The 115,343-nt window shown below is 60.7% G+C and carries 100 protein-coding genes, 1 tRNA gene, 3 rRNA genes, 1 pseudogene and 2 riboswitches (1 of these 107 running past the window's edge); of the genes and pseudogenes, 57 read left to right on the forward strand and 48 right to left on the reverse strand.

The window, feature by feature from the left end; all coding sequences use genetic code 11:
• The first annotated feature begins 60 nt into the window (after nt 1-60).
• From ESZ53_RS10910 to ESZ53_RS10965, 12 genes are all read left to right on the forward strand, one after another.
• The gene (locus ESZ53_RS10910; protein ID WP_129072853.1) at nt 61-1,419 is read left to right on the forward strand and encodes a DUF1501 domain-containing protein; all 1,359 of its coding nucleotides are present in this window, start codon (nt 61-63) and stop codon (nt 1,417-1,419) included.
• Nucleotides 1,420-1,516: 97 nt separating this feature from the next.
• Entirely contained in the window at nt 1,517-2,338 is an 822-nt protein-coding gene (locus tag ESZ53_RS10915; RefSeq protein ID WP_129072854.1) for an ABC transporter ATP-binding protein, read from the forward strand.
• A 13-nt stretch (nt 2,339-2,351) separates the two neighbouring features.
• Nucleotides 2,352-3,032, forward strand: coding sequence for an ABC transporter permease (locus ESZ53_RS10920; protein WP_129072855.1), 681 nt, complete (start codon nt 2,352-2,354; stop codon nt 3,030-3,032).
• Between the two features lie 3 nt (nt 3,033-3,035).
• The gene (locus tag ESZ53_RS10925; protein WP_129072856.1) at nt 3,036-3,815 is read left to right on the forward strand and encodes an ABC transporter permease; all 780 of its coding nucleotides are present in this window, start codon (nt 3,036-3,038) and stop codon (nt 3,813-3,815) included.
• 8 nt (nt 3,816-3,823) lie between these two features.
• Nucleotides 3,824-4,744 carry an ABC transporter substrate-binding protein gene (locus ESZ53_RS10930; protein ID WP_168187234.1) on the forward strand — a complete coding sequence of 307 codons (921 nt, stop codon included), beginning with the start codon at nt 3,824-3,826 and terminating at the stop codon, nt 4,742-4,744.
• 99 nt (nt 4,745-4,843) lie between these two features.
• Nucleotides 4,844-6,031, forward strand: coding sequence for an ROK family transcriptional regulator (locus ESZ53_RS10935; RefSeq protein ID WP_129072858.1), 1,188 nt, complete (start codon nt 4,844-4,846; stop codon nt 6,029-6,031).
• A gap of 145 nt (nt 6,032-6,176) precedes the next feature.
• On the forward strand, nt 6,177-7,064 hold the full coding sequence (locus ESZ53_RS10940; protein ID WP_129072859.1) for a carbohydrate ABC transporter permease: 888 nt from the start codon (nt 6,177-6,179) through the stop codon (nt 7,062-7,064).
• 3 nt (nt 7,065-7,067) lie between these two features.
• Entirely contained in the window at nt 7,068-8,012 is a 945-nt protein-coding gene (locus ESZ53_RS10945) for a carbohydrate ABC transporter permease (RefSeq protein ID WP_129072860.1), read from the forward strand.
• Between the two features lie 96 nt (nt 8,013-8,108).
• Nucleotides 8,109-9,458, forward strand: coding sequence for a sugar ABC transporter substrate-binding protein (locus tag ESZ53_RS10950; protein ID WP_129072861.1), 1,350 nt, complete (start codon nt 8,109-8,111; stop codon nt 9,456-9,458).
• A gap of 86 nt (nt 9,459-9,544) precedes the next feature.
• A complete protein-coding gene (locus ESZ53_RS10955) occupies nt 9,545-11,659 on the forward strand; it encodes an alpha-galactosidase (protein ID WP_129072862.1) in 2,115 nt (704 codons plus the stop codon).
• 51 nt (nt 11,660-11,710) lie between these two features.
• Nucleotides 11,711-12,460 (forward strand): FadR/GntR family transcriptional regulator, encoded by a 750-nt coding sequence (locus ESZ53_RS10960; protein WP_129072863.1) that lies wholly within the window; start codon nt 11,711-11,713, stop codon nt 12,458-12,460.
• Complete coding sequence (locus ESZ53_RS10965; RefSeq protein ID WP_129072864.1) at nt 12,460-13,200, forward strand: SDR family NAD(P)-dependent oxidoreductase; 741 nt, start codon at nt 12,460-12,462, stop codon at nt 13,198-13,200. Before ESZ53_RS10960 ends, ESZ53_RS10965 begins: the two co-directional genes overlap by 1 nt.
• A 10-nt stretch (nt 13,201-13,210) precedes the next feature.
• On the opposite strand, the gene dgoD is transcribed toward ESZ53_RS10965, so the two are convergent.
• Nucleotides 13,211-14,356, reverse strand: a complete 1,146-nt coding sequence (gene dgoD / locus ESZ53_RS10970; protein WP_129072865.1) for a galactonate dehydratase — start codon at nt 14,354-14,356, stop codon at nt 13,211-13,213.
• 241 nt (nt 14,357-14,597) lie between these two features.
• Between dgoD and ESZ53_RS10975 the strand changes: the two genes are divergently transcribed.
• From ESZ53_RS10975 to ESZ53_RS11000, 6 genes are all read left to right on the forward strand, one after another.
• Nucleotides 14,598-16,052: a glyceraldehyde-3-phosphate dehydrogenase gene (locus tag ESZ53_RS10975; protein WP_129072866.1), complete on the forward strand. Its 1,455-nt coding sequence runs from the start codon at nt 14,598-14,600 to the stop codon at nt 16,050-16,052.
• A gap of 90 nt (nt 16,053-16,142) precedes the next feature.
• Nucleotides 16,143-17,171, forward strand: a complete 1,029-nt coding sequence (locus ESZ53_RS10980; protein WP_129072867.1) for an isopenicillin N synthase family oxygenase — start codon at nt 16,143-16,145, stop codon at nt 17,169-17,171.
• A gap of 170 nt (nt 17,172-17,341) precedes the next feature.
• Nucleotides 17,342-18,448 carry a Gfo/Idh/MocA family protein gene (locus ESZ53_RS10985; RefSeq protein ID WP_129072868.1) on the forward strand — a complete coding sequence of 369 codons (1,107 nt, stop codon included), beginning with the start codon at nt 17,342-17,344 and terminating at the stop codon, nt 18,446-18,448.
• Nucleotides 18,445-19,293 (forward strand): fumarylacetoacetate hydrolase family protein, encoded by an 849-nt coding sequence (locus ESZ53_RS10990; RefSeq protein WP_129072869.1) that lies wholly within the window; start codon nt 18,445-18,447, stop codon nt 19,291-19,293. Before ESZ53_RS10985 ends, ESZ53_RS10990 begins: the two co-directional genes overlap by 4 nt.
• Complete coding sequence (locus ESZ53_RS10995; protein WP_129072870.1) at nt 19,290-20,039, forward strand: SDR family NAD(P)-dependent oxidoreductase; 750 nt, start codon at nt 19,290-19,292, stop codon at nt 20,037-20,039. Before ESZ53_RS10990 ends, ESZ53_RS10995 begins: the two co-directional genes overlap by 4 nt.
• A gap of 86 nt (nt 20,040-20,125) precedes the next feature.
• Nucleotides 20,126-20,201 (forward strand) — tRNA-Arg (locus ESZ53_RS11000).
• Between the two features lie 258 nt (nt 20,202-20,459).
• Here the strand turns inward: ESZ53_RS11000 and ESZ53_RS11005 are convergent.
• The 6 genes from ESZ53_RS11005 to ESZ53_RS11030 are packed head-to-tail and all read right to left on the reverse strand — an operon-like array spanning nt 20,460 to nt 28,239.
• Entirely contained in the window at nt 20,460-21,164 is a 705-nt protein-coding gene (locus ESZ53_RS11005; protein WP_129072871.1) for a response regulator, read from the reverse strand.
• Nucleotides 21,161-23,656 (reverse strand): ATP-binding protein, encoded by a 2,496-nt coding sequence (locus tag ESZ53_RS11010; RefSeq protein ID WP_129072872.1) that lies wholly within the window; start codon nt 23,654-23,656, stop codon nt 21,161-21,163. The genes ESZ53_RS11005 and ESZ53_RS11010 overlap by 4 nt, the downstream gene beginning before the upstream one ends.
• A 5-nt stretch (nt 23,657-23,661) precedes the next feature.
• Nucleotides 23,662-24,270, reverse strand: coding sequence for a potassium-transporting ATPase subunit KdpC (gene kdpC / locus ESZ53_RS11015; protein ID WP_129072873.1), 609 nt, complete (start codon nt 24,268-24,270; stop codon nt 23,662-23,664).
• A 30-nt stretch (nt 24,271-24,300) separates the two neighbouring features.
• A complete protein-coding gene (gene kdpB, locus ESZ53_RS11020; protein ID WP_129072874.1) occupies nt 24,301-26,472 on the reverse strand; it encodes a potassium-transporting ATPase subunit KdpB in 2,172 nt (723 codons plus the stop codon).
• Nucleotides 26,473-26,477: 5 nt separating this feature from the next.
• Nucleotides 26,478-28,148 carry a potassium-transporting ATPase subunit KdpA gene (gene kdpA / locus ESZ53_RS11025; protein WP_129072875.1) on the reverse strand — a complete coding sequence of 557 codons (1,671 nt, stop codon included), beginning with the start codon at nt 28,146-28,148 and terminating at the stop codon, nt 26,478-26,480.
• 1 nt (nt 28,149) lies between these two features.
• A complete protein-coding gene (locus tag ESZ53_RS11030) occupies nt 28,150-28,239 on the reverse strand; it encodes a potassium-transporting ATPase subunit F (protein WP_129072876.1) in 90 nt (29 codons plus the stop codon).
• Between the two features lie 305 nt (nt 28,240-28,544).
• Here ESZ53_RS11030 and ESZ53_RS11035 point away from each other — a divergent pair, with 305 nt between their 5' ends.
• From ESZ53_RS11035 to ESZ53_RS11060, 6 genes are all read left to right on the forward strand, one after another.
• Complete coding sequence (locus tag ESZ53_RS11035; RefSeq protein WP_129072877.1) at nt 28,545-28,874, forward strand: antibiotic biosynthesis monooxygenase; 330 nt, start codon at nt 28,545-28,547, stop codon at nt 28,872-28,874.
• A gap of 184 nt (nt 28,875-29,058) precedes the next feature.
• Complete coding sequence (locus tag ESZ53_RS11040; RefSeq protein ID WP_129072878.1) at nt 29,059-29,667, forward strand: hypothetical protein; 609 nt, start codon at nt 29,059-29,061, stop codon at nt 29,665-29,667.
• Between the two features lie 228 nt (nt 29,668-29,895).
• Nucleotides 29,896-31,008 carry a Fic family protein gene (locus ESZ53_RS11045; RefSeq protein ID WP_129072879.1) on the forward strand — a complete coding sequence of 371 codons (1,113 nt, stop codon included), beginning with the start codon at nt 29,896-29,898 and terminating at the stop codon, nt 31,006-31,008.
• Between the two features lie 662 nt (nt 31,009-31,670).
• Nucleotides 31,671-32,570 carry an ABC transporter ATP-binding protein gene (locus ESZ53_RS11050; protein ID WP_129072880.1) on the forward strand — a complete coding sequence of 300 codons (900 nt, stop codon included), beginning with the start codon at nt 31,671-31,673 and terminating at the stop codon, nt 32,568-32,570.
• Nucleotides 32,567-33,445 (forward strand): ABC transporter permease, encoded by an 879-nt coding sequence (locus tag ESZ53_RS11055; protein ID WP_129072881.1) that lies wholly within the window; start codon nt 32,567-32,569, stop codon nt 33,443-33,445. Before ESZ53_RS11050 ends, ESZ53_RS11055 begins: the two co-directional genes overlap by 4 nt.
• A gap of 578 nt (nt 33,446-34,023) precedes the next feature.
• Nucleotides 34,024-35,403 (forward strand): anaerobic C4-dicarboxylate transporter, encoded by a 1,380-nt coding sequence (locus tag ESZ53_RS11060; RefSeq protein WP_129072882.1) that lies wholly within the window; start codon nt 34,024-34,026, stop codon nt 35,401-35,403.
• Nucleotides 35,404-35,426: 23 nt separating this feature from the next.
• Here the strand turns inward: ESZ53_RS11060 and ESZ53_RS11065 are convergent, their stop codons facing one another.
• Complete coding sequence (locus ESZ53_RS11065) at nt 35,427-36,539, reverse strand: N-formylglutamate amidohydrolase (protein WP_129072883.1); 1,113 nt, start codon at nt 36,537-36,539, stop codon at nt 35,427-35,429.
• 483 nt (nt 36,540-37,022) lie between these two features.
• On the opposite strand from ESZ53_RS11065, the gene ESZ53_RS11070 reads away from it, so the two are divergent.
• The 4 genes from ESZ53_RS11070 to ESZ53_RS11085 all read left to right on the forward strand — a co-directional run bounded on the left by ESZ53_RS11070 (nt 37,023) and on the right by ESZ53_RS11085 (nt 42,072).
• Nucleotides 37,023-37,685 (forward strand): GAF and ANTAR domain-containing protein, encoded by a 663-nt coding sequence (locus ESZ53_RS11070; RefSeq protein ID WP_246837302.1) that lies wholly within the window; start codon nt 37,023-37,025, stop codon nt 37,683-37,685.
• A 352-nt stretch (nt 37,686-38,037) separates the two neighbouring features.
• Nucleotides 38,038-39,747, forward strand: a complete 1,710-nt coding sequence (gene aspT, locus ESZ53_RS11075; RefSeq protein WP_129072885.1) for an aspartate-alanine antiporter — start codon at nt 38,038-38,040, stop codon at nt 39,745-39,747.
• Nucleotides 39,748-39,769: 22 nt separating this feature from the next.
• On the forward strand, nt 39,770-41,365 hold the full coding sequence (locus tag ESZ53_RS11080) for a bifunctional aspartate transaminase/aspartate 4-decarboxylase (protein WP_129072886.1): 1,596 nt from the start codon (nt 39,770-39,772) through the stop codon (nt 41,363-41,365).
• Nucleotides 41,366-41,679: 314 nt separating this feature from the next.
• Complete coding sequence (locus ESZ53_RS11085) at nt 41,680-42,072, forward strand: HsmA family protein (RefSeq protein ID WP_129072887.1); 393 nt, start codon at nt 41,680-41,682, stop codon at nt 42,070-42,072.
• A gap of 116 nt (nt 42,073-42,188) precedes the next feature.
• Here ESZ53_RS11085 and ESZ53_RS11090 read toward each other — a convergent pair whose 3' ends face one another.
• The gene (locus tag ESZ53_RS11090) at nt 42,189-43,004 is read right to left on the reverse strand and encodes a dienelactone hydrolase family protein (RefSeq protein ID WP_129072888.1); all 816 of its coding nucleotides are present in this window, start codon (nt 43,002-43,004) and stop codon (nt 42,189-42,191) included.
• A 172-nt stretch (nt 43,005-43,176) separates the two neighbouring features.
• On the opposite strand from ESZ53_RS11090, the gene ESZ53_RS11095 reads away from it, so the two are divergent.
• The 6 genes from ESZ53_RS11095 (at nt 43,177) to ESZ53_RS11120 (ending at nt 52,409) form a co-directional block, all read left to right on the forward strand.
• Nucleotides 43,177-44,742 (forward strand): carbohydrate-binding domain-containing protein, encoded by a 1,566-nt coding sequence (locus ESZ53_RS11095; protein ID WP_129072889.1) that lies wholly within the window; start codon nt 43,177-43,179, stop codon nt 44,740-44,742.
• Between the two features lie 167 nt (nt 44,743-44,909).
• Entirely contained in the window at nt 44,910-45,695 is a 786-nt protein-coding gene (locus ESZ53_RS11100) for a DUF427 domain-containing protein (RefSeq protein ID WP_129072890.1), read from the forward strand.
• Between the two features lie 734 nt (nt 45,696-46,429).
• Nucleotides 46,430-47,954: ribosomal RNA gene (locus ESZ53_RS11105) — 16S ribosomal RNA — on the forward strand.
• A 508-nt stretch (nt 47,955-48,462) separates the two neighbouring features.
• Nucleotides 48,463-51,582: ribosomal RNA gene (locus ESZ53_RS11110) — 23S ribosomal RNA — on the forward strand.
• A 181-nt stretch (nt 51,583-51,763) separates the two neighbouring features.
• Nucleotides 51,764-51,880 (forward strand): 5S ribosomal RNA (rrf, locus tag ESZ53_RS11115).
• The 16S, 23S and 5S rRNA genes sit together here, the layout of an rRNA operon.
• Nucleotides 51,881-52,058: 178 nt before the next feature.
• Nucleotides 52,059-52,409 carry an HPF/RaiA family ribosome-associated protein gene (locus ESZ53_RS11120; protein WP_129072891.1) on the forward strand — a complete coding sequence of 117 codons (351 nt, stop codon included), beginning with the start codon at nt 52,059-52,061 and terminating at the stop codon, nt 52,407-52,409.
• Nucleotides 52,410-52,433: 24 nt separating this feature from the next.
• Here ESZ53_RS11120 and ESZ53_RS11125 read toward each other — a convergent pair whose 3' ends face one another.
• The 7 genes from ESZ53_RS11125 to ESZ53_RS11150 form a co-directional block, all read right to left on the reverse strand.
• Complete coding sequence (locus tag ESZ53_RS11125) at nt 52,434-53,360, reverse strand: LysR family transcriptional regulator (protein ID WP_129072892.1); 927 nt, start codon at nt 53,358-53,360, stop codon at nt 52,434-52,436.
• Nucleotides 53,361-53,369: 9 nt separating this feature from the next.
• Nucleotides 53,370-54,674 carry a sulfatase gene (locus ESZ53_RS11130; protein WP_129072893.1) on the reverse strand — a complete coding sequence of 435 codons (1,305 nt, stop codon included), beginning with the start codon at nt 54,672-54,674 and terminating at the stop codon, nt 53,370-53,372.
• 93 nt (nt 54,675-54,767) lie between these two features.
• Nucleotides 54,768-56,081 (reverse strand): ABC transporter substrate-binding protein, encoded by a 1,314-nt coding sequence (locus ESZ53_RS11135; protein ID WP_168187235.1) that lies wholly within the window; start codon nt 56,079-56,081, stop codon nt 54,768-54,770.
• A gap of 48 nt (nt 56,082-56,129) precedes the next feature.
• Nucleotides 56,130-56,969 carry a carbohydrate ABC transporter permease gene (locus tag ESZ53_RS11140; protein ID WP_129072895.1) on the reverse strand — a complete coding sequence of 280 codons (840 nt, stop codon included), beginning with the start codon at nt 56,967-56,969 and terminating at the stop codon, nt 56,130-56,132.
• On the reverse strand, nt 56,966-57,895 hold the full coding sequence (locus ESZ53_RS11145) for a carbohydrate ABC transporter permease (RefSeq protein ID WP_129072896.1): 930 nt from the start codon (nt 57,893-57,895) through the stop codon (nt 56,966-56,968). The genes ESZ53_RS11140 and ESZ53_RS11145 overlap by 4 nt, the downstream gene beginning before the upstream one ends.
• Nucleotides 57,896-58,125: 230 nt before the next feature.
• Nucleotides 58,126-58,254 (reverse strand): putative transporter small subunit, encoded by a 129-nt coding sequence (locus ESZ53_RS14405; protein WP_210403791.1) that lies wholly within the window; start codon nt 58,252-58,254, stop codon nt 58,126-58,128.
• 9 nt (nt 58,255-58,263) lie between these two features.
• The gene (locus tag ESZ53_RS11150) at nt 58,264-59,940 is read right to left on the reverse strand and encodes a sodium:solute symporter family protein (protein WP_129072897.1); all 1,677 of its coding nucleotides are present in this window, start codon (nt 59,938-59,940) and stop codon (nt 58,264-58,266) included.
• A 346-nt stretch (nt 59,941-60,286) separates the two neighbouring features.
• Here ESZ53_RS11150 and ESZ53_RS11155 point away from each other — a divergent pair, with 346 nt between their 5' ends.
• Both ESZ53_RS11155 and ESZ53_RS11160 read left to right on the forward strand, forming a co-directional pair.
• A complete protein-coding gene (locus tag ESZ53_RS11155) occupies nt 60,287-61,846 on the forward strand; it encodes an aminopeptidase P family protein (RefSeq protein WP_246837303.1) in 1,560 nt (519 codons plus the stop codon).
• A gap of 46 nt (nt 61,847-61,892) precedes the next feature.
• Nucleotides 61,893-63,350, forward strand: coding sequence for a flotillin family protein (locus ESZ53_RS11160; RefSeq protein WP_129072898.1), 1,458 nt, complete (start codon nt 61,893-61,895; stop codon nt 63,348-63,350).
• Between the two features lie 138 nt (nt 63,351-63,488).
• Here the strand turns inward: ESZ53_RS11160 and ESZ53_RS11165 are convergent, their stop codons facing one another.
• From ESZ53_RS11165 to ESZ53_RS11200, 8 genes are all read right to left on the reverse strand, one after another.
• Nucleotides 63,489-63,632, reverse strand: coding sequence for a MetS family NSS transporter small subunit (locus tag ESZ53_RS11165; protein ID WP_129072899.1), 144 nt, complete (start codon nt 63,630-63,632; stop codon nt 63,489-63,491).
• Nucleotides 63,629-65,212: a sodium-dependent transporter gene (locus tag ESZ53_RS11170; RefSeq protein WP_129072900.1), complete on the reverse strand. Its 1,584-nt coding sequence runs from the start codon at nt 65,210-65,212 to the stop codon at nt 63,629-63,631. The genes ESZ53_RS11165 and ESZ53_RS11170 overlap by 4 nt, the downstream gene beginning before the upstream one ends.
• A 180-nt stretch (nt 65,213-65,392) precedes the next feature.
• Complete coding sequence (locus ESZ53_RS11175; protein ID WP_129072901.1) at nt 65,393-66,469, reverse strand: C45 family peptidase; 1,077 nt, start codon at nt 66,467-66,469, stop codon at nt 65,393-65,395.
• Nucleotides 66,466-67,293: an ABC transporter ATP-binding protein gene (locus ESZ53_RS11180; RefSeq protein ID WP_129072902.1), complete on the reverse strand. Its 828-nt coding sequence runs from the start codon at nt 67,291-67,293 to the stop codon at nt 66,466-66,468. Before ESZ53_RS11180 ends, ESZ53_RS11175 begins: the two co-directional genes overlap by 4 nt.
• The gene (locus ESZ53_RS11185; protein ID WP_129072903.1) at nt 67,290-68,087 is read right to left on the reverse strand and encodes an ABC transporter ATP-binding protein; all 798 of its coding nucleotides are present in this window, start codon (nt 68,085-68,087) and stop codon (nt 67,290-67,292) included. Before ESZ53_RS11185 ends, ESZ53_RS11180 begins: the two co-directional genes overlap by 4 nt.
• Nucleotides 68,087-68,914, reverse strand: a complete 828-nt coding sequence (locus tag ESZ53_RS11190) for an ABC transporter permease (RefSeq protein ID WP_129072904.1) — start codon at nt 68,912-68,914, stop codon at nt 68,087-68,089. The genes ESZ53_RS11185 and ESZ53_RS11190 overlap by 1 nt, the downstream gene beginning before the upstream one ends.
• The gene (locus ESZ53_RS11195; RefSeq protein WP_129072905.1) at nt 68,911-69,852 is read right to left on the reverse strand and encodes an ABC transporter permease; all 942 of its coding nucleotides are present in this window, start codon (nt 69,850-69,852) and stop codon (nt 68,911-68,913) included. The genes ESZ53_RS11190 and ESZ53_RS11195 overlap by 4 nt, the downstream gene beginning before the upstream one ends.
• A 69-nt stretch (nt 69,853-69,921) precedes the next feature.
• Nucleotides 69,922-71,556, reverse strand: coding sequence for an ABC transporter substrate-binding protein (locus ESZ53_RS11200; protein ID WP_129072906.1), 1,635 nt, complete (start codon nt 71,554-71,556; stop codon nt 69,922-69,924).
• 134 nt (nt 71,557-71,690) lie between these two features.
• Between ESZ53_RS11200 and ESZ53_RS11205 the strand changes: the two genes are divergently transcribed.
• Nucleotides 71,691-72,728: a LacI family DNA-binding transcriptional regulator gene (locus ESZ53_RS11205; RefSeq protein WP_129072907.1), complete on the forward strand. Its 1,038-nt coding sequence runs from the start codon at nt 71,691-71,693 to the stop codon at nt 72,726-72,728.
• Between the two features lie 58 nt (nt 72,729-72,786).
• Here the strand turns inward: ESZ53_RS11205 and ESZ53_RS11210 are convergent, their stop codons facing one another.
• From ESZ53_RS11210 to ESZ53_RS14360, 4 genes are all read right to left on the reverse strand, one after another.
• Nucleotides 72,787-74,154 carry an FAD-dependent oxidoreductase gene (locus ESZ53_RS11210; RefSeq protein ID WP_129072908.1) on the reverse strand — a complete coding sequence of 456 codons (1,368 nt, stop codon included), beginning with the start codon at nt 74,152-74,154 and terminating at the stop codon, nt 72,787-72,789.
• A 926-nt stretch (nt 74,155-75,080) separates the two neighbouring features.
• A complete protein-coding gene (locus ESZ53_RS11215) occupies nt 75,081-76,163 on the reverse strand; it encodes a hypothetical protein (protein ID WP_129072909.1) in 1,083 nt (360 codons plus the stop codon).
• A 212-nt stretch (nt 76,164-76,375) separates the two neighbouring features.
• Nucleotides 76,376-77,137 carry an ATP-binding cassette domain-containing protein gene (locus tag ESZ53_RS11220; RefSeq protein WP_168187236.1) on the reverse strand — a complete coding sequence of 254 codons (762 nt, stop codon included), beginning with the start codon at nt 77,135-77,137 and terminating at the stop codon, nt 76,376-76,378.
• A gap of 2 nt (nt 77,138-77,139) precedes the next feature.
• The gene (locus tag ESZ53_RS14360; protein WP_129072911.1) at nt 77,140-77,601 is read right to left on the reverse strand and encodes a hypothetical protein; all 462 of its coding nucleotides are present in this window, start codon (nt 77,599-77,601) and stop codon (nt 77,140-77,142) included.
• A 316-nt stretch (nt 77,602-77,917) separates the two neighbouring features.
• On the opposite strand from ESZ53_RS14360, the gene ESZ53_RS11230 reads away from it, so the two are divergent.
• Nucleotides 77,918-78,361 (forward strand): hypothetical protein, encoded by a 444-nt coding sequence (locus tag ESZ53_RS11230; RefSeq protein WP_145963173.1) that lies wholly within the window; start codon nt 77,918-77,920, stop codon nt 78,359-78,361.
• A gap of 66 nt (nt 78,362-78,427) precedes the next feature.
• Here the strand turns inward: ESZ53_RS11230 and ESZ53_RS14365 are convergent, their stop codons facing one another.
• Complete coding sequence (locus ESZ53_RS14365) at nt 78,428-78,577, reverse strand: hypothetical protein (RefSeq protein WP_168187237.1); 150 nt, start codon at nt 78,575-78,577, stop codon at nt 78,428-78,430.
• 258 nt (nt 78,578-78,835) lie between these two features.
• Entirely contained in the window at nt 78,836-79,369 is a 534-nt protein-coding gene (locus ESZ53_RS11235) for a hypothetical protein (RefSeq protein WP_129072913.1), read from the reverse strand.
• 553 nt (nt 79,370-79,922) lie between these two features.
• Between ESZ53_RS11235 and ESZ53_RS11240 the strand changes: the two genes are divergently transcribed.
• From ESZ53_RS11240 to ESZ53_RS11260, 5 genes are all read left to right on the forward strand, one after another.
• Nucleotides 79,923-80,369: a hypothetical protein gene (locus tag ESZ53_RS11240; protein WP_129072914.1), complete on the forward strand. Its 447-nt coding sequence runs from the start codon at nt 79,923-79,925 to the stop codon at nt 80,367-80,369.
• Between the two features lie 108 nt (nt 80,370-80,477).
• Entirely contained in the window at nt 80,478-81,236 is a 759-nt protein-coding gene (locus ESZ53_RS11245; protein ID WP_129072915.1) for a hypothetical protein, read from the forward strand.
• A gap of 143 nt (nt 81,237-81,379) precedes the next feature.
• Nucleotides 81,380-82,342 (forward strand): metal ABC transporter substrate-binding protein, encoded by a 963-nt coding sequence (locus ESZ53_RS11250; protein WP_129072916.1) that lies wholly within the window; start codon nt 81,380-81,382, stop codon nt 82,340-82,342.
• Nucleotides 82,343-82,431: 89 nt separating this feature from the next.
• Complete coding sequence (locus ESZ53_RS11255) at nt 82,432-83,172, forward strand: metal ABC transporter ATP-binding protein (RefSeq protein WP_129073595.1); 741 nt, start codon at nt 82,432-82,434, stop codon at nt 83,170-83,172.
• A complete protein-coding gene (locus tag ESZ53_RS11260; RefSeq protein ID WP_129072917.1) occupies nt 83,169-84,041 on the forward strand; it encodes a metal ABC transporter permease in 873 nt (290 codons plus the stop codon). Before ESZ53_RS11255 ends, ESZ53_RS11260 begins: the two co-directional genes overlap by 4 nt.
• 47 nt (nt 84,042-84,088) lie before the next feature.
• Here the strand turns inward: ESZ53_RS11260 and ESZ53_RS11265 are convergent, their stop codons facing one another.
• The 4 genes from ESZ53_RS11265 to ESZ53_RS11280 all read right to left on the reverse strand — a co-directional run bounded on the left by ESZ53_RS11265 (nt 84,089) and on the right by ESZ53_RS11280 (nt 87,606).
• On the reverse strand, nt 84,089-84,835 hold the full coding sequence (locus ESZ53_RS11265; RefSeq protein ID WP_129072918.1) for a metal-dependent transcriptional regulator: 747 nt from the start codon (nt 84,833-84,835) through the stop codon (nt 84,089-84,091).
• A 101-nt stretch (nt 84,836-84,936) separates the two neighbouring features.
• Complete coding sequence (locus tag ESZ53_RS11270) at nt 84,937-85,479, reverse strand: hypothetical protein (protein ID WP_129072919.1); 543 nt, start codon at nt 85,477-85,479, stop codon at nt 84,937-84,939.
• Between the two features lie 255 nt (nt 85,480-85,734).
• Nucleotides 85,735-87,174 (reverse strand): deoxyribodipyrimidine photo-lyase, encoded by a 1,440-nt coding sequence (locus ESZ53_RS11275; RefSeq protein ID WP_129072920.1) that lies wholly within the window; start codon nt 87,172-87,174, stop codon nt 85,735-85,737.
• Nucleotides 87,175-87,204: 30 nt separating this feature from the next.
• Nucleotides 87,205-87,606, reverse strand: coding sequence for a MepB family protein (locus ESZ53_RS11280; protein WP_246837304.1), 402 nt, complete (start codon nt 87,604-87,606; stop codon nt 87,205-87,207).
• 43 nt (nt 87,607-87,649) lie between these two features.
• On the opposite strand from ESZ53_RS11280, the gene ESZ53_RS11285 reads away from it, so the two are divergent.
• Together ESZ53_RS11285 and ESZ53_RS11290 are read left to right on the forward strand one after the other, a co-directional pair.
• Nucleotides 87,650-87,988, forward strand: a complete 339-nt coding sequence (locus tag ESZ53_RS11285) for a hypothetical protein (RefSeq protein WP_168187159.1) — start codon at nt 87,650-87,652, stop codon at nt 87,986-87,988.
• Between the two features lie 117 nt (nt 87,989-88,105).
• On the forward strand, nt 88,106-88,996 hold the full coding sequence (locus tag ESZ53_RS11290; RefSeq protein WP_129072923.1) for a mechanosensitive ion channel family protein: 891 nt from the start codon (nt 88,106-88,108) through the stop codon (nt 88,994-88,996).
• A 360-nt stretch (nt 88,997-89,356) separates the two neighbouring features.
• Here the strand turns inward: ESZ53_RS11290 and ESZ53_RS11295 are convergent, their stop codons facing one another.
• Nucleotides 89,357-90,196 carry a hypothetical protein gene (locus tag ESZ53_RS11295; protein ID WP_129072924.1) on the reverse strand — a complete coding sequence of 280 codons (840 nt, stop codon included), beginning with the start codon at nt 90,194-90,196 and terminating at the stop codon, nt 89,357-89,359.
• A 272-nt stretch (nt 90,197-90,468) separates the two neighbouring features.
• On the opposite strand from ESZ53_RS11295, the gene ESZ53_RS11300 reads away from it, so the two are divergent.
• From ESZ53_RS11300 to ESZ53_RS11315, 4 genes are all read left to right on the forward strand, one after another.
• Nucleotides 90,469-91,143 (forward strand): hypothetical protein, encoded by a 675-nt coding sequence (locus tag ESZ53_RS11300; RefSeq protein ID WP_129072925.1) that lies wholly within the window; start codon nt 90,469-90,471, stop codon nt 91,141-91,143.
• A 107-nt stretch (nt 91,144-91,250) separates the two neighbouring features.
• Nucleotides 91,251-91,919: a hypothetical protein gene (locus tag ESZ53_RS11305; protein ID WP_129072926.1), complete on the forward strand. Its 669-nt coding sequence runs from the start codon at nt 91,251-91,253 to the stop codon at nt 91,917-91,919.
• Between the two features lie 86 nt (nt 91,920-92,005).
• On the forward strand, nt 92,006-92,689 hold the full coding sequence (locus tag ESZ53_RS11310) for a hypothetical protein (protein WP_129072927.1): 684 nt from the start codon (nt 92,006-92,008) through the stop codon (nt 92,687-92,689).
• 17 nt (nt 92,690-92,706) lie between these two features.
• Nucleotides 92,707-93,369, forward strand: coding sequence for a hypothetical protein (locus ESZ53_RS11315; RefSeq protein ID WP_129072928.1), 663 nt, complete (start codon nt 92,707-92,709; stop codon nt 93,367-93,369).
• Between the two features lie 36 nt (nt 93,370-93,405).
• Here ESZ53_RS11315 and ESZ53_RS11320 read toward each other — a convergent pair whose 3' ends face one another.
• The 3 genes from ESZ53_RS11320 to ESZ53_RS11330 form a co-directional block, all read right to left on the reverse strand.
• Nucleotides 93,406-93,729, reverse strand: coding sequence for a multidrug efflux SMR transporter (locus ESZ53_RS11320; protein ID WP_129072929.1), 324 nt, complete (start codon nt 93,727-93,729; stop codon nt 93,406-93,408).
• Between the two features lie 9 nt (nt 93,730-93,738).
• A riboswitch (guanidine-III (ykkC-III) riboswitch) is annotated at nt 93,739-93,803 on the reverse strand.
• Nucleotides 93,804-93,866: 63 nt separating this feature from the next.
• Nucleotides 93,867-94,493 (reverse strand): pyridoxamine 5'-phosphate oxidase family protein, encoded by a 627-nt coding sequence (locus ESZ53_RS11325; protein WP_246837305.1) that lies wholly within the window; start codon nt 94,491-94,493, stop codon nt 93,867-93,869.
• A 57-nt stretch (nt 94,494-94,550) separates the two neighbouring features.
• The gene (locus ESZ53_RS11330; RefSeq protein ID WP_129072930.1) at nt 94,551-94,970 is read right to left on the reverse strand and encodes a VOC family protein; all 420 of its coding nucleotides are present in this window, start codon (nt 94,968-94,970) and stop codon (nt 94,551-94,553) included.
• 185 nt (nt 94,971-95,155) lie between these two features.
• Between ESZ53_RS11330 and pdhA the strand changes: the two genes are divergently transcribed.
• Genes pdhA through ESZ53_RS11345 form a run of 3 tightly spaced genes read left to right on the forward strand, consistent with a single transcriptional unit; the run spans nt 95,156 to nt 98,526 of the window.
• On the forward strand, nt 95,156-96,223 hold the full coding sequence (gene pdhA / locus ESZ53_RS11335) for a pyruvate dehydrogenase (acetyl-transferring) E1 component subunit alpha (RefSeq protein ID WP_129072931.1): 1,068 nt from the start codon (nt 95,156-95,158) through the stop codon (nt 96,221-96,223).
• Nucleotides 96,220-97,233: an alpha-ketoacid dehydrogenase subunit beta gene (locus tag ESZ53_RS11340; protein WP_129072932.1), complete on the forward strand. Its 1,014-nt coding sequence runs from the start codon at nt 96,220-96,222 to the stop codon at nt 97,231-97,233. Before pdhA ends, ESZ53_RS11340 begins: the two co-directional genes overlap by 4 nt.
• 9 nt (nt 97,234-97,242) lie before the next feature.
• Nucleotides 97,243-98,526 carry a dihydrolipoamide acetyltransferase family protein gene (locus ESZ53_RS11345; RefSeq protein WP_129072933.1) on the forward strand — a complete coding sequence of 428 codons (1,284 nt, stop codon included), beginning with the start codon at nt 97,243-97,245 and terminating at the stop codon, nt 98,524-98,526.
• Nucleotides 98,527-98,588: 62 nt separating this feature from the next.
• Here ESZ53_RS11345 and ESZ53_RS11350 read toward each other — a convergent pair whose 3' ends face one another.
• From ESZ53_RS11350 to ESZ53_RS11390, 9 genes and pseudogenes are all read right to left on the reverse strand, one after another.
• The gene (locus ESZ53_RS11350) at nt 98,589-98,897 is read right to left on the reverse strand and encodes a DUF2249 domain-containing protein (RefSeq protein ID WP_129072934.1); all 309 of its coding nucleotides are present in this window, start codon (nt 98,895-98,897) and stop codon (nt 98,589-98,591) included.
• Nucleotides 98,898-98,984: 87 nt separating this feature from the next.
• On the reverse strand, nt 98,985-99,344 hold the full coding sequence (locus tag ESZ53_RS11355; RefSeq protein ID WP_129072935.1) for a cupin domain-containing protein: 360 nt from the start codon (nt 99,342-99,344) through the stop codon (nt 98,985-98,987).
• Nucleotides 99,345-99,411: 67 nt separating this feature from the next.
• Nucleotides 99,412-101,142 (reverse strand): FAD-binding protein, encoded by a 1,731-nt coding sequence (locus ESZ53_RS11360; RefSeq protein ID WP_246837307.1) that lies wholly within the window; start codon nt 101,140-101,142, stop codon nt 99,412-99,414.
• Between the two features lie 70 nt (nt 101,143-101,212).
• Nucleotides 101,213-102,127 (reverse strand): NADP-dependent oxidoreductase, encoded by a 915-nt coding sequence (locus ESZ53_RS11365; RefSeq protein WP_129072937.1) that lies wholly within the window; start codon nt 102,125-102,127, stop codon nt 101,213-101,215.
• A 52-nt stretch (nt 102,128-102,179) separates the two neighbouring features.
• A complete protein-coding gene (locus ESZ53_RS11370; protein WP_129072938.1) occupies nt 102,180-102,608 on the reverse strand; it encodes a cupin domain-containing protein in 429 nt (142 codons plus the stop codon).
• Nucleotides 102,574-104,517: a cation-translocating P-type ATPase gene (locus tag ESZ53_RS11375; RefSeq protein ID WP_129072939.1), complete on the reverse strand. Its 1,944-nt coding sequence runs from the start codon at nt 104,515-104,517 to the stop codon at nt 102,574-102,576. The genes ESZ53_RS11370 and ESZ53_RS11375 overlap by 35 nt, the downstream gene beginning before the upstream one ends.
• Nucleotides 104,518-104,545: 28 nt before the next feature.
• On the reverse strand, nt 104,546-104,785 hold the full coding sequence (locus tag ESZ53_RS11380; protein WP_129072940.1) for a heavy-metal-associated domain-containing protein: 240 nt from the start codon (nt 104,783-104,785) through the stop codon (nt 104,546-104,548).
• Nucleotides 104,786-104,919: 134 nt separating this feature from the next.
• Complete coding sequence (locus ESZ53_RS11385) at nt 104,920-105,612, reverse strand: Crp/Fnr family transcriptional regulator (RefSeq protein WP_129072941.1); 693 nt, start codon at nt 105,610-105,612, stop codon at nt 104,920-104,922.
• A 215-nt stretch (nt 105,613-105,827) separates the two neighbouring features.
• Nucleotides 105,828-106,036: pseudogene (locus tag ESZ53_RS11390) on the reverse strand (multidrug efflux SMR transporter).
• A gap of 9 nt (nt 106,037-106,045) precedes the next feature.
• Nucleotides 106,046-106,109, reverse strand: a riboswitch (guanidine-III (ykkC-III) riboswitch).
• A gap of 141 nt (nt 106,110-106,250) precedes the next feature.
• Between ESZ53_RS11390 and ESZ53_RS11395 the strand changes: the two are divergent.
• The 4 genes from ESZ53_RS11395 (at nt 106,251) to ESZ53_RS11410 (ending at nt 112,378) form a co-directional block, all read left to right on the forward strand.
• Nucleotides 106,251-107,405, forward strand: a complete 1,155-nt coding sequence (locus ESZ53_RS11395) for a hypothetical protein (protein ID WP_210403792.1) — start codon at nt 106,251-106,253, stop codon at nt 107,403-107,405.
• Between the two features lie 23 nt (nt 107,406-107,428).
• Nucleotides 107,429-110,023: a multicopper oxidase domain-containing protein gene (locus ESZ53_RS11400; RefSeq protein WP_246837308.1), complete on the forward strand. Its 2,595-nt coding sequence runs from the start codon at nt 107,429-107,431 to the stop codon at nt 110,021-110,023.
• Between the two features lie 121 nt (nt 110,024-110,144).
• Nucleotides 110,145-110,723 carry a TetR/AcrR family transcriptional regulator gene (locus tag ESZ53_RS11405; RefSeq protein ID WP_129072943.1) on the forward strand — a complete coding sequence of 193 codons (579 nt, stop codon included), beginning with the start codon at nt 110,145-110,147 and terminating at the stop codon, nt 110,721-110,723.
• Between the two features lie 32 nt (nt 110,724-110,755).
• Complete coding sequence (locus tag ESZ53_RS11410; protein WP_129072944.1) at nt 110,756-112,378, forward strand: FAD-dependent monooxygenase; 1,623 nt, start codon at nt 110,756-110,758, stop codon at nt 112,376-112,378.
• 4 nt (nt 112,379-112,382) lie between these two features.
• On the opposite strand, the gene tkt is transcribed toward ESZ53_RS11410, so the two are convergent.
• On the reverse strand, nt 112,383-114,413 hold the full coding sequence (gene tkt / locus ESZ53_RS11415; protein ID WP_129072945.1) for a transketolase: 2,031 nt from the start codon (nt 114,411-114,413) through the stop codon (nt 112,383-112,385).
• Between the two features lie 110 nt (nt 114,414-114,523).
• Between tkt and ESZ53_RS11420 the strand changes: the two genes are divergently transcribed.
• Nucleotides 114,524-115,343 carry the 5' portion of an ROK family protein gene (locus tag ESZ53_RS11420; RefSeq protein WP_129072946.1) on the forward strand. 377 nt of this gene lie beyond the right edge of the window, so only the first 820 of its 1,197 coding nucleotides appear in the window; it begins with the start codon at nt 114,524-114,526; its stop codon lies off the right edge, out of view.

The raw sequence follows: 115,343 nt of genomic DNA on the forward strand, positions 1-115,343 counted from the left end.
CGCCCGCTGAACCCCACCCACCTACTGCCGCTCGAACCCGACTCGAGAAAGATTCCTCTCATGACCGATACCCGTTTCCTTCACCCTGACTGCCCCGACTGGCGCCAACTGGGCCCCACCGACCTCGACTCCGCAGTGCGCGCTCATAGCGAGATTGTTGTCGCCGAAGAGCAAGCCCGACGCCACCTCTGGTCGAAGGGCTTCACTCGCCGCCGGATGCTGCAGGGCGGGCTTATGGCCGGTGTGGCTGCCGTCGGCTCCCAAATTGTGACCACGCAGGCGTCCTACGCGGCGCCCGGTGCCCCGGATACCGGCGCGCTGATTGTCGTGTTCCTGCGCGGCGGTATGGACGGTCTTTCTGTGCTCGTACCAGCCACGGACGCCGACCTCCTCAATGCTCGACCCGGGATTGCTGTGCGTGAGAACTCGGGCCTCATCGCGTTCCAGCGCGGCTTCGGCCTGCATCCTGCTCTGGCCGCCTTGAAGCCGATGCTGGCGAAAGGAAAGATTGCGGCGGTGCCCGCGATCGGTACTCCTGACCTCTCGCGCAGCCACTTTCAAGCACAGGATTGCCTCGAGCGTGGCGGTTCGGCGGGTAGCGCTTCGCAGACTGGATGGCTCAACCGAGCACTCGAGCAGAGCGGCCCCGGCACAACCTGGCGTGGCGTCGGTGCGAGCGATCGTCTCGCGCGGTCTCTCGTCGGTGACTCGAACGCACTCGTTGTTCCGGACCTCGATCGTTTGGCAATCGATGTCGACGATTCCGTGCTTGAGCCCACGCGCACAGCGCTCGCCAACCTCTATACGGGGCTCGACCACCCATTCGCGCAACAAACGACACTTGCCCTAAGCGCCTCACGTGAAGCAGCAGCAATCGCCGCTTCTGCGGGGGATGCCGAAGATCGCGGCTTTGGTGATGACAACTTCTCTAGCGACCTTGCGACGCTGTCGAGCCTCATCAAGGCCAACGTCGGTCTGCGCGTGGGAACGTTGGATCTCGGTGGCTGGGATATGCACACCGACATCGGAACCCCGGACAAGGGCGACATGCACGACATGCTCAAGGCTGTGGGCGATGGTCTCGCGGCGTTCTTCGCTGACCTTGGCCCCAAGGCAGAGACGACAACCGTCGTGCTCATGAGCGAGTTCGGCCGGCGCGTCGGCCAGAACGATAGCTCAGGTGCCGATCACGGTCACGGTGGCCTCGCGATGGTCCTGGGGGGCGGCGTCAAGGGCGGCGTTCACGGCAAATGGGAGGGTCTTGGTGCCGATGTGCTCGACCACGGTGACGTGCCCGGCAGCAACGACTTCCGCGACTTGCTCGGCGAGGTCGTCATGAATCGTCTTGACTTGAGCGCGGCCGATGCGAGTGTCATCTTCCCGGACTGGAAGGTCGCGCCGATCGGCGTTATGGCCTAGCGCACCGGAGCACTACAGCCCGCAGCGAATAGACTGAGGGTGTGACGAGCCCGGCACCCGTCGCTCGTCACGCCGACGGGGAGTTGAGCTGCGGGCCATGATTGAATTTAGAAACGTCACTAAACGGTTCCCTGACGGCACCCTCGCGGTAGAGAATTTCTCTCTCGTGCTGCCATCGCATAAGGCAACCGTGTTCGTCGGGTCATCCGGTTCGGGCAAGACAACGTTGCTTCGCATGATCAATCGGATGATCGACCCGACGTCAGGGCAGGTGTTGATCGACGGTGAAGATGTGTCCACCTTCAACCCCGTGCTGCTGCGGCGTCGGATTGGCTACGTACTGCAGGCGATTGGTCTACTTCCGCATCGTCGTGTGGCTGACAACGTCGCTTCCGTTCCGCGGCTCAACGGCGTTTCTAAAAAAGATGCTCGTCAGGGTGCGTTGCAGCTTCTCGACACTGTCGGGCTCGACCGATCGTTGGCCGACCGCTACCCCGACCAGTTATCGGGCGGCCAGCAGCAGCGCGTGGGTGTGGCGCGAGCGCTTGCCAATAACCCCGACATTCTTCTCATGGATGAACCGTTCGGCGCGGTCGATCCCATCGTGCGGGCAGAGCTTCAACTCGAACTGAACCGTTTGCAGCGCGAACTGGGCAAGACCACGGTCTTTGTTACCCACGATATTGACGAAGCATTCGCTATCGCCGATCAAGTGGTGATCTTGAGCGATGGCGGCGTCATCGCTCAGGTCGGCACGCCGGCCGAAATCCTCGCCAACCCGGCCAGCGATTTTGTGTCGACTTTCATCGGCGCCGACAAGGGCAAGCGAACGCTTCGCTTGCAGCAGCGCGAAGGTGACAACGCAACATTGGTCGTCGACGCTGATGGGCGCCCGGCCGGCATCCTCGAGGTCGACTGATGCAGGCTTTCGCATGAGTTGGCTATTCGAGAACTTTGAGTTGGTGGCAGAACTCACGCTCAACCACGTAGCGCTCAGCATTCTGCCCATTGTGCTGGGATTCGCCATCGCCGTTCCGCTGGGATGGTTGGCCAATCGCTGGTCAGTAATGCGGTCAGTGGTGGTTGCTGGGGGGAGCCTCCTCTACACGATCCCGTCGCTGCCACTCTTTGTGATGCTTCCCTATCTGCTGGGCACAAAGATTACGGATGACCGAAACATCGTCGTGGCGCTCACAATCTATGCGGTCGCCATGATGGTGCGCACTGCGGCCGACGCGCTCGCGGCGGTGCCCGGAGCGGCTGTGGAGGCGGCGACGGCTATGGGCTACTCCGCGTGGAGTCGGTTCTGGCTTGTCGAGTTTCCGCTAGCGGGGCCGGTACTGCTCGCCGGCCTTCGCGTGGTTTCCGCAAGCACAATTGCGCTGGTCTCGGTCGGAGCGATCATCGGATCGGCCAATCTGGGATACCTGTTTACGAATGGAAAACAGCGGGACTTCCTCGAGGAAATCCTGATCGGAATCGGCGCGAGTCTGCTCATCGCTCTGGTGTTCGACGTGCTGCTTGTCTTACTCGGGCGTCTCCTCATGCCCTGGATGCGTCGCGGCGGCCGAGCGGCTCAGGTGCGCCTTCCTCTGCGCGAGAGGACGGTCTAGCCCATGCAGTTTTTCCTCGATGCGATTCGGTGGCTTACCGACCCCGCTAACTACGCTGCCGGTGCCCAGAATCCTTTGCCGATCCAGGATCGCATCGGAGAGCACCTTCTGTACACCGTGGTAGCCGTCGCTATCGCTGCGGTGATCGCCCTCCCGCTGGGCTTTTACATCGGTCATACCGGGCGAGGGCGCCAGTTCGTCATCGGGTTCACCGGTGCGATGAGGGCGCTGCCCACGCTGGGCTTGCTGATGGCGCTCTTCGTCATCGTCGGGGCAACGGTGCCGTTCACTCGAGCGGCGTTCATCGCCTCGATCATTGCGCTCGTCGTTCTTGCTATTCCGTCGATTCTGGCGGGGGCGTATGCCGGCATCGAGTCGGTGGATCGACATACGGTCGATGCCGGGCGCGCGATGGGAATGACCGAGCTGCAGATCGTGATGCAGATCGAGATCCCGCTCTCGCTGCCGTTGATTATCGGCGGTATTCGGGCATCCGCCCTTCAAGTTATTGCCACGGCCGTTATCGCGTCGTATATTTCGCTCGGCGGCATCGGCACCATCATCTCAAGCGGCATCGGCCTCAATGACAACAACCGCATATTGGGCGGTGCCATTCTGGTCACGGTGCTCGCGCTGGTTGTCGACGGGCTGTTCGCTGTGGCGCAGCAGCTCACCAAGCGCCGAAGCTCTCCCGGCGCCACACGCCGGAACACACACGTCCGCGGCCGGTCATTCCGGCCCGCCGCGGTAGCGGGAATAACCGCCCACGAAGGGAAGAATTGATGTTCACAATGAAGAGGTCACGGATCGCTATCGCGGCCGTCGCAACCGGAGCAGTGGTCGCCTTGACCGGGTGCGCAACGTCTGACCCCACTGACACTTCCGGGGGTGACTCCACGGATGCGTCAGCGATCGTCGTCGGGTCATTTGCGTATCCCGAAAGCGAAATCCTCGGCAACATTTATGCTCTCGCGCTCGAAGACGCGGGCTTTGAGGTCGAGACCAAGTTCAACCTCGGTCCACGCCAGACAACGATTCCGGCGCTCGAGGATGGCTCGATCAGCCTGATGCCCGAGTACAACGGCAACCTGCTGTTCTTCTATGACACCGAAAACGAGGCTCGCACCACGGCAGACGTCGATGCTGCATTGGAAACCACGGTTCCCGACGGCTTCCGCGTACTCGAGTCGTCGCCCGCCGAGGACAAGGACGCGTACGTCGTCACTCAAGAGCTCGCTGACGCCGAGGGTCTGGCCTCCATCGGAGACCTGAAGAAGATCGAACCGTTTAGCCTCGGTGCTAGCCCGCAGATCGCGGAACTTCCGTACGGCATCCCTGGACTCGAAGAGTTCTACGGCCTCAAGGACATCACGTTCGTTCCGATCGAAGACTTCGGCGGCCCCGACACTGTGAAGGCTCTCGTTGACGACGCTGTGCAGGTCGCTGACATCTTCACCACCTCGCCCGACCTCGTCGCCAAGAACCTTCTGGTTCTAGATGACCCCGAGAACCTGATCGCCGCACAAAACATCGTGCCGCTGCTCAACTCGAACATCTACACCGATGAACTCGCTGACGTGCTCAACCGTATTTCGGCCGAGCTCACGACGGACGACCTGATCGCCCTGCGCGATCGTGTCGAAGGAACCGAAAAGGCACAGGCCGCAACGGCCGCCATGGACTGGTTGACCGACAAGGGTCTTCTGGGCTAACTGCTTGCTAGTGAGGCGCCCCGTGCATCAGCGCGGGGCGCCTTTCTCTGTGCTGAGGCCTCGCACGTTGCGGACTCACGCTGCGGTAGCCTCAGTGTCATGTCTGAGGCCAAGTCGATGAGTTCAGTGGGAAGCGGCGCGGAGTCGCGTCGCGTCGATGTGCTCTCTCCCACGACTTCTCTCGCTCGCGCCATCCTGATTCACGGTCCGATCCAGCGCGGTGAGCTGTTGAAGCGACTGCAGCTGACGCCGCCAACCTTGACGCGGCTGTCCAAGCCTCTGCTCGATAGTGGAGTGATTGTCGAAGCAGGGGAGACGCTGAGCGGGGCTGTGGGCAGGCCAGCCAAACCGCTCGACATTCCCCCGAATCCGCGTCGCTTCTTGGGCGTCAAACTGACGAGCGAGACCGCCTTCGGCGTCGTGTCAGATCAACGCGCGCGAGCTTTCGCTCGCGCCGATCGCGCGCTTGCTAGCCACGATGTGGATGCGGTTATCGACGCGATTGCCAACCTGTTCGATCAACTCAACGACGATGGGGAAAACGCCATCGCTGGCATCGGCGTCACCGTCGGTGGCCGGGTCATCGACAACCGTGTCGTGGATAACGTGCGCTTCTTGGAGTGGAACTCGGTCGATCTTGGAGGAGCGCTTGAGGCGCGCCTGGGAGTTCCAATCACGGTTGAGAATGACCTCATCGCACTCATCGAGGGCGAGCACTGGTTTGGGCTCGGCCGAAGCATGCGCGACTTCGCGGTGATCACGATCGGTGCGGGTGTCGGTTATGGTCTCGTCTGGGACGACACCGTGATTCGCACAGCGGAGACCGGAATCGAACTGGGCGGTCACTTGCCGCTCGAGCCGGGAGGGCCCCGTTGCTTCCGCGGCCACGAGGGGTGCGCCACTGCGATGCTCACGGTAGACAGCATCCGAGCACAGGCCCACGAGGCGACCGGTGCGGAGCTGAGCTACGACGAGATTCTAGAACGGGCAGCTGCGGGCGACGCCGCTCTACGGGCTGTCGTCAACCGGGCAGCGCGAGCGCTCGGCCGTTTCATCGCGCTGGCAGCCAATCTCGCGATGGTTCATGAGGTGTTGTTGGCGGGAGAGGGCACCGGCATTCTGGATGTCGCCCGCGACGAAGTGTTGCGCGTGCTGCACGAAGAACGCGACCCCGATGCGCATCCGATTTCGCTCGTCGTTGATGAGACAGGGTTTGGAATCTGGGCGAAGGGCGCGGCGGCGGTCGCGATTCAAACGTCGTTCGACCGTTCTATCTCCGCCCTGTAGGTTTCGCACGCCGCGTGCGGTGCGCGCCGAGAGGCTAGCGCCCGACCGTTTTGTTGCGCCGAAAAACTTTCACTTTGACCCTTGACGCCATTACTTCCGTAGTGGAATAATTTAGGCAACGACGACGTTAGGTGGGATTCCGCTCATGGCAGCAAAGGTCAGTAGGGATAATCAGATCGTTCCGGCGATGCTGTTTCTCATTCCCGCCAGCATCGGATTCTTGGCTTTCTTTCTGTGGCCGACCATTCGCGGCATCTACCTCAGCTTCACGGATTACAACCTGCTGAGGGACCCCACGTTCATCGGTTTTCAGAACTACATCGACATTTTCAATGACGCCGTGTTCTGGCGCTCGATGGCCGTCACGTTCCAATACGTCTTCATCAACGTCGGGCTCCAGACGATCATCGCCTTGGCGTTAGCCGTGCTGATGCACCGCTTCACCCGCTCCATGGTCATCCGCGGTGTCGTGGTTTTGCCATACCTGATCGCCAACGTCATCGTCGCTCTCGTCTGGTTCTGGCTCGCCGACTACAGCCTCGGTCTCATCAACGCCGTGATCGATGGAATCGGCCTCAACAAAATCGGCTTCTTTGGTAGCGAGGCGTGGGCGATGCCGACGATCGCATTCGTCAACGTCTGGCGCCACGTCGGGTACACCGCACTGTTGCTCTTCGCGGGTTTGCAAGCCATTCCTCGTGACGTCTACGAAGCAGCAGAAGTGGATGGCGCCGGTGAGTTCCGAGTGTTCCGAAGCGTCACTCTTCCCCTCCTTCGTCCGATCCTCGCCTTCGTCTTGGTTGTCACTGTCGTCGGTTCGTTCCAGATCTTCGACACCATCGCCGTCACCACTGGCGGTGGCCCGGTCGACGCAACGCGAGCGATCAACTTCTACATTTTCGAGCGAGCATTCGAACGGTTCGACTTTGGCTACGCCTCGGCGCTCGCCGTGATTCTGATGATTCTGCTCGCCACGATTGCGCTCATCCAAAATCGCCTCTTGCGGGCCAACGAGTCAGACATGGAGAGGTAGATCATGTCCACCAGCACACGCACTAAGCGGGTAAAGAAAGTTCGGGCGAGCAGCGCCGAAGATCCCGCCATGGCTAAATCACCGGTGTCGAAGTTCTTCGGCCGGCTGGCTCTCGCGATTGTCGTGATCATCACGCTGTTCCCGATTTACTGGATGGTGCGTACGGCCTTCAGCGACAACCGGGCGATGTTCGGTGAACCTCTCTCGCTGCTGCCGGTCGACTTCACCCTGGGGCCGATCGAGCGAGTTCTCGGGCTGGCGACCCCGGAGGAAGCTATCGCCGAGGGCGGCTCGGGAGCATCGATCAATTTCGGTCTCTACATGCTGAACTCGATCATCACGGCCACCCTCATCACGGTGTTCCAGATCGCGTTTAGCGCCATGGCGGCCTACGCCTTCGCACTGCTCAAGTGGAAGGGGCGCGATGCGGTCTTCAACCTCTTCTTGATCGCGTTGATGGTTCCCGTCATCTTCACGATCCTGCCCAACTTCGTGCTGATTAAAGAGTTGGGGTTGCTCAACACAATCATCGGCATCGCTCTGCCCGCGATGTTCATGACGCCATTCGCAATCTTCTTCCTTCGACAGTTCTTCTTCGGCGTAAACCTCAGCATCATTGAGGCGGCAGTGATCGACGGTGCAAGCCAGTGGCGCATCTTCAGCCGTATCGCCGTGCCCTTGGTCTGGCCGCAGATCATTACGTTGGCGCTGTTGCAGTTCATCTTCTACTGGAACGACTACCTATGGCCGCTCCTCGTCGGTACCACCGAGGAGTCGAAGCTGATCACCGTCGGCCTCGGAATCTTCCGCTCCCAGACTCCCGCGGGAAACCCCGACTGGGCGGGCCTCATGGCCGGCGCACTGCTCGCGGCGATCCCCATCTTCGCTCTGATCCTGATCTTCGGTAAGCAGATCGTCGGATCCATCCAATCGTCGGGCGTGAAGTAGCCGACAACACCACCATTATTTCGCTCCGCACTGAGCGATCATCCAACCGAATCAGCATTGCCGCTGAGCGGTTGACCCCAAGAGAAAGAGAAAGCAATGACGAAAGCACTGGCGGGAATCGCTGTACTTGCAGCGGTGCCCCTTGTCTTGGCCGGTTGTTCCGCTGGTTCAACTGACGCAGATGGCCCTGTAGAAATCAAGTACAGCCTCTGGGATGCCAACCAAATGCCCGCGTACCAGCAGTGTGCTGATGACTTCCACGCGGCAAACCCGGACATCACGATCTCGATCGACCAGTCAGGGTGGGAAGATTACTGGCAGAAAATCAACACCGGTCTCGTTTCTGGAAACAGCGCCGACGTCTTCACGAGCCACTTGGCGTACTACCCCGAGTTCGTGCTCAACGATCAGATCCTTCCCCTCGACGACTACATCGCAGCCGATGGCGTCGACACCTCGATTTACCAAGACGGACTCGTCGACCTGTGGAAGAGCCCCGAGGGAGTTCAGTACGGACTACCCAAGGACTTCGACACGATCGCGCTCTTTTACAACCAGCAGCTGACGGATGCCGCGGGAGTCACAGCAGAGCAGCTCGGCTCGCTTAATTGGAACCCGAAAGACGGCGGAACCTACGAAGACGTCATCGCCCACCTGACCGTTGACAAAAACGGTGTGCGCGGTGATGAAGCTGGCTTCGACAAGAACAATGTGAAGACCTATGGCATTTGGTTTGAAGCCTCCAATGCCGGCGCCCTTGGCGATGGTCAAACACAATGGAGCTACCTCGCGGCAGCGAACGGTTGGGAAGCAACCGATGGCCCTTGGGGCAGCTCATACAACTTCGACGCTCCTGAATTTCAGGACACTATTACGTGGTGGCACTCGCTCATCGAAAAGGGCTACATGCCTTCCCTCGCAGCTCAGACCGGTATTTCCTGGTCTGATCAACTGACCGCTGGATCAGTAGCGCTGGCAAGCAATGGCTCATGGATGACCGGATACGTGTTCGGTGCAACAACTGACTCCTTCACTCCAGCAGTTGCGCCAACACCGACCGGTCCGACGGGCGAGCGTGCGTCGATGTTCAATGGACTAGCTGACAACATTTGGGCTGGTACGAAGCATCCTGAAGAAGCGTGGGAGTGGGTCAAGTACATGGGCTCGCTCGAGTGCCAGTCGGTAGTAGCCGATGCTGCAGTCGTATTCCCCGCGATTCCCGAAGCGACGGATGCCGCCGTTGAGGCCTTCGCCGCCAACGGTGTAGACGTGAGTGCTTTCACGGTTCAGGTAGAGGAGGGAACGACGTTCCTGTTCCCCATCACCGACCACAAGTCTGACGTCAACGCACTCATGACGCCGGCGATGGAAGCTGTGATGTCGGGCAAGGAGCCTGTCTCGTCGCTGACTGCCGTCAATGACAAAGTGAACGCGCTCTTCAAGTAGCACCCGCTGTAACCAGGTGGCCATCCGTAACCCCGTACGCGGGTGGCCACCTCTTCTGGGCTCTAGCCCGCCGAAAGTGAAAAATTATGACCGCGCAGAACCTTCACCACCTCAGCGCAGCGGGGGCTACCCTCGTGATCGACACCTCGAGCGGAACGCCGCACATCATCCACTGGGGTGACGACTGGGGTCAGCACACGCTCGACGATCTGGCGGTACTGCACGCCGAGACTGCCGTCGCACCCAACGGCGACGTGAGTGCGCCGACCGGGCTGTGGCGCGAGAATGCACGGGGTTTCTATGGTCGCCCCGCGGTGAGCGCGCACCGGGCCGGAGCCGACTGGACTCAGCGTTTCGACCTGACGTCGGCCAGCGCATCCGAAACCGTCTTGAGCTTTGAAGCCGAGGATGCCGCAGCCGGAATACGAGTCTCGCGCTCGTTCACGATCACCGCTTCGGGAGTGCTGCTGATCGATTCGACGATCACCAACGTGGGCGCGGCCGGGCTTCAGGTCGACGAGTTCGCGACCTGGATGCCGCTGCCAGACGCAGCAACAGAGTCGATCGACTTCAGTGGACGCTGGGTCAACGAGCGTCAAATGTTTCGCCGGGAGATTCAGCCCGGACTGTGGAGCCGTGAGATTCGGGAAGGCCGCACGAGCCATGACTCTACGATCATGGAGTTCGCGACCACGCCGGGAGCCACGTTCCAGAACGGTTCGATATGGGGTCTCGGGCTGCTGTGGAGCGGCAATTCGCGTCACATGGTCGAGCGCACCGCCACCGGTCAGACCGAGATGGGTGCCGCCGAACTGCTACTGGCTGGCGAAATGATTCTTGACTCCGGAGCCAGCTATCAAGCCCCCACTGTGGTCGCCGCTTTCTCTTCCGGCGGCTTCGACGGCGTCTCTCACCGCGTTCACGAATGGCTGCGGGCACGCCCTGGTCACAAGGGGGCGGCAACTCCCCGGCCCCTCACCCTCAACGTGTGGGAGGCGGTTTACTTCGACCACAGCTTCGACAAACTCAGCGCCCTCGTGGATGCCGCAGCCGAGGTCGGCGTCGAACGTTTCGTTCTCGACGATGGGTGGTTTTCCGGGCGCCGCGACGACACCGCCGGACTGGGCGATTGGGTGATCGACTCGGCGGTGTGGCCCGAGGGTTTGACTCCGCTCATCGACCGCGTCACGGCGGTCGGCATGCAGTTCGGTCTCTGGTTCGAAGGCGAGATGGTGAACGCCGACTCTGACCTGTACCGCGCGCATCCGGAGTGGATTTTTGGTGCCGACGGCCGCATCCCGGCTGAGGTGCGCAACCAGCAGGTGCTCGACCTGACTCATCCCGGCGCCTACGCGCATGTTCTCGGGCAAGTGGATGCGGTGCTGAGCGCCAACGCGATCTCGTACATTAAGTGGGATCACAATCGCCCGCTGGTCGAGCCTTCGCACCTCGGTCACGCCGCCGTGCATGAACAGACACTCGCGATCTATCGCTTGTTCGATGAGATCAAGCAGCGGCATCCGCACGTCGAGATTGAGTCGTGTGCGTCGGGCGGGGCACGTATCGACTTGGGCATGGCGCAGCACGCCGATCGTTTCTGGGCATCCGACTGCAATGACGCGCTTGAACGTGAACGCATTCAGCGCAACACGATGTTCGCGATTCCGCCGGAGATGCTCGGCACCCACATTGGCCCGACGCGGTCGCACACCACGGGGCGAGTGCACACGCTGCAGTTCCGGGCCGCCATCGCGCTGTTCGGGCATGCCGGTATTGAGTGGGATATCACCGAGTGCACGCCAGAGGAACGCACCCAGCTGGCCTCGTGGGCGCAGTACTACAAGGACAACCGCGCGCTGCTGCATAGCGGCCGCGTGGTTCGACAGGGTGACGACGATGCTCCCGTTCATGTCATGGGCGTCGTTGCCTCGTCTCAGGATGCGGCGATTTACAGTTACGTTCAATTGCGTGACATTGGGTCCAGTATCCCTGCCCGCATTCGGTTGTCAGGTCTTGACCCGGATGCGCGCTACAGCGTGAGGCTCGTCGAGCCCGCTGGTGCGGCGCCGCCGTCCGCTCGCTCGATCCCGCAGTGGTGCGCGGGGGCTGAGGTGAGCGGACGGGCGCTGGCAGAAATGGGGCTCCTGGCGCCGATCCTGTTCCCCGAGAGCGCAGTCATCATCGAGACCAGAAGGCTGTGACCGCGGCGGTGTTCTCGGCGCACTGATCGTGCGCGCAGTATTATCGCGGTAATGACTACTTTCTCTCGCCGAGGGCTGCACGGGCACGTTGTTGACGTGCTCGGCCGCCGCATCATGCGGGGCGAACTCGCTTCGGGAGACATCATCGATCCGGATGCGCTGCTCGCCGAGTTTCAGGTCAGCCGCACCGTCATCCGCGAAGCGATCAAGGTTCTTACAACCAAGGGGCTCGTGGATGCGCGGCCACGCCTCGGCACCTATGTCACCCCGCGTGAGCGCTGGCAGCTTCTCGATAGCGACGTCATGACCTGGCGGTCTGAGGGCGTGCCCGACCCGCTGCTGGTGCTGGAGCTCAGCGAAGTGCGCCAGGTGCTGGAGCCCGCCGCCGCCCGTCTCGCTGCCGTTCGCCGCAGCGATGAGCAGTGCGCCGAGATCGAAGCCGCGATGGTCGACCTCGCGGCAACGTTCGAGAACACCGAGGTCGCCTCTCATGTGAAGGCCGACTTGGCTTTTCATCGGGCCATCTTGGCGGCATCCGGCAATGAACTTCTGGCCCGCTTTGAAGTGGTGCTCGAGCCAGCGCTTCACGCCCGCGATGAGCTCGCGTTTGCGCACGAAACCACCACCCAGTTCTTGGATGAGCATCGGGCTGTTGTCACCGCGATCCTGGCCCGCGACGCCGAGGCCGCCGGCACCGCGATGAAGATTCTCATGGATCAGTCGAACCGCGACTCCGAAACTATTGTGAGCAAAGACGCGGCCGGGGCAGAACTCGTCTCGAACCGAAAGCCGGCGCTCTAATGGCCGCCCGCACCGTACTCATCACCGGCGCCGGCAACGGCATTGGTGCTGCTGCCGCGCGACTCTTCGCTGTCTCCGGAGACGACGTCGTTGTCACTGATATTGATGCGGATGCCGCTGCCGCGGTCGCCGCCGAGATCGTCGCGTCCGGCGGCGCTGCGACCGCGCATCGCCTCGACGTCGCGGACTCTGAGCAGTGGCAACAGCTCTCGCTTGAGCTGCGCTCCACGAATCGTCCGCCCGCGGTCATTGTGAATAACGCGTTCTTTCAAGTGACCGGCATCGCGCATGAACAGAGCGAAGATATCTGGAACAAGCAGCTCTCGGTGACCCTGTCATCCGCCTACCGCGCCATGCGCACTTTCCATGACACTCTCACGGCCGCCCGCGGCAGCATGGTGAATGTGTCGAGCGTGCACGGGGTGCTGTCCTGGGCCGAGCAGCCTGCCTACGATGCGGCGAAGGGCGGACTCATTTCGCTCACGCGCCAGCTGTCGGTGGACTACGCCCCACACGTGCGCGTGAATGTCGTGCTTCCCGGTGCGATCGAGACGCGGCAGTGGGATCACCAGGGGGCCGAAGCGCACGAGGTGGCGCAACGGCAAGCCACCCTGCGGCGGCTGGGTAAGCCTGAAGAAGTTGCGTCGGTCATCCAGTTCTTAGCCGGCGATGGAGCCTCGTACATCACAGGCGCGTCGCTCGTGGTCGACGGCGGTATGACGACCACACTCGGCGCTTAGTCAGACGCGACTACCACTCGGCGAGCGCACCGTCCGCGTTGCGCCACACGGGGGAGCGCCACTGGTGCCCGACCTTGTCGGCGGCACGCACGGCGGCTTCATCAATGTCGATGCCGAGCCCCGGGGCAGTCGGCCGTTCGATATACCCACTCGTGAAGTCGAACACGCTCGTATCCATGAGGTATTCGAGCACGTCTGATCCGACGTTGTAGTGGATGCCGATGCTCTGTTCCTGAATCAAAAAGTTCGGTGTGTTGAACCCGACCTGCAGACTCGATGCCAAGGCGATTGGCCCGAGCGGGCAGTGCGGCGCGAGCTGGGCGTCAAACATGTCGGCGAGGGCGGCGATGCGGCGTACTTCGGAGATGCCACCGGCGTGCGAAAGGTCGGGTTGCACAACGGCGATGCCGGCTTGCAGCGGTCCGAGGAATTCGGTGCGGGAGAAGAGGCGCTCGCCGGTGGCGATAGGGATCGAGGTCGACGCGACAATGCCGGCGAGCAAGTGCGACTTCTCGGGCACGACTGGTTCTTCCACAAACAGGGGTGCGTGCGGTTCGAGCAAGGGGAGGATGCGGCGGCTGTTGGCGGCGGTCATGCGTCCGTGAAAGTCGATGGCGAAATCCCGATCGTCGCCCAGAACTTCGCGCGCGAGTGCAGCCCGGTCGATGACTTCGGCGACGGCGCTCACGGTGCTGAGGGGCGACATCCGCCCGCTCGCGTTCATCTTGATAGCGGTGAGGCCCGATTCAACTTGTTGGGCGATGTTGTCGCGCAGTTCGGAGGGCTCGTCGCCACCGACCCAGCCGTACATGCGGATGCGGTCGCGAACGGCACCGCCGAGAAGGTCATGAACCGGAACGCCATGGGCTTTGCCCGCGATGTCCCACAGGGCTTGATCGATGCCGGCGATAGCGCTGGAAGCGACGGGGCCGCCGCGGTAAAAACCGCCGCGGGTGAGCACTTGCCAGTGGTCTTCGATGCGAGTGGCGTCGAGGCCGATCAGGTATTCGGCGTGCTGCTCGACGGCGGCGCGTACGATGTCGGCCTGGCCTTCGACGACGGGTTCGCCCCAGCCGACGATGCCATTGTCGGTCTCGATGCGCACAAAGAGCCAGCGCGGCGGCACGAGGAATGTTTCGATGCGTGCGATCTTCATGGCGCCCCTCCAACTAGTAAGTCCTATTATCGTACTATTGCCTTCTGGGCCGCCGCCAGAGCGCTCGCTCCCGGCGGCGAGTGACAGTTAAAAACCGCCCCCTTTGGCGCTGGCTCAACAGTTGCCTGAATTGCAGGCATCCACTCGCGTCCGGCTGCCCACTCTCTGAAACAATGGAGGCGGGGCCGCGCGCCACAAACGCGCCCATTCGCCCCGAGACAGTGCAGTCGGAAGGAACCTGATGCAGCGCGAACACAGCGACGAATTTGATCGATGGAATGCCCGCCAAGAACTGGCCGAGGCCATGATTCCCCTCATCGGTGGGCTGTATCGCAACCACGGCGTCGTGACCTCTATTCACGGCCGCCGCCTCATCAACCAGTCGCCGGTCGAGGTGCTCAAAGCTCACCGTTTCGCCCGTCAATTGAACGAAGCCGAGCTGCCGATCGAGGAGACGATGCCGATCATGGTGGCGCTGTCAGGGATGGCACTCAACTCTGCATCCATCGACCTCGCCAAGCTCGTGAATCGGTTCCGCGAGGTCGGTGGCAACCTCGGCGAGTTCTTGGCGACCGAGCTTGCGCCGGTGCTTAAGAACGGCGCCGAAGCGAAGCCGGCGGGAGCGGATGTCGTGCTTTACGGTTTCGGACGCATCGGTCGACTGCTGGCCCGCATCCTCATCGCGCACGCCGGCAACGGCGACGGGCTACGCCTGCGCGCGATCGTCGTGCGCCGCGGTTCAGACAACGACCTCATCAAGCGCGCCAGCTTGCTGCGTCGCGACAGCATCCACGGTCCGTTCGAGGGCACTATTTCGGTTGACACTGAAGCCAACACGATTCTGGCCAACGGCACTCTCATCCAGGTCATCTACTCGAACGACCCCGCCACGGTCGACTACACCGAGTGCGGAATTTCGGATGCCATCGTGGTCGACAACACTGGCCGCTGGCGTGATCAAGAAGGCCTCTCTCAGCACCTCACCGCGAAGGGGGTGAAGCGTGTTCTGCTCACGGCCCCCGGCAAGGGCGACATCAAGAACATCGTCTACGGTCTGAACCACGACACGATCGCGGATAGCGACACGATTCTCTCGGCAGCGTCGTGCACGACGAACGCGATCTCGCCGGTGCTCAAAGCCATCAGCGATCTTTACGGCATCGAGCACGGGCACGTGGAAACCGTGCACTCGTACACGAACGATCAGAACCTCACCGATAACTTTCACTCGGGTGACCGCCGCGGACGCTCGGCTCCGATGAACATGGTCATCACCGAGACGGGTGCCGCGAAGGCAGTCGCAAAGGCTGTTCCAGAGCTTGCTGGATTGCTTACCGGCAGCGCCATCCGGGTTCCGACCCCCAACGTGTCGATGGCGATTCTCAACCTCAACCTCGCGACCGAGACGACGCGGGAAGAAGTGAACCGCTACCTCCGCGGGCTCTCGCTGGACTCGACGCTTCAGCAGCAGATCGACTTCATTGATTCGCCCGAGGTTGTGTCGAGCGACTTCATCGGTTCGCATCGCGCGGGCATCGTTGATGGGCTCGCCACGATCAGTTCGGGCAAGCATCTGGTGCTGTACGTCTGGTACGACAACGAGTTCGGCTACACGAGCCAGGTGGTGCGCGTGATCGAGCATATGGCGCAAACTCACCCGCAAATTATTCCCGAACGCGCCGCAGTCGGGGCATAATTTCTCGAACTGTAACCGGGTTTCCTGGCCGCGTCACGCTGTGAGCGTAACAATGGAAAGTTCTCAGACTTCGCGTGTAAATATCGTGGCATGAACGAATCCGCACTCCCCGTCATTGACCTCTCGCTACTTGACGGCGGCCCCGAATCGGCCGCCAAATTCCGGGATGATTTGCTGTGTGCGACCCACGATGTGGGGTTCTTCTACCTTGTCGGCCACGGCGTCGAAGAATCGTTGATGGATGATCTGCTCGCGGCATCCCGTGAGTTCTTCGCTTTGTCGGCCGAACAGAAGCTTGCGGTCGAGAACGTCAACAGCCCGCAGTTTCGTGGGTACACCCGCGTGGGCGGCGAGCTGACCGAGGGCAAGACCGACTGGCGCGAACAGATCGACGTTGGCCCCGAGCGCGACGTCATCGACAACGCTGCGGGGCTCGCTGACTACTGGCGTCTTGAAGGTCCGAACCAGTGGCCGGATGCCGTGCCTCAGCTTCGCGAGTTGGTCAACGAATGGAACGACAAACTCAGCGCCGTCTCGCTGCGCCTGCTGCGCGCGTGGGCCCAGGCTCTTGGCGCCCCGGAGGATGTGTTCGACCACGCCTTCGCTGACAAGCCGTTCCCGCAGCTCAAGATCGTGCGGTATCCCGGTGAGTCCAACCCCGAGCCCAAGCAGGGCGTAGGAGCTCACCGCGATGGCGGCGTTCTCACACTGCTCATGGTGGAGCCCGGCAAGGGCGGTCTGCAGGTCGACTTCCAAGGCGAGTGGGTGGATGTTCCACCCAAGCCGGGTGCGTTCGTCGTGAACATTGGTGAGATGCTTGAGCTCGCGACCGAGGGGTACCTCAAGGCGACGCTGCACCGCGTGATCTCGCCACTCATCGGCGACGACCGCATTTCGATTCCGTTCTTCTTCAACCCGGCTCTCGACACCGTGATGCCGCAGTTGCAGTTGCCGCCCGAGCTCGCCGCTCAAGCACGCGGACTCTCGCTCGACCCCACGAATAGCCCGATCCTCGAAACCTACGGAGACAATGCGCTCCGCTACCGAATGCGGGCGCACCCCAACGTTGCCCAGATTCATCACGATGATCTGATCCAGGGCCCGCGGGGTGCTATCTAAGGCCACTCGCCGGCGCTATTCGCTGACATGACTTAGATGCGGCTCACCCTCGCGGGTGGGCCGCATTTGTCGTTGTGGGGTGTGGGCATCGTCTAGCGCATTGCCGCCCCCGGGCGTTTGGTATATCGTTTGATCACGAGTTTTACCGTCTATGAGAGCCGGAGCACCCCGTGTCGCAGTTTCCTGAACGTGAGCCAGCCGAGGCGTACACTCTCGCGCTCCCCGAGCATCCGCGCCCGATCGTCATGATTGGCGCCGGCGGAATTGTGAAAGACGCGCACCTTCCGGCCTACCGCAAAGCGGGTTTCAAGGTGTGGGGGATCGTGAACCGCACGGCGGCCAAGGCTCAGGTTCTCGCCGACGAGTTCGGCATCCCGAATGTCTTCACCTCGCTGTCGGATGCCGTAGCCGCGGCTCCGAAAGACGCCGTCTACGATCTCGCGCTCATGCCCGAGCAGTATGCAGCGGTGCTCGACCAGCTGCCCGATGGCGCGGCTGTGCTCATCCAGAAGCCGTTTGGGCAGAACCTGGCCGAAGCGCGCGTGCTGCTCGAGATCTGTCACCGCAAGAATCTTGTTGCTGCCGTCAACACGCAACTGCGGTTTGCGCCGTACATTGCGGCCGCTCGCACGCTCATCGCCGAGGGGGCGATCGGCGAGCTTTATGACCTGGAGATCCGTATCGCCACCGAGACGCCGTGGGAGATCTTCCCTCACGTGCTGGGCATCGAGCGTCTCGAACTCAACATGCACAGCGTGCACTATCTGGATCTGGTGCGCTCGTTCCTGGGCGACCCCGACAGTGTGAGCGCGGCGACGGTGCGGCATCCGGCCAAGCCTCAAGTCTCGAACACGCGCTCGACGATCATTATGCGGTATCGCGACCGCCCACTGCGGGTCACGATCAGCACCAACCACGACCACGGATTCGGGGGCGAGTTCGAAGAAGCCTTCGTCAAATGGGAGGGCACCAAGGGCGCCATTCGCGCGCAGCTGGGCCTCATGCTCGACTACCCGCGCGGCGGTCCCGACGCTCTCGCCATCGCGTACACCGATAAGCCTGAGCTGGGCTGGCAGGCGGTGCCGTTTGAGGGCAGCTGGTTCCCGGATGCCTTCATCGGTTCGATGAGCGCGCTGCAGCGTTTTCTCGAGGGCTCAGTGTCTGAACTTCCGACCTCGGTCGACGATGTCATGCACACCATGGCGGTTGTCGAGGCCGGTTATGAATCACAAGAGCGTGAAGGTATCGCGCTGGCAACGAAGGAGAACACTCAGTGAGATTCGCGCGACTCGGGCCGGTTGGCTCAGAAATCCCCGTTGTGCTCGATGAAGGTGGCGCCTTCAATCTGACATCGATCACCGCCGACATCAACGGAGCCTTCTTCGCCAGCGGTGGCGTCGCCGCTGCACGTGCCGCGCTCGACGCGGGCACCCTGTCGGCTGTCGAAACCGAGGGTGTGCGGGTGGGCGCGCCCATCGCTCGCCCCGGCAAAATCGTGTGCGTCGGCCTCAACTACAGCGACCACGCCGAAGAAACTGGCGCGACGCTGCCCGACGAACCCGTCATCTTCATGAAGGACCCGAGCACGATGGTCGGCCCCTTCGATGACGTATTCATCCCGCGCACGAGCGAGAAGACCGACTGGGAGGTCGAGCTCGGCGTCGTGATCGGCGCTACTGCTCGCTACCTTGAGTCCCCGGATGACGCTGCCGCCGTCATTGCCGGTTACGCCGTGTCGCACGACGTTTCCGAGCGCGCCTTCCAACTTGAACGTGGCGGAACCTGGGACAAAGGAAAGAGCTGCGAGACTTTCAATCCGTTCGGGCCTGAGCTGGTCACCGCCGACGAGGTGGCCGACCCTCAAACCTTGGGCTTGCGCCTGTGGGTGAACGGTGTCGAACGCCAGAATGGCACTACCGCGAACATGGCCTTCGGCGTAAACCACATCATTTGGTACCTGAGCCAGTTCATGGTGCTGCAGCCCGGCGACGTCATCAACACGGGCACTCCCGCCGGTGTCGCCATGGGCATCGAGGGTCAGCCTTACCTGCGTGCTGGCGACGTCGTTGAACTCGAGATCGACGGCCTCGGTCGCGCGCGCCAGACCTTGGTGCAGGCATGAGTGCCGAGTTCGACGGCCTCGTCGCTGTCGTGACGGGAGGAGCGTCCGGTATCGGCCTCGCTTCGGCCCTCGCGCTAGCAGAGCGTGGTGCCACGGTTGCCGTGCTCGACCTCAACACTGAGGGGTTGGACGCTCGCCTCCACGGCTTCACCGCTGATGTGTCAGATCGGGCCTCCGTCGACGCCGCCGTTGCTGCGGCCGCCGAGAAGTTGGGCGGCATCGACATTGTCGTGAACAACGCCGGCATCAGCGCGGTCGGAACCGTCGAAGAGAACGACGACGCCGAGTGGGCGCGCGTTCTCAACATCAACGTCATCGGCATGGCGCGGGTGTCGGCAGCGGCCATGCCCTGGCTTCGCAAGTCTGAACATGCCGCGATCGTGAACCTCTGCTCCATCGCCGCCCTCAACGGTCTCCCGCAGCGCGCGCTCTACGGCGCTTCCAAGGGTGCGGTGCTCGCCCTGACCTACGCGATGGCAACCGATCATGTGGCGGATGGTGTGCGCGTCAACGCGGTCAGCCCCGGAACAGTCTCCACCCCGTTCGTCGAGCGGATGCTGCAGAGCTTCGACGATCCGGTCAAGGAGCGTGCTGCTCTGGATGCCCGCCAAGCCACCGGACGCATGGTCACCCCCGAAGAAGTTGCCGGCGCCGTCGCATACTTGGCAAGCCCGCTCTCCGGCTCAACGACGGGCACCGCGCTCGAAGTGGATGGCGGTGTGGCGCACCTTCGCGTCAGAAAATAGGCGCTCGCGGCGTCCATCTGGCAAAAGTGTCATGGGGAGGCCGAAACCGCTGGTATAGTTTTCTGGTTGGCGAAAGTCATCGAGATGCGCCCGTAGCTCAGCGGATAGAGCAATTGACTACGGATCAATAGGCCGGGGGTTCAAATCCCTCCGGGCGCACCAAATAAAACAGTCCTGATCAGCACTTCCTCGTGGAGTGCCGTCAGGCCTGTTTTTCTTTTGCCCACACTTTGCCCACACTTCAGAAAGTTTTGGGTCGGGTTGCGGTCGAACTGGCCCCGCTCAGAAGCCAGCGTTCTCCTGGATTGAAGCAGGCGATGCGTAGTTGACCTATTGACCTCTTATCGAGGGGCTGCGCGTTCAGCCGCCCTCGATGGCATCGGCGAAGATCAGAACTCCTTTCGCGAGGCTCCCACCGGACTATTTCAACAATTGGGTTTCGTCAGGCTGGAATCTGTATCCCATTCCGGACTCAGTCAACAGGTATCTAGGGTTGCTTGGATCGGGTTCAAGTTTCTTGCGCAATTGCGAAATGTAGAGCCTGAGATAACCAGTGTCGGTGATGTGCTCAGACCCCCAAATCTCGGTGAGCAGGCTTTGCCGAGTGACGAGCTTGCCTGCATTGCGTACCAGGATTTCGAGAACCTGCCACTCTGTCGGAGTCAGTCGGATGCGTTCTGACGATGCTGCGGTCGGGCTGGTGACGCTTTTTGCCGCGAGATCGATGACCTTGTCCCCGATGTGTGTCACGAGTGTGTGATCCGGGCGAGGAACGCGTCGCGTGAGTGCACGGATACGGGCGAGAAGCTCGTCGATTGAAAATGGTTTCATCACGTAGTCATCAGCTCCCGCATCGAGAGCCTCGACTTTGTCGGCTGCCCCACTACGCCCAGAGACGACGAGGATCGGTGCCTGAGTCCATCCGCGGAGTGCCTCGATCACTTGGATGCCGTCCAGCTGTGGCATCCCAAGATCGATCATGAAAATGTCGAGGTGGTGTTGAATGGCGGCGTTAACGGCGTCGATTCCATTTCCAGCCGTGATGACTTCATAACCCCGCGCTGAAAGTGTTATTCGCAGTGCGCGAAGGATCTGCGGGTCGTCGTCGGCGATAAGGATCTTCATGAGGATTCCGCCATGCCTGGACGGTATACAGGAAGCTCGACCACCATCGTCAGCCCGCCTCCTGGAGTGTCTTCGGCTTCAATAGTGCCGCCCATGCCTTCTGTGAAACCCTTAGAAAGAGCGAGGCCCAAGCCGAGGCCTGTCGTGTTGTCGTTGTCGCCCAATCGCTGGAACGGGGCAAACACCTCTTCTCGGCGTTCGGGAGCGATACCGGAACCGTGATCTATGACGCGGATCTGCACCATCTCGTTAAACGTACTGGTCGCCAATCTCACTTGTGAGCCCTCAGAGGCAAATTCTGTGGCATTGGCGAGAAGGTTCACGATGACCCGTTGAAGAAGTCCGGCATCCGCGAGAACAGGCGGTAAGTCTTTCGCAATATCGAGCTCAACGTCGTCGGGGCCGAGCCCTAACTCGTCGAGGGACGGAATAATGACATCCTCGGTCTCCGTTGGCTGCAGCGAGATCGCGAGCACACCCGCTTGGAGTCGGCTGACATCCAGGAGGTTCGTGACGAGAGTGGAGAGGGTCCCCAAACTTTCGTCTGCTGTGGCAAGCAACTCCTGGCGGTCAGGCTCTGAAATTGAGATGTCGGTCGCTCGCAGACCAGTTACTGCTGCGGTGGCAGCGGCTAGTGGTCGACGAAGGTCATGGCCGACCGCTGAGAGGAGAGCGCTTCTCACTCTGTCGCTTTCGGCGAGAGAGCCGACTTCGTTCGCTGTCTCGGACAAAGATGAATGCTCAAGCATCGCGTCGATTTGAGCTGCGATGACGACGACGAGGCGGCGCTCAGATGCGGCCAAATTTCTACCGAAGAGATTAAGAAATGCGCGGTCTCCCACCGGAACTGTCGTCTGTTGATCGCCGCGAGCAGCTTCACCAGCGAAATTGATCACGGTGTCACCGACAACGAGGCGAACACAGCTGAGGTTGAACGCCTCCCGGGTGCGATTCACGAAAGCGTCCAGCGCACTCTCGCCTCGCAGGACATTGCCAGCGATGGAGAGAAGAAGCTCCGATTCTGCGGATGCCCGCTGCGCAAAGCGAAAACGCCGGGCGGCTTGATCAACCACGTAGCTGACGAGAATTGCGTTCACCACGTACAGCACGAGCGCCAGCATGTGAAGCGGCTTATCAACAGTGATTGTGTGGAGAGGTTCCACGAAGAAGAAATCGAGTGTGATCCCCGAGAGCACGGCGGCGAAGAGCGCGGGCCATATGCCGCCGATGAGTGCAACGACAACCACCAGAAATTGGTAGGAAAGTACGTCGCTTATGAGGGAATCCGAGCTTCGGAGGGTCGCTAACAACCAAGTAAGAAGCGGCCCGCCCACTACTGCGAATAGCAGTCCAGTGATTCGACGCGCCATCGTGAGCGAACCGGTGAGGCGAGGAAGCGCGAGGCGCCCTCCCGCGGCAGAGTGCGTGACAATATGCACATCGATGTCGCCCGACTCGCGGATTACCGTTGCCCCAATACCCGGACCACTGAGAGCAGCCTGGAGGCGGCTTCTGCGACTGACGCCGATGACTAGTTGCGTCGCGTTGACGCTTTTCGCGAAATCGACCAGAGCGCGGGGGACGTCATCCCCAATAATCTCATTGAGAGTGCCCCCGAGTTTTTCGACAAGTGCACGTTGTCGGGCGATGGCGTGTGGATCTGTGCCGCGCAAACCGTCTTGGCGTGCGACGTGCACCGCGAGAAGCTCTCCGCCGGAAGAGCGGGCGGCAATTCGTGCTCCACGCCGGAGAAGAGTGTCTCCCTCGTGGCCACCGGTGAGCGCAACGACGACCCTCTCCCGCGCTTCCCACTTGCTGTCGATTCCCTTCTCCGCACGGTAGCTCTTGAGCTCACTGTCGACTTCGTCGGCCAGCCACAGCAGCGCGAGTTCGCGAAGCGCGGTTAAATTGCCGAGGCGAAAGTAGTTAGAAAGTGCGGCGTCGATGCGCTCCGCGGGGTATACCCGTCCGGCCGTCAGGCGATCACGAAGTGCCTGCGGTGCGAGATCAATAACTTCGATCTGGTCGGCGGAACGCAGCACGGCGTCCGGGATCGACTCACGCTGTGGAGCGCCAGTGATCTGTTTCACCACATCATTGAGGGATTCGATGTGCTGGATGTTCACAGTCGACATGACGTCGATTCCCGCATCCAGCAGAGCTTCCACATCTTGCCACCGCTTCTCGTGAACGGCACCCGGGGCATTGGTGTGGGCAAGCTCATCTACCAAGGCGATCTCGGGGTTGCGTTCGATAACGGCGTTGAGATCCATTTCGTTGAGGTCCACGCCGCGATGAGCGACGACCTCGCGAGGCACAATCTCGAGCCCGTGCACCATCGCGGCGGTGCCGGCTCGACCGTGCGTTTCTACAACGGCCACCACAACATCTTTGCCCTCATCGAAGAGGCGCTTGCCCTCTTCGAGCATTGTGTAAGTTTTTCCAACGCCGGGAGCGGCTCCAAGGAGTACCCGGAGTCGCCCCCGTTTCATTACGACTAACCTCCGAGCGCGTCGAGCATGATGTTGAGCTGGAGAACGTTGACGGTGGGTTCTCCCAGATATCCAAGATCTCTGTTCTGGATCTTACTCTGCACGAGTTTTTCCACTTCCGACTCCGGGATGTTTCGTTCCGCGGCTACAGGGGCAACCTGCAGCAAGGCGTAGGCAGGGCTGATGTGTGGGTCTAAGCCGGAGCTCGAGGCAGTGAGTGCGTCGGCGGGGATATCCATCCCAGTTACGGCGTCGGACGCGAAAATCTGAGACCGGCGTTCTTTGATCGCAGCGATCAGATCGGGGTTTTCTGGGCCCCAATTTGAACCGCTTGACGCAGCCGCGTCGTATCCGTCGCCTGCCGCTGATGGCCGAGGTTGAAAGTACTGGGACAGTGGCTCGCCGTCAGCGTCGATGAACGATTGGCCGATAAGCGCTGAGCCCACTGGAGTGCCGTCGACGGTCAGGATGCTGCCATTGGCTTGACGGGGCATCACGAGTTGGCCGATGCCGGTCATAGCTAGGGGATAGACGATTCCGAGCACGACGGTGAGAACGATCAGTGCGCGAACCGCCACCCATAATTGCCGGAGGCCTGTTCGGGAGGAAGACATAGTTTTCTACTTTCTTGAGACGTAGTGTCGTTAGAATCCGGGAATCAAAGTAACGATAAGGTCGATGATTTTAATGCCGACGAAGGGCGCCAACACACCGCCGACGCCATAGAGCCAGAGATTGCGGCTAAGGATTCGGGATGCGCTGAGGGGGCGGTATTTGACGCCACGCAGAGCGAGGGGGATCAAAACCACAATCACAATTGCGTTAAAAATGATCGCCGACATCACTGCGGAGGCCGCGGAGTGTAGCCCCATGATGTTCAGCACAGCCAACCCCGGGAACACTCCGGCGAACATGGCCGGGATGATCGCGAAATATTTGGCGATGTCGTTGGCGATCGAAAACGTCGTCAGCGCACCTCGTGTGATCAGCAACTGCTTGCCTATCCGAACGATGTCGATGAGCTTGGTGGGGTCTGAATCGAGATCCACCATGTTGCCGGCCTCTTTTGCCGCAGAGGTTCCTGTGTTCATGGCCACGCCGACATCCGCCTGGGCAAGCGCTGGCGCATCGTTGGTGCCGTCACCGGTCATGGCGACAAGGTTTCCGCCCGCCTGCTCACGGCGGATGAGCGCGAGCTTGTCCTCGGGGGTGGCCTCCGCGAGGAAGTCATCCACTCCAGCCTCAGCGGCGATAGCTTTGGCGGTCAACGGGTTGTCGCCGGTGATCATCACCGTTCGGATACCCATGGCCCGCATTTCGGCGAATCGTTCCCTCAAGCCGTCTTTGACGATGTCTTTGAGGTGGACTACTCCGAGAATGCGTGCCGTGTGACCGGGAGCTTTCAGGGCAACCACGAGCGGCGTTCCTCCACTCTGCGATATGCGCTCCACGTGATGCTGAAGATTCGCAATGACTGAGGCAGCGAGATTCGTGTCCTCCTCAATCCAGGCGATTACCGCGGAGCCGGCACCCTTTCGTAGTTGCGTGCCGTCACGTCGATCGAGCCCGCTCATGCGCGTTTGTGCGGTGAACGGCACGACGTCGCCAGCGGATGTGTCCCCCACGTGCACGTCCCGTGCCGTCGCGAGATCGACAATCGACTTGCCCTCGGGGGTCGGATCTGCGAGCGATGCTTCTGCGGAAACCTGCATGAGCTCGCGCACATCAACACCATTGAGCGGAACGAACTCGCTTGCTTGGCGGTTGCCGTAGGTGATGGTTCCGGTCTTATCCAGCAACAGGGTAGTCACATCACCAGCGGCCTCGACTGCCCGCCCAGACATCGCCAACACATTGTGTTGCACTAGTCGGTCCATGCCGGCGATACCGATGGCAGAAAGCAGCGCGCCGATCGTGGTGGGGATTAGGCAGACAAGCAACGCGATGAGGACGGGCAGTGAGACCTGAGTGCCGACGGCGGAGGCAATCGGATTGATCGTGAGCGTGACCACAACGAACACGATGGAGAGGCTCGCGAGAAGCACGTTGAGAGCGATCTCGTTCGGGGTTTTCTGGCGGGATGCTCCCTCGACCAAGTTGATCATTCGATCGACGAAGGTCTCACCCGGCTTAGAGGTGATCCGAACGACGATGCGGTCGGAAAGAACACGGGTGCCACCTGTCACGGCACTGCGGTCGCCTCCAGATTCGCGCACAACGGGTGCTGATTCTCCGGTGATTGCAGACTCATCTATGGAAGCGATACCCCAGATGATGTCGCCGTCTCCGGGTACGAGCTGCCCGGCGGTGATGACGACGACATCCCCGAGACTGAGATCCGCAGAAGAAAGCTCCTCCAGCTCGCCTTTCGTGGCATCGGGGTCTCCCATTGCGTCGTAGGCGCCAACCCGGAACGCGCTAGTGCTGGTGCGGGTTGAGCGGAGACTTTCTGCCTGAGCTTTTCCGCGACCTTCTGCCACAGATTCGGCAAGGTTGGCAAATAGCACGGTCAGCCACAGCCAGAGGGCGATTCCGGCGGAGAAGGTCGAGGGGATGGCAGAGCCGCCCGAGAGCACTGGGCCTCCAAGGAACGGCTCTGCGAACGCGACTACCGTGGTGAACACGGCTCCGACTTCCACGATGAACATGACGGGGTTCCGCCACATTTGTCGAGGATCGAGCTTGGTGAAAGCGCCTGGGACAGCGGCGACGAGAGCAGCGAAGTTGAACGCCGAGCCTCGCTTCGTTGGGTGACTGTTCTTTGCACCCTCCGCGGGTGTGGGTAACGGGGAGGTCTTGGTGATAGTGGTGGACATAGTTATCAGAGTCCTTCTGCGAGGGGGCCCAGCGTGAGGGCAGGAAAGAAGGTGAGAGCGGTCACGATGACCGTCACACCGATGAGGAGACCGACGAACTGCGGTCGATGAGTGGGGAGCGTCCCGACGGTGACCGGTATCTTGTCCTGGGCGGCAAGAGACCCGGCGAGCGCCAATACAAACACGATCGGCAGGAACCTTCCTAGGAGCATTGCGACGCCGAGCGCTGTGTTTAACCACGGGGTGTTCGCGGTCAACCCGGCGAACGCAGACCCATTGTTGTTCGACGCGGAGGTGAAGGCGTAGAGCACCTCAGACAGACCGTGGTTTCCTTGGTTCCAGATTGAGGTAGTCATCACGTCTTCTCGAATGCCAGGAATCGCGAAGCTTAATGCGGTTCCGGTTAAGACGAGCGTGGGCATGATGAGGATGTAAAGGCTCGCGAGTTTTATCTCCTTGGGGCCGATCTTCTTCCCCAAGTACTCAGGTGTGCGGCCGACCAACAAGCCAGCGATGAACACCGTGATCACTGCGAGGATTAGTAGCCCGTAAAGACCGGAGCCGACTCCGCCGGGAGCAACTTCGCCCAGCATCATATTGAGCATCGGAATCATTCCGCCGAATGCCGTATATGAGTCATGCATCGAGTTCACGGCGCCCGTAGATGTGAGCGTGCTCGTGGTGCCGAACAAGGTGGAGCCAAAAATGCCGAACCGCTGTTCCTTACCTTCCAGAGCAGCGCCAGCCAGTTGAGGGGCAGTGCCCATTCCTGCTCGCTCGAGCCAAGTTAGGGCGGTGAACGAGACGATGTAGAAGATGCCCATCACGCTCAGGATCGCGTAACCCTGCTTGTTGCTTCCGATCATCCGTCCGAACGTTCGTGGCAGAGAGAATGGAATCATGAGCATGAGAACGCTCTGGAACAAGCTTGTCCAGGCGGTGGGGTTTTCGAACGGGTGCGAGGAATTGGCGTTGAAGAATCCGCCGCCATTGGTGCCGAGCAGTTTGATTACCTCTTGCGACGCGGTGGGGCCTCCGGGGATATTCTGCGAGCCTCCGCCCAACGTGGTGATCTCCGTGAAACCGTTGAAATTCTGGATTACGCCGCCGGCTATCAGAATGATCGCCCCGACGACCGAGATCGGCAGCAGTAGGCGAAAAGTTCCGCGCGTTATGTCGACCCAGAAGTTGCCGATCGTCCCGGAGCGGCTGCGGGCGAAACCGCGCACTAGGGCGATCGCAATCGCAATGCCCAATGCTGCGGAGAGGAAATTTTGCACCGCAAGTCCCGACATCTGTACGACGTAGCCCAACGTCGTGTCCGGCGAATAAGACTGCCAGTTTGTGTTGGTGACAAAGGATGCCGCTGTGTTGAAGGAAAGCCCTTGTGGTACAGCAGGAAATCCGAGTGAATACGGCAAGAGGGCTTGCGTGCGCTGAAGTAGATACACGACGAGGACACTGACAACAGAGAACGCGAGCACGCCTCGGAGGTATGCCTGCCAGGTTTGTTCCTTGGAAGAATCCACCCCGATTAACTTGTAGAGACCGCGCTCCGCCTGTAGGTCTTTGCCGGAGGTGTAGATGCGAGCCATATAGTCGCCAAGCGGCCGGTACAGGGCTGCCAAGATCAGCGCGAGTGTTGCGAACTGAAGTATGGCGAAAAGAATCTCCATGTCAGAAACGCTCCGGCTTCACGAGGGCATACACGAGATACGCGATGGCAGCGATGCCGAGTACGGCAGCGATGAGAGAGAGGAAGATCACAGTCGTTCCACTCCTTTGGCGGTGAGGCCGACGATTACGAAAACGGCGATAACGCCGAGAACGTACACAAGGTCAAGCACGAAAACTCCTCAGGGAGGCAGTGGCGTGGTTCCCGATCGGGAGGCACGGCGCTCGGAGGTATTCCCGGGCCACAAATTCACACAACACCACGGAATGTGTGTTGCGATGCTTCCTCACGGAACGCATACGGATAAACACGCGAAACTAACAAGATCCTTACGGAATGGACTTTCGTCGCTAACGGCGGCAGCCACCCACACCATCGAATTCGTTAGAGTGACGCCATGGCATCCACTCAGCAGGGTCGCGTCGTCGAGCACGCACTTCTTCCGGTCAAGCCCGGCCGTGAGGCGGAGTTCGAAGCGGCTTTCGCCCAGGCGAAGGGCATCATTGCGGCGATGCCGGGATTCCGTGGGCTGACGCTCTCACGCGGAGTCGAGCATCCGCAGACTTATCTGCTGCTCGTGCGGTGGGACACCGTCGACGACCACGAGATCGGGTTTCGCGGTTCGCCCGAGTATCAACAGTGGCGAGCGCTGCTACACGAGTTCTACGAACCGTTCCCGGTCGTCGAGCACTTCGACGAGCTTGAGCGGATCGAGACGACGAACTGAGCCCGCGGAACCACTTTCGCTCGCGAGCCGTGAACGGGCCAAAATAGCGGGATGCTGCCGCGACAGGGTTGTCCACACCGCGTGCTCGAGCCCGCGGAAACGCACTTCTGCTATTCCTCACTACAGCCAGTGCCGCAGTGTTAGCGTGGTCCCGCAGCCTACTTTCGGAGAGGATCTCATGTTTATGAACCCATCATTTTTCCCCGAGAAAGCGCCCCAGCCAGAGCCAGAGCATCAGCAGACCCCGCCATGGTTCCAGCCCCCGGAGGACGAATACCCGGCGCGCGTGCTCCTGCGCGAGTTCATGGCGCGCACCGAATCGACTTCCTTGGCGGTCTCGCACGTCGACGTCTACTCGGTCGGGATCGCGATCAAGATCAATTGGGAGCTTCGCCGGCGCGAGGAGAGCGCCGTGGAATGGCAACTCGCGACGGGGATGGGGCATTTCTCCAGAGGTGCTGGTGATGAGAATTCGGAACGTCGTTTCGGTCTAGGCCTGGCCGACGGAACGGTAGTGACCACAGTCGACGGGTTTGATGGGCACCGAAACTACGGGGACCAGCCCGAGGGCTGGTCGCTCATGGATCAGGGCGGCGGTGGCGGCGGAGGCGAGAGTCGATTCTCAGGATCTTCGCGTTTGTGGCTGTGGCCTCTCCCGCCGCCAGGCCCGATCGACTTAGTCGCGGAATGGAAGGCCCGCGATATCCCCGAAAGCAAGCTAGTGCTCGATGGCGCGGCGCTGCTCTCTGCTGTCGCTGACGTTCGCCCGTTGTGGTCGGGAGAGAAGCCGTAGATTCCCCGGCGCGCCAGCTGAAAGCGCCACGTTCTTGATGGGGTTTTCAGAGTTTCCTGCTGCGGGGGACTAGCCCCAACAGAGGGATGTTGTCGCCTGCAATCATCCTCATCACTCTGGCTCACGTCTATCGGAATCTATAGAAGCAATTTTTACAGATCGACCTGACGTGTAAAAATTTAGGCACTTTTTTTACACGTTGTGCACGCATGTTGCTACGCTTTACACATGACCTGGCAACCAGCACACCCCTTCAACGAGCTTCCCGAGCTGCCACCAAACGTTGAGATAGAAACGAAGCGAGTGCTAAAAGCAGCCGTCGAAGCCCGGACTGCTTTGGCTACTCTGGACCAAGCTGCGCGACGGATGACTAACCCGACCGTGCTGATCAACTCGATACCTCTACTAGAAGCGCAGGCGAGTTCTGAGATCGAGAACATCGTTACAACCACCGACGACATCTTCAGATTTGCTCAGGATGAATCGGCGGCAACCAATCCCGCCACGAAAGAGACCCTCAAGTACCGAACTGCCCTCTTCGCCGGGATTCGGTTGATTGCGTCGAGACCGCTATCGTCTACGACCGCGGTCCACGTGTGCACGATTGTCAACGGCCGCGAGATGGGCGTTCGACGGCTGCCCGGAACTTACATCGGTAACCCGGCAACAGGGGCTGCCATCTACACTCCACCGTCCGGTGAAACTGTAATACGCGACAAGCTTGGCAATTGGGAGAGCTTTCTTCATGAGTCACGCGGCTTAGATCCATTGGTGGTCATGGCAATTGCCCATTACCAATTCGAAGCCATTCATCCCTTCGAGGACGGCAATGGCAGAACCGGTCGAATATTAAACGTGCTGATGCTGATGAGCGCCGGGCTAATCGACCAGCCAATTCTTTATCTCTCCCGATACATCATCGAAAACAAAGATAAGTACTACCGATTGCTGCTTGAGGTGACGAGAGACGGCAACTGGGAAGAATGGATACTCTTCGTTCTTGAAGGGATCCGTCTCACAGCTTTGAGCACGGTATCGAAAATTGACCGAATTCAAGTCTTGCAAGATGAGACACTCAGCACCATAAGGGAGATCACTTCCGCTGCCAATGCGGATCTCTTGGCTGTCCTCTTCGAGCAGCCCTATTGTCGTATCGCGAATGTGGTTTTACGCTGCCGTGTTTCTAGACCCACGGCGACCAACTGGTTGAATGCGCTGGTCCGGGAGGGGGTACTCGTCGATGTCAAGGCCGGGCGGGAGCGCATCTTTATCAACTCCAAGTTCTTTGAGCTCTTGATGAAATCCGAGAGTGCCCCAGCGTCGGAGCCGACACTCTTCTAGCGGAAGAGAGGAAAACTGCTTCAATAAGGCACAGAATCTCACGGTCACCGCGCGCTTGGAGCGTGCGTCCAGAGGTGCTGGGTGGGGTGATCTGAACTCGAGGCGTGCCCACATTTCACCCACACTTGGGGTGCATCGTGGTTGACTCGTGTCAGCAAGATCGCTCCCAGTCATCAGTGTTTTGCAGCAGTTTTGGGCACTTCCGCATAGTTTTGCGGGAATGGTTTTCGACTACGGATCAATAGGCCGGGGGTTCAAATCCCTCCGGGCGCACCAGCTAAAACAGGCCTGACCAGCACTTTCTCGTGGAGTGCGGTCAGGCCTGTTTTTCTTTTGCCCACATTTTGCCCACACTTCACAAAGTCTTGGGCCGGATTTCGGCAGCGTTTCAGTTGGAATGTGAACCTTGCTGATCTTCCCGATCCAACGTTTTTCGGCGGCTTGGTGCGAGGCATGGGGGCGACCTATTGACCTCTGATCGAGGGGTTGCGGCTCAGCCCTTCTCTATTTACGCCTGCGTCAGCTTTCATTGCACCGTACCCACACTTACACCAAGCTGGTGCTGTTTCCTTCGCGCTGTTTCTGGGCCGAGTCGATACGAACGCTAAGCCGCGGCGGGGCTGCCGCAGGCTAGGGTTTGTTAGGTACACGGAGGGGGTTGTATGGCGATCGAGGTCGAGCATCTGTCCAAGAATTACGGTAAATTTGTCGCGGTCAAAGATTTGTCATTCAATGTTGAGCCTGGCACGGTGTTTGCATTCATCGGGTCGAATGGCGCCGGAAAAAGCACCGCGATCGGCTGTATAACAACGACGCTGGCCCCGACCTCCGGCGAGATCCGGGTCGCCGGATACGACGTCGCCACAGATGCTCATGCTGTTCGCGCTGCAATCGGTGCGGTGTTCCAGACTTCGCTGCTCGATCCATTGCTCACGGTGAAGGAAAATCTCATCGTCCGTGCAGGTTTCTACGGGCTGACTCGCAAAGAGGCGATCATCCGTATCGGAAGACTCTCTGAGCTTGTGAAGCTTCATTCGTTCCTCGACCGGAGATACGGTCTTCTATCGGGAGGAGAGAAGCGCCGGGCAGACATCGCTCGTGCGCTGATTCACAATCCGTCGATTGTGTTCTTGGACGAGCCGACCGCCGGATTGGATCCTCAATCGCGTGAGCATATTTGGGCTGCGATCGAGCAACTGCGTGCCACGCATGGCACCACCGTCTTCCTCACTACGCACTACATGGAAGAAACTGAACGAGCCAACAACGTTTGCATCCTTGATAAGGGCGAGATCGTTGCCGAAGGCACTCCAGCCGACCTCCGTCAGAAGTACAGCTCGAGTGTCCTTACTGTTCGCTCTTCGCGTCCGGTTGCCATCCTCGATGAGTGTCGGCGCCGGGGACTCGAACCCTCCTTCGACGATCATGACATCGTGATCCCATTGCAGTCGTCAGCACATGCTCTCGAGCTGCTAACAGCGTTAGACACCGATGACTTCGAGTTCCGCCACGGCACGATGAATGATGTCTTTCTCGCAGTTACAGGAGGTGAGGTTGCATGAGAACCATCGCGCTTCTTACCGGCCGCAATCTACGAATCTTCTTCCGGGACCGCTCGGCAGTGTTTTTTTCGTTGCTTTCCGCGTTGCTCCTTATTGGGCTTTACGCACTGTTCCTCGGTAATCTGCAGGTCGACAACCTTACCGAGCGACTACTGGACGCCAGCTCGGACAATATTCGATGGTTTGTGAACGCGTGGGTGTTCGCCGGGATCACCATGATTACGACCCTCACCACCGCTCTAGCGTCCCTCGGCGTATTCGTTGACGATCGGGCAACTGGTCGATTTAGTGATTTCGTGGTCTCACCTATCCGTCGTTGGCAGTTGATTCTCGGCTACATGATGTCGAGTTTCATCATCTCGATGATCATGACTTTGGTCGTGTTGCTGGTCGGGCAGGTGTACCTGCTGACGCAGGGCAATGGTGTGATGTCAGTTGTGCAGTTTGCCGAATTGATTGGATACATTGCACTGTCCAGTGCTGCCTTTGCTGCGCTGTCGAGCTTCGTGGCGACCTTCCTGAAAAGTTCTGGTGCCTTCTCGGCCCTGTCCACGGTGGTCGGCACGGTCATCGGATTCCTCGCCGGTGCTTACATTCCTGCTGGGGCGTTGCCGACTGGGATAGTCAACATTATGAACTCCCTACCGTTTGCCCATTCCGCCATGGTCATCCGCCGGCCCTTCACCGCGAACGCTCTGGATGCTATGACCGGTGGAGAGCCGCAGGTGGTCGAGGCGATCCAAAAGTTCTACGGCATCACAGCCTATGTGGGCAATGTTGAGGTTACAGCTGGCGTCGCCGTCGCTGTCTTGTTCGGCGTGTTAGTCACCTTCACGGCTTTGGGAACATGGCAGCTGTCGCGAAGAATTCGGTGAACCACTAACCATTTGCTGCAGAGACACAACACCGCACCTGCCGTCGGAGTGCAAAACAGTCCCCACTTCTTGTCGCCGGCGCGGGTGAGAGTGCCGCGACGCCCGATCATCATCGTGCCACCGGTCGAGCTGGTTGGCTTGAGCCGGTGGGAGCAACGAATCATTCACTGATCAAGCTATTTAAGACGAGTCATGCAGATCAACCTGCGTCGTGGCTTCGAGTGATTTTTATTGTGGGGCATGCCCGCCCGACCTTAGTAAGTTTGGCATGGGAGCAGATTCACTCTCGGTCTTCCTCAGGAATGGCGGCCGCCGAAGCCCGCTCGAAATAGCAAGCCGTAAACCTGGTCCGAGCTTCGAAGAAGGTGTCGTCCACGGCCGTCGGCGGCAGATTCTCGTTGTCGACCGCCCCGGTTCGGCCCTACAAGGTGCGAGTTTGTTCGGGCCACTGGTAGTAAGCACCGCGCGGCCTACCCGGCAGGGCGAGCCAACCAATCGAATCGGTGGCGCAATCGCCGTCGCACCCGTATGCTCTGAACCAACTGACCGTCTCAGATCAGTGTTAAGGCTGGGGCTCCATGGACATCGCACTATTCGTCACGCAATTGCTTGTAGTGCTCGGCTGCATCGTGATGGGCACCAGATCAAGCGGGGTGGGTCTCGGCCTGTGGGGCGGAGCAGGCGTTGCCATTCTTGTCTTTGGTTTCCGTCTAGCTCCTGGCTCGCCGCCCGTCGACGCCCTCCTCATCGTTCTCGCGATCGTGCTCGCATCCTCCGTGATGCAGGTTGCCGGAGGAATCGATTGGATGGTGTCAATCGCCGCCACTCTTATCAAGAAAAATCCGAAACAGATCACTCTTGTTGCCCCGCTTGTCTCCTTCGTGTTTGCGGCCGGCGCAGGCACCTCGAACATCCTCTACCCGCTGCTGCCCATCATCCAAGACCTCTCCTACCGCAACGGCATCCGTCCTTCTCGACCGCTTTCGCTTTCCGTTGTCGCGACAGGAATCGCACTCGCTTGCAGCCCGGTCTCGGCAGCCATGGCAGCGATGATTACGCTCACCGATGTTTCGCCCTTTAACTACGAGCTCATCGACATCGTCAAGGTCACCTTCCCGGCTGCGGTCGTCGGTATTGTTGCGACGAGCTTCTTCGTGAAGCGCCTCGGCAAGGACATTGCTGATGACCCCGAAATCCAGGCGAAGATCGCCGCCGGAACGATTCCGGCGCCGGACGGGGCGCAGTCTGGTGGCGCAAAACGGGCGAAGAGTGGCACCCAGTTGGCGCCCGCCCCAGTCCAAGCCGCTGTGACGACGTCGGGGAGAAATGCCGCGATCATTTTCCTTCTCGGCGTCGTGACGATTGTTGTTTTTGGTCTTTTCAAAGCTATTCGGCCCTTGGATGCCGCTGGCGACCCCGTCGGAATGACGCCAATCATCGAGATCGTCATGTTCGTCACCGGCACGGTGATCCTGCTAGTTTCGCGTCCCACGATCGCCGACGTCCCCAAGACGACTGTATTTCGGGCCGGGATGGTCTCGGCCATCGCCCTGTTCGGTTTGGCCTGGCTTACAGATACTTTCCTCGGTGCCCATTCCGAGGACATCGCCTCGACGGTGGGCAATGCCGTACAGGCCGCGCCGTGGATCTTCGCGCTTGGAGTCTTCGTGGTCTGTGTTCTCACCACGAGTCAGTCGACCGCGACGAGAACGATCGTGCCGATTGGTCTGGTTGCCGGGATCCCGCTCGGGCTACTTTCTGGCATGTGGGCGGGCGCCTTCGCCGGAATCTATGTGCTTCCTACCAACGGGTCTCAGATTGCTGCGGCCAACTTCGATACGACAGGCAGCACCAAGCTGGGTACCAAGCTTTATGACCACTCCTTCTTTGTGCCGTCGCTGCTCCTGGCGGGCACGACGATCGCTGCCGGAGCGCTGTTCGGCGTGCTCTGGGGATAGTCGACGCCGATGACGGTGGAGTGCTACCTGGCGCGGTAAGAATCCCACGCAGCTTTGCAGGCGTGGGCAACCCGGTTGACGTGTTCTGGGTCGGGGACAACCCAGCCCGTCCCTGGGCGCATCACGATCGCTGTGTTCTTCTCGCCTAGTAGGTATTCGCGCAAAAACTCCGCCTGCACGGCACTGAGTGAAAGACCAGCCGTTTCTGCATCCTCGCGAACCTGCTCGAAGTGCGCCGCAGCATCAATGATCTCTTGACTACCGAGATAGGGGACGTTGAGCCCCACATCGCTGGGAGATCGTGCGCCAAAGGCTGTGCGGTGCGCCTCTGCCAGCCGCCGAAGAGCAGCCGGCGCCATCGTCACAGGTTCCTCGCCGCGAAGGTCGCCTTCGTTGTCACCTCGGTTGGAGAGTGCCACTATCGGTGGCAACCGGTCCTTGGGCGCACGCTCGACGCAGACGGCACCGTCCCTAGCCGCGGTGTGATTCATCGTGTCGTGAAAGGACAGCGCCGTAAAGTGACGGGGTCGGGCGGAGGTGCGCGCTTGCTCAAGTTTGATCGCTACGAAACGTGCGCGGAGTTCGTCGCGGGTGCGTTCGTAGACGCCAAGTCCTCGTTCGGCAACAGCCGCAAAGGTATCGGTGAGGTGGCGTAGCTGCGCCTCATCCTGCGGAACAAGAAGCAGCGGATAGAACGCGAAGGTCACCGGTCGCACGGCATCCACACCGCTGAGATCGACGGGTTGATAGGGGCCGGCTGCTCGTACCCGCTCCAGTGCGGTGGCGAGGCTGCCGGCGAGATTGCTCGGCTTGGCGCGATTGGGATCGCGGATCATGCGCGGATGCGGGTTTTCCACATAGATGATGCGGGAATCGATCTCGGCCCAACGACGCACGATGGCGCTCGTCGAGACGTCGCTGAAATCGAATTGCAGCCTGCGAGTAAATTCAGGGGCAAGGAAATCTGAAAGCTCCTCCGGGATAGCTGCCCCCGAATGCGGGCAGCTCACCAACATATCGGCAGCGGCCAAAGCTTCGTCAAGCGTGCGGTTGTTACGATCCGCATAGAAAGTGATATCCGATGCGGTGAATCTGGTGCCGGCAGGGATGAGTGTGGTCGATGCGTCGTCGCTCATGTACCCATCATGACGAACAAGCTGAGTAAGCCCTGATGAAAAAGGGCCGTGAAAGGTTCTCGGTGGAAACGACTTCCCGGACAGATTCGCTTCACCCTGAACTTGGCAAGGGGCCTCGCTGGGACTCTCTCACCTCGCGTGCCCCCTTTTGTGCCCTGATATTGCGGTTAGAGGAAGCGTTCGTTGGCGTTATCGGCCTGCACTGCCTAGCTCCGCGCGCAGTGAAATTCACCAAACAACCGGGTTGATCCTTTCGTAATTGGGAATCATTGCCACCGCAGCCTTCTCGCGACTACCAGGCTAGGCATGCTCCACCGAGCGCTCAATCGATGACATCGCTCACGAGGTAGTCGAACGGACTATGGTTCGACGAGATATCAGATAACCCTTAATGAGGAGCAACATATGGATGGAACATCTCGCGAGGCACGCATAAACGCAGCCTTCGTCTCGGTTGCGGATACTCTGACCGACACCTACGACATGGTCGAGCTGCTGCACACCCTTGTCCAAGAGTGCGCAGAAATCCTTGCAATGAAAGCCGGCGGCCTAATGCTCGTAGACGGCAGCGGAGAGCTGCAGTTGATGACCTCCACGAGCGAGGCGGCGAGTTTCGTTGAAATCATGCAACTCACAGCCGCAGCCGGACCATGCATCGACTGCTTTCGAACCGGCGCCGCTGTTTCAGTGATGGAGATCTCTGAGACCGTTCGATGGCCGGAATTTCGAGCTGCTGCTCTCGACCAAGGTTTTCGTTCGGTGCTTGCTACCCCGATGAAATTGCGCGGCAAGATCATCGGGACGATGAACTTGTTTGGTGCGCGACCCGGCGCGGTCAGTTCTCGCGACGCTGCCGTTGCCCAAGCCCTTGCTGATGTTGCCACCATTGGCATACTTCAAGAGCGAGTCATCCGAGAGGGTCAACTCATGGAGGAGCAGCTTCATCGCGCACTAGACAGTCGAATTATGATCGAACAAGCCAAAGGAGTCATTGCGAACGAGCTTTCGCTCAGCATGGACGATGCTTTCGCTTTGCTCAGAAAATACGCAAGAGACCTCAACCTCACCATCAGGAATGTGTCTGAACAGGTGAGCGGCCGCGAAGTCAGCGTGCATCAGATCGCGGGCGCGTATCAGCGCCAATGACGAAACTCAGTCATCGCTGTTGATCCGGTAAACGTTGTATGCTAACTTTCACCCAGTTGCTCCAAACCTTGGCAGCGGATTTCGTTCTGATTTCGACCAAGGATCCCATGGGCCACACGTTCACAGTCCTATCCAGTTCTGCCGTTGATAGCGACGCACTGATGAACGTATCTTCTGTCGGCCCAGTTGCGGATAGCTCTAGTGATTGTGAGCCCACCGAAGACTTTCTTGTGCTCGGGGAATGACATGGCGAGCCAAACCCACCGCTAGCTGAACCGAACTAGGAACGAGCCCCCACCATGACAACAAGAGCCGAAGAACAGCTTCGACAAGAGATCGCTTAGAGAACCTGATGAGTTTTCTCAACGATCTCTTCACCGCCCAACCACTTCTTGCGCTATTCATCACCATCGCGCTGGGCTACCTCATTGGCAAGATCCGGATCGGCAGTTTTGTACTCGGTGGGATCGCCGGAACGCTGATAGTGGGCGTGGTCATTGGTCAAGTCGGCGTGACGATTGACCCTGGTATCAAAACGATCTTCTTTGCTCTCTTTATTTATGCGGTCGGATTTCAAGGCGGACCACAATTCTTCCACGCACTGAATCGTCGCTCTCTGAACCAACTCGCCTCAGCTGTCGTGATGACCGTGGTGGGGTTGATTGTCGTACTTATCGGCGCCTGGGTCTTCGGTCTCGATCGCGGTCTTGCCGCAGGTCTTGCCAGCGGCGGATTGACCCAGTCCGCTATCCTCGGCACGGCAGGTGATGCCATCGCGAACTTGGGGCTATCGGCTGAGGTAACCAAGACGATGCAGACCAACGTGGCCGTTGGGTACGCCGTTACCTATATCTTCGGATCCCTTGGTCCAATCATCTTGGTGACGTGGTTTATTCCCGCGCTCAAGCGGTGGAACATTCGAGCAGAGGCCATCAAACTTTCAGCCACGATGTCCGGCGGTATCGCCGAACTCGAGCCCGGGGAGTTCAACGCGGTTCGCCCCGTCGTTACGAGATTCTTCAGCCTGGATGAGACGCGAGGTTCCAGCGGAAAGACTGCCCTCGAAATTGATGCGATTCTCTCCGACGCCGCAGTTGAGGCCATTCTCCGCTCCGGTGCAGCGATTAACTTAACTGATGAGACCGTGCTCCAGCCTGATGACGTGGTCGTCCTTTCGGGCACACCCGAAGCAATGATTGTGGCGGGGGCTCTTCTCGGCGATGAAGTGCCGGCGTCCAGTGGATTCCCCTTGGTCGAGGAGTTCCGTGAAATTATTTTGACGAATAAAGCTCTGACAGCTCGGTCGTTGAACGAGATTCATGAGCATGTCAACGTGGGTACTCGCCACGGAGTGTTTCTGACGAAGGCTAAGCGGATGGGCATCGAGCTGCCCCTGCTGGGCAAGCTTAATTTCAACAGGGGCGATGAACTTCACTTCGTCGGGCGGCCCGCTGATCTTGATCGGGTACAGTCCAAGCTCGGTTACAAAATTGGTGCGGCGGCCATAACTGACTTCATTTTCTTTGGCATTGGGATGACGATCGGTCTACTGCTCGGGCTCATCAGCTTTACGCTGTGGGGTGTACCAATATCGCTCGGAAGCGGTGTTGGATGCCTGCTCTCCGGACTCTTGTTCGGATGGCTGCGCAGCGTGCACCCACGGTACGCCGCGCTTCCCACCGGGGCCTCCAACTTCCTGCGAGACTTCGGGCTTGCCGTCTTCGTCGGAGTCGTAGGAATCACCGCTGGGCCCCAAGCCCTCGTGGCAATTCAGCAGCACGGGATCACTTTATTCCTCCTCGGAGTGGCCGTCACCCTGATTCCTCCGATCCTGACGTTTTTCTTCTCGTATTACGTGCTTCGAATCCGCAATCCGATTGAAGCTCTCGCCTGTGTTGCCGGAGGGCGGAGTTCGAACCCGGCGTTCGCCGCGCTTTTGGACAAGGCCGGGAACGCAACCCCCGTAGTTTCTTTCACCATCACGTACGCCGTTGCCAATGTGTTCTTGACCCTGTGGGGTCCTGTAATCGTGGCGCTAGTGACCACTAATGCCGTTGTGTAAACACTCTGAGAAAAGGAAATCGATGTCCACGCAGGACTACTCTAACTTCGCCAACCTCAGCCCGTTTGAGCTAAAAGACAAACTCATTTCCGTTGCCTCTTCCGACTCCCAAAGACTGATGTTGAACGCGGGACGCGGAAACCCAAACTTTCTGGCCACTCTTCCCCGCTGGGCATTTCTCACTCTCGGCGAGTTCTCCATGAGGGAATCCGAAAGGTCATATTCCTACCTCAACAGCGGCTTTGGAGGGCTCCCGGAACAGGATGGCATCGTGCAGCGCTTCGAGGCCTTCGCCGCTCATCAGGACGATAGCCAAGGAATAACATTTCTGAGGTCAGCGCTCTCCTACGTCAAAGACCAACTCGGCCTCGATCGCGACGAGTTTCTGTTCGAGATGGTTGGCGCTTTTCTCGGGTGTACCTATCCGACACCACCGCGAATTTTGCGACATGTGGAGGAGATAATCAAGGCTTATCTGACGCAGGAAATGTTTGGGCCCATTAAGCCTGACGGCGACTTCTCCCTCTTCGCCACCGAGGGCGGAACAGCGGCAATGGCGTACATCTTCCACAGTCTCTCGGTCAACGGAATCATCCACCCCGGCGAGAAAATTGCTCTCGCAACACCCATCTTTTCGCCGTATCTAGAGATTCCTGTTTTGGCGGAGTACGCGCTCGACGTCGTCGACATCCGGATGGATAGAACGGATGACTGGCAGCTCCCGCAGAGCGAAATCGATAAACTCCTTGATCCCGCCATCAAAGTATTTTGCATCGTCAACCCCAGCAATCCGCCATCGTCGAAGCTCTCGAACGCAGTTCTTGACCAACTTACTGAATTGGTCAACAACCAACGTCCAGATCTCATCATCGTGACTGATGACGTGTACGGGACATTCGCCGACGACTTCGTCTCCTTGTTTGCCGTCTTACCGCGCAACACCCTCCTCGTCTACTCGTTCTCCAAGTTTTTCGGAGCCACTGGATGGCGGCTGGGCGTTGTCGCCCTTCACGCAAGCAACGTCATCGACGACAAATTGACGGCTGTCCCCGAGAGTGAGAAGTCTGATTTGGATGAGCGCTACGTATCGTTGAGCTCGGAGCCGCGCGCACTGACATTCATCGACCGTCTGGTCGCGGATAGCCGCGCGGTCGCCCTCAACCACACGGCAGGACTCTCCACCCCGCAACAACTGCAGATGGCACTCTTTGCGCTCAATGGGTTGATGGATCGACTTGGCCAGTACAAGAATGCCGCTAAGCAACTTATCCGTCAGCGCTACCAAACCTTGTACCGCAACATTGGAATCACGGCAAAATTTGAGCCAAATGATGTGAACTACTACACCTTGATTGACCTGCAGGAACTTGGCGCCCATCTCTACGGCGCTGATTTCAAAAATTGGTTCATCAAACAGGATCTCGGCACGGCGTTTCTCTTCCGCCTCGCTGACGAAACCGGGGTAGTCCTCTTACCAGGAAAGGGATTCGAGGTCATCGATACTTCCGCCCGAGTTTCCCTGGCGAACCTAACCGATAACGAATACCGAGCGATCGGTGCCGCGACTCGGCGCATCGTCGATGAGTATCACGACGCGTTCACTCTCACGCTTGAGTAGCTTCTGGCCAGAGAATTCTTCAGCATAAACCTTTTTATCGATAAATTATCAAGTACAGCGTGCCCACATTTCACCCACACTTGAGGAACGTCGTGGTCAACTTATGGCGCCGACGTCCAGCCCAGTCACCAGTGTTTTGCAGTGATTTTGGGCACTTCCGCATAGTTCTGCGGGAATGGTTTTCGACTACGGATCAATAGGCCGGGGGTTCAAACCCCTCCGGGCGCACCAGCTGAAAGCCCCACATTCGTGTGGGGCTTTCGTCGTCACGAACCACTTTCGCTCGCGAGCCGTGAACAGGACACAATAGAGAGATGCTGCTGCCTGCCATCATTCTCATCACTCTGGCCCTCGTGTTCTACACGGTCGGGGTGTGGAGCGAGCGAGTGCAGAAGGTGCTCAAGCCGTGGCACGTCGTGCTCTTTGGGTTGGGCCTTGCGGCGGATGCCACGGGCACGTTCCTGATGAACCTGATCGCGACGGAAAATCGTGCGGCCGGCATCGAGCAGAGCGCCTTGAACCAACTGATGGGTGTCACGGGGGTTATCGCGATCGTTCTTATGGCCGTGCACCTCGCTTGGGCGATCGTCGTGCTGGTGCGCAACCGTGAAGCCGAGAAGACCAGCTTTCACCGATTCTCTGTCATCGTGTGGGGCATCTGGCTCGTGCCGTATATCGTCGGTGCGCTGGGATCGAGCCTCGGCTAGAGCTGTTCAGCTCGCGTAGCCAGCATCGCCAGCGCTGCGTTCGTCGCTAGTCGCGCGTCGCCAGCCGAGCCACGCCCGCCGTCGCCAGCAGGGCCCTGCCGCCCAGCCGTCGCCGCTCAGCTGATTCGCTCGCGCAAGAATGCCACCACGCGATCGCGCGCAACCGCCGCCGAGTTGGCCGGGTTCTCGCGCACTTCGCCGGTGAGAACAGAGTGCGCAGTTGCTGCATAACCGTCGGGGTTCCCGGGCGAGGAATCCAGCTGGATGATCTCGAAGGCATCGCCGAGGCGAGCCTTGATGGTGTCGAAGCGGGCGCGTGGGGCGGCGGTGTCTTCACTGAAACGTAAGCCGAGAGCGCAGACTTCGCCGGCATCCGCTCGGGCAGCAATGCGGTCGAATTCGGCGGGCGAGACTCCCGCATCGAGTTGGCGCGCCTGGCCGACCGGAAAGGGGACGGCCGGTTGGCTGAGAACGGATGCCGCTACGGAGTCATCAATCGCCGCAGCTAACGCGAATCCGCCCGTGAAGCACTGCCCGATCACACCGACACCGCGCCCGGGAGTGCGGGCCGCGAGGTCGGAGGCAACCGCCCGAAAGTAGTCGGTGACGGGCCGCGACGAGTTCGTTGCGAACGCGCGGAACTCCGCGGTCACGCACAACCGCAGCACGATCCGCGTCATGTAGCCCAGGGTTTTGGGCTTGCCCGGTTGGCCGAAGGGTGACGGCACGACCACGGTGAAGCCCGCCGCGACAAGGTGCTCGGCCAAGCCCAGCACCTCCGGGGTGATCCCGGGAATCTCGGGAATAAGCACAACGCCAGGCCCCGCCCCTTTTTCGAAGCAGTCGTAGGTCAAGCCCGCGGCGGAGAAGGGCGCGCGCACCCAACCGTCGAGCGTGCCGACCGGGGCGGAAGAGGTGGTCACGGGTGTCATGGGTCAATCTTCGCGCATGGGAACCCAGCGCACCCTGTGTCAGCTGAGCGCCATCCAAAGCTCAGCCCACAACGACGGTGAGGCATCCACTGCTCACGCATAGCTCGTTCATAGGAACGTCATAGAGAACCCCGCTGTGATGGAACACGTCAACCACCAGAGGAGCTTGATCATGAAGCGAAACCACTTCACCCTTACCGCCGCCGTCAGCACCTTCCTAATCGGCGGAGTGCTGTTGGCCGGATGCTCGACCGCCGTTGACACTCCCGCCGTCACCTCCAGCGTGACCGCCGAGATCAGCGAAGCGAACGTCGACCTGAACCTTGGACCGGTTGCGACAGAAGTCCTCGCGGCGAACGCGAACTCAACGACCACCAACGACGACGAGTGGACCCTCGATGGCGCCGTTTCGATCGCCCTCGACGGCTCCACGGCAACTGCCGACGGCGATGGCGTGAGCGTCTCCGGCTCCACGATCACCATCAGCGCGGCCGGAACCTACATTCTCTCGGGGCAGTTCGATGGCCAAGTAGTCGTCGACACCGACGATGAAGCTGTCGTGGCCCTCGTGCTCGACGGCGCCGACATCTCTAGCGCCACGAGCGCCGCGATCGCGGTCGCTAACGCCGAAGACGTGGCCGTCTCCCTCAGCGGAACGAACTCACTCTCCTCCACCGGAGACGACGCCGACTACAACGCCACGCTCTTCAGCGACGCGGACCTCACCATCTCAGGCGACGGATCGCTTACGGTAAACAGCGCGGTCAACGACGGCATCACAAGCCACGACGACCTCGTCATCCTCTCGGGTGACATCACGGTCACCGCCGGCGATGACGGTCTGCGCGGCAAAGACTCACTGACTATCGAAGGCGGCACGGTCACGGTGGATGCCGGCGGCGATGCCCTCAAGTCAGACAACGACGAAGACGAGACCCGCGGCTACGTCTACATCGCGGGCGGAACAGTTGCCCTCACTGCAGCGGATGACGGGGTCCAGGCCGAAACCGACATTGTGATCGCCGGTGGTTCGACCACGCTCGCGGCCGAAGACGACGGGCTCAAGTCTGAGGTCAACATCGTGGTCTCGGGCGGCGGAACCGCTGTCACCAATTCTTACGAGGGCATCGAGTCGTACTACATCACCATCGAGGGTGGCGCGCTCGCGGTCAACGCGAGCGACGACGGCATCAACGCAACGAGCGGCACCAGCACCACCACCGACATTGGCGGCATCGTCGAAGCGGATGACGGAGCAATGGTGTCGATCACCGGCGGCGAGACCACGGTCAACTCTGCCGGCGACGGAATCGACTCCAACGGTTCGATGCTCGTCACGGGCGGTATGACCACGGTGTTCGGATCGTCAGAGGACCGTGAGGGTGCGCTCGATGCGAACGGCGTCATCGTGGTCGACGGCGGAACAGTCCTGGCAGTCGGCATGACCGGAATGGCCACCTCGCCCGAAACGTCCTCGGCTCAGGGCTGGGTGAGCGCTTCGCTCGAACAGTCCTACGGCGCCGACCAAGCCGTGCAGGTGCTCGATAGCAGCGGCACTGTGGTCGCCGAGTTCACCTCGATCAAGTCGTTCCAGTCGGTCGTGTTGTCGGATGCCGCCATCACGAACGGCGAGACCTACGCGGTCACCGTCAACGGCGATTCTGCCGGAACGGTGACTGCCGGAGTCGCTGCAGCGGGCAGCGAAGGTGCCGGTGACGGAGGGGCGCCTCGCCCCTAGCCCTCATGCGAGACTCCCGTCAGGGGAGTGCCTCGCCCGTCAACCGGAACTGCAGTGGTTGCCGCCAGAGTTCGCCGAAGGGCGTTCGCTCTGGCGGCGATCGCTGTTGCGGGTACAACTGTCAGCCAACAGTGGCAGGCTAAAACCACTGACGAAAGAGGGTTCTGATGAACGACTATCCAGGCATGATTTCCGAGAAGAACCTCATCCAGCCTGTTCCGCGTCGCATCCGTGGCTATTTCGCGGGCGAGCTCATCTTCGACACGACGGCAGCCCTGTATGTGTGGGAGTGGGCGCCGTATCCGCAGTTCTACATCCCGCTCGCCGACGTGAAGTCCGAGTTCCTCGTCGACGAGGTGCAGGAGAAGCACGAGACCCGTGGCAGCTATCACCGTACGGGCCTCGCGGTGGAGGAGCGCGAGCATCCGGCCGCCGCCAAGGTTTATGCCGGCGATGGGCTCGAGGGCCTCGCCGACATGGTTCGTTTCGAGTGGGATGCTCTCGACTCCTGGTTCGAAGAAGACGAGCAGGTATTCGTGCACCCACGCAATCCGTACACGCGAGTGGATGCCGTACGTTCGACCCGCACAGTGCGCGTCGAACTCGACGGGGCCGTTCTTGCCGAGTCGTCGTCTCCGGTCATGGTCTACGAAACCGGTTTGCCGACGCGGTATTACCTCAATCGCACGGAGGTGAACTTTGAGCACCTCGTGCCCAACGACACTGTCACCGAGTGTCCCTATAAGGGAACCACCACCGATTACTGGTCGGTGAAGGTGGGCGGCACGGTGCACGACGATCTTGCGTGGTCGTATTCCTTCCCCACGCGCCAACTCTTGCCCATCACCGGGCTCGTCGCCTTCTACAACGAGAAGGTCAATATCTTCATCGACGGTGTTGAGCTCACGCAGGCCAAGACGCACTTCTTCCCATCGAGTTCGGCCGACAAGTAGACCAGTGGATGGCGCGGGCTGTCCGCTTCACGAGTGTCAGTCAGCGCGTTCCTCAACGAGCACAGTGCAGTGTTTTAGGGGCCTCATTTTTGCGACACGCCCGGGATGTGGGCGGTGTTGGCGAGGGGGGCAAAATGCACGTAATGTTTCCTCTTGTCACCCCAAAGGTGCGGAAGTCCCGGGCAGTTCTGCTGCTAGGTTTCCGGCCTCAAGTGGGGGCCACCATCCTCCACAACTTTCGAGTTGTGGTCGAGTCAAACAGCGGAATTCCTTTCATTAGGATCCGACTTCAGATCTTAGGATGAGTACCCGCTTCATGCGTGTGTCGGTTGGTTGTTTTGGGCTGTTTTAGTCCGGGATTGCTGGTTTGACAAACAGTCTGAAGCTGGTAAGTTAGACAGGTTGCCTCCCGCAGTCAAGCGGGGGTTGCCAACACAGGTTTTGAAAGCCCTGGGGTGAAGCCGTTTGCGGTGGAGGTCAGGAGCGTCCGATCCTTGAGAACTCAACAGCGTGCACAATGTCAAATGCCAAAAACCCGACTGTGCTTAATATGATCGTCCCGTTCGGGTCGTGATTGTTTGCACAGCGGATTCCTTTGGAAATAGATATAAACAAACAAAGCAAGTCAGTATTGATTTGTTCTGTCAGTTTCAAACTTGTCGCCTCGACGTCCTATTCCGGACGCGGGTGACGCAAGATGTGCATCGGTTACTTGTAGCTGGTGCAATCAAACATTTATGGAGAGTTTGATCCTGGCTCAGGATGAACGCTGGCGGCGTGCTTAACACATGCAAGTCGAACGATGAAGCTGGAGCTTGCTCTGGTGGATTAGTGGCGAACGGGTGAGTAACACGTGAGTAACCTGCCCTTGACTCTGGAATAAGCGTTGGAAACGACGTCTAATACCGGATACGAGCTTCCGCCGCATGGTGAGGAGCTGGAAAGAATTTCGGTCAAGGATGGACTCGCGGCCTATCAGGTAGTTGGTGAGGTAATGGCTCACCAAGCCTACGACGGGTAGCCGGCCTGAGAGGGTGACCGGCCACACTGGAACTGAGACACGGTCCAGACTCCTACGGGAGGCAGCAGTGGGGAATATTGCACAATGGGCGCAAGCCTGATGCAGCAACGCCGCGTGAGGGACGACGGCCTTCGGGTTGTAAACCTCTTTTAGTAGGGAAGAAGCGAAAGTGACGGTACCTGCAGAAAAAGCACCGGCTAACTACGTGCCAGCAGCCGCGGTAATACGTAGGGTGCAAGCGTTATCCGGAATTATTGGGCGTAAAGAGCTCGTAGGCGGTTTGTCGCGTCTGCTGTGAAAACTGGGGGCTCAACCCCCAGCCTGCAGTGGGTACGGGCAGACTAGAGTGCGGTAGGGGAGATTGGAATTCCTGGTGTAGCGGTGGAATGCGCAGATATCAGGAGGAACACCAATGGCGAAGGCAGATCTCTGGGCCGTTACTGACGCTGAGGAGCGAAAGCATGGGGAGCGAACAGGATTAGATACCCTGGTAGTCCATGCCGTAAACGTTGGGAACTAGATGTAGGGGCCATTCCACGGTTTCTGTGTCGCAGCTAACGCATTAAGTTCCCCGCCTGGGGAGTACGGCCGCAAGGCTAAAACTCAAAGGAATTGACGGGGGCCCGCACAAGCGGCGGAGCATGCGGATTAATTCGATGCAACGCGAAGAACCTTACCAAGACTTGACATATACGAGAACGGGCTAGAAATAGTTCACTCTTTGGACACTCGTAAACAGGTGGTGCATGGTTGTCGTCAGCTCGTGTCGTGAGATGTTGGGTTAAGTCCCGCAACGAGCGCAACCCTCGTTCTTTGTTGCCAGCACGTAATGGTGGGAACTCAAAGGAGACTGCCGGGGTCAACTCGGAGGAAGGTGGGGATGACGTCAAATCATCATGCCCCTTATGTCTTGGGCTTCACGCATGCTACAATGGCCGATACAAAGGGCTGCAATACCGCGAGGTGGAGCGAATCCCAAAAAGTCGGTCTCAGTTCGGATTGAGGTCTGCAACTCGACCTCATGAAGTCGGAGTCGCTAGTAATCGCAGATCAGCAACGCTGCGGTGAATACGTTCCCGGGCCTTGTACACACCGCCCGTCAAGTCATGAAAGTCGGTAACACCCGAAGCCAGTGGCCTAACCCGCAAGGGGAGGAGCTGTCGAAGGTGGGATTGGTAATTAGGACTAAGTCGTAACAAGGTAGCCGTACCGGAAGGTGCGGCTGGATCACCTCCTTTCTAAGGAGCATGTGCAACTCGGTTTTCGTCTCTGCGGTATACACAGAGTCAAAGATTGCCGAATTTATGTTGCATAAGTCGTACTGCCCTGTTCGGGGTAGACGGCGCTCATGGGTGGAACATTGACATTGTGATCAGAGGAACTGTTGTTTCTTTAGTACGCCAGCTTTTGTTGGTTGGAACGAGGGGTTTCAGGGGTGCTGGTCTTTGCACGTTGTTGGGTCCTGAGGGACCGGCCATGAACCTTTGGGTTCGTGTTCGTACCTTAGGGCCGGAACATCCGTAAGGGTGTTTGGGTCTAACGGATCCTGGTGCCATCTCCGACTTGTTGGGGGTGGTGGAGGATACCGCCCGTATTTTGAGAACTACACAGTGGACGCGAGCATCTTAGATTCGACCGAAAGGTCGAATCACAAGAAATAACAATTGCTGTCATGCCTTTGGGTGTGGCAGTTCATTGGTCAATCTCAACACTTTGGTGTTGCGATCGATTCTTATACTCATGTGATATCAATTTTCTAAGAGCAAACGGTGGATGCCTTGGCATCTGGAGCCGAAGAAGGACGTATAAATCTGCGATAAGCCTCGGGGAGCTGATAATAGAGCTTTGATCCGAGGATTTCCGAATGGGGAAACCCCGCTGGGCGTTGCAAGACGACTCAGTGACTCCCGCCTGAATATATAGGGCGGGTAGAGGGAACGTGGGGAAGTGAAACATCTCAGTACCCACAGGAAGAGAAAACAACCGTGATTCCGTTAGTAGTGGCGAGCGAAACCGGACGAGGCCAAACCGATCATGTGTGATAGCCGGCAGGCGTTGCATGGTCGGGGTAGTGGGACTTTTCAGCTGTTACTGCCGTACAGCAAGGATTACAACGATATATAGACGAATGGGATTGAAAGCCCAGCCATAGACGGTGCCAGCCCGGTAGTCGAAATGTGTCAATGGTCCGAAGAGTATCCCAAGTAGCACGGGGCCCGAGAAATCCCGTGTGAATCTGTCAGGACCACCTGATAAGCCTAAATACTTCCAGATGACCGATAGCGGACAAGTACCGTGAGGGAAAGGTGAAAAGTACCCCGGGAGGGGAGTGAAATAGTACCTGAAACCGTTTGCTTACAAACCGTTGGAGCAGCCTTAGTAGCTGTGACAGCGTGCCTTTTGAAGAATGAGCCTGCGAGTTAGTGATCAGTGGCGAGGTTAACCCGTGTGGGGCAGCCGTAGCGAAAGCGAGTCTTAATAGGGCGTTTTAGTCGCTGGTTCTAGACCCGAAGCGAAGTGATCTATCCATGGCCAGGTTGAAGCGCGTGTAAGAGCGCGTGGAGGACCGAACCCACTTAGGTTGAAAACTGAGGGGATGAGCTGTGGATAGGGGTGAAAGGCCAATCAAACTTCGTGATAGCTGGTTCTCTCCGAAATGCATTTAGGTGCAGCGTTGCGTGTTTCTTGCCGGAGGTAGAGCTACTGGATAGCTGATGGGCCCTAAAAGGTTACTGACGTTAGCCAAACTCCGAATGCCGGTAAGTGAGAGCGCAGCAGTGAGACGGTGGGGGATAAGCTTCATCGTCGAGAGGGTAACAGCCCAGACTACCAACTAAGGTCCCCAAGCGTGTGCTAAGTGGGAAAGGATGTGGAGTTGCATAGACAACCAGGAGGTTGGCTTAGAAGCAGCCACCCTTGAAAGAGTGCGTAATAGCTCACTGGTCAAGTGATTCCGCGCCGACAATGTAACGGGGCTCAAGCACACCACCGAAGTTGTAGATTTCGTATTTTAGGTAAGCCTTCGTGGTTCAGCCGTACGGAGTGGTAGGAGAGCGTCGTGTGGGCAGTGAAGCGGCGGTGTAAACCAGCCGTGGAGCCTACACGAGTGAGAATGCAGGCATGAGTAGCGAAAGACGGGCGAGAAACCCGTCCTCCGAATGATCAAGGGTTCCAGGGCCAGGCTAATCCGCCCTGGGTAAGTCGGGACCTAAGGCGAGGCCGACAGGCGTAGTCGATGGACAACGGGTTGATATTCCCGTACTGACGAAGAACCGCCCAAACTAATCCAGTGATGCTAAGTATCTGAATCCCCTAGATGGATCCCTTCGGGGTGAAGCGTGGGGCCTAGCGTACGACCCTATGCTGGTGCGGTTAGCGTATTAACAGGTGTGACGCAGGAAGGTAGCTGAGCCGGGCGATGGTTGTCCCGGTCTAAGAATGTAGGCCGAGAGATAGGCAAATCCGTCTCTCATTAAGGCTGAGACTCGATGGGTAGTCCTCACGGACGAAATCAGTGATCCTATGCTGCCAAGAAAAGCATCGACGCGAGGTTCAAGTTACCCGTACCCCAAACCGACTCAGGTGATCAGGTAGAGAATACTAAGGAGATCGAGAGAATCGTGGTTAAGGAACTCGGCAAAATGCCCCCGTAACTTCGGGATAAGGGGGGCCTAAGGCGTGAACGGACTTGCTCCGGGAGCGCTGCAGGGCCGCAGAGACCAGTGGGAAGCGACTGTTTACTAAAAACACAGGTCCGTGCTAAGTCGCAAGACGATGTATACGGACTGACGCCTGCCCGGTGCTGGAAGGTTAAGAGGAACGGTTAGCCGTAAGGCGAAGCTGTGAATTTAAGCCCCAGTAAACGGCGGTGGTAACTATAACCATCCTAAGGTAGCGAAATTCCTTGTCGGGTAAGTTCCGACCTGCACGAATGGCGTAACGACTTCCCAGCTGTCTCAACCGCGAACTCGGCGAAATTGCACTACGAGTAAAGATGCTCGTTACGCGCAGAAGGACGGAAAGACCCCGTGACCTTTACTATAGCTTTGTATTGGTGTTCGGTGTGGCCTGTGTAGGATAGGTGGGAGACTGTGAAGCTTGGACGCTAGTTCAGGTGGAGTCATTGTTGAAATACCACTCTGGTCATATTGGATATCTAACTTCGGACCGTAATCCGGTTCAGGGACAGTGCATGGTGGGTAGTTTAACTGGGGCGGTTGCCTCCCAAAAAGTAACGGAGGCGCCCAAAGGTTCCCTCAACCTGGTTGGTAATCAGGTGTCGAGTGTAAGTGCACAAGGGAGCTTGACTGTGAGACTGACAAGTCGAGCAGGGACGAAAGTCGGGACTAGTGATCCGGCAGTGGCTTGTGGAAGCGCTGTCGCTCAACGGATAAAAGGTACCTCGGGGATAACAGGCTGATCTTGCCCAAGAGTCCATATCGACGGCATGGTTTGGCACCTCGATGTCGGCTCGTCGCATCCTGGGGCTGGAGTAGGTCCCAAGGGTTGGGCTGTTCGCCCATTAAAGCGGTACGCGAGCTGGGTTTAGAACGTCGTGAGACAGTTCGGTCCCTATCCTCTGCGCGCGCAGGAAATTTGAGAAGATCTATCCCTAGTACGAGAGGACCGGGATGGACGAACCTCTGGTGTGTCAGTTGTTCCGCCAGGAGCACCGCTGATTAGCTACGTTCGGAATGGATAACCGCTGAAAGCATCTAAGCGGGAAGCCAGCTTCAAGATGAGATTTCCATGGCCTTAGGGCTGAGAGACTCGCAGCTAGACTACTGCGTTGATAGGCTGGATGTGGAAGCAGGGACTAAAGACCTGTGGAGCTGACCAGTACTAATATGTCGACAAATTGATAACACCCCACCTCACTGGGCGACCTTCGGGTTGTCGAATGGTGACTGAGAAGAATTCTCGCGTCCACTTTGTGGTTCCCGATTTACGGTCGGGAACTGCGCCCAGCACACACTGCTGAGCACCCACCTTGGTGGAATGCTCTGTGATGTGAACTGGCCCAGACTGATACATAAATCAATAGTGTTTCGGCGGCCATAGCGAGAGGGAAACGCCCGGTTACATTCCGAACCCGGAAGCTAAGACTCTCTGCGCCGATGGTACTGCAAGGGGGACCTTGTGGGAGAGTAGGACACCGCCGGACTTAAATTGTGAGATAGCCACACCCTTCGGGGTGTGGTTATTTTGCTTTAACCAAGCGCCCGCACTGGCAGCAGACAGGCTCGCGGCGTAGCGTGAAGGGTAGATGTACCGCTGGCCCTCCCGCGAACTCCTCACCTCAGGGCAACCCCGCGGTGCACCTCACGTGCCAGGAGGCAACCATGCAGGTCATCGTCAATACCGATAACAACATCACTCTCAGCGAAGACACGATTGCCGCAATCACTGCGGAGCTCGAGAGCAAGCTCGCGCATTTCAGCGCCCACCTCACACGACTCGAAGTCCACTTGAGCGACGAGAGTGCCGGTCGCAGCACCGGTGGTGACATCCGCTGCCAGCTTGAAGCTCGCCCCGAAAACCGTACTCCGGAACTTGCTACCGACAACGCGTCGACGGTAGATTCTGCAATCAACGGTGCCACGCGCAAGATGCAGCACGTGCTCGAGACCACCTTCGGCCGTGCCGACCAGCACAAGGGCGCCAGCTCAATGGGCGGTGTCGAACCCCGCTAACGCGCGAGCAGCCGCTGGGCCGCGTTATCGTGCTTCGAGGCGGCCGGCCGCGATTTCGCGATCGACCATCGCTTCGAGCGCATCAGCGAAAGCGGATGCGGCTGGCGACAGCCGACGGGTGTTGGCCCAGCGTAATCCGATCTTCCGGGACGCATTCTCCGCGTTCACGGGAACGACAACCAGGCTGTTGTCGCGCACGATTCTGGTACCCAAGGCACCCATGATTCCGATCCCCAATCCGGCACGGACGAAGGAGAACACGGTCGTCGGCTGGGTTACGGCGAGGCTGCGTTCGTAGTCGAATTCGACATGCTCCAGGAGCTCCCGGAACTCGAGTCCCACGTGCGGGTCGAGACCAGCCTCTCCGGTTGTGATGACCGGTTTGCCCACGAGCTGCTCCAGCTCAAGAAAGCCTGCTGAGGCCGCCGGATGATCGAAGGGCACGACGGCGCGGAACGGGTCAGTCAAGAGGGCCCGCTGCGCGATACCGAGGCGCGGCGTGATCTCCATCGGGCTGATTCCCAGTTCGATCGTGCGGTGCGCGAGTGCCTCATCCAGCCAATTGTTAGCACCTTCGTGCACTTCAAAACGGACTTCGGGGTGCGTTTCGGAGAACTCCGCAAGCAGCGGAGCGATGAGCATCGCGCTGACGCTCGGTACGCTTCCCACTGCGACATTGCCCCGTACTTGGCCCTGACCGGCCGCCACCGCGGCCAGCGCCGACTGCCACTCCGTGACGGTTGCACGAGCATGGGGCAGAAACGCGGTGCCAGCAGCGGTCAGCGTTGGCGGGTGCACATCCCGGTGGAAGAGTTGAGCGCCAAGCTCGGCTTCCAGCGCGGCCACATGGGCGCTGATCCGAGACTGCGAGCGATGGAGGGTGCGGGAGGCCGCGGTAAAGCCGCCCTGCTCGTGCACGGCGAGAAACGATCTGCACCAGACGAGTTCCATGCTGCAACCTTAGCGACCGAGCGTCATCCGCTCATCTGTCGGACGCTGCGGCGCGGGAGGCTCCGGAATGGGCCCGGCGAGAAGCGGGTCGTGGGTATCCCGCATGAGCTTTTCGAGTCGGGCGACAAGGTCGGCGCGCAGGTCGGCATACTGCGGATCGTTGATGAGGTTGGTGAGCTCCGAGGGATCCGCGGCGAGGTCATACAGTTCCTCGGCGGGCCGCGGATCGTTGGGCCAGTCACCCATCCCGGCTCGGGTCGCGCTCTCCTCTAGGTCGAGGGGAAGCGGCACTCGCACGCCCTGCTCGAAGTTGCGAATGTACTTGGCGCTCGGGGTGCGGATGGCACGGATCGGGTCATAGCGATCGTGGAAACTCTTTTCTAGCAGGAGTTCGCGGGTATCCGGTGCTGCTTCATCCGTTGTCTGCAGGCGAGTGAGGATGCTCTCGCCCTCGAGTTCGTCGGACGGTGTTCCGCCGGCAACGGTCACGAGCGTCGGCACGATGTCGAGGTGGCTGACGATGTGGTCGCGGCGGCCAGGCTCAACCCCGAACGACTCCGGGGGGCGAACGATGAAAGCGACCTTGACTCCCGAGTCGTAGAGGGTGCTCTTGGCGCGCGGGAAGGCGACCCCGTGGTCGGTCGTGAAAATGATGAGGGTGTCGCGGCCCTTGGGCGATGCGGTGATGCGGTCGATGATCTGGCCGACCGCGGCATCCATCTGGCGAATGGCTCCGTGGAAGGCTGCGATGTCGTTGCGTGTGTCTGCGTTGTCGGGGAGGTACGGCGGCACGTCGACGGTGGCCGGATCCGCGTACTCGTAGTCTTCGGCTGGCCAGGGGCGGTGGACTTCCCAGATGCCGATCGTCAGCAGGGTGGGGGTGTCGTCGCGCGGCTGGCCGTACCACCAGTCAACACGGCGGGCGACCTCCATCGCGCGAGGAAGGAATCCAAGTCCGTGCACTTCGTCGTAGCCGAGCACGCGGGCATCGAAATCTTCATGCTGCAGCCCGATCAGAGCGCTTCGGTAGCCTTCGCGGCGCAACAGCTCCGGCAGCGTAGTGACGCCGGGCTTGTACTGCCAGCCAGCATGAGTGAGACCCATGAGTCCGTTTTGGTGCGGCAGGCGGCCGGTGAAGATGGAGGAGCGTGCGGGAGTGCACAGCGGTGCGGTCGCGAAAGCTGCATCGAAAATGACGCCGGAGTCAGCGAACGCCTCAAGGCGGGGACTGGGCACCGACGGCATGTCGTAGCAGGAGAGCCAATCGCCGAGATCGTGGCAGTGGATGAGGACGATATCTGGCTGGGAGACCATCGTGGCAACTTTCGTGTGAGGAGGGGTGAAGAAGGAACGCTCAGCGCGGGGGAGCGGTGGTGAGGCCGACGCCCCCGCGCTGAGAAGGAGCGACTAACCCATGGGGTAGCCGGCATCCTCGACTACTTGAGTGACCTGCTCCTGCAGTTGAGCCATACCGTCTTCGGGGCTTACGTCACCAGCAGCGATCGCGGCGATGATGGGCTCAGAGACGGTGAGGAACTCGGTGATGAAGGTGAAGCGGAACGGGCCGACGGCGGTCGGGGCTGATTCGCGAACGACATCCAAGTAGGCGCTTGTTTCCGCGCTGAGACCCTCAGCGTCGTAAGCGTCGTCGCGGGTGGGGATTCCACCAGCTTCAGCGAAGATCTCCATGCCGTGCTCGGAGGTGACCCAGTCGATGAAGTCGACGGCGAGTTCGCGACGATCTTCGGGAAGGTCGGCGGGCAGCGCGAGGTTCCAGAGTCCACTGGCGGATGCTGCTCCGGGCAGCACCGCGTAGCCAACCTTGCCGACGACATTGGAACTGGACTCGTCATTCATGCTGCTCGCTGCTGCGGCGACGACATCCAACTGTCCGGCGTCGCCACCCTGCATGGCGGCGATGGCTTCGGCCTGACCGACAGCCTTGGGGTCGGCGGGGCCGAGCTTGGCGAGTTCGCGGAAGTCACGCGCGGCTTCGAGAGCCTCGGGGGTGTTGAAGGCGGGGGTCCAGTCAGAGCCTTCGTCGACGAAGAAGCTTCCGCCGACTCCGTGAAGCAGACCAGCGAAGTCGTAGGTGACGCCGGGAGCGCCGGGGATTCCCTGGTAGCGCTGCACGTAACCGTAACGGGCGGCATCCGCATCAATCATTGCTTGGCCGTTGGCAATGGTCTCGTCCCAGGTTGTGGGAACCGAGAGGCCGAGATCGTCGTAGATGTCGGTGCGGTACATCAGAACCTGCAGGTTGCCCATGAGCGGCAAGCTCGTCACGTCGCCGTCGGCGGAGAAACTGCGCGTCTCCGAGTTCCAGTTGGTGACGTTGTTGTAGGTGAAGATCTCGGGGTCGAGGGTGTAGCCTGCCTTCGCCTCGGTGAAGGGCATCAGGATGCCGGAGTCGTTCAGTTGAGCGAGATCGACTTCGTTGACCTGGTAGACATCGAAGGTGTGGTTGCCGGTCTGGGCGTCGTTGAGCACTTGGGTTTTGACGTCAGCGTTAGGGAAGGGGCGAAGGTCAACGTCGACCCCGGTCTCTTCTTCATACGCCTTGACGACCGCGTCGTAGGCCGGGTTCCACGGAGCCTGACTAGTGATGACGACGAGGCTGTCGCCGGAACCGAGAGCTCCGCCGGTAGTGCTGCCTGAGCATCCGGTGAGGGCAATGCTCATCGCGGCGACACTGCCGATTGCGATGAATGCTTTCTTCATGAACATGTACTCCTAGCTGTGAGTGGAAACCAAACAGGGCGGGCCTGTTTAGCCTTTGATAGCGCCGGCAGTGAGCCCAGCGACGATTTGGCGGTTGGCGAAAATGGACATGACGATGATGGGGATTGCAGCGAGCGTTCCGGCCGCAGCCAGTTCGCCCCACGTGACCGCGAACGGTTGCAGTAGGCCGGCGATGCCGACAGTGACGGGCGCGGTAGCTCCGCCGGAGGTGAGCGTGAGGCCCATCTGGAACTCGTTCCACGCCATGATCGCGGTGAAGACGCCGACGGCGGCGATGCCGGGGCGAACGACGGGGAGCATGATCCGCAGCAGCACTGTCAGCTCGCTGGCACCATCCATGATTCCGGCTTCGCGGAGTTCTTCGGGGATGGTCGAGAAGTACGACGACATGAGCAGCACCGCGAAGGGAAGGTTGAGGAAGGCGTTGACCAAGACGAGTCCGCCGACGCCACCGATCAAGCCGAGGTCCGAGAGCAAGACGTAGAGGCCGGGCAGCAGCGTCATCGGCGGAATGAGTGGGATGAAGCCGGCGATCACGAGCGCCGGGATAGTGATCCAGCGTGGCGGGTGCAGTCGGCTGAGCGAATAGCCGGAGAGCGTGCCGATGACGAGGCAGATGGCGACCGTGCCGAGCACGATCAGGAGGCTGTTGCCGATCTGGGCAATGAAAATGCCATCTTTGAAGACACGTTCAAAGTTGCCGAGCCAGAACGGGAAGTCCCAGCTCGAGGAGACGATGGCACGGTTGGGGAGGAACGCGAGCAGGGTCGTGAAGGCAATCGGGATGATGCTGAGCACCAGCACAAACCCGAGGGTGATCTCTACGCCGAGGTTGCGCTTCGTGCCGGCGGTCTGGGCGTCGCTCATTTTTCGACCTTCGATCGGGTGAATAGCACGGCGCCAAGAACCAGCGCAGTGAGGATGACAACCACGAGCGAGAACGCTGACGCTTCGCCGAACTGGAGGCTGTCGAAGAAGAGAGTCTTGATGTGTTGCGTCACGAGCGTTGTCGCAAAGTTGGGCCCGCCCGAGGTCAGGAGGTACATCTCGTCGAACGCCTTCACTCCCATGATCACTCGCACGACAACGACCGCAGCGATGGCGGGGCGCAGAGCGGGAAGCACCACGTGCTGGATGATGCGCCACTCGTTAGCGCCATCGACCCGAGCGGCCTCGAGGGTTGCTCCGTCGATGCTCTTGAGAGCGGTATAGAGGAAGAGGAAGACGACCGGAGTCCAGTGCCAGACATCCACCACAATCACCGCAGCCATAGCGGTTGATTCTTGGCCGATCCACCCTTGGAGCGGCAAGCCGAGGGAGTAGAGCGCCTTGTTGAGTCCGCCGGCGGTAGGGCTGAGCAGAAGCAGCCACATCAGACTGACGACAACCGGGGCGATCACGGCAGGCCAGATGAGAACGTTGCGCGCCAGCGGGAGGAGGGTGATGGCGCGATCAACGAGCAACGCGAGCGCGAGGCCAACAATCAACGACAGAACAACGGTCGCCGCAACGAAAATGACGGTGTTGCCGAGCGAACGAAGACCATTGGCATCGGTGAGCACGGCGCCGAAGTTAGCAAACCCGATCCAGGTCCACTCAAAAATACCGCCCCGGATCTGAACATCGGAGAGAGCCATGCGGACGACCTGGCCGAGCGGGTACGCGGCGAAGATAGCCCCAAAGACAATGAACGGCGCGAGGGCTACGATCGCGAAGACGGGCTTAGGGCGAGAACGCTTGCGGGCGGTCGGGCGCGGAGAGGCCGATCTCGTGGCGTTGGCGGTTGCGACCATTCTCGATACTCCATCGTGTCGGGCGGCCTGCGAAGCACCGCGAATCCCACGGTAGGGCGCTCGCTAACTATCTGTCCAACACGTAGTTCAGAAGGTGGCTATCCGCTTAACGGATGGGGTGCGTTAGCGCCGCCGCACCAGCAGTGATTGCGCACTTTGCGTACCTCGCGACAAAAACAGCGAGGGCCGCCGCATGATGCGGCGACCCTCGCTGAGGCAGGTGTGGGCAGCTAGATGATGCTGCGGCCCTCGGCGCGTGCTTCACGCCAGTCCTTGACGAAGCCGCGCACGAGTACGAAGAGTACGCCGGCGACGACGATTGGCCAGACGAGCATATAGATAGCGATGACGATTTCCATGGTGGTCTCCTAGCGGGTGGTCGGGGTTGATTTGCGGTCAAAGTCGGCAGCAGCATCCGTCACAACATCGAAGTCACCGGTGCGATCACTGATGACCTTGAAGTCGAAGTTCTGGGTGCTGCGGAACGACATGAAGTAACAAATCACGGTGCTCACGGCGTACGCGACTAAGGACCCGCTGAGCACGGCGTAGTCGTGAAGGAACCCGATGGCGAAGGGGGCGGATGCGACGGAAGCCACGATGCCGACGGTCATGCCGACCTTCTTGCCGAAGAAGCCGAACGCCATGATTCCGAGAACCACGCCGATACCGATGACCGACAGGACATCGATTGCGATTCCGTAGGCTCCCGTGAGCTCGATCCACTCGAACCGCACCACAATGAAGACGATGAGCGCGACCAGCACCGATGTCGTGAAGGCGGCGTTGGTGACCTTCTTCCAATAGAAGCTGGCGATTACCGGGAACACCAGCGCGCCCCAGAGCGCGCCGACAAAGACCAGCAGATCGAGAATGTTGAGTGCTCCGCTCGCAAAGTACAAGCCAGCACCGGTCGCGACGATCATGGAGATGCGCCCGACGAGCAACATCGTCTTGGGATTGGCCTTGCCCGGCTTCGCAATGTTCTGGCCGTAGATGTCCGCCATCATGATCGATGACAGTGCGGAAAGATCGGAGTCTGCCGTGGAGGCGAGCGAACCGATAATCATGATGAAGAGAACACCGAGGAGCACCGGGCCGAGGAACGTACTGGCCAGCTGCGGGATGAGGTTGTTGGTGTCTCCGTCGACGGGCTCGATGCCGAGGTAGAGGGCCATCACGCCGAGCATCCCGATGCCGATGATTGTCGCACCGTAGCCGACTGTCGCCGTAATGAAAGTGGGCTTGATGAGGTCTTCACGCACCGCGAAGAGTCGCTGGGCAATCGTCTGGTTGCCGATGGCGTACGCAAGAACCGCGGCAATGTAGGGAGCGCCCTGGTTGAGGAAGGCATCCGAAGAGAAGAAGTTTGACTGTTGCGGGGTGAGGTTCGATGCCCCAGCGATGAGCATGTCGGTGCCGCCAGCCGTGAAGAACACGGCGGGGACGATGATGATGACCGCACCCAGCATCGCCACTACCTGCGCGAAGTCGGTGAGCACGGACGCGCGGAAGCCCGACCACAGCGTGTACAGCAGGACGCCGCCGGCAACGAACAAGATTCCCTGCGTGAAGCTGAACGGCGAGAGCATCGAGATGAGCGCTCCACCCGCGATGAAGTTGGACGTGAGGCTGATGACGCTGCCGAGGACGTTAGAACCAGCGAGCATGAGTTGACTGGAGCGACCGTGGCGGGCGCGCATCACCTCAGCGAGCGTGTGGGCACGCGGGGCGACCGCACGAATGCGTTTGCCGAAGGGATAGATGAAGAGGATCATCAGGGCGCCCCACAGCCCATAGTGAATGGGGCCCGAAATGCCGTACGTGTAGCCCGAGGTTGCGGAGGCGTACATGGAGGAAGCCCAGATCCACGTTGCGGTCATCGAGGCCGCGGAAATGCCGAAACCGATCTTGTGGCCCGCATTCATATAGCCGTCAGCGTTCTCCTTCTTTTTGCCGATCATGATCGACATGATCAAGGTGCCGCCGAAGAATACGACGAGGAGTCCGACCACGATCGGTGCTCCCAGTTGTTGCATTTCCATTCAAGTCCTCTCAATGGCAGGGCTAATCCTGTTAGGCAGAATCTGTCCCGATTTATGGCGTGCGCCGACCGCCAATAGTGCGTGTGGGCGGTTCGAGCTCATCGATCATCAGATGTAGCTCAGACGCTGCGTAGGCCTTACGCCCTCGCCGTAGGTCAGCCAACTCGCCGCTCAGTCGCGATCCGCGATATCCCTCCGGGGGAACTCAAGCGTGAAAGGCGAGCAACGAGGGACAACGACCTCGAACTCATCGACCTTAGCAAAATTCTCAGTCAACTTTGACGGCGATGGTCCGTTCGGGGTGCGCACTTCGCTCCGTTTCGGAGACCTCACTTACGCTGCTACCGTGACGTTTGCAGCTAGTTTTCATCCCACTGCTGACAACACTTTCAGCGAAAGGGAAACCATGTCATCGGATTCCGCCCCCACGTTCGATTCTGCCCAGCCCGCCGCATCCGCTTCACCGGCCGCCACGGTTTCGGCTGCTTCGTCGGCGCCACACCCTGACCGCGGCGACCCGCGCCTGCCGCACTTGCGCAATGCCACCGGCTTTGTCGAGTACATGAAGTCGGGGTGGGCGACTCCTGATCGCACGCCCGACACGGTTCCCGGCATCGCGGCGGCGACGGCAGCACATCGTGCACGCCTGAGCCCGGCGTTTCCCGGCCGCACGATTGTGGTGGCCGGCGGTGTCGCTCCGGTGCGCGTAAACGACAACTACTACGGCTTTCGCCCCGACAGCAGCTTCTTCTGGTTGAGCGGATGCTCGGCTGAAGACGCCGTACTCGTGATGAGCCCCACGGCCGGCGGCCACGAGGCCACGCTCTTCATTCCCGCACCGGCATATCCGGGCGAAGCGGACTTCTTTGCGAATGCCGCGCACGGCGAACTCTGGGTTGGCTCCGCACCGGGCATGCCCGAGTGGACGGCCGCGCTGCAGATTGAGACGCGTCCACTCTCGGAACTCGAAACAGCGTTGAACCGCGCGAGTGACATTCTGCTCACCGGCTCACTGCACGGAGCCCACCGGCTGCTGCGCGACATCCCCGTTTCGCAGGATCTTGGCCGGGTGCTCTCGGAGATCCGTATGATCAAAGACGAGTGGGAGATAGCCGAACTGCGCGGTGCCGTGAACCACACGATCGAGGGCTTCAAGGCGGTGGCGCGCGAGATTCCGCAGGCTATTCAGTTCGGTGGCGAGCGCTGGTTGCAGGGCACGTTCGACCGCTACGCGCGCACCGTCGGCAATGGCACCGGGTACACGACGATCGTCGGAAGCGGCAAGAACGCCCCCGTGCTGCACTGGGTGCGCTGCGACGGCCCCGTGAATCCCGACGCCGCCGTGCTGCTCGACATGGGTGTGGAAGCTCGCTCCTTATATACGGCGGATGTCACGCGCACGCTGCCGGCATCCGGAACGTTCACGACAGCCCAGCGCCAAGCGCACGACCTCGTCGAGAAGGCGCACCGCGCGGGACTCGCGGCGGTCGGCCCCGGCAAGATCTTCAGCGACTTTCACCTTGCCGCGCTCGAAGTGATCGCGACCGGACTGCACGACTGGGGCATGCTTCCTGTCTCCGTCGATGAGGCGCTGAGCGCTCAGGGTCAGCACCACCGTCGCTACATCGTGTGTGGCATCGGGCACCACCTCGGCCTCGACGTTCACGACTGCGCGCAGTCGAGCTATTCCGCCTACCAGAGCGGCGAACTCCAGCCCGGAATGGTCATGGCAGTCGAGCCCGGACTCTACTTTCACGAGTGGGACCTGACCGTGCCGCCCGAGCTGCGGGGCCTTGGTGTGCGCATCGAAGACAACGTGCTCGTGACGCCGACAGGCCACGAAGTGCTCTCGGATGCCCTGCCAATTACAGCGGATGGCATCGAAGGGTGGATGCGCGCGCTGTAACCAAGGACAATGGGTGGTGATCGCTCATTTTCTGAAAGGTGCATACATGGAATTCTTCGCCACTGGCGGACTCGTCCTCCTCATCGGGATCGGGGTGGTCGTTCTTGTTGTACTTTTCTTGGTCATGCTGCTGATCGCCCGCGCCTGGTTCAAGGTCGCTCGCGCCGACGAGGCCTTGGTTGTCTCGGGTCGTTCGCAGAAGGATGGCGCGGGTAATGACTCCGCTGTCACCGTTATCGTCAACGGCAAGGCTTTGGTCAACCCGATCACGCAGCGCCACGAAACGATTTCGCTGCGTTCGCGCCAAGTCTCGATGACCGCAGAAGCGCAGTCAGCAGACAACGTGACGCTGCAGGTTGAGGCCGTGGCGATCGTGAAGATCGGTTCTGACGCGAACCTCGTGCGCCGTGCCGCCGAGCGCTTCGCTTCACAGGACAGCGCGATCGAGCAGTTCACGACCGAGCAGCTTGAGGGTGCTCTTCGTGGTGTCGTCGCGACGCTGTCGGTCGTTGAGCTCATGCGTGAGCGCAAGAAGTTCTCCGACCAGATCGCTACCGATGTCTCCACCGAGCTGTCGGAGCAGGGTCTGATTCTCGACTCGTTCCAGATCAAGGGCATCGGTGACAAGGTTGGCTACATCCAGTCGCTCGGAACCCCGCAGATCGAGTCGAAGCGTCGCGAAGCAGAGCTCGCTACGGCCGATGCGAACCGTGAAATCTCCAAGCGGAACATCACCGTTGCTGAGGCAAACCTGATCGAGCAGACCGCGCTCGACAAGAACACCGCAGACTCCAAGGCAGAGGTCGGTAAGGCTAACGCTGAAGCCGAGCAGGCCGAAGCTCTCGCTCGCGCCCGTGCCGAGCAGGGCGTTCTGCAGCAGCGTGCTGAGAACCGTCAGGCAGAGCTCGACGCTGACGTGAAGCGTCTCGCTGACGCCAACCTGTACAAGGCTCAAAAGGATGCCGACTCCGACGCCTACCGTCTCGTCAAGGGTGCCGAAGCTCAAGCTCAGATCGCCGCCGTTGAAGCCGAAGCAGTGCGCGTTCGCGCCGCTGCTGACGCGGATGCCACCCGCCTTGCCGGTGAAGCAAAGGCTGCCAGCATCGAAGCAGAAGCTGGCGCGCTCGCCAAGCACCAAGACGCGCTCCTCGCGCAACGTGCCCTCGAAACTCTGCCGCAGGTTATGGAGCAGTGGGCCAAGGGTTACGGCCAGATCGGTTCTGTCACCGTTATCGGCGGCAGCGGAGCCAGCGGTGGAGACACCGTCGGCACCGAAAGTGCTGTCGCATTGCGCGGCACGTTCGAGTCGATCAAGGCTGCAACCGGTCTCGACCTGGCGTCGATCATCCAGGGCCGCACCGTCGGTCAAGCGGTCGGCGAAGGCGCTCGCGGTGAGTCAGGCGACAGCACTCTTGCCGCCACGCTCGCGCACGCCGCTAACACGGTGGCGGATGCCGCACCCCAGTCGGCTCCGGTCGCTACCGAGGGTGACACTGCCGAGTAGCACTCCGCATCTCAGCTAGAACGGCAATGGCCGGGCATCCTCGCGGGTGCCCGGCCATTGTTGTTTGGGTTGCCTGTGGTGTGCGTGACGCTTGAGCTAGGAAGCCTTCCCGCCGACGCGATCGCCACGCAGCGACTACTAGTCGTTGTCGCTGACCTCGTCGGCGCCATCCGGATACACGTCGAGCTGCGGCTTGCGGGCGAGGAAGACGATGCTCGCCACGAGGCCGCCCCAGACGAGCACGGCGGCGACGAGGAAGAACGTGATGGCGATGCCGCTCATTTCTTGAGCTCCTTCAGTGCTTGGGTGCTGGGCCACGGGGCGAAGTCATCCGGATCGTGCTTCCAGCGCAGAGCCGTCATCGTGATTGCGCCAATCAGGATCACTGCGATGGTGCCCCAGCCCGCAATCGCCAGGTACCAGAGCGGGTAGCCCTCGTAGCCTTCTGTGACGAGCACGATGATGCGCTGGATGAGCATGTAGAGCAGCACCGCCGGGGCGAGAACGCCGACGAGGAGCTGCCAGATTCGCCCGACCTTAAAGGTGGAGACAGCGTTGAGATGGCCGGCCAGTTCGGGGCCCTTGCGGAACACCCAGATCACGAGAATCGTGGACGCGATCGCCGCGACGACGATGCCGATATTGTTCGCCCACTGGTCGACGGTATCGAGAGTGATCAGGCCGGTAGTGGTCGAGAACAGCAGCACGGAGACGATCGCGAGAGCGGAACCCACTCGAATCGAAGCCTGGCGGGCGCTGATCCCGAACTTGTCTTGGAAGGCGGAGGACACGACCTGAAGCACGGACAGCAGGGACGTGAATCCGGCCATGACGAGCGAGCCAAAGAACAGTGCGCCGAAGAGGGGACCGCCCGGCATTTGCGACACGATCGCGGGGAACGTGATGAACGAGAGCCCGACACCGGTGATGCCTTCGAGCTCATCAATGCCGACACCTTGTTGGAAGGCGAAGAAGCCGAGAGTCGCAAAGACTCCGATACCGGCGATGATCTCGAACGACGAGTTGGCGAAGGCGACGACCAAAGCAGGCGCCGTGACGTTGGCCTTGCGGTTGCGGTACGACGAATACGTGATCATGATGCCGAAGGCGATCGACAGCGAGAAGAAGATCTGACTGTACGCGGCGATCCACACGCTGGGGTCGCCGAGCGCCGAGAAGTCTGGAGTGAACAGCGCGTCGAGGCCGGTCATTGCACCGTCTAAGAACAGCGCCCGCACGACAAGGATCAGGAAGGCGACGACGAGCAGCGGCAAGAAGATCAGATTGGCGCGCTGCACACCCTTGGCGATGCCAGAACCGAGCACAGCCAACACCGCAACCCACACGAGCACCAGCGGGATGAGAACCGCGGGTACGAACTGCGCGCTGAAACCGGGAGCTGACGTTTGGAGGAATTCGTTTTGGAAGAAGCCAGCGGTGTCATCACCCCAGCGCAGATCGAAACTGAACGTGAAGTAGCTGGCCGCCCACGCGACGACCGCCGCGTAGTACACGGCGATGACGATGCAGATCCACACTTGGAACCAGCCAAGCGACTCGAGCCACTTGCCGGCCTTGCCGCCGAGACGACGGAACGCGGTCGGTGCTGAGCCGCGAAAGCGGTGCCCGATCGCATAGTCGAGAAACAGAATCGGGATGCCGGCCGTGACCAGTGCGATCAGGTACGGAATCAGGAATGCCCCGCCACCGTTCTCGTAGGCGACGCCGGGGAAGCGCCAAATGTTGCCGAGCCCCACGGCGGAGCCGATGGCCGACAGGATGAAACCAAGCTGGCCCGACCACTGTTCACGGGGCCGCGAGGCGACCGTTCCGTGTTCTCCCGAATGCTGTTTCGTTGCCACAGTTGCTCCTCTGTGTGATGGTCACCCGAATGACCGTCGCTGGGGCCGCCCCGAAATAGTGGCCCGCTACCCCCGAGGGAGTGTTCTCACGTTAACACTCGAGGGTGTCGCATTGCGACTTGTGACCGCACGAGAGACGCGAACTTCGGCGCGAATAGTGGCGGGCCAGCAGCCTGAAACCTAAGCGCTCACCGCCATCAATTGAACGGTCGCCGCGGTGCCGACGTCCTTTGGCGAACCGGCGGAGACGGTCATGGTGCGGGCAACGGCATCCAGCGTCACGGTGGCGAGCGTGGCCCAGCGGTCGCCGAAGACAGCGCCGGGAGCCGGCACGCAGCACAGCTGGGCGGCATCGCCGGGCTCCGAGAGCAGGTAGGGCAGTAGGTCGCGAGCGACCGCGGGAAGCGGGTTTGCGGCGACTCGTTCGACGAGTACGTCGTAGCGCGCTTGAGTGTCGGGGTCATAGAGGCCGAGCTTCTCGCCCTTGCTGAGTACGGGATCCACAAAGTGATTGGTGTGTACCAGCACACCGTCAACGGGCTGCAGAACCGCGGCGCCTTCGGGGTTCAGCTCCACAATTACGGCACCCTCGGGGCTGACAACCGTGATCGCGCTCGAGGTGCTGACCGGAGCGGTGCTGAGGATCCGCACGGCCTCGGCGAGCGTGGAGGCTTCGGCAAGCACGCGCGCGCCGACCAAGTGAACGGGTACGCCATCCGGTCGGTCGGCGGTGTGGCCGAGAATATTGAGCATGATGCCCACGCCAGCATCGTTAATGCCGATCTTGCTGAGGATGCCGTGCTCGGTGAGCCCCACAAAATTGCGCGGGGTGCCCGAGACTTGCTGCAGGTGCCAGAAGGCAGAGAGCTCTTCGTGCCAGTCCCACGTCTGGGCGCTCACCGGGTTGCCCGCGGCGTTCACGACCGTGGAACATTCGCCCGGCTTTGCGCCGACCGAGCGAGACAGGATCTCGGTGCGGGCGTTGAGCGCCCCGATCTTCCACAGCGGAATCTTGCTCCCTGAGGCAACGCCGCGCATCTCATCAGCGAGATCGGCGCTCCACGCTTCGGTGACCACGACGGCTTGCTCGCCGTGCTTCTGCACCTCGGCGCGAGGGATGCCCGAGGTCTCGAACAGGTCGAGGTAGATCTCGACTCCCTGACGCAGCGCCTCGGCGGTGTCGAGCCCGCGAGAGAGCCCGCGCTGAAACGCATCCACTGAATCGATGCGGATGATGGTGGGTGTCGTGCCGGTCATGAAGCGATCTCTTCTCGAAGCTTGGCGATCATTCCGCGTTGTGGTTTCCAGCCCGGGCGCGGAGCGCAGGCGAGCAATAGGCGGGTGTACGGATGCTGGGGTGCGGTGAGCACTTCGGTGGTCGTTCCGCGTTCAACGATGGTTCCCTTGCGCATCACGACCACCTGGTCAGCGATCATCTGCACGACAGAGAGGTCGTGAGTGATGAAGAGGTAGGTGAGCCCCTGCGAGACGCGCAGCTCGGCTAGGAGCTCCAAGATTTGCGCCTGCACTGTTACGTCGAGCGCCGCGACCGACTCATCGAGCACGATGACCGAGGGGTTGGCGGCCAGCGCGCGAGCGATAGCCACGCGCTGTTTCTGGCCGCCGGACAGTTCGCTCGGCAGGGCATCCATGAATCGTGTTTCAAGCCCCACGAGCGTGAATAGCTCGGCACAGCGTTCGCGTCGGGCGGGACCGCTGAGATCGGCGTGGGCACGCAGAACCTCGTCAACGGCAACCCGCACGGGCAGCCGACGGTTCAACGAACTTTGCGGGTCCTGAAACACCATTTGGATGTCGCGGGCCCGGCGCCGCAGTTCCTTGCGGTTCGCGCGCGGGGCGACGGGCTCACCGTTGACAGACACCTCGCCGGAGTCGGGAGTTTCGAGCCCCACGATGATGCGCGCGAGGGTGGTTTTGCCCGAACCGGATTCGCCCACGACGGCCAGGCACGAGCCCTTGTCGATCGTGAGCGAGACGGCATCGAGCGCCGTCATGCGCTTCTTGGGGCCGGTGGGAAACGTCTTGGTCAAGCTGGTTACGATGATTGCTGGCGTGGTCATGGTGTCGTGTCGCCTTCCAGAGTCCAGGTGATTCCCGCGGGGCGCGATTCCATCAGGGAGCGCGTGTACGGATGCTGGGGGTTGTCGCGAAGCTGCTCCGGTAGCCCGATTTCCACGATTTCGCCATCTTTCATGACGGCGATGCGGTCGCACACGGCGGCGGCGAGGTCGAGGTCGTGGGTGACGAAGAGCATGGCCATGCCGAGCTCGTGGCGGCACTCGTCGAGAATGGCCATCACTTCAGCTTGGGTGGTGACGTCGAGGGCGGTGGTGGGTTCGTCGGCGAGCATGAGCCGCGGCTTGCCCGCGATCGCTCCGGCGATGACGACGCGCTGCAGCATGCCGCCCGACAACTGGTGCGGGTAGGAACGCAGTACGCGCTCCACGGCATCGATGCCGACTTGCTCGAGCAGTTCGCCGGCCCGCAGCCGAGCGGTGCGAGTGGGCTGGCCTTGAGCGTCGTGCATTCCCTCGATGAGGTAGCGCTCGACGGGCAGGACAGGATTGAGAACCGCGTGTGGATTCTGGGCGATCATCGAAACATCGTTGGCCCGCATCCGCCGCAGTTCTTCGCCACGGAGGGCGCGAACGTCGACGTCGTCGAGGGTGATGGAGCCGGTGACTTCGGAGCCGGTGGGCTCGATCTGCAGAATTGAGCGCAGGGTCATCGACTTGCCGCTGCCGGATTCGCCGACGAGTCCGACGGCTTCTCCGGTGGCGACAGCAAGGGAGACATCGCGCAGAATCTGGCGGTCAGCGCCGATCGTGAGTGAGAGGCTGGTGATATCGAGCATCAGGCTTTCCTCCCTGCAGCGGCACGGCCGCCGAGTCGTTCGCCGACATAGCCGACTGCTGCCACGGTGATCACGATGCTGAGGCCCGCGAGCACGCTCTCGGCGGGGTAGCCGTTGAGCAGCGATTGTTGACCGTTCGACACCATGAGTCCCCAGTCAGCTGCGGGCGGTTGAACACCCAAACCGAGGAACGACAGTGCGGCGAGCTCGATCATGGCGAAACCAAAGTTGATGGTGGCACCCGTAACAATGAGCGGGGCAACATTGGGCAAGAGGTGACGCACGGTGATGACGGCGCCGGGGATTCCCTGGAGTTCAGGGGAGCGGATGTACGGCAGGTTGCGTTCGCGCATTGCCATGCTGCGCACCACACGTGCCGAATACGGAATATACGCAACCGCCAGTGCGAGTGCCGCCGTGGTGAGGCTCGGGCCGAAGACCGCAATCGCGAGCATCGCGAGCAGCAGGTTCGGGAATGCGAAGAGCAGGTCGAGAAGGCGGCTGAGCGCCGAGTCGACGAAGCCACCAAACCAGACCGCGGTGAGCGCGATGCCGGTACCGAAGATAGCGGTGATGACCACGACGATGAGCGGCCCGGTCAAGCTCGAGCGAGCTCCCCACACCAGTCGCGAGAAGATGTCGCGGCCGGCCTGGTCGGTGCCGAACCAGTGCTCGGCAGACATGCCTTGGTAGCGCTGGGTGACGGATCCGATGGTCGGATCGTAGGGGGCAATGATCGGGGCGAGGAGCGCGCCGAGAACCACCACGAGGATGATGCCGCAGGCAATGAGCCCCAGCGTTCCCATTCGTTCAGCGAATTGTTTCATCGGGTCTGCTGCACTTTCACTCGCGGATCGATGGAGGCATAGAGGAGGTCAACGAGAAGGTTGATCACACCGAAAGCAGCAACGAGCACAATCGCGATGGCTTGAACGACCGCGAAGTCTTTGCGCTGCACGGCGTCGACGAGCAGGGTGCCGATGCCGTCGAGCGTGAAGGCGTACTCCACGACGAACGAACCGGCGATGAGGCCCGCAATGTGAACGCCGACGATCGTGCTGACCGGCAGCATCGAGTTGCGGATGACGTGGCGGCGCATGACGAGGCCCTCGGCAACGCCGCGGGCGCGAGCCATTACCGAGTGTTCGGAGTCGCGCTCTTCGCGAATGGAGGTGCGCGTGATTCGCGCTACCACTGCCGCCGACGGCAGGGCGAGGGCGAGTGCCGGAAGGGTGAGGTGCCAGATGCGGTCGAAGAAACCGTCACCCGAGCCGAAGACGGGGAACCAGCCGAGGCCCACGCTGAAGATGCTCATCAGGATGAGAGCGGCGAAGAAGGTAGGGATGGCGAAGCCGAGGTTGGAGCCGAGCAGCACTACCTTGTCGACGATGCCGCCCTTGGTGCCGGCAACGATGCCGAGACCGACGCCCAACACGATGATGATGATGGCGGCAAGGGAGACCAGCATGAGCGTGGTCGGGAGGCGCCCGGCGAGGAGGTCGCCGACATCCTGCTGGTTGGCGAGCGAGCGACCGAAGTCACCCTGAAGAACGTTGATGAACCAGTTCCAGAAACGCACGAGGAAGGGATCGTCGAGGGAGTACTGGGCGCGAATCGCAGCGAGCACCTCGGGACTGACGGTTCGACCCTGAACCAGAAAGTTCTCGGGGCTGCCCGGAGCCGCATACATGGCGGCAAAAACAAGAAAGCTGGAGGCGATGAGGACCCCGATGAGGGCCGCCAGTCGTCGAAGGATGAAAGTCACTGCGGTGTCTACTTCCGTGGGGATGAAACCCGAGGGCTGCCAGCCGAAGCGGCAGCCCTCGAGGATGAACTATTCGCCCGAAGCGCCGAGGTCGGCAGCCCAGGGGTAGTACAGGTAGACGAAGGATGCCGGAGCACCCGTCACGCCATCCTTCATGAAGAGTCGAACGGCGGGGTCAACGATCGGGATCCACGGAAGGTCTTCCATGGCAGCTTCTTGAACCTGGTTGACGAGCAGGGCGCGCTCGCCGTCGTCGGTGGCTGCTGCGGCTTCGCTTAGGAGCGAGTCGATCTCGGGGTTGCTGTATTCGCTGTAGTTCTGCGAACCGTCGGTGCCAACAATCGCGCGCAGGAACGAGAGCGGATCCGGCACATCCATGTAGTTGTAGGTGACGAAAGCGTCGTGACCTTCACGTGCGGCGGGGTCGGAGAAGAAGGCACCGAACTGTGCGCTGGGAACACCTTCGGGTTCAACCGTGAGCCCGATTTCGCGAGCACCATTGGCGATTTCCGAAATGATGTCGGCGTAGTAGGTGCGCTCGGAGGGGTACACGATCGAGATCGGCTGAGTGATGTCAACCGTGGCGTTCTCGAGAACCTTCTTGGCTCCTTCGATGTCGATCGCGGTTTCGGCGAGGTCATCGCGACCTGCCGTGAACTCGCTGTCGCCGTAAGCCCAACCATTGTTGGGGACGAGTGAGCGGGAGGCGGAAGCCGTGCCCTCGAAGACCGTCGCGGCGATGGCATCCCGGTCGGTGGCCATCATGAGAGCCTGACGAACTGCGGGGTCAGCAAAAGCGCCGTTTCCGGTGCCGATGATGGCGACGAGCTGAAGCGAGTTGCCGAGGTAGAGCGTTCCGGCTTCGGATTTCTCCAGCGTCGGCAGTGCTCCGAGCGGAACATCGTACGAACCGTCGATCGCGCCGGTGTCGAGCGCGGTCGCGATCGACGCGGAGTCGACGATGAAGTTGATGTCGACCTGAGTGGTCTTGGCCTGCTTGGCGGTGTTCCAGTAGTTCTCGTTCTTGATGAGCGAGATCGACTGACCCTGATCCCATTCGCCTACCGAGTATGGCCCGGTGCACATGACCTGCCCGGTGGGGTTTCCGTAGCTATCGCCGGCAGCTTCGCGGTGCGCTTGCTGCACGATGGTTCCCGCGGGAGTGACCATGTAGGAGTTGAAGGTGGCATCAGGCTCGGTGAGCGTCACGGTGACTTCCCAGTCATCCGTCTTCTCGACCGAAGCGATGTTGCTGATGAGGCCGCCGGCCCAGTAGCTGCCTTCGTTGGCATCCGCGTGGCGACCCAAGCTGAACACGACGTCGTCGGCGGTCATTTCGGCGCCATCCCAGAACTCGACGCCCTGACGGATGGTGTAAATGTAGGTGAGGTCGTCGGGGGTTTCGAGCTTTTCGGCCAGCCCCGGCTCAATTGAAAAGTCGGGCTGCAACTGCATGAGGCCTTCACACAGGTTGGCGACGACGGTGTTCTCGGGATAGTTGAACGACTTGATGGGGTCAATCGACGCTGGCTCTCCGAAGGGGAGGTTCCAGGTCACCAGGTCGAGCTCGCCTGTGGCTGCGGGAGTCGTGGTGAGAAGGTCGTTGGTATCGATGCTGGATGAGCTGCCGCCGCTGGTGCCCGCGGCACAGCCAGTCAGCGCGATGGCAAGAATGCTGCCGATCGCGATTGCTTGTTTCTTCATTGAATTGCTCCTAGGTAGATAGAACCCGAACGCTAAGACGCTTGATGTGTGTGAAAACCTAGTCGACCAAAACGTTTTGGGGGAGATATTGCCAAAACGTTTTACATTCCGGAAATGCGCGCTAGCCTGCCAGAGTGAGTACAGCGAGAGGGCGACGACGATCAACCATCCACGATGTGGCGAGGCACGCCGGGGTCTCCATCACCACGGTGTCGCACTCCCTCAACGGCAAAGGAGTGGTCGCCAAAGCCACGCGCCAACGGGTCATCGAGGTCGCCGCCGAGCTGGGCTATAGCGCGGATGCCATCGCGCGCGGTCTGCGCAGCAACCGGCTTGGATTGCTCGGCCTCGTCATCCGCCCCCTCGACACTCTCGGCTCGTATCAGCCCGAGGGAGTTGACTACTTTCTGCGGTTCGCCGGAGCTGCAGCGGTGGAAGCCTTGGACTGCGGTTACGGCCTTGTGCTCATGCGCGACCCCACCGCCGGTAACGCCCCCGGCATCGCGCTTGCGGCCGACGGTTTCATCATTTCTGACCCGCTCGCCGGCGACCCAGTGATCGATTTGCTCACGCGAAACGCGATCCCGCTTGTTGCGGTGGGGCGCGATGTTGAGCGGCCCGACTTCACCGCCTGGCTCGGTGGCGGCACACTGCACAATGTCGACAGCGTCATCGCGCACCTCAGCGAACGCGGGGCTCAGCGCATCGCTCTCGTCACGGGAACTGACCCCAACTCGTGGAACGCCGACAGCGAGAGTTCGTATCGCGAATGGGCGGCTGGCCGTAAGCAGGCGCCCATTGTTTACAACCAAGACGAGCGACTGGGCGAGGAGGGCGGTCGCGAGATTGCCGAGGAGCTGCTGGCTTCGGATGCGCCACTACCGGATGCGATCTACTGCCTCACGGGGCGGCATGCGGCCGGTATTCAGGCCGGGCTGCAGGCCGCGGGGCATCGCATTCCGGAGGACGTAATGATCGTCGCCGGCTCCGACTCGGAGCAGACCCGCAACAGTGCCCCGCCGATCACGTCGGTCGATCTTGCGCCCGAAGCGACGGCAAAAGCTGCCGTCGTGTACCTCGTGGCGTTGCTCGAAGCCGCCGACGACGACCAGCCGTCGCCGCCCGAGATCGAGTATGAGATTCGCGAGCGGGCGTCGACGCAGCGGGGTTAGAGCGGCAGGGTGTTTCGCGCCGCGCGGTTCGAGGCAGCGGCGCGCTGTCGCGACGCGGCTAGAGCGGCGCAACCAATCCGTCGAACGAGAGCTCAGTTCCGAGAATGTTCTCGGCGGCGCGGTGACCGGAGCGCAGCGCCGCGGTGACGGTGGCGGGGTCATCCGTCCAGGTTGCTTCGCCGGCAAAGTGCAGCACGTTCTCGACCGGTGTGGCCATCAGGTCGTGGTCGTCCGGCGTGGATCCCGGGGTCATGTAGGCATACGACCCGTACGAGTAGGGATCGTCTTGCCAGCGCGTTACGAGCACGTCGTCGGGGTGCTCAACGCGCTCGCCGTAGAGGCCGCGCAGGGCATCGAGCACGGAGGAGCTGATCTTCTCGTCGCTCCAGTCACGCGCCTCGATGGCGCTGGGGCCGGCCGCGAAGGTGAGCAGAGTGGGAACGCCGTGCAGATCGGTGAGGTCGTACCAGGAGTGCCACCACTTGCCTGCCTCGCCCTGCTGGCGAATCGCATAGACGTTCTCGTCCCAAAAGCGAGTGGGGAAGCGCAGGAAAACTTTCTCAAAGTTGTTCATCTCGAAGCCATCAATGGCGTGGGTGAGCCACTCGGGTAGTGCCGGCTCGAACGCAAGATCGCCGCTCTTGAGCACCCCAATCGGCACCGTTACGACAACGCGGTCTGCGGCGAACTCGCCGTGCGCTGTAGCGACCGTGGCGCCCTGCTTCGACCAGCGGATGCCGGTGACTACATGCTCGAGACGCACGTCGAGCCCCGCCGCAAGATTCGTTGCCAGCTCGTCGTAACCGTGGGGGAACACCACCTCGTCGCCGTCGACCGTGTCATCGTCGAGGCCGTGTGCATCGAGCAACCCGGCGTGCACGCCGTACTGCTCCTCGGAGCGGTGCAGCACGAACTCGCGCACGCGCTCCGCCCGATCGGGGTTCCAGCCGAGGGTGGAAAGCGCGGCGTCGGCCGCCTGCTCATAGTTTGAGCCGAGAGTGGAAGCCTGCACCGCCGTCGCAAGGTGCGCGTCGAAGGTGCTCACGTCATCCGCGAACTGGGCGACAGCGTCGTCGCTGAGGCGCTCGCCGGTGGGACTGTAATACGCGATGGGGCGGCCGGTGGGCTGGTAGCTGCCGACCGTGAACTCGACCGTGCGCATGCCGAAGGCGTTGACGATGTCGGTGAGGGGGTTGTCGTCGACGCCGTGAATCCAGGATGCTCCGCGGTCGGTGGCAACGTCGCCTGAGTGTTCGGTGTGGGTGCGGCCACCGGTGCGGTCGCGGGCTTCGAGCACGAGCACGCGCTGGCCGGACTGGGCGAGAAAGCGTGCCGCGGTGAGGCCGGAGACTCCGGCGCCGACCACGATCGTGTCGAAGAGTGCTGCGGCGGGGTCGACGGTGGGCGCGCTAGCGAAGTCGGTCATGAGGTCACAGTAGCAACGCGGTGCTGGGTTCGGCTGACCTTGACGTTTATTTAGGGCGTACCTCAAGTGGACTGACGGTTCCTGGCTCTTTACACAAGCGAGAACGTCACGCTGCTCGTTGTGGGGGCGCTCCGGTTATTTTCGAAGTCTGTATTCGTCAGGTCGGCCTTATCCGTATTACGCCGCTCATTGTTGGGAGTGTAATCGCCGGTGGTGCCAGGTTGCTCACAACCGGCTTTGCGCTTGCCGGAGAGTCCAGTTCAATATGTTCGCAACTGTTGGATCTTCTCCGCAGGAATTCTCCTGTATCTTCACTTCATCGGCTAGTTCTCGTACCGAGGTCCTCTTGGGGCGAACGTGATGTGAAGAATGCTGCCCAGCACAAACAACGAAAGAGCAATCACCCACGCGGTTGGTCCGGGGCTCCCCGAGTAAGCAAATCCCCAGATTTCGAATCCAATGATCTGGGTTGGGTTGAGGGTTGTTGGGGCAGCTATTGCGAGGACCGAAGACAAGCTCGCTAGACGCCGATCCACAAACTGTGCTGCGATTAGCCCCAGACCGAGCATGCCTAGGAAAGCTCTAATGGGTGCCGCCCAACCAAGAGTCCCAGAATCGCCCATCAAAGCACACGCTACGACGAGCACGACAAGTGGGGCCGTTACGACAAGAAGGAAGGACAGCATTCGCAACGGGTAAAGGGGCCGGGCAGCCATCCGCTCAAGGTAATGAAACGCTGAGTCGGTGCTATACAGAATGACGGCAACTGCCGCGAACTGAGCGGGTACACCAAGTGGTATCGCTTCAAAAAATCCAGGATAGGAAATTTTGAATGCCCTCGAGCCCCAAAATGGCAACGAAGCCTCGAACACGGTGGCGAACAGAACGCACGCCAGAAGTGCGCGGCTCTTGAAGAAAAGCAGCACTTAGAACTCGAAGTCTGAGTAGTCCCAGGAACAGGTCCGAATGTTCTGTTGGTGTTCTTTGACCCACGCGCGCGCTTTGTCGGGAGATAAGGCGAACAAAGCCGATAGCCCATCGCCGACTCGTTGATCGCTGTCTATAGAGGCGTTGGAACGAAAGGTGTTCTTGTTCATGAACCACGATTGGACTATCAGGTGGCCTTGGAGCCAGAAGTCTCCGGAACTATCGTCCGGAGCGCACTTGGAAACATCGTTGAAAGCTGACTCAACGGAGCTCGAAACGATATCGGCTGCTCTTGGATTGAGATCGAGCCGAAAGAACGTTCCTCTGGGAGCCTGGGGGTCGTAGGTTGGAGCGAGGTCCTGTGTAAGCGATGTAAAAGCGAGGTCGCTAGTGGAAGTGAGGTCCGAAATTCTTGACCAAGTGCTTAAGAGGGGATCGAGTACAGGCAGATAGGTGCTCAAAACCTTGACTTCTAGACCGTTCTTCTCACTAGTTGTCCATTCGAGCTCAGTGCCTCCCTGAGCCCTCCACTCTTGACCATTGCGCGAGGCAATAAGGGCGCCGCCGGTAATGATCGGAGCAACGGCAAGGATTAGCACGACGCCGACCGCCACGGTATTGCGCGTCCTATCCCGGCTCATTGCAATTGCGACCAAAACGAGGCCACTGGCGAGCGAGATAAGACACTTTCCAGCGAATACGTATGAATCAGGGACGTGAGCCGTCGCTGCAACATAGCCACCTAGCGGGTTGAGCGCTAAGAACCATGACGCCCCATCGCTAAAGAGTGCAACGGCATATAGAGCAAGTGGAACGAGTACAGCGAGAGGAATGGACCACCATTGGCGGGCAACCTCCGCGACCACGAAACCAACCGTGACGAACAGTCCGTTTGCTGCAAAGGCTAGGGCGAGGCTAAATGGTTCAGCGGCCCCGGCGAGATGGCCCACAATCCCCGCACGTACAAGTAGAGAAAGGAAAACCACGGTCGTTAGTGCAATGACCCAGAGCATGGTGGCGACGAACTGTGGCGCGCGTATCGAGGCAAGGCTGAGTGAGGCTGTTTCTTCCGATGTCGACAACTTGTTTCGCGTTGATCTGAGTGACTCCCAGGCCCCGAATCCGGATAGGAAAGGGGCGAGGAAGTGCGTTGTTTGCAGGAGCGCTTCAGAGGTGTTTTGCCAGCTCGCCACTTGGGGCCATGAACCCGTGACACCGACCGCTATAGCGAGGAGCGCTAAGACTGGGGCCGCAATTCTAAATGAAGAGTGTCTCAGTTCGAGTACTACTTGACTCATTGGTCTCCAACTCGTTGCGGTCCTATGACACTTGTGTAGCCGCGTTCGAGCGCTGAATCACCCGGGGAGTCTGGCAGTTCCTTGTGTTCGAGCTCCGGAACTGTCCCTTCGAATAGGTTCTTCCCTTGATCCAGTACGAGCACTCGAGAGGCGAGCGCTCGCACGTCCTCGACAAGGTGAGAACTCAGAATAATGCAGCGGTCGGTTTGGATCGATCGAATTAGCTCACGAAAGTTTATCCGTTGCTCTGGATCCAGCCCAGAAGTCGGTTCATCGAGGATCAACAGATCTGGCGAATGAACGATTGCTTGAGCGATTCCGGCTCGGCGTCTCATGCCGCCAGACAACTTTCCGACTCTGGTTTTGCGTGCCGAACCGAGACCTACTTGGTCGATGGCTTCACACGCGGCCGCTGAAATGGCTCTTCGAGGAAGCCGTTTGAGCCAAGCTCCGTACTGGACAAATTCTTCAACAGTAAAGCTTGGAACATATCCAAAGTCTTGGGGAAGAAAGCCGATTCGGGTAAGTAAGTCGTGTTTTGATCCAGCCGATCGAAGGTCGATGCCGAGAACTTCTAGCTTGCCGGCATCGACCTTCTGGATACCCACGAGAGCCCTCAGCAAGGTTGACTTTCCTGCGCCATTGCGGCCGACGATCGCAAGAACTCCATCATCTAATTCAAGGTTAAAGTTCTGGACTTGCGGGAAAGGGGTCCCTTTGTACTGAACTGTTACACCCCGAGCGCTGAGGGAAACCACGATTAGGCGGGGCAGTTGGCAGAGAGCGTGGTGGAATCGCCGCTATTAATCTCGGCGTTACTTCCCGTCCGGACCTCGGTGAAAAAGACACCCTGCCTGTTGTTATCACAGCCCTGTGCGGCAATGGAATAACTGTTGTCCCAGCTTGAGAAGCTATGGGTGGCGACGACCGGATGCCACCATCCTTCGCTTCGGTGTACTTCGATAAAGACCGAGCGGGTTGTTGCTGAAGTGCAGCTTACGTAACCGCTTCCGTAAATTTGCGATGATGCGGCTTTGTACGGAGTGTAGGAAGTGGCTGTGCACCCCTGTCCGGAAGTGCCGCTCGCATCGGCGAACGCCGCGGTTGCGCCCGCGAGGCTTGCACCAAGAGACAGCGACGCTGCCACAGCCAATGTAACTATGTTTGAGACACGCATTGACTTGCTCCGATCAATTTGATTGTCGCGGTCGGGAACGCTCACTCAGATGTAAGCCCAGCGCTCTAAGCCTAGCAATGAATTTGAGCAGAAATCAATACTATGCGGCCGAGCTTGCGTTGGGTTTTGGCGTTCTTGCTGCGCAGCAAATCAGTAGTTCAGATTGGGCGGCAAGAGCATTCACAAAAGAGGGGCGGCGGTTCGGTGGCCGCCGAACCCTGTGCGCCTTCAGCTGTTTTGCGCTCTCACGCGCCAACCGACGTAGTTGTTGGGAACCATACTGACAGAGCATCTGGGGAGGTGAAAAGGTGACAGGACGCCTTGATTGGGATGCGATATGTCTTGTATGCAGGACTACGCCTTGAGCGTTGAAATGTGTGCGGTTGTGGCTTACAGCGCGTGGCCGCGTGGTCGCCCTGAGATGCTTGGGCGTATGCACCTCGATATATCGACGATTCCGGGGATTCAAAAAACGGGGGTGACGCTCACCGCCCTCATCATCCACGAAGAACAATGGTCGAGCGTGCTTTCTCCGTGGCTGGCCGGACGCCGTGCCATCCACGCAGCGTTCGGTGTCAGTAAAAAGCAGGAGCTTCACGCCAATCACCTATATAAGGGACGCAAGAAGTATTGCGATACGCAAGAGCAAGGAGATCGATACGGTCTGCCGCTTCGCAACGCAACTGGTCGCATCATGCTTACTGCCCTCGCAAAGAATTCGGGCTTCACTGTAGTCACTATAGGTAATGGTTCTGATGGCGGTAGTGGTGCTATTGCCGCCATCAGAACCATTAGGTGCCGGTGATCGCGTCTGCGAGGGTGTACCCCACGTGGACGGTTCGCGACCGCGACCGTCCGTAAGGGGAACCTATTACGGTCGGTAGTCTTCGCGGTCTTCGTAAAGTGAGCGAGCGCTGGGATCCGCGCTTCGGCCACCGTTGGCCGCTCCGCCCAACTGGGTAAACACGAATGCCAGGCGCTTAGCGACCCGACCCATCACATTGAGAAACCGTGTGAACATCGTTGGCCCCTTCTCGGTTGGCTCAACTATATTCAGCAACGCAGTTCGACTGCAATACTCGCCTCCGCATCCCGGAGTTCCAACGGTGTCACAAGCGGAGCGCCGAATGCGCTGATGTCATCACACACGCTTCGGCCACTCACTACGAGATGCCGATGCCTTGTTTTGCGAATCCGTGTGCCATGTTTCGGCGTGAGGCCGTCATTTGGCAGACTCTAGCGTCGGTTTGGGGTGAACCCCAATTAGGTAGCCAGTTGGCTAAGTCCCTGCTTCGAGCTCGGCAATATTAGTCAGGATGTACTCCGAGTCCACGAGAAAGATTGCTGGGCTGCATGTCTCGTCAGTGACGCTTACATCGCTGCCGGTCTGAATGTCGAATGATAAAGACCAGCACAAGCTCTTAATGCGACGTGCAGCTACTAGCCCTGAATCGAATCTCGCTAGCCCAGTTGTATATGCGGTAAGCGTCAGACGCTGTTCAGTCGTGTGCCCAGAGACGAGCCAAGTACCGTCCCCTGCAGGGCGAAACTCCGACAAGATCTCTTCATCGGTGAGGTCAAGTATCTGCAAGCTGAATCCACATTGGTCGAGTTTCGATACAAATAGCTCAACGTCCTCGATAGGTGCTTCCTCCTCGGCTTGGATCTGAATGCAGGCCGAGGCGTCAGCGAATAGGAAGGCGGTGCGCTCTAGCGCCCTTACTTCGAGGTCGGCACCGATCTCATTGGCAGGGAGCCCTACGCAGCTTCCAAGCAGACTTGTGCTGGCTAACAAGACGATCACTGATTTCACAGCCCTAGAGGAGCGCAAGTTCTGCCTCCAATGCGTCAAAATGCGAGTTGGTGTCTACTGCGAAGGCCGGGATGGATGCAGCGGGTGTCCAGGCATAAGCCCCGCTCCGGGAAGTTCTAATAACGCTAAGCCCTTCCTGGTCTGGCGTTACGAGATGGACAACTTCATCGTCGGTGATCGCCCCGCTGAGCTCAGAGAACGACCCAACGACCGCAACGCCCGTAAAGAGTTTTTGGGGCGATCCGTCAGTAGAACAAAGCAAGCATGACCCCCACTGTCGAAATGCGAACATTTTTCAATTTAGGGCGATGCTATCGCTTGTACTGCTCTCTGGGCAATAGCGTAGCCGCGTTCACAAGGCCTACTGTGTAGTCGCCAGGCGCTCGCTCTAGTGCGCTTCAAGGTTGAATGCCAAGAAGATAGACAGGTCGGCAAAATGTGAGACATTATTGATTTCACATAGTTGAGTTCGGGGAATCGGTGCGTGCGAAGACGCGTCGCGCTAACGCCCACTTGCGCGGTTCGCTGGAACCGCAACTAACTAAGGAGCCTTATGAGACATCTTCTGTCCGCGGCCGTGTGCGCCGGAATGCTGATCTTTGTTTCTGCGTGCACACAAGTTGAGCCGCCGCCCACTGAAGTTTCGTCGAGCGAAGTGGCGACCTCGTTGGAGGACGGCAATGTTGGGCTGTGCCATTCGCTCTCGATCGAACTCATGACGGTGTACGGCGTGGTCTCGGGGTATGAGGCCGGCGAGTTGAATAGGGAATCGTTCGACTACATGATTGCCACTATTGCCGACGGCTTCCCGATCCTCGGAATCTTGCACAAGGACGCGCTTTTGAGCAGCCAAGTCGACGACCTGCGTTCGGCAATCACGGAGCTAGCCGCCGACGGTGCCGAACCGGCCACAGGGGACGCGTCAGCGTTGGGAGAAGCGACGACGGCGCTCGCTGTCGAATGCGATGCAGTCGGCGCGCCTTTGAGCTTTTACCAGTAGCCACAGGCGAGTCGCCTTCGCGATGCCGATGCCGCTGTCAGGTATGAGGTCACAGCAGCAATGCGCCACCGCATTCGGCTGACCCGCTCGGGATAAAGTTGCGGTCACATGAAGAGCTCAGTGAGTCAGTTGCGCGGTCGTGGATTCTTGCGCGACGAGGATATTGAAGCCTCCCGTCATTTGTCGGCGGCTGAGCTGACGCGACAGTTGGACTCGACTGACGCTGTCGAGCGATCAGCCGCAGTGCGGTTGCTCTCGCGTGCTGCGCGTCCGGATGCTTCGCTGAATCAGCTTTTCGTGGAGCGACTCATGCGAGAGACCAAGCTCTATACCAAGCTCGAACTGTGCGAAGCGCTCCAAGTGGGCGGCCGAGAAACCGCCCAGCTGCTCATTCCGCTGCTCGGTGCTATCGGGCGGAATCAGCACACCCAGCCCGCTGTCGAAGCGTTCAAGAAGGCGAGCTACCCGCTTCCGCGAGACATCGTGGCTCGGATTCTCGCGCGTATGGACCCTGTGGTGTTGCCCACCTTGATTGCGGCCGTTGTCGACGGGTCACGGACGCAGGCGGTTGAGGCGATCGATGCCGTTGGCTTCCTGTGTTTCTATTCGGCGGTGGCTACGACGGATCGGCTGGCAGCGCTTCACGCGCTCACTGAGAAGCTGCGGGGCAATCCCGGCGACGAGCTCATGCAGTGGAAGATCGTGCGTGCGCTCGAGAGTTTCAATCATCCGGATGTCATGCTCATCCTCGAGCAAATCGTCGCGAGAAATACCAGTCCGGTGATAGTTCGGGAAGCCCAGCGGTCACTCGCGGTGGTTGCCGAACAGCCAGCGCTGCGGGCTTCGTTCGACACCGAGATGCGCTGAACGCGACGTCGAATGGCGAGGTTGACAGTGCGCCGATTCTGCGGCCCGGAAAGATCCGCGACTTTTACCGATCAATGAGATTTCAGGCAAACTACGTCTAGACGTAGTTTCTTAAAGAGGCTCTCCCAACATAGGATCAGAACATGGGAATGAGAGCTGCAACAGGGCGCCGACGCGCCACGCGCATGACGACGATTGCCGCTGCGGCATCCGCCCTTCTGCTCGGACTCGCTGGCTGCACCGCGGTGTCGGATGCGGGCGCCACGACTGACCCGAACGACGATCGCCCCGTCGTGCTCACCACGTTCACGGTGCTCGCCGATATCGCCGAGAACGTGGCCGGCGACAACCTGCGGGTGGAATCCATCACCAAGGTGGGCGCCGAGATTCACGGCTATGAGCCCACGCCCGGCGACATCGCCAAAGCGGCCGAAGCTGACCTGATTCTCGACAACGGGCTCAATCTCGAGGTGTGGTTCGCGCAGTTCGTCGATGGTCTCGACGTTCCCCACGTTGTGGTGTCTGACGGGGTGGAACCGATCGATATCACCGAGGATGCCTACGCTGGTTTGCCCAACCCGCACGCGTGGATGAGCCCCCTCAACGCACAAATCTACGTCGACAATATGGAGGCCGCGTTCGCCGAACTCGACCCCGATAATGCCGCCGACTACGCCGCCAATGCTGAGGCGTACAAAGCCGAACTACAGCTCGTGAACGATGAGCTCACGACCGAACTCGCCGAGTTGCCGGCCTCGCAGCGCGCTCTCGTCTCGTGCGAAGGAGCGTTCTCTTACCTGGCACGCGACGCTGGGCTGAGCGAGCACTACCTGTGGGCGGTCAACGCTGAGCAGCAGTCGACCCCGCGCCAGATTGCGTCGGTGATCGAATTCGTGAGAGACAACGATGTGCCCGCCGTCTTCTGCGAATCCACGGTCTCTGACCGCGCCATGCAGCAGGTCGTCGAAGCAACCGACGCCAGCTTCGGCGGAACCCTCTACGTTGATTCGCTGTCGGAGGAAGGTGGCCCCGTGCCGACCTACCTCGAGCTGCTGCGCCACGACGCCGAGACCATCATCGCCGGGTTGACCGGGGCGTCCCAATGAGCGGCGAGCACGCCGGCGCTGCACGAGACAGCGCGGGAGCTGCGTCATCCGCCCCGCTCGGTTCAGTGCCTGCGATCGACGTCCCTGCGATCGACGTGCCCGCCATCGACGTGCGCAACGTCACCGTTCACTACGGCGACGTGCTCGCGCTCGACAACGTGAGCCTCAGTCTCGCGCCGGGCCACATCTACGGCCTCATCGGCATGAATGGCTCGGGCAAGTCCACGCTCTTCAAGACCATTACCGGGATGCTGCGCCCCGACCGCGGAACTGTCGCGCTGGCCGGTCAGCAGCCTGCACTCGCGCGCAAGGCCGGAGCAGTTGGGTACGTTCCGCAGAGCGAGGACGTCGACTGGGCGTTCCCGCTCTCCGTGCGCGACGTCGTGATGATGGGCCGCTACGGGCACATGGGCATCTCCCGCCGCCCGAAGGCCGCTGACAAGGCTGCCGTTGCTGAGGCCCTTGCCCGCGTTGAACTGACCGACCTTGCCGACCGCCAGATTGGCCAGCTCTCGGGCGGCCAAAAGAAGCGGGCATTCGTGGCGCGCGGCATTGCCCAGGGCGCGACGATCCTGTTGCTTGATGAGCCCTTCGCCGGCGTTGACAAACGTTCCGAGGGAACAATCACGACACTCCTGCGCGAGCTCGCGACCGAGGGAGCCACCGTGCTCGTCTCCACTCACGACCTCAACGCGCTGCCGAAGCTCGCCGACGAAGCGATCTTGCTGATGCGCACCGTGCTGCTGCAATCCACTCCGGCTGAAGTGCTGAAGCCCGAAAACCTTGCACGGGCCTTTGGCCTCGATGTCACGGCGGGAGACGCCGCGTGAACCCTCTCGATTTCCTCCTCGAACCCCTCAGCTATGACTTCATGGTGCGGGCCCTCGCCACGAGCGTGACCGCCGCCATCGTGTGCGCGGTGCTCTCGTGCTGGCTCGTGCTCGTGGGCTGGTCGCTCATGGGCGACGCCGTCTCGCACGCTGTACTGCCCGGCGTCGTGCTCGCCTATGTCGTCGGTGCCCCGTTTGCGGTGGGCGCGATCATCTTCGGCTTCCTTGCCGTCGCCCTCATCGGCATCGTGAGAAACACGAGCCGGATCAAAGAGGATGCCGCGATCGGCATCGTCTTCACCACCCTGTTCGCCCTCGGAATCGTGCTCATCTCGGTGACGCCTTCGCAGACCGACCTCAACCACATCATCTTCGGCAACCTTCTCGGAGTCTCGTGGGCCGACCTCGCCCAAGTGCTCGTCCTTGGCGCGATCACGCTCACGATCCTTCTCGTGAAGCGCCGCGATTTCACCCTCTACGCCTTCGACGCCACCCACGCCCACGCGATCGGCCTCAACCCCAAGGTGCTCGGCGCGGCCCTCCTCGGGCTTCTCGCCCTCACCGCGGTCGTCGCGCTTCAGGCCGTCGGCGTTGTTCTCGTGGTGGCACTGCTCATCATTCCCGGCGCCACCGCCTACCTGCTCACCGATCGCTTCTCGCGCATGCTCGTGATTGCCCCGGCGACGTCGGCGCTCGCGGCAATCACGGGGCTCTACCTCAGCTACTACCTCGACACGGCATCCGGCGGCATGATCGTGCTCGTCGAAGGCTGCATCTTCGCGCTCGTTTACCTGTTCAGCCCCACGCAGGGCGTGATCGGTAAGCGCCTCGGCGCAATGAAGCGGCAGCGGATGCTCGCCGCCCAGTAAAGGCAAAGACACCGCCTGCGCCCCGAACCCGCGCGGTGCGCCTCAGGTCATTCGCTGAGGGTGCCGCCCGATACGTAGAGTGCGTCGGTCGCGCTCCGGCCAAGGCTAATCGGCACAGCGGATTGGCGCCCGCCGTCGTTACTCGCTTCGCCGCTCGCCCCACTGTTTTCGCCGTCGACGCCACCCAGCACAACCACCTCGAGCGCATCCGAATACGGCGCCCCGGCATTCACGCTGAGGCTCGCTTCGAACACGATTCCGCGCTCTTCGAAGAACTTGAGCAGCTCGGGGTCGTCGTCGGAGATGCGTTCAACGACGACGGTGCTGCCGGGGGCAATGCGGGTGAGCTGCACGGCATCCGGGATAGTGATCACGCCGTCGGCGCTGGGGATCGGGTCGCCGTGCGGGTCGCGGGTGGGGTGTTCGAGAAACTCGTCGATGCGTTCCACCATGAAGTCAGAGACGGCGTGCTCAAGGTTCTCGGCTTCGTCGTGCACCTGGTCCCAGCTGTAGCCGAGCACGCTCACGAGGAACGATTCGATGAGGCGGTGGCGGCGAACCATCGCTACGGCGTGGGCGCGGCCAACGTCGGTGAGCGCGATGGATCCGTAGCGGGCATGATCAAGGAAGCCTTGATCGGTGAGGCGACGCACGGCATCCGAAACGCTGGAGAGAGTGAAGCCGGTGCGTTCAGCGATCACCGTTGCTGTGACGGGGGCATCTGACCATTCGGAAAGACTCCACACGGCCTTCAAATAGTTCTGGGTGCTGACCGAGAGCTCTGTAACCGACATGCGCCCAGTCTAAAGCCGAAGATTGAAGTACGGCCAGACGTAGTTAAAGACGCTTGCCCCCGCCCGGAGAACATCAGGCGAGGGCAAGCGGGTGAAGAAAGTTAGTTGAAGATGCCGTTCAAGCCGAGGTCACCGGTGATGTCACCGATGATGTCGTCTGCGTCGACAACGTCGTTGAGGATGTCGTCAACGTCTACGATGTCGGTCACGTCGGTGACTACGTCAGTTGCGTTGTCCACAACGTCGGTCACCTGAGTCGCGTTGTCGACGACGCGAGAGACGTTGGCGTCGTTGGCTACATCAGACACGTTCGCGGAGTCGCTCACGTTGCCGACGGCGGTGTCGTTGCCCGAAGCTACGGGTGCGTTGACCTCGTTGCCGGATGCAACAGCGTTGCCGTTGAGGAGGTCACCGTTGAGGATGCCGCCACCGAGAAGGTCGCCACCCAGGAGGTCAACGTCGCCAACCTCGGGTGCTACGACGACGGGGATGTCGGTCTGCTTGGGGGAAGAGTAGGAGTATGACTTCGTCGAGGTGTAGCTGTCACCGGTTGCTGCCATGGCGGGAGCTGCTGCTCCGACTGCGATGAGGGCTACTGCGGTAGCGGTTGCGCCGATCGTGGTCTTCTTCGTGAATGCGTTCATTACTGAACTCCTTCTTACGTCGTCAGCCTCCGTAGAGGCCCTGCGTCTCGAGGCTTTCCCGAGCCGCAATGAGTACTCCGGAGCGAGGCTGTGACCGGTTTGGGGGTCAGTTTTAAAAATGCGAAATTCGAGCAATTGGGGTGCGGATGCGGGCGCTCGGGAGCGTACAGATCCGCATGTTTCCGGGGCTGTTAGCGCAAGCTGGCAGTCAACTGAGCGAACTCTGGCGAAGTGCCGGGTGGTGCATCCAGCGGCTTATTCTGCCGCCGCGGCCTTCACTGCCGTGTACGCCTCGAGGGCTTCGCGGCGGGTTTCGGCGAGATCCACGATGGGTTCGGGATACGCATCGGTGCCGAGTTCGGGAATCCAGTACGAGACATAGGCGCCCGTGGGGTCGAACTTTTTCTGTTGCAAGACCGGGTTGAATACACGGAAGTAGGGGGCGGCATCCGCCCCGGATCCGGCGACCCATTGCCAGTTGGCGGGGTTGCTGGCCTCGTCGGCGTCGACGAGGGTGTCCCAGAACCACTGTTCGCCAGCGCGCCAGTCGATGAGCAGGTTCTTGATGAGGAAGCTTGCGACGACCATGCGCACGCGGTTGTGCATGGTGCCGGTGTGCCAAAGTTCGCGCATCCCGGCGTCGACGAGGGGGATGCCGGTGCGGCCGCGACGCCACGCCTCGACTTCGCTGACTCCCGCGGGTTCGTCCACGGCGCCGAGTTCGTCGACCGTGTATCCCCAGGGGAACGCGTTGTAGGCGGGGCGGTAGCTGTCGGTGGCGAGGCGCGGGTTCTCGAAGAGCAGGGCGGTCGAGAATTCGCGCCAGCCGATCTCGCTCAAGAACTTGGCGACGTTCTTGCGGGCCGCGGTGGGGATGCCGGCCGAGCCCGAGCCTGAGCCTGAGCCGCGCAGCTGGTGCCAGATCTGCGCAGAACTGATCTCACCAAACCGCAGGTGGGGGCTGAGGCCACTCGTGGCATCCACGGAGGGCTCGTCACGGCGGTGGTAGTCGGCAAGGCGGTCGGCAACGAAACTTTCGAGGCGCTCAAGCGCGCCCGCCTCACCGGGAATCCACGTCTCGCGCAAACCGTCGGCCCAGTCGGGGCGCGTCGGCAGCAGCGACCACTCGGCGAGGTCGTCGCTCGCGGGGGAGTCGGCAGGCCAACTCAGCGCACTCGCTTCGGGCATAGGCAACAACTCGCGCACCGGACGATCTTGCGCCGCACGCCAATACGGAGTGAAAACCTTGTACGGCTCGCCCTGCCCATTGCGGATATGCCACGGCTCGTTCAACAGATTGCCCTGATGGCTTTCGACCGAGAGCCCCTGCTCGCGCAGGCTAGTTTTGAGGCCAGCGTCAATATCCCGGGCGGCCGTGTAGCGACGGTTCCAATGCACCGAGGCGGCGCCGAGCTCGTCCACGAGCGCCGGCAGCACCTGCGCGGCAGGGCCGTGACGCAGCGTCAGCTGGCCGCCTAGATTCTGCAGGGCGGCATCCAGAGCAGTGAGGCTGTGATGCAGCCACCACTTGCTTGCCGCACCCAGCGGGCGGATGCCGTCGCCGGTTTCATCATGAATGTAGACGACAACAAGCGGTCGGCCTTCGCTCGCGGCCGCCGTTAGCGCAGGGTTGTCGGCTAGCCGCAGGTCGTTGCGCAGCCACACGATGGAGGGCTGATTCTGGTTTCCGCTCACCCCTCAACTCTAGGGTCGGCGGCTGACTATTTAGCTGAGCAGGTGAAAGTGCTCACATTGCCACTGCTGGGTGTTCTGGGCTTGGCGATTACGGGTGTCGGCCCAGGGCGGGTAAACGCGAAAACCGCGCTTGCCGCCGCGGCCGCCATCCGAAACGATGCCGCGGACGATCAGGACGCTGAGCGGAAAGACGAACGCACCAAAGCCGTTGCTGTCGCGGGTGGCGACGACGAGGTGCTGGGTGCCATCGTCGCTGGGGAATGGTTGCGTGGTGCCGTCAGTGTCTCGCCGCCAAACGGTGACGAAGAAACCCGGCTTAGTGGGGGTCAGTTTTGCGACCCGAAACCGGGATGCAGCGGGGCAGTGGTCACGGTCATCCGTTCGATTCGGCGGTCGTGTCAGCCTAGGCCGAAGCGCGCGCGATCGCCGCACGTGTGGGCTGGTGGAGCAGCGCTTTCTGGGTAATACTCTGGGAATGACCGCACGCACGGCAGGCCCGCTGAATGAACGATATGAGGTGCTGGGCATTCTGCTATTCGTCTTTGCGGGGTGTGGATTTGTGGTGCTGAGCGCTCTGGCGGGCACTGCGACCATCATGGCGAGTGGGGTGCCCGCTGTGGTCCCTGTGGCCTGGAACGGTCAGTCGTTGGTTGTTGCTGGTGCCGCGTGGTGGATGGGGTTGGCGGCCGCTCTGGCGGGGCTGGCGATCTGGATTATCCGAGCCAAGGCAAAAAGGACACTGTTACCGTGGGCGATTGTTGACTGTGCCCTGATGGCCGTTCTTATAGTGGTGGTGTGGCTTTTTGCCCTGTAGCGGTGCCCGTTAAATGAGGTGGTTGACGCCTGCGGGGTGGTGTTGCTGGGGGCGTAGACTCGCGCAAAACAGTCGTCGGTGTCGATGGCGGCGTTTCGACTGAGGGGTTACCGTGCGATGACAGGATCTGGTTTTCGGCAGGAGTCGGTCGATTTCGGCGATGTGATTGAGCGTGTGGAGAACATTTTCTCCTCCCTATTTCTTTCCCTCCCCAATGTGATCATCGGCATTGTGGTCTTCCTCATTTTTTGGGCCCTGTCGTGGGTCGTAGCCAAGCTCGTGGGGCTGGCTATGCAGCGGGCCGGCCGGCCGCGCGGGCTCCAGATGGTGCTGAGCCGCCTTACTGCTTGGAGCATTCTCACGTTTGGGCTGCTTGTCGCGCTCACGGTGATCTTTCCGACCATCACCCCGGCGTCATTGTTCGGAGCTCTGGGCGTTGGCGGTGTCGTAATTGGCTTCGCCTTCCGCGACATCTTTCAGAATCTGCTTGCCGGCATCCTGATTCTGTTTACTCGACCATTTCGCATCGGTGACCAGATCGTGTCGGAGAATCATGAGGGCGAAGTTGTGGACATTTTGGTGCGTGCAACGCTGCTGCGCACCTATGACAACCGGGTGGTGGTGATTCCCAACAGCGAGCTCTACACGAAGCGGGTCGTCGTGAACACGGCGTATGAGAACCGCCGGCTCAGTGTTGAGGTGGGGATTGGCTATGACGAAAGCATTGCGGATGCTCGTGCCGCCATCCTTGAGGCGATTGCGACCTTGCCGGGCATCGTCACAGACCCGACGCCGGAGGTCCTCGTGAATCTGCTCGGCGACTTCAGCGTGATTCTTGAGGTTCGCTTCTGGATTAGCCCGCCGGATCGTCGCGAAGCGGTTGAGGCGCAAGATCAGGTTCTTGAGGCGATCAAACGGGCACTCACGGCGGCCGGCATTGAGATGCCGTTCCCGATCCAGAAGATCATGCTCGATCCGCGGGATCCCCGCAGCGAGGACAGTCTCTAGCTGCAGGCGTCGTGATGAGGTTCGCGGTCAATTGCTTGATTGTGGAAGTTTGCTGGGGTGCCCGTTAAATAGTTCGAGGGCCGGTTTCAGAGGCATGAAACCGACCCTCTCCCTTTGCACCAAGAGTGTCCTGCAATCACATTCCGCAGTAGCTGCCACAGCAAACAACTTCTGCTCTATGAATGTATAACGGAAACATAACGCTGTCTAGTTACCATTCCGTTATTTTTCGCAAATTTCCAGAAAAGTCTGTCTACCCCCTACGTTTCTGGGCAAAATGGGCCGAAATCGGATGTTTCCGCGCAGATGAGCAGCGACGTTCGGTTGCCGCTCGATGTGCCGCTCGCTCCGGCAGGAAAGCTAATTCAGCGCCACGATCTGGCCGACCGCGGTGTCGAGCTGCACCATGCTGCCAAAGGTTGCACCCTTAAGCGTCATGACGTAATTGGAGCCATCTGCCGAGGGGGCATAGTTGACCACGGTGCCTTCGGGCAAGATCGTGAGCGCGTGCCCGTCCGGTGTCGAGAGGGTGCCGCCGGGGGTGGCAAGGCTGAGGCTGGCGGGCTTGCTCTGCGGCGCGATCTGCTTCAGCACGAACTGCACGGTGCCAAGATGTTGAATGAGCGCCATCCGTTCTTCGGCGGCGGACGCGAATGACGCAGGCGCGGCGACCGGCGCTGGTGTGATGATCTCGGTGGTCGGGCCGGTCCCGCCGTTAGCCGCGCTTTCGGCGGGCGTCGACAGGGCTAAGCCTTCCGAATCAAACGTGAATTCTGTCTGCGCGACCTGAAATGTCAGGGGAGAGTTGAGGGCCGACCCGTTGAGATAGAAGTTGGCGACAAGTGCGGTCATCAGAAGCGTTCCGAAAGCTCCCAGAAGGATGCCAATGATTGGACTTAGCCGGGCGGTGGCCTCCCGGTAGTGGCGAAGTCTGAGGGCGTAGAAACCGTAGGCGATCGCGGTGATTCCCGCCGTGGAGGCAATGTATCCGTTCCCTGCTCCCGCCGAGGCGACGGGGAACAGGGCAAGCCCGGCAGCGATGATGCCGAAGAGCAGCGAGATTCGTCCGGGCCCGTTGCGCACCAACTTCCGCGGGGCGAATGTGGTCGTCGACTTATTCGACGGGTAACGGTAGCTATCTGCCGGACGATAGTTGTTGTTCTCGGGCGGCGACCAATCCCGTGGTCCAGCTTGCTTCATCAATTCCCCTCGACTCGCACCCCCGCGCGAGCATCACTCAATTCTGGCAGCCTAGTGTCAGGCGGGGACAACCCCAGAAGGGGTGGTCGACTCGGCCGGTTGCGACGGCCGACAGGTGTTCCTTGCCCCACGTTTCCTGCGCAAAGCGGGGAGGCGGCTGACCCCGACCGCGGGTCAATACCGCGAACGCTTCAGAACGCCAGCCCGCCAGCCCGCGACCCACCCTCATTCGCGGGCTGGCGGGAGTGCGCAAAGTGACGCATGCTCGACAGATGATCCTCGGCGCTGGCACTGATAAGTACGCGGCGTTATTCGCTTACGTGGGTGCCACTGCGGTCATGCTCTCCGGTGCCTATCTCAGCTCGCCCGCCGGCGACGAATTCGTTGTGTTCTTTGGCTTAGCTATCTTCTTTGTGCTGGGCCCTCTCGGTGTCATTACGTTTTCCACGCTCGCGCTTCCGATTGTCTTCGTCCTCTGGAACGCCGCGTTACCTTCTGTGCTGGGTCTCGCCATTGTCATCCCTCTATCCATGGGCACCGCACTGCTCAATGTTGTTGTGGTCTTCGGCTGGATTGCCCACCTGCGCAGCGGGGTGCGAGTCGCCGACCGGCGTGCCGGTGACACCGTGTTGGGTCGAGTAGCCGCGGCAGTCTTGTTCGTCGTCGCGGGGTTTGTGTTCATCGTGCTGTGTGTAGTGGCGGGATACCTGGCTCTGAGCTCTGGCCAGGGAACAGCCCAACCCGGTGCCGGACCTTACCTGGCATCGTTCTTGTTCGCTGTCTGGTTGGTGGGGCTCGCCGCAGCGCTCGGCGGTCTTGTGCTGTGGGTGCTGAACGAGGTCCGAGGGAGGGGCAGCCTGTCTTGGGCGCTTGCCGACGCCCTTCTCCAGCTCGCACTCCTGGCGACGCTGTTGTTCGGGTCGGCTGGAGTCTCGCATCTCGGATAGGAGAAACCGCTCAAGCCGTCGTGGGCTACCCGCGGCGCGACATGAGCCACCCTCATTCGCGGGCTGGCGGGCTGGCGGGCTGCGGCCGTGTGCCCCATGATCAACTAATGACTCTGATCGACAATGCCACGCGCACACCGAAGAAGCGCAAATACATTGTTGGCGCCGGGGTGATGACCGTGGTGGCATTCTCGCTAGCAGGCCCAGGCGTTGTGTTCTCGCCGATCGCCGAGTTGGCCCTAGCGATCTATTTGGGTCCTCTAGGACTTGTCGCGCTCTTCTTGGGAGCGCTCCGTCTTCCCGAGGTGTACGGGATTTACGAGTGGATCACTGCTCTGTTTAGCCTAGTAATGGCGGTCGGCATTGCGTTCGTCAATGTCGAAATTCTTGCGCGGTGGCGCAGGCCTGCACCTCCGCTGGAGAGGCCGTTTGAAGCGGAGGAGCGTCGGCACGGTTGGCGCCAGCAGCTCGCCGCCGTTCTGTTCGTGGCGGCTGGGCTCGCGTTTATCTTTCTCTGCTTCTTCGCCGGGGGTACGGCGGGAACCGCCGGCGGGATTACGGTTCGTGTGCCGGTCGAACGGGCGAACCATCTGATCTTCCTGTCGGCGATCGTGTGGGTGCCGGGTCTTGTCGTGGCGATTGCAGGCCTGCGGCTGTGGATTGTGAATACCCGTCGCGGGGAGCCCGTGCTGCGGTGGGCGATCGCGGACCTCGCGATCATGCTGACGCTCATCGGCATTCTGTGGGCCGACGTCACGCAGGGCGCAGCGCCCTAATCCTGCGCCCTCGGTGCACACCGCGCGCCGCGAGGGGCGGATCGGGCTGAGCCTGCCGCAAGGGCATGTTGGGTTACGCTCACTATATGACTCTCAGTGCCGTCGTCGATCGCTGGGCTATTCAGCTTGAGAGATGGCCGGTCACGGTCGGCTATATCGCCGGGGCCGGCGTGCTGAGTGCACTGTTCATCTGGTTCTCTCAATTCGACCTGCGAACTCTTCCGCTGCTGATGATCCTCTACCTTGGACCGCTGGGGCTTGCGGCCGCTGCCCTTCTGGCATTCCCCGTCACCGCGGTGTTTGCTCTAGCGAACTCTGCTTCAGACGTGGCGATCGCGGTCGCGATGGGAGCCGCGGTCGCGATGGCTACCGCGTCACTCAACGTGATCATCGTGAAGGGCAGACGTCGCCGACGAATCGCCGCTGACACGCCTTCCTCTGAGCGGCTGGGTGGGGACGAGCCGGACGTGGCGCGGAGGTATGGGCTAGCGTTCAGCAAGCTGCTCTTCGCGCTTGCCGGTTGGGCCTTCATCGCGCTCTCCGTGATCGCGGGAGGCGTCATCCTGCTGGCGGATGGAATGTCGTCCGGCGTCTCGGTAGACGAGGCCGACCCGGTGAAATATGCAGCTGCCGTCATCTGGTGGCCGGGCTTACTGATTGCTGTCGCCGGTCTTGTGACGTGGATTATTCGCGTCGATAAAGGAAGACCCGCTACCGCGTGGGCAGCGATCGATCTCGTGGCAATGCTCGTGCTCATCAGCGTTCTCTGAGACGTCAGTTCCCGCTAGTGGGCGGCGATTCGCGGCACATTATTGATCGTCGGCCCGCGCAGATCGGCTACATCGTCGGCGTGGGTGTCGTCGCAGTGGTTGCTTCATCCCTCGGCCTCGCCGCCATCCTTCAGGGTTGGATGCTCGTTCTTGTCGTGGTCGTCTGCTTGGGGCCGCTCGGTCTCGCTGTTTTTATCGTGGCCAGTTCGATCGCTCTTTTTGTGACGGCGGTTCCCGCTTGGGCGATTATTGGTCTCGCCGCTGTCGTTTCCCTCGGCGTCGCATCCGTCAATGTCGTCAGCACCCGCCAATGGAGGGCCAGGCGGCTAATCGAACCCGATGTCCTCGCTCCCCGAGACTTTCCGCGTGGCTGGGACCAACTCTATGGAGGCATCCTCTTTGTGTTGGCGGGCGGCGCGTTCATCGTGCTCTCCATCGCCGCAGGCTACGCGGCAGGTACCGCGGGTTATAACGTCCTCGCGTCCAATCTTGCGGATCGTGCTGACGAAGTGAAGCTTGTCGCCTCGGTCGCGTGGTGGCCCGGACTGCTCATCGCAGTAGTGGGTCTCTTGTGGTGGAGAATGCGCGTGGGGCAACGGCGGCGAATCTTCTCGTGGGGGGCCCTCGACTTGGCCGCAATGCTGGGGTTAATCGCCGCGGTCGTGCACGCCTCGCGCTAGCCCTCTGCGCTGTGTCGGGGCCGCGGCAGGCGACCGCTAGTGGGCCGTGTCGACGAGTTTGAGCCCGACGACGCAACCCACAAGCCCCATGAGCAGCAGGATCTTGATCCAGGAGACGGGTTCGCCGCCGAAGATCATCGCGTAGGCGACGGTGAGCGCTGCGCCGATGCCGACCCAGATGGCGTAGGCGGTGCCGATGGGGATCTCGCGCATGGCGTAGCCGAGGCCGCCCATGCTCGCGAGAATCGCAACGCCGAAGACGACGGTTGGCCAGAGCTTCGTGAAGCCCTCCGACTTGCCGAGGGCGGTGGCCCACACGGCTTCGAGCACGCCAGAAATAATCAGAATGAGCCAGTACACAACAGTCTCCTTGGCCAGTCTTGTCGCATACCCGGTACTGATCCGTCGTCGGGAGCCGACTATCGCGGCTACAGATTCAGCGTATCAAAACGGGCGTAGTTTGGCAGCGAGCCGACGCGACCGAGCCGAGAACATTCTTACTCGAATGCCCGCACAGACTCAGGCACGCGGATGCCGGAGCGCAGGTCAGGGGTTGCAACAACCTCCACGGCTCGAGCGCCGAACCGCACCTGCCCGCCCCACGCATCGCCCGCGATATCCGCGTCGGTGTCATCGGGCCACTCGTCGGAGGTGCGCAACGACCACTCCGCGATCGGCAACGCAAGCACGAGGGTTGCTGCGAGTTCTTTCTTGTTGTCGGGGCGCACCTCACTGAGCCGTCCAGGGATCAGCTTCTCGGTGATGGCGTTGACGGCGGCGGACTTCTCCTCACCCTCCAGCACCCGAAACGATCCGAACAGCACAGCGCTGCTGTAGATGAGTGACGATTCGAAGGCTGAGCGCGCGACCACGATGCCGCCGACGTCCGTAACCGAGACCGCGACGGGCGCTCCGGAGACGAGGCGCATCCAGTGCGAACCGGAGGAGCCGTGCACGATGAGATCGTCGCCGAGGCGCGCAACTGCGGTCGGCAGCACGTCGGGGGTTCCGTCCTCATGCACGTAGGCGACGTTCCCGACGATCTCGGAGTCGAGGAGGGCGTCGAGAGCCTTCCTGTCGCGCGACATCTTCTCGGGCATCCGGGTGGCATCAGTCGTTGTCATTCGGTCAGTGTGGCACGCCGCAGCTCATGATGATGCGGCGCTCACTGCTGGCCGGGGTCAGTCTTCTCGCAGCCACGGCGTAAAGCACACGCCGATAAGTAGTCCGTCGGCAGTTTGCAGCCGCGCGATCACTTGCCCCCACGGTTCGGTACGAGTGTCATGGATAAGTTCGTGGCCGGTTTCGACGAGCTCCTTGACCGCGCTAGCAACATCGTCAACTTCGAACTCGACCGTGGCGTGGGGAACTGGATGGGTCGATGGCCACGTCGCGCTGCCAAAACAGGATTGTGCGGCGTCGCTGAGGGGCCAGACCCCAAAGTGTTTCGCGCCCGGAATGTCATCCGACGAAACGTAGTCAGAATCTGGCGCGCTCTCGGGTTCCTGAAGTGGCAATCCAAGGGCGTTCACGAAGAAATCGTTGTCGCGCACCGAATCAGTTGTGATCGCCGCGAAGCCCGCGATAAACCGAATCTCCATCGTCTCAGTATTGCCCGCCGGTGGTCCACGGGCAATGCGTTCGCGGCTAGATGAAGTCGGGGCTTGGAGCGCGGCGACGGGTGGGCACGTGGTCACAATTTCCCTTACCAGTCGTCGTTGTGGCAGCCCGTTCTCAGCGAAGAGGAATAGTCTGAAACCCACATCTCGTTGAAAGTGAGACTGTAATGGCGACCACAAGTCGACCCAAGAAAATTTCTGCAAACGCCGCCCGAACGGCCACGGAACTTCGCGGATATTACGAAAAGATGTCTCTGGTGCGCGCCTTCGAGCTGCGCGCCAATGAGATGTACGCGCGGGCCAAGATTGGTGGCTATTGTCACCTTAACTTGGGTGAAGAGGCAACCGTCATCGGCTTGACCGAGGCGCTCGAAGACCGCGACTACCTCTTCACCACCTACCGTGACCACGGGTACGCGATCATGCGGGGCATGGAGCCGTCAGCAGTGATGGCCGAACTCTTCGGCAAATCGACCGGCGTGGTTGGCGGCTGGGGCGGATCGATGCACATGTTCGACCTCGACAAACGGATGCTGGGTGGCTACGGAATCGTCGGCGGTCAGATTCCACCGGCCACGGGAGCGGCGCTGGCAATCAGCTATCGCAGCGAAGCCGGCCCGCAGGCTGACGCTGTCATGTGCCTGCTCGGTGACGGCACTACTAATATCGGTGCCTTCCACGAGTCGCTCAACTTAGCTGGGTTGTGGAACCTTCCGATCGTCTACGTGATCGTGAACAACCGGCTCGGCATGGGCACGCCCGTTGAGGGCGCATCCGCCGAGCCTGATCTTTACAAGAGGGGCAGCGCCTATCGAATCGAGGGCGCCCGAGTGGATGGCGATGACCCCATTGCGGTTCGCGATGCCGCGCGAGCAGCGCTGAAGAAAGCGCGTGAAGACCGACGGCCGGCGCTGCTCGAGCTGATGAGCTATCGCCTCAAGGGGCATTCGGTGGTCGATCCGGCGCGCTATCGCTCGAAGGAAGACACCGACGAGGCAAAGAGCAATGACCCGGTACCCGCGTTTCGCGCAAAGCTCATCGCCGACGGGGTGCTTACGGAGGAGGATGCGGATGACATCGATGACAGGGCAGACAAAGTCGTGACCGAGGCGGTCGCCTTTGCCGACGAAAGCCCAGATCCATCGGTCGATGAATTGTTCGATAAGGTGTACGCGACTCCGGTGGCAAACGCTTCTACGCGGCTCCCCGCCGAGCCAGTGGTGGTGCTCTCATGACGACAAATACTCCCCAATCTCGCGTCATCACCTACCGGCAGGCTCTCAACGAAACCCTGCGCGCTGAACTCGAACGCGACGAGAATGTCTTCCTCATTGGTGAAGAGATCGGTGTCTTCCAAGGCTCATACAAGATCACTGCCGGGCTGCTCGAAGACTTCGGCCCCAAGAGAGTGCTCGACACCCCGATCTCTGAAGAGGGCTTCGTGGGTGCCGCAATCGGCTCCGCGATGCTCGGCCTTCGCCCCGTAGTCGAGATTATGACACTCAACTTCAGCCTGATAGCGATCGACCAGATTGTGAACCATGCGGCCAAAATGCACGCCATGTTCGGCGGGCAGGTCAAGGTTCCCCTGGTTATCCGCTTCCCCGGTGGTGGGGGTCAGCAGCTGGCCGCCACTCACTCGCAGAACCTCGAAGTTTGGTATGCCCACATCCCCGGGCTGAAAGTGCTGGCACCGTCAACACCGGCAGAAGCGAAGTCGATGCTTACCGCGGCAATACGTGATGACGATCCAGTGATCTTCCTCGAAAACCTTGCGCTCTATAACGTCAAGGGCGAGGTTCCGGATGGTGAACAGGTCGCCGAGATCGGCAAGGCCGCCGTCGTCAAGAGCGGCACGGACCTGACACTTGTCAGCTACTCGCGTGGCATGGTGACAGCGCTTCAAGTAGCGGAGGAGTTCGCGCAGGAGGGTGTGTCGATTGAAGTGGTTGACCTGCGCAGCCTGCGACCACTCGACCGCGACACTATCTGCGCATCGGTACGAAGAACGAGCCGGGCGGTCATCTTCGAAGACGACATGCTCAGCTACGGAATCGGGGCCGAAATTTCGGCAACCATCGGCGAAGGCGCATTCGACTACTTGGATGCCCCCGTGCGCCGGGTAGCGGCAGCCGAAGTTCCCTTGCCCTATTCCAAACCATTAGAAACTGCGGCCATGCCGCATGCAGCAGACCTGTCCCGCGTCATTCGGGAAACTCTCGACGCCACGCGATTCACGAAGTAGGAGACGATCATGTCTGAAGTGACGATGCCCAGGCTCTCCGACACCATGGAAGAGGGCGAGCTTGCCAAATGGGTGAAGCAAGTCGGCGACATGGTGGAGAAAGGCGACGTCATCGCCGAGATCGAAACCGATAAAGCGACCATGGACCTGGAGGCGTTCGAGAGCGGAGTGCTTCAGAAGCACCTCGTCGAGGAGGGCACCGTGGTGCCCATCGGTCAGGCCGTTGCTGTGATCGGCGATGGCAAGCCCGCCGAACCCGAGCCCGAATCCGAAGCTACGCCTGCGCCCGACCCCGACACGATGCTCGAGTCCCAACATGAGCCAGAGCCAGAACCGGATCCGGAGTCCGTCGAAACCCCATCCTCCGCGGAGGACAAGCTGCGGATGTCGCCGCTGGCTCGCAAACTTGCGCACGACAATGACCTCGACCTTGATTCGCTCACCGGAACTGGGCCCAACGGCCGCATCATCCGGGCCGATGTTGATGCCGCACTCAGCGCCAAGAAGAATTCGGGGACCGCTACCGAGAAGCCGGAAAAGTCAGCCAGTGCCAGTGCCAGTGCCAGTGCCAGCGCCAGTGCCACGGTGAAGACCAGTGCCAGTGAAGACGACGCCGAGGTTATCCCGCTCAACAAGATTCGCAAGGTTACGGCCAAGCGCCTCACGGCAAGTCAGGAGATTCCGCACTTCTTCCTCACCAACGTGGTCGAAGTTGACCGTTTGATCGCTTTGCGCACCGAGGTCAACGACGGGCTTGCTGAGCAGGGGATCAAGGTGAGCCTCAACGATTTCATTGTGAAGGCTGTGGCGATCGCGTTGCGTCAGCACCCGGAAGCGAACTCGTCGTTCAACGGCGACTCTCTGCTGCGGCACCGACGGGTCAACGTGGGCATTGCTGTGGCCACTGATGCCGGTCTGCTAGTTCCGGTGGTTGTCGATGCTGATCGCAAGACTCTCAGCGAGATTGGCGCAGAAGTTGTGGCGCTCGCGGGCAAGGCACGCGATGGCAAGCTGAGGCTGGAGGAGATGTCGGGGGGAACGTTCTCGGTGAGCAACCTCGGAATGTTCGGCATCGATGAGTTCACGGCGATGCTCAACCCACCAGAAGCGGGAATCCTTGCCGTCGGGGCGGCGAGCCCAGAACCACAGCTGCGAGACGGCGAGCTGGTCGAAGTTCAGAAGATGAAAATCACGCTCACGGTCGACCACCGCGCTCTGGATGGCGCGACCGCTGCGGCGTTCTTGCGCGATCTGAAGGGCATCCTTGAGCAGCCGCTTCGCATCCTCGTCTAAAAAATAAGGGCGTCACGACTGATGTTGTGGCGCCCTGAGGTCTCGATGCCGTGAGGTCTCGCCTATGCCCGTGTGAAGCGAACTTTCCACTCGTCTGGTCCGTCAGTCACATAGCTGACCGCGAAATTGCCCGGCTGCTTCTCGTCAAGCTGAGCCAGCAGCGGGAGGGGGTTGTGGTCAGCCACGATGTCGAGACTGAAGCCGGGAGCGATCGAGCCCAGCGCACCAAAGATGGTGGCGTGACGAATCGCGTGCGGGATTGAGCGAACATCCAACACAATCTCAGAGGTGTTTTCGTGACCGCACGCACAACCACTAGCTTTGGTTTCAGCGGCGTCAGGGGTCTTTAGTTCAATCGGTTCAACAGCCATAACTTCACCATAGACCCCTCCCGGCGCCCGCGCATACCGGATGGCGGAACCGGCAGAGTGAACCGCTTGCGTACCGAAAATTGTGAGTCAGTCGGCCAGAATTTGCCCCGGCGGATACGGGCGTTTCGCAACGCTCATGAGCACGGCAGAGTCTTCGAGTGCTTCGAAGCTGTGGCGCTCGTGGGGCACAATCAGCAGGCTGCCGGCGCGCGCCTTCCAGACATCATCACCAACCCGAAGTTGGATGCGACCTTGGAGCACGTAGACGGTGGCGTCGTCGTGATTGTCGTGCTCACCCAGGCTCGTACCCTTGAGCATCCCGATCACCGTTTGGCGCAACGACTTCTCGTGGCCGCCATACACCGTGTGTGCTGCGCGTCCACCACCCGCTTCAGCGGCAGCGTGGACCTGTTGGAGAGCGAGAGCCTTGATCGAAATCTTGGTCATGTTGTCAGTGTACGGTCGACCGCCGAATCCGGTCGTTGTCGCTACGGTTACCGCGCGATTGTGCCGACTACTCGAGCAACTTTCCCACCACGCTGTCGTCCGTTGACATCATCAACTTCGCTATCTCTGGGGGCGTTTCGGCAACACGTTCCTGGGTGACACCGTCAGCAAACGACCACACCATATTCACTCGCAGTGCGGGGTCAAGTTCGGGGTAATCGGAACGATTATGAGCGCCCCGTGTCTCCTTGCGGGCCAGCGCGGATTCGATGGTTGCCCGGGCCGCCATCAACGATCCCAGCAGGTCTAGAGCGTGTGCCAGATCGTCGAAACCGGCGATATCCGGGTGCACGGCAAGGTCGGGCAAGCGCGCCTCGACCGCCGCCAACTTGGCGAGGCCCTTCGTAAGCCCCTCTTCGTTGCGTATGACCCCCGCGTGCTCACTCATGAGATCGCGGATGGCGCGTTGCATACTGCGCACGTTATCGAAGCCGCGACCGGCCAGTAGGCGATCAATCTCGTCGCGGGCCGTTTCTACGGCTTCGGTGCTGCGAACCTGACTGCCCAAGTTTCGTGAGTACTGTGCTGCAGCAGCTCCGACGATGCGGCCGTAGACCAGCAGTTCTGCCAGCGAGTTGCCACCCAGGCGATTAGCGCCGTGGGTTCCCGAGCTGGCCTCACCGATGGCGTAAAGCCCGACCACATCTGTGCCGTGATCTTCGGGGCGAACCCAGATTCCTCCCATTGAGTAGTGGGCCGTTGGGGCGATCTCGATGGGGTCCTTAGTGATGTCGAGCATCTGCACGTCGAGCATGTTGCGGTAGACGCGCGGCAATCTGGTCAGGATCACCTCACGACTCACGTGGGTCAGGTCGAGCAGCACCCCACCCTTCGGGGTGCCACGTCCTTCACTGATTTCGGTTGAAATGGCGAGGGCTACCCGATCGCGGGTCGAAAGTTCCATGCGCTCCGGATCGTAGCGGGACATGAAGCGCTCGCCGAGAGCATTGCGCAGAATGCCACCTTCACCGCGTGCCGCCTCCGAAATGAGTAGGCCAGCGGCATCCGCTGGTTCGAGGATGCCGGAGGGATGAAACTGCACCAGCTCGGCGTCTCTGAGACGCGCGCCTGCTAGCGCGGCGAGACGGAACGAGTCACCCGTGTTCTCATCTCGGCGAGATGTTGTTTGCCGCCAGATTCTGGTGTGGCCACCGGTGGCCATGATGACGGCGTCGGCGTGGATGATCACTCGAGATCCGTCGACTATGTCGAACCCGTACGCGCCAAAGATTTGGTTATCGGCTACGAGGAGGCGCGAGATGTAGACGGTGTCGATGATCGGAACGTTGAGTGTCGCCGCCCGGTGAAGCAACGTGCGCTGGATTTCTAGACCGGTGTAATCACCCGCGAAGCAGGTGCGGCGATAGGTGTGGGCACCGAAGAATCGTTGGGAGATGCGCCCGTCGGCTTCACGGGCCAGTGGCATGCCCCACGCTTCGAGCTCCCGGATGCCCTCCGGTGCGTTCTTGGCCATTATCTCCACGATCTGGGGGTCGGCCAGATCGTATGATTCCTTGATCGTGTCGGCGGCGTGCTGCTGCCACGAATCTTCGGGGTCCATCGTGCCGAGCGCGGCATTGATGCCTCCAGCGGCCAGAGTCGTATGGGCGTCATACTTGCGCCGCTTGCCGACCGCCAGCACATCGACTCCTTGTTGACGCAGCTCGATTGCAGCGCGCAACCCGGCTCCACCCGTACCAATCACGAGAACCGAGGTGGAAATAATTTGGTCAGTCACGACTTTTCCCTTGAGTAGTTTTACGATTGCGAACTCAAGCAGTGCTCCGTGCGATCCGCGAGCGCCTACTTCATGCCGCGATGATCTCGACGATGATCTTTCCGGTGGCGTGCCCGGCTTCGACTGCAGCGATAGCCTCTCCGGCACGTTCGAGCGGAAAACGTGCGGACACATGAGGATCGACGAGACCGTATGCGATCACGTCAGTGATTTTTGCCAGTGATTCGGTGCTGCGGTTCAGCGCACTGCCGCCGAGTTCGATTGCCGTCGCAGGGTCTGCGGCAGAGATAATCCTCCTCGGCGCCGTTGCCAGCTCGGCAACTTCCCGCAGGGCGTCACCACCGACCAAGTCGAGGATGAGGTCCACGCCATCCGGTGCGATCTCACGTAGCCGCCGAGCGAGGTTCTCGCCGTAGGGCACGAATGTTGCGCCGGTCGACTCGACGATGGAGCGCTTCGATTCACTGGCGGTACCGATGACAGTGAACTCGTGAACCTTGCCGATCTGAGCGGCCATCAGACCGACGCCGCCGCCGACACCGAGGATAAGCAGCGTCTGGCCGGCCTCAAGTTCAATCTGATGGGTCCCGTCGTAGGCGGTAGCTGCAGCGATGGGGATTGTGGAGGCATCGGCAAAGGAAACCTCCTCGGGCTTTGCCACAGCGTCGACGGCGCGCACGATGGTGTGTTTCGCGAAACCACCGTGGCCCGGAGCCACAGCGCCGAGGATTTCGTCGCCGACTGCGTAGCCGTCGACACCATCGCCGACAGCAGTGACTATCCCTGCGACTTCTCGCCCCATCGCCGCCGGCAAGGGCTGGCGCTGACCGAGGAGACCGGATCGGATCTTCCAGTCAACGGGATTAACTGCCGCCGCGTAGACCTTCACCCCCAGCTCACCGGGGCCAGGCTCAAGCACCGGCCGGTCAACGAGCTCCTGACCCTCCGGGCCACCGTAGCGGTTGAACACATACGTTGTGGACATTTGGGTTCCTCTTCTCAGACGATTTGTAGTCGGGTTAGATCCGGTTCCGCAGCTACCTGGCTGGTGGCTTGTCGTGGCCGCTTTCTTCAGCAATGTCGCCCTCTTGTTTGGTGGCGTGGACAGCGTCGACTGCGTGCTCCGGTGGACTGTAAACCGTGTAGAGCACGAGCGGCTGATCTCCAGTGTTCCGGAAGTTGTGCTTCGTGCCTGCAGGTACCGCGCACTGGTCACCACCCTCAATCGGATGGGTGTGGCCGGCGAGGTCGGCGGCTCCGGTTCCGCTGATGAAAGTGAGAATTTGGTCAGAGTTTTCGTGGATTTCTTCCCCGATATCTCCTCCGGCCGGAATAGTCATGATGACAATCTGGGAGTGCTTTCCGGTCCACAGCACTCTTCGAAAGTCCGGGCTTTGCTGAGCGAGTTCGCCAATCGTGAAGTGTTCAACGTTATTGCCGAGAGTGAAGTTTTGTTCCGTATTCATGATGTTCCTCCTGTAGTTGACGGGTTGGGGCGACAGCGATGCCTCGTCGGGGTCGGCGCATGAGACGCATGGCGTTCACGATCACGATGAGCACGGATGCTTCGTGAACGAGCATTCCGATCGCCATCGTCACGCCACCGAGGAGTACGCCAAGCAGAAGCAGCGAGACGGTGATCAGGGCGATGGCAATGTTTTGGCGCATGTTGTTCACGGTGCGCCGGGCGAGGGAGATCGCTTCGGGGAGCTTGAGTAACTTGTCGCCCATGAGCGCAATGTCAGCGGTTTCGACCGCCACAGCCGAACCGGCTGCGCCCATTGCTACTCCAATGTTTGCGGTTGCCAGAGCGGGGGCGTCATTGACGCCGTCGCCGACCATCGCGACGACGTGGCCCTCGGCCTGAAGTGCCGCGACTATGTCGAGCTTGTCCTCGGGCAGCAGCGAGGCATAAATCTCGTCCACGCCGGTGGCCGATCCGATTGCATTGGCGACCAGCAGGGTGTCACCGGTCAGCATGATGACCTTTTTGACGCCGGCGGCATGCAAATCCGACACCATCTGAGCCGCTTCGAGGCGAACCTCGTCAGCGACACCGACCACACCGACGACTCTGTTGTCGACGGCGACGATCATCGGAGTGCGGCCCAGCGTGGCCAGCTCGTTCGCGGCGTTGGTAGTGGCATCCGCACTCGCAATCTCGTACTGCTCGAGAAGCGCGAGGTTTCCGATGAGAATTCGGTGGCCTTCCGTGGTCACCGCGATGCCCTTGCCGGGAACCGGTTCGGTTGACTCGGGCAGGCCGGTGACGTTCACCCATTCGTCGGCGGCGGCATCCAGAATCGCTCGGGCCAATGGATGCTCAGAGCCTGCCTCTGCCCGTGCCGCCCAGGTCAGCACCTGCTGCCGAGTCGTGCTCTCGTCTAAGACGATCACGTCGGTCACGCGTGGACGGCCCATAGTGAGGGTGCCCGTCTTGTCGACAGCAACAACCGTGATCTTCGCGGAAGTCTCTAAGAACTCGCCGCCCTTAATCAGGATTCCATCCTTCGCAGCCCGACCGATACCGGCAACGATCGAGACGGGGATAGAGATGACCAGTGCGCCAGGGCAACCGATAACAAGCAGCGTCAGCGCGAGCACTACGTCACCGGTGAGGATGCCCACGACGAGCGCAAGAACCATGATCGCGGGCGTGTACCAGGCCGAAAAGCGATCCATGAATACCTGAGTTTTCGCTTTGGCGTCCTGGGCATCTTCCACGCGGTGAATGATCCTGGCTAACGTGGTGTCGGCGCCGACACCGGTGGCGCGCACCTGCAGGAAGCCGCTGCGGGCGACTGTGCCGGCAAAAACCTGGTCACCAATCATCTTCTCCACCGGCATAGATTCGCCGGTGATGGATGCCTCGTCGAGAGCACCGGTACCGCCAGCAACCTCGCCATCGACGGGAACCTTGGCGCCGTTCTTGACCAGCACTGTCTCGCCCATGATTACGGCGCCGGCAGAGATCTCGACCTGTTCGCCATCGCGCATGACGATCGCGACGTCGGGGGCGACGGCAACCAGCTCTGCCAGGGCCGAGCGAGTCTTGTTGAGAGTTGCCGTTTCAAGAGCGTGACCGATAGCGAAGAGAAAGGTAACGGCCGCGGCTTCCCAATACTGACCGATGATGACCGCACCGATCGCGGCAATTGACACCAGCAGATCGATACCGATGATTCTCGCCCAGAGCGCCCGTGCGGCGCTGATCACGATTCGGGTACCGGCAACGATGGCGGCCGCCACCATGAAGATGTTGCCGACTGTGTCTAAACCCAATAGCGGGGGTATCACTAGAGCGGCGATGATCAGCAACCCTGAGATTGCTGGAATCGCCCACCGGTTATTCATCCAGGTGCGGATGGTGCTCATGACACGTGCCTTTCGTGGGGGATTGCGGTCAGAAGGTTGCCGGACGCGAGGGGTAACCAGCCTTCGCGACTGCCGCGACCAACTCGTCGACGCTCACGACCGACGGGTCGTGGTCAATTTCGATGCGGGCGGATGCGAAGCGAACCGTGACTGCAGAGACGCCGTCTAAGCGTCCAACCTGCTTCTCAATCTTCGACACGCACGAGGGGCAAGAAAAACCTTCCGCGCGCAAAATGGTGTGGGTCGTTGTGGTGGCGGTGGTGTCCATGGTGTGGCCTTCCTGTGGTGATGATGGCCCCGGTTAAGGGGAGTAATCATGACTCTAGGTTGGGCCTTTGGTCTGCACCATGATGGGCGTCAGTTTGCCGCCGTTGCGCCTTATGCGGATACTCGGTTGCGAAATTATTCGGTGGTCTCAGTGATGGCGGTGAGCTTGTCGCGATCGAGTATTGAGGTCCAACGTCGGCCGGTGTCGACAACGCCGTCTTTGCGCAGTTGGCTCATGGCGCGGGAGACCGATTCGGGCGTTGATCCGGTCATCGCTGCCAGATCGGCACGTGACAAAGGGAGCTGGATGAGGGTACCGTTGCCACTTCCGCCGTGCTGGCCGAACTTGTCGGCGAGCCGCAACAGTGTGGTCGCGACGCGTTGCTCGACGCTGCTCGTGGCCCGCTGGCTGGTGTCGGAGCGGGCATCCCGCAGCAGCGCTGTGACATCGTCGAGTGCACGCAGCGCCACCTGGGGGTACTCGAGCAAGACCTCACGAAACGCACGGGTATCGATACGCAGTGCGCACGTTGTGACCAAAGCCACAGCTGTTTCGCCGTAGACGGGCCGGCCCAATACGCTGAGGCCGCCCAAAAAATCTCCGGGTGCGAGCATGTCGACAATGGAGTCTTGACCGTTTAGCACCGGCTGGAGAGTCTTCACTTGACCGGCAGCAACCACATACAAGTAGTCAGCAGGATCGCCAGCAGTATAAAGCCGGTCACCTTCGGCATAAGAAAGTGACACCATCCGTTGACCAATGCCATCGAGCGCTAGCTCGGATAGCCCATCGAAGAGCGGAACCTGCGCGAGGATCTGCAGGCGCATCGGCTTCGGGCACTCGTGCGGTTGAGCACAGGTGTGTCGCAACGGAGTTCGTCGTCGTTGTGCCGCCTGATTAGGCTGAGCCCTAACCGTCTCGGATGCGTTACCGTCCGGTTTCTGCGCTAATTCACTCACGGTGCATCCTCCATTGATCCCAGTGTATGGCGTGGGTACCGATCGTGCAGTGCTGGCGATCGCCTGATGAGGCCGGGTGAAAGTTAGCTCGGTGAATCGACCAGCTTGAGCAGGATCTTGATCCACGAGATGGCCTCGCCGCCAAAGACGATTGCGTAGGCCACGGTCAAAGCTGCACCGATACCGGCCCACACAGCGTAGGCGGTACCGATCGGTAGCTCGCGCATGGCAAACTCTAGGCCGCCCAGACGGCTTCGAGCACGCCAGAAAGAATCAGAACCAGCCAGTACAAAACAGTCTCCTTGGCCAGTCTTGTCGCGTACCCGCTACTGATCCGTCGTCGGGAGCCGTCATTGCGGCTACGTCCTCACCGTATCAAGACAGCCGCGAACTGACAGGGACGCCCGAGCATACTGCCAGTCGATCGCAGACTACGGGGTCCCATCCACGCTTGTGGCAGCGAAGTATCCGCGAGAGCCGCTTCAGCCCCGGAGTAGAATGAGGGCATGAGTTCGGTTCTGCGGCCGACTGGTCGCTCAGGTAGTACAACTGCGCCTGACCGCACCCTCCTCATCCGGCGGCTCGCCTTCGTAATCCCGGGCGGAATCGCCCTTCTTGGTGGTTTGGATGCTGCCCTTCTCCTCCTGGGCCTCCCCGCGCCAGTCACCACTGAACGGCTTCCGCTCATCCATGCGCCCCTCATGGTCTTCGCGTTTATCGGAACTTTGGTGGTGCTGGAGAGGGCCGTCGCAGCCCGACGTTGGTGGGGCTTCCTCTCACCGCTGGCATTCGGGCTCGGCGGCTTTGCCCTGCTCTCGACACTTCCGTTCGCGGTTGGCCAGGCAAGTTTTGTGCTCGGCTTCGTCGTATTGCTCGCCATCTACGGGGTGGTGTGGGCGCGGCAAGCGAGCATGGCCACCGCCATCCAGGTGCTGGGGGCGTTGTCAGGGCTGGCCTCCGCGATCCTGTGGCTGTCCGGCGTCATCATCCCCCTCATCGCACCGTCGATGGTCGCGTTCTTGGTGCTCACGATCTTTGGCGAGCGCCTCGAACTGGCGCGTATTTCACCCACCGTTAACGCAAAGGTGGAGCGCTTGGCGTTTGCGTGCGGCATGGCCTTGTCGCTGACGGCGCTCGCCGCGCCCCTCTGGCCCGTCGTCGGCTATCCGCTGTTCGGTGTCGCGATGCTGGCAACTGTCGCCTGGTTGTTTAGTCATGACGTCGCCACCCGCTTGGCTCGCTCCACCGGCCTCGCCCGGTACATGGCTGTCTGTCTACTTCTCGGCTACGGTTGGCTTGTGGTTGCTGGGGGGATCTGGCTGGTGGGGGGAGCGGTGACCTCGGGCCCCGCCTACGATGCCGTGCTGCACGCCGTCTTCCTCGGCTTTGTGATGTCGATGGTCATGGCGCATGCGCCGGTGATTCTGCCCGCTGTCATTCGCCGTCCGCTGCCGTATCGGTGGTTCCTCTACCTTCCTGTCGCGCTTCTCCATGCCTCACTCGCTGTGCGAGTGCTCATCGGCGATGGACGGGGTATTGAAGAAGCGGTGCAATGGGGCGGCGCCCTTAACGTGGTTGCGGTGCTGGCATTTGTGGTGCTTGCCGTGGCATCCGCGATCGCCGGTGCGCCGCGTGTCGCCAAGAATGAGGTTGTCGCGTGAATCGCCGCAACTGGTATTTAGCCATGAACTCCCTGATCGGGTTCTGGCTGGTGGCTGCCGCTGTGGTGGTCCTCATCCACCGGTTCGTGCCGCTCGGTGGATGGTTGATGCTGCACCTACTGCTGCTCGGGGCGGTCAGCACGGCCATTCTGATCTGGAGTCAACACTTCGCCGACACCCTCCTGCGACGAAGTGCTTGGGGCGGGCGACGCTTTCACGGGGTCAGGTTGGTCGCCCACACGGTGGGTGCCGCCGTCGTGGTTGCCGGGATGGTGGCGGATGTCTGGCCGCTGGTACTTGTTGGCGGATTCCTGGTCGGCCTGAATGCTACAGTTCACGCGGCCAGTTTGATCATCCAGGGCCGAGGGGGACTCCCGGCACGCTTCGCACCCCTCGTGCGGTACTACGTTTTCGCCGGAATTAGCCTGGCTGCCGGAGTGACGCTCGGCGTTATTTTGGCACGCACATCCCTTCCGCCAGAGCTCCACGACAGACTCATGGTCGGCCACCTCGGGGCGAACCTTCTCGGTTGGGTGGGGCTTACCGTCATCGGCACCGTCATCCTGCTGTGGCCGACAGTGCTGCACACCAGAGTGAGCGAGACGACGGATGCTTCGGCACGACGGGCGCTACCGCTTCTCGTTTCGGGGGTGGGAGTTTTTGTTACCGGGAGCATTGTCGGGATCCCGTTGGTCGTCGCAGTCGCGGTGGTGATCTACTTGGCGGGCTTCGGGATGATTGTGGTCGAGGGCATCCGGGCGTGGCGGGCATCTCCACCAACCACGTATGCCGCCTGGAGCATTGCGGCGGCGGTCGGTTGGTTGCTGGTGTGCACCGTTGCCCTTGGAGCGATCGTTGTTTTTGCCCCCAGTTGGGAAGACGCGGGGGAAGGGCTCGACTGGCTAGCGGCACCATTTGCGGTCGGATTCGCCGCCCAGATCGTGCTCGGGGCGCTCAGTTACCTGCTCCCCGTGGTTCTTGGTGGCGGGCCTTCCGCGGCGAGAGCGACGGCAGCAGAACTCGATCGGGGCGCGTTCTTTCGAGTTCTCATCATCAATGCCGGCATAGTGCTCTATCTGCTTCCGGTGCCGAGTTTGGTTGCCGTAGTTGTCTCGTTTGTTGTCTTCGCCACGTTGTTGTCGTTCCTGGTGTTGGCAATCCGCGCGGTGCGGGCGGGAACGAACGCTCGTGGCGGTCCGACTGTTCCGGTGGATGCTGCGGACGCGTCGGCGCGCACGGCTGGCGCACCGAAACGGCACAGCGGCGCGGCGCTGTTGGCGGTGGGAACCCTTCTGGTGGCGACGACGTTGGGTATCGCTCTGGATCCGGCATCCGCGGGCCTATCGATGGAGGCCAACGCCCCCACCATTAAGCCAACGGGCAATACGACAACCGTCGAAATTTCAATGAACAACATGCGCTTCACGCCGGACACCATCGAAGTTCCGGCCGGTGACCGCCTCGTGATCGAACTCTCCAACGTCGACACGGTAACCCACGATCTTGTGCTCGAGAACGGGGCCACCTCGGGCCGGGTTTCTGCAGGGAAAGCGGCGACAGTGGATGCCGGCGTAATTGCCGCGAACGTGGATGGTTGGTGTTCCATCGCGGGGCACCGACAGATGGGGATGGTGCTCACCATTGTCGTCACCGGCGGTGCGGTTGGCGATGCGTCCGGTGATGCTGAGATGCCGGGTGATCATGGGAGCGGTGATTCCGACGGGCCGTCAGCCGCTGAGGATCTCGACCTGATGGCGCAACCCGCAGCCGGTTTCACTGCGCGGGATGCGACCCTGCCGCCGGCGTCATCCGCGACCGTCCGTAATGTGGCGCTGTCGGCGCAGGATCGTGAGGTGGAGGTATCGCCCGGAGTTACCCAGACCCTGTGGACCTTCAACGGAACCGCACCGGGTCCGACCCTGCGCGGCAACGTCGGCGATAAGTTCAACATCACTTTGGTGAATGATGCCGACATCGGCCACTCGATCGATTTCCATGCTGGCTCACTTGCTCCGGATCAGCCGATGCGCACAATCGACCCCGGCGAGAGTCTCAGCTTCAGCTTCACCGCCACGCGGTCTGGTATTTGGCTCTATCACTGCTCGACCGCCCCCATGTCTGTGCATATCGCTAACGGCATGTTTGGGGCAGTCATCATCGACCCGCCAGGGATTGCGCAGGTGGATCGCGAGTTTATCGTTGTGCAGTCTGAGCTCTATTTGGGGCCGCAGGGTGGCACGGCGGATGCCGCGAAAGTGCAGACACAAATGCCCGACCTGGTCGTTTTCAACGGTTACGCAAACCAGTATCGGCATGATCCGCTAGAGGCGAAGGTCGGTGAGCGAGTTCGAGTGTGGGTACTGGATGCTGGCCCCAACCTGCCGAGTTCGTTCCACATCGTGGGCGGACAGTTCGACACCGTCTATTCGGAGGGCGACTACCGTCTGAAAGAGGGTGGCAGCACCGGTACCGGAGGATCTCAGTCGCTCGGTCTGCTGCCGGCCCAGGGCGGTTTTGTTGAGCTGGTGTTCCCCGAGGCCGGGAACTACCCGTTCATAACCCATACGATGTCGGATGCCGAGCGTGGAGCGTTCGGGCTGTTCCGGGTCACGGACTAGCTTCCGGCCCTGCGCGCGCCAGCAATCACTGGTTGGGGTGGCAGCGAGCGGCGCCACGCTAGAATTCTGCCGAGCGAAGGTGACGTTCTCGTGCTAGTCCGTGCAAGGAGGTAGGTCTGTGATGAATGCCGTTCCTGCAACTCGCGTGGATGTTGAACGCAATCGCCGCATTCTTCTCGATGCGGCCGCCGTTGCGCTCGCGCTCGATCCAGACGCGACTCTGGGTGATGTCGCCCGCCGTGCCGGATTGGCGAGAGCGACCCTGTATCGCCACTTCAGCAATCGGGAGAGCTTGCTTGATGCGCTGCGTGATGATGCCGTGGAGTGCGCGAGAGAAGTTGTTGACGGAGCCCAGGTCGGCTACGGAACGGCTTTGGAAGCACTCCGTAGAGTCGTGGAGGGCATCGTCTCACTAGGTGCACGGTTTCGGCCATTGCTCCTTGAGGGGGCGGCTCAGGATCCCGAATTCTTGCGCCGCCGCGAAGAAGCGTTTATGCCGGTTGCGATGATCGTTCAGCGGGGGCAGCGGGCCGGCCACATCAGGGCTGATATCTCGGTGCTCTGGATTGTCACGGCGCTGATGGCGTTGTTGGCGGCAGCGGTACGACTGGAGGGGAAGCTTTCCGAGGAAGAAATCGTCGAGCTTGTGTTTGGGACACTGTCTTGCGGTGTTCAGGAAACGCCCAGCGCGGAAAACTAGACGCCAGTGTCTCGTTTCTGTAGCATTGGGGCATGACAGCGAACTCGATCCACCCCCGAGAGAAGTCGACGACTGAGAGAGTTGACGACGCTACCGACGTCGATGTTCTCGTGGTCGGGGCGGGTCCGACTGGCCTCACCGCCGCCGTAGAGGCTCTTCGTCACGGACTGACCGTTCGCATCGTGGAGCGCAAGCCGCAGCGCGGCGTATTCTCCAAAGCTTTAGTGGTGCACGCTCGCACAATGGAGGTGTTCGCCGTCATGGGGATCGACGGTGATATCCGCAAAGCCGGAACGCCGTTCGCGGCCCTCAACCTCCACTTCAATAACCGGAAGAAGCGCGTGCACGTCGACCTCCTTGCCCAGCCTTGGGGAGATACCGCTTTTCCATTCTGGCTTTCTGTGCCGCAACATGACACCGAGAGAGTTCTCGAGAATCGCCTTAACGACCTTGGTGGACAGGTGGAATGGTCTACCGGCCTGCATCAACTAACGGATCACGGAAGCTATGTTGAGGCCACGCTAGTAACCGACACCGACCCGGTAGCTAACAGCAAGACCAGTGTCATCCGGGCGGGGTGGGTGATCGGATGTGATGGTGGCAGAAGTACTGTCCGCGAGCAGGCGGGAATCGCCCTCAAGCGCACCGGTGCTGGAGCCACTTTCCTTCTGGCGGATGTGAAGACCACCAGCGACCTCATCGAGGATGAGGGGCATATGTTCCTCGCGCCCGAGGGGTTGCTTATTCTCGTGCCAATGCCGGAGCCTCGCCGATGGAGGATGATCGCCCACGTGCCGTCTGGCGCCGAGAACCTATTGGGCTCCGTCGATGCCGCCCAACTTGATGCGCTTATTTCTGACCGAGCAGGCATCACGTTCGGTGCACACGATGTCACTTGGACATCCCAGTTCGACCTCAGCCACGGTGTGGCCGACCGCTTCCGTTCCGGCAGGGTTGTCCTGGCTGGTGATGCCGCGCACATCCACAGCCCCGTTGGCGGGCAGGGCCTGAACACTGGAGTGCAAGACGCCCACAACGTGATGTGGCGGATCGCTGAATCACGGGCCGCTACGCCAGAACGTGCAGAAGAGTTATTGGCCGAGTATGAGAGTGAGCGTCAGGGCACTGCTGGTGCGATGGTGGGCGGCGTCGCGCGCATGACCGCGCTGATGACTTCGCCGCGCTTCATCGCTCGACGAATCCGTAGTCTGGTTGCGCCAATTGTGGTGTCACGACCGTTCGTGCAAGCGAAACTTGCCCGAGGCGTCGGGATGCTCAACCTCTCATATTCACAGCGCCGACACATCCGTGGCTCCGGAAAGTGGGGTGCGGGCAACCGCCTGCCCAATCCGTCCCTTCGTGATGGAGGGCGGCTCTATGACCGAGTTTCGAAGACCGGTTACAGCTGGGTAGTCTTCAGCAACCACGCAGTGACAGCGGATGCTGGTGATGGCAGTACACCGCGTTGGATGGGGTTGCCAGTGGTTGTGTTGGACGAGTCAGACCTTCAGCACGGCGAGACGAGTCCGCGCTCCGCTGCTGTTGTGTTGGTTCGACCGGATCGCTACATTGCTGCGGCTGGAGCCGACCCCGACTCTTTGGGCTATGCCGTGCCGAGTCGGGGTAGGTTGTTGCGTGCCGAGCACGGCAACTAGCTGATTAGCGCCCGAGCGTACGTCGCGCAGCTTCCAGCACGGCGTCCAAGGTGATTCCGCGACGAGCCATGACTTGGGCACCGGACCCAGATTCCCCGAACTCTTCGATGCTCACAACTTCGCCCTCGAGGCCAACCCAGCGGTACCAGCCGTCGCCGCGCCCAGCCTCTACCGCGACTCGTGCGGCGATCGAGGCGGGCAGTACAGACTCGCGGTAGGACGCATCGCTCGCTGCGAACCACTCAACACTCGGCATTGAGATGACACGTGCCGAGAAGCCTTCCGCGGCCAGAGCTTCCGCTGCCTCTAGAGCAAGGGCTACTTCACTGCCGGTGGCGATGAGCGCGAGATCGAGACCGTCGCCGTGCTGCCAGGCAACGTAACCTCCGTGGGCAACTTTCGCATCCAAGTCATCACGATCATGAAGAACGGGAACATCCTGACGAGAGAAAATCAGAGCGGTCGGGCCTGCGGGCTGGGCGATCAGGCGCTTCCAGACCGACACAACTTCTGCGGCATCCGCGGGGCGCACCACATCGAGCCCGGGCACGGTGCGCAACGACGCAATCTGCTCTACCGGCTGATGCGTTGGGCCATCCTCGCCAACCGCAACGCTGTCGTGCGTGAACACATAAACAACAGGCAACTGCATGAGGGCAGCGAGGCGGATGCTCGGCCGCATGTAATCACTGAATACGAGGTACGTCGACGCGAACGGTCGCCACGGCCCCTGAATTGCGATGCCATTGAGTATTGCTGCCATGGCGTGCTCACGAATCCCGAAGCGGATGAATTCGCCACCGGGGTTGCTCGCGGTCACGGCGGAGCCGGGCACCTCCACACCGGTTGATCCGGCCAGGTCTGCGGAGCCGCCCCACAGTGATGTCACGTTCTGGAGTGCCTTGATAGCGACACTGTTGAGTTTGCGAGTGGCAGAGGGGGTGCCGACGGCCGGCAGCACGATCTCGTTCAGTGCGCTGAGCGAGGCTGAGGCGTTGGGGTTGCGGAATGCGTGCCAGGTGCGCGCTGCCTCTGGCTCTGTAGCTTTCCAGACGGAGAGTGCTGCGTTCCATTCGTCTTCGAGGGCTTGCCCTCGGGCCACGGCGCCGCGCGCAAACCCGAGGCCGTTGTCGGTTACGAGGTCGTCGAGCGAAGCGTCTGCAGTGAACCCGAGAACTGTCTTGATCGCCGCAACGTCATCGGCGCCGAAGCCGCCGGAGTGGGCTGCGGGCTTGCCCGAGAACTTAGCGGAGGGGGTGCCGATCACGCTGCGCAGGGCCACAAACGTGGGGCGGCCATCCCGCGACTTGGCTTCATGGAGAACGGATTCGATTTCGTCAAGATTGCTCGCGTCGGTGATCTCGAGAACGCGCCATCCGTAGGCGGCGTAGCGTGCGCGAACATCTTCGCTGAAAGCGGCTTCGCCGGTGGAGTCGATTGTGACGTTGTTGTCGTCCCAGATCACTACGAGGTTGTCGAGGCCCAGCGTGCCGGCCAGGCTTGAGGCTTCGCCGCTGACACCTTCTTGCATGCAGCCATCTCCGGCTATCACCCAGGTGGTGGTGTCGAGCAGGGTGTTGGAGGGGGCGAAGAGGGCGCGCTCGCGCCGCGCAGCAATGGCCATTCCCACTGCAGAGGCAACGCCCTGACCGAGCGGGCCGGTGCTCATTTCAACGCCAGGAGTGTGCCCGAGCTCCGGATGCCCGGGAGTGCGGCTATCGAGGGTGCGGCTTTTGGCCAATTCGTCGAGCTCAAGCCCGTACCCCGTCAGAAACAGCTGCACGTAAAGCAGCAGGCTGGCGTGGCCGGCGGAGAGCACGAGGCGGTCGCGCCCGAGCCACTGGGGGTTGTTGGGGTTGTGGCGCAGTATCCGTTGGTAGAGCACGTGCGCGAGTGGTGCCAGCGCCATTGCGGTTCCGCCGTGGCCGTGGCCTTTGGCTTGCACCACGTGGGCGGGGATGGCGATGGCTGCGCGCAGGGAATCCGCTTCAGCGGGAGTGATGTTTCCTGAAAAGGGGAGGCCGGTTTCTGACATACCTGACACTTTGGTCTACTTGTGTACTAAAGTCAACGTGTGCAGAAAGATCTGCACAGTCACGAAGTAGACTTTCCGTCACGGTCGGTCACAATGCGGAGGACAAAGCTATGGCGCACGTGATCTCGACGGGTTCTGGCGTCGTGCTTGATCTCATCCGTTCAGCCCAGGCGACCACCCGCTCGGATCTCATCGCGCAGCTGGGCTGGTCGCGAATCACGCTCGCGCGTCGCCTCGATGAGCTGCTGAACGCGGAGATCATCGTCAGCGCCGGCCAGTCTGACTCCCGCGGCGGGCGCCCGCCCGAAGAGTTTGTCGTCAACAAAGATGCCGGTCTGCTGCTCGCGATGGATATCGGTGGCTCGCACTCACGCCTCGCCATCACCGACCTGGTGTCGAACATCCTTCTCGAAGACGAAGCCGATATCGGGCTCAGTCATGGCCCCGACGACATCTTCGACTGGAGCTGTCAGGTTTTCGATCACCTACTCGCCAGACTCGGCAAGTCGCGCGCAGATGTGCGCGGAATCGGTGTCGGCGTTCCCGGCCCCGTCGATCCGACTAGCGGCCGAATCGCCTCGCCGCAGGTCAATGCCCAGTGGGCGGATGTCATTGTCAAAGATTATTTCCCGGACGATTTTCGGGCGGTGTTCGCTGTTGATCGCGACGTCAACATTCTCGCAGTCGCTGAGCATCGCTTGGGGTGGCCGGAGCACGCTGATGCCATCGTTCTGAAGGTCGGAATGGGCATCGGTTGCGGTCTTGTTCTTGACGGCCGTGTTTATCACGGTGGTCGTGGTGGGGCGGGAGATCTTGCGCACTCGCCCGTCGGCGGCGACGAGGAGTGCCTGTGCGGACGAGTCGGATGCCTCGATACGGTGGCCAGCGGCCGTGCGATCAAACGCGAGCTGCACGCGCGGGGAACTTCGG

Source organism: Salinibacterium sp. UTAS2018 (assembly GCF_004118935.1).
GTDB lineage: Bacteria > Actinomycetota > Actinomycetes > Actinomycetales > Microbacteriaceae > Rhodoglobus.

What these genes read in the sequence shown, in the direction of transcription:
- ESZ53_RS10950 (WP_129072861.1), top strand. Translation starts at nt 8,109, where the DNA reads ATGACGAAAGCACTGGCGGGAATCGCTGTACTTGCAGCGGTGCCCCTT.
- ESZ53_RS11285 (WP_168187159.1), top strand. Translation starts at nt 87,650, where the DNA reads ATGACCGCACGCACGGCAGGCCCGCTGAATGAACGATATGAGGTGCTG.
- ESZ53_RS11010 (WP_129072872.1), bottom strand. Translation starts at nt 23,656, where the DNA reads ATGAAACGGGGGCGACTCCGGGTACTCCTTGGAGCCGCTCCCGGCGTT.
- ESZ53_RS11125 (WP_129072892.1), bottom strand. Translation starts at nt 53,360, where the DNA reads ATGGAACTCGTCTGGTGCAGATCGTTTCTCGCCGTGCACGAGCAGGGC.
- ESZ53_RS11380 (WP_129072940.1), bottom strand. Translation starts at nt 104,785, where the DNA reads ATGGACACCACCGCCACCACAACGACCCACACCATTTTGCGCGCGGAA.
- ESZ53_RS11365 (WP_129072937.1), bottom strand. Translation starts at nt 102,127, where the DNA reads ATGTCCACAACGTATGTGTTCAACCGCTACGGTGGCCCGGAGGGTCAG.
- kdpC (WP_129072873.1), bottom strand. Translation starts at nt 24,270, where the DNA reads ATGTCTTCCTCCCGAACAGGCCTCCGGCAATTATGGGTGGCGGTTCGC.
- ESZ53_RS11375 (WP_129072939.1), bottom strand. Translation starts at nt 104,517, where the DNA reads ATGAGCACCATCCGCACCTGGATGAATAACCGGTGGGCGATTCCAGCA.
- ESZ53_RS11050 (WP_129072880.1), top strand. Translation starts at nt 31,671, where the DNA reads ATGGCGATCGAGGTCGAGCATCTGTCCAAGAATTACGGTAAATTTGTC.
- ESZ53_RS11065 (WP_129072883.1), bottom strand. Translation starts at nt 36,539, where the DNA reads ATGAGCGACGACGCATCGACCACACTCATCCCTGCCGGCACCAGATTC.
- ESZ53_RS11340 (WP_129072932.1), top strand. Translation starts at nt 96,220, where the DNA reads ATGACGACAAATACTCCCCAATCTCGCGTCATCACCTACCGGCAGGCT.
- ESZ53_RS14365 (WP_168187237.1), bottom strand. Translation starts at nt 78,577, where the DNA reads ATGTTCACACGGTTTCTCAATGTGATGGGTCGGGTCGCTAAGCGCCTG.
- ESZ53_RS11145 (WP_129072896.1), bottom strand. Translation starts at nt 57,895, where the DNA reads ATGGTCGCAACCGCCAACGCCACGAGATCGGCCTCTCCGCGCCCGACC.
- ESZ53_RS11240 (WP_129072914.1), top strand. Translation starts at nt 79,923, where the DNA reads ATGAGACATCTTCTGTCCGCGGCCGTGTGCGCCGGAATGCTGATCTTT.
- ESZ53_RS11140 (WP_129072895.1), bottom strand. Translation starts at nt 56,969, where the DNA reads ATGAGCGACGCCCAGACCGCCGGCACGAAGCGCAACCTCGGCGTAGAG.
- ESZ53_RS11185 (WP_129072903.1), bottom strand. Translation starts at nt 68,087, where the DNA reads ATGCTCGATATCACCAGCCTCTCACTCACGATCGGCGCTGACCGCCAG.
- ESZ53_RS11345 (WP_129072933.1), top strand. Translation starts at nt 97,243, where the DNA reads ATGTCTGAAGTGACGATGCCCAGGCTCTCCGACACCATGGAAGAGGGC.
- ESZ53_RS11130 (WP_129072893.1), bottom strand. Translation starts at nt 54,674, where the DNA reads ATGGTCTCCCAGCCAGATATCGTCCTCATCCACTGCCACGATCTCGGC.
- ESZ53_RS11210 (WP_129072908.1), bottom strand. Translation starts at nt 74,154, where the DNA reads ATGACCGACTTCGCTAGCGCGCCCACCGTCGACCCCGCCGCAGCACTC.
- ESZ53_RS10910 (WP_129072853.1), top strand. Translation starts at nt 61, where the DNA reads ATGACCGATACCCGTTTCCTTCACCCTGACTGCCCCGACTGGCGCCAA.
- aspT (WP_129072885.1), top strand. Translation starts at nt 38,038, where the DNA reads ATGAGTTTTCTCAACGATCTCTTCACCGCCCAACCACTTCTTGCGCTA.
- ESZ53_RS10935 (WP_129072858.1), top strand. Translation starts at nt 4,844, where the DNA reads ATGTCTGAGGCCAAGTCGATGAGTTCAGTGGGAAGCGGCGCGGAGTCG.
- ESZ53_RS11190 (WP_129072904.1), bottom strand. Translation starts at nt 68,914, where the DNA reads ATGAAACAATTCGCTGAACGAATGGGAACGCTGGGGCTCATTGCCTGC.
- ESZ53_RS11165 (WP_129072899.1), bottom strand. Translation starts at nt 63,632, where the DNA reads ATGAGCGGCATCGCCATCACGTTCTTCCTCGTCGCCGCCGTGCTCGTC.
- ESZ53_RS10995 (WP_129072870.1), top strand. Translation starts at nt 19,290, where the DNA reads ATGAGTGCCGAGTTCGACGGCCTCGTCGCTGTCGTGACGGGAGGAGCG.
- ESZ53_RS11330 (WP_129072930.1), bottom strand. Translation starts at nt 94,970, where the DNA reads ATGGAGATTCGGTTTATCGCGGGCTTCGCGGCGATCACAACTGATTCG.
- ESZ53_RS11180 (WP_129072902.1), bottom strand. Translation starts at nt 67,293, where the DNA reads ATGACCACGCCAGCAATCATCGTAACCAGCTTGACCAAGACGTTTCCC.
- ESZ53_RS10915 (WP_129072854.1), top strand. Translation starts at nt 1,517, where the DNA reads ATGATTGAATTTAGAAACGTCACTAAACGGTTCCCTGACGGCACCCTC.
- ESZ53_RS11085 (WP_129072887.1), top strand. Translation starts at nt 41,680, where the DNA reads ATGCTGCTGCCTGCCATCATTCTCATCACTCTGGCCCTCGTGTTCTAC.
- ESZ53_RS11150 (WP_129072897.1), bottom strand. Translation starts at nt 59,940, where the DNA reads ATGGAAATGCAACAACTGGGAGCACCGATCGTGGTCGGACTCCTCGTC.
- ESZ53_RS11270 (WP_129072919.1), bottom strand. Translation starts at nt 85,479, where the DNA reads ATGAACGCATTCACGAAGAAGACCACGATCGGCGCAACCGCTACCGCA.
- ESZ53_RS11300 (WP_129072925.1), top strand. Translation starts at nt 90,469, where the DNA reads ATGATCCTCGGCGCTGGCACTGATAAGTACGCGGCGTTATTCGCTTAC.
- ESZ53_RS11410 (WP_129072944.1), top strand. Translation starts at nt 110,756, where the DNA reads ATGACAGCGAACTCGATCCACCCCCGAGAGAAGTCGACGACTGAGAGA.
- ESZ53_RS11370 (WP_129072938.1), bottom strand. Translation starts at nt 102,608, where the DNA reads ATGAATACGGAACAAAACTTCACTCTCGGCAATAACGTTGAACACTTC.
- ESZ53_RS10945 (WP_129072860.1), top strand. Translation starts at nt 7,068, where the DNA reads ATGTCCACCAGCACACGCACTAAGCGGGTAAAGAAAGTTCGGGCGAGC.
- ESZ53_RS11350 (WP_129072934.1), bottom strand. Translation starts at nt 98,897, where the DNA reads ATGGCTGTTGAACCGATTGAACTAAAGACCCCTGACGCCGCTGAAACC.
- ESZ53_RS10925 (WP_129072856.1), top strand. Translation starts at nt 3,036, where the DNA reads ATGCAGTTTTTCCTCGATGCGATTCGGTGGCTTACCGACCCCGCTAAC.
- ESZ53_RS11005 (WP_129072871.1), bottom strand. Translation starts at nt 21,164, where the DNA reads ATGAAGATCCTTATCGCCGACGACGACCCGCAGATCCTTCGCGCACTG.
- ESZ53_RS10960 (WP_129072863.1), top strand. Translation starts at nt 11,711, where the DNA reads ATGACTACTTTCTCTCGCCGAGGGCTGCACGGGCACGTTGTTGACGTG.
- ESZ53_RS11325 (WP_246837305.1), bottom strand. Translation starts at nt 94,493, where the DNA reads ATGACAACGACTGATGCCACCCGGATGCCCGAGAAGATGTCGCGCGAC.
- kdpA (WP_129072875.1), bottom strand. Translation starts at nt 28,148, where the DNA reads ATGGAGATTCTTTTCGCCATACTTCAGTTCGCAACACTCGCGCTGATC.
- ESZ53_RS10920 (WP_129072855.1), top strand. Translation starts at nt 2,352, where the DNA reads ATGAGTTGGCTATTCGAGAACTTTGAGTTGGTGGCAGAACTCACGCTC.
- ESZ53_RS10965 (WP_129072864.1), top strand. Translation starts at nt 12,460, where the DNA reads ATGGCCGCCCGCACCGTACTCATCACCGGCGCCGGCAACGGCATTGGT.
- ESZ53_RS11100 (WP_129072890.1), top strand. Translation starts at nt 44,910, where the DNA reads ATGAACGACTATCCAGGCATGATTTCCGAGAAGAACCTCATCCAGCCT.
- ESZ53_RS11290 (WP_129072923.1), top strand. Translation starts at nt 88,106, where the DNA reads ATGACAGGATCTGGTTTTCGGCAGGAGTCGGTCGATTTCGGCGATGTG.
- ESZ53_RS11355 (WP_129072935.1), bottom strand. Translation starts at nt 99,344, where the DNA reads ATGACCAAGATTTCGATCAAGGCTCTCGCTCTCCAACAGGTCCACGCT.
- pdhA (WP_129072931.1), top strand. Translation starts at nt 95,156, where the DNA reads ATGGCGACCACAAGTCGACCCAAGAAAATTTCTGCAAACGCCGCCCGA.
- ESZ53_RS10940 (WP_129072859.1), top strand. Translation starts at nt 6,177, where the DNA reads ATGGCAGCAAAGGTCAGTAGGGATAATCAGATCGTTCCGGCGATGCTG.
- dgoD (WP_129072865.1), bottom strand. Translation starts at nt 14,356, where the DNA reads ATGAAGATCGCACGCATCGAAACATTCCTCGTGCCGCCGCGCTGGCTC.
- ESZ53_RS10980 (WP_129072867.1), top strand. Translation starts at nt 16,143, where the DNA reads ATGAACGAATCCGCACTCCCCGTCATTGACCTCTCGCTACTTGACGGC.
- ESZ53_RS11405 (WP_129072943.1), top strand. Translation starts at nt 110,145, where the DNA reads ATGAATGCCGTTCCTGCAACTCGCGTGGATGTTGAACGCAATCGCCGC.
- ESZ53_RS11060 (WP_129072882.1), top strand. Translation starts at nt 34,024, where the DNA reads ATGGACATCGCACTATTCGTCACGCAATTGCTTGTAGTGCTCGGCTGC.
- ESZ53_RS11175 (WP_129072901.1), bottom strand. Translation starts at nt 66,469, where the DNA reads ATGACCGGCACGACACCCACCATCATCCGCATCGATTCAGTGGATGCG.
- tkt (WP_129072945.1), bottom strand. Translation starts at nt 114,413, where the DNA reads ATGTCAGAAACCGGCCTCCCCTTTTCAGGAAACATCACTCCCGCTGAA.
- ESZ53_RS10955 (WP_129072862.1), top strand. Translation starts at nt 9,545, where the DNA reads ATGACCGCGCAGAACCTTCACCACCTCAGCGCAGCGGGGGCTACCCTC.
- ESZ53_RS11250 (WP_129072916.1), top strand. Translation starts at nt 81,380, where the DNA reads ATGGGAATGAGAGCTGCAACAGGGCGCCGACGCGCCACGCGCATGACG.
- ESZ53_RS11305 (WP_129072926.1), top strand. Translation starts at nt 91,251, where the DNA reads ATGACTCTGATCGACAATGCCACGCGCACACCGAAGAAGCGCAAATAC.
- ESZ53_RS11095 (WP_129072889.1), top strand. Translation starts at nt 43,177, where the DNA reads ATGAAGCGAAACCACTTCACCCTTACCGCCGCCGTCAGCACCTTCCTA.
- ESZ53_RS11080 (WP_129072886.1), top strand. Translation starts at nt 39,770, where the DNA reads ATGTCCACGCAGGACTACTCTAACTTCGCCAACCTCAGCCCGTTTGAG.
- ESZ53_RS10975 (WP_129072866.1), top strand. Translation starts at nt 14,598, where the DNA reads ATGCAGCGCGAACACAGCGACGAATTTGATCGATGGAATGCCCGCCAA.
- ESZ53_RS11135 (WP_168187235.1), bottom strand. Translation starts at nt 56,081, where the DNA reads ATGAAGAAAGCATTCATCGCAATCGGCAGTGTCGCCGCGATGAGCATT.
- ESZ53_RS10930 (WP_168187234.1), top strand. Translation starts at nt 3,824, where the DNA reads ATGAAGAGGTCACGGATCGCTATCGCGGCCGTCGCAACCGGAGCAGTG.
- ESZ53_RS11310 (WP_129072927.1), top strand. Translation starts at nt 92,006, where the DNA reads ATGACTCTCAGTGCCGTCGTCGATCGCTGGGCTATTCAGCTTGAGAGA.
- kdpB (WP_129072874.1), bottom strand. Translation starts at nt 26,472, where the DNA reads ATGTCCACCACTATCACCAAGACCTCCCCGTTACCCACACCCGCGGAG.
- ESZ53_RS11245 (WP_129072915.1), top strand. Translation starts at nt 80,478, where the DNA reads ATGAAGAGCTCAGTGAGTCAGTTGCGCGGTCGTGGATTCTTGCGCGAC.
- ESZ53_RS11070 (WP_246837302.1), top strand. Translation starts at nt 37,023, where the DNA reads ATGGTCGAGCTGCTGCACACCCTTGTCCAAGAGTGCGCAGAAATCCTT.
- ESZ53_RS11035 (WP_129072877.1), top strand. Translation starts at nt 28,545, where the DNA reads ATGGCATCCACTCAGCAGGGTCGCGTCGTCGAGCACGCACTTCTTCCG.
- ESZ53_RS11040 (WP_129072878.1), top strand. Translation starts at nt 29,059, where the DNA reads ATGAACCCATCATTTTTCCCCGAGAAAGCGCCCCAGCCAGAGCCAGAG.
- ESZ53_RS11160 (WP_129072898.1), top strand. Translation starts at nt 61,893, where the DNA reads ATGGAATTCTTCGCCACTGGCGGACTCGTCCTCCTCATCGGGATCGGG.
- ESZ53_RS11090 (WP_129072888.1), bottom strand. Translation starts at nt 43,004, where the DNA reads ATGACACCCGTGACCACCTCTTCCGCCCCGGTCGGCACGCTCGACGGT.
- ESZ53_RS11395 (WP_210403792.1), top strand. Translation starts at nt 106,251, where the DNA reads ATGAGTTCGGTTCTGCGGCCGACTGGTCGCTCAGGTAGTACAACTGCG.
- ESZ53_RS11295 (WP_129072924.1), bottom strand. Translation starts at nt 90,196, where the DNA reads ATGAAGCAAGCTGGACCACGGGATTGGTCGCCGCCCGAGAACAACAAC.
- ESZ53_RS14405 (WP_210403791.1), bottom strand. Translation starts at nt 58,254, where the DNA reads ATGGAAATCGTCATCGCTATCTATATGCTCGTCTGGCCAATCGTCGTC.
- ESZ53_RS11120 (WP_129072891.1), top strand. Translation starts at nt 52,059, where the DNA reads ATGCAGGTCATCGTCAATACCGATAACAACATCACTCTCAGCGAAGAC.
- ESZ53_RS11400 (WP_246837308.1), top strand. Translation starts at nt 107,429, where the DNA reads ATGAACTCCCTGATCGGGTTCTGGCTGGTGGCTGCCGCTGTGGTGGTC.
- ESZ53_RS11055 (WP_129072881.1), top strand. Translation starts at nt 32,567, where the DNA reads ATGAGAACCATCGCGCTTCTTACCGGCCGCAATCTACGAATCTTCTTC.
- ESZ53_RS11045 (WP_129072879.1), top strand. Translation starts at nt 29,896, where the DNA reads ATGACCTGGCAACCAGCACACCCCTTCAACGAGCTTCCCGAGCTGCCA.
- ESZ53_RS11265 (WP_129072918.1), bottom strand. Translation starts at nt 84,835, where the DNA reads ATGTCGGTTACAGAGCTCTCGGTCAGCACCCAGAACTATTTGAAGGCC.
- ESZ53_RS11200 (WP_129072906.1), bottom strand. Translation starts at nt 71,556, where the DNA reads ATGAAGAAACAAGCAATCGCGATCGGCAGCATTCTTGCCATCGCGCTG.
- ESZ53_RS11385 (WP_129072941.1), bottom strand. Translation starts at nt 105,612, where the DNA reads ATGCGCCTGCAGATCCTCGCGCAGGTTCCGCTCTTCGATGGGCTATCC.